The organism is Pseudomonas sp. Seg1 (genome assembly GCF_018326005.1).
In the GTDB taxonomy this organism is placed as follows: Bacteria; Pseudomonadota; Gammaproteobacteria; order Pseudomonadales; family Pseudomonadaceae; genus Aquipseudomonas.
Genome location: NZ_AP021903.1, coordinates 4515001 through 4629344, shown reverse-complemented (window position 1 = coordinate 4629344; position 114344 = coordinate 4515001). Strand labels below are relative to the sequence as shown.

At 59.8% G+C, this 114344-nt stretch carries 102 protein-coding genes and 2 pseudogenes (1 of these 104 running past the window's edge); 44 read left to right on the top strand and 60 right to left on the bottom strand.

The genetic code is table 11. The annotated features are described in order from the left end of the window. The 3 genes and pseudogenes from KI231_RS20735 to cysB form a co-directional block, all read left to right on the top strand. A pseudogene (locus tag KI231_RS20735) lies at positions 1 to 164 on the top strand (5'-nucleotidase) (it extends 741 nt beyond the left edge of the window). A gap of 98 nt (positions 165 to 262) precedes the next feature. Then, entirely contained in the window at positions 263 to 766 is a 504-nt protein-coding gene (locus KI231_RS20730; protein WP_103304737.1) for a universal stress protein, read from the top strand. A gap of 113 nt (positions 767 to 879) precedes the next feature. Then, the gene (cysB, locus tag KI231_RS20725; RefSeq protein WP_007908591.1) at positions 880 to 1854 is read left to right on the top strand and encodes an HTH-type transcriptional regulator CysB; all 975 of its coding nucleotides are present in this window, start codon (positions 880 to 882) and stop codon (positions 1852 to 1854) included. A 10-nt stretch (positions 1855 to 1864) separates the two neighbouring features. On the opposite strand, the gene KI231_RS20720 is transcribed toward cysB, so the two are convergent. Next, positions 1865 to 2347, bottom strand: a complete 483-nt coding sequence (locus tag KI231_RS20720; protein ID WP_213026207.1) for a GreA/GreB family elongation factor — start codon at positions 2345 to 2347, stop codon at positions 1865 to 1867. Between the two features lie 2 nt (positions 2348 to 2349). Next, the gene (locus tag KI231_RS20715; RefSeq protein WP_103304739.1) at positions 2350 to 2757 is read right to left on the bottom strand and encodes a hypothetical protein; all 408 of its coding nucleotides are present in this window, start codon (positions 2755 to 2757) and stop codon (positions 2350 to 2352) included. 124 nt (positions 2758 to 2881) lie between these two features. Between KI231_RS20715 and earP the strand changes: the two genes are divergently transcribed. Together earP and KI231_RS20705 are read left to right on the top strand one after the other, a co-directional pair. Then, positions 2882 to 4024 (top strand): elongation factor P maturation arginine rhamnosyltransferase EarP, encoded by a 1143-nt coding sequence (gene earP / locus KI231_RS20710; RefSeq protein ID WP_213026206.1) that lies wholly within the window; start codon positions 2882 to 2884, stop codon positions 4022 to 4024. Between the two features lie 48 nt (positions 4025 to 4072). After that, positions 4073 to 4642 (top strand): elongation factor P, encoded by a 570-nt coding sequence (locus KI231_RS20705; RefSeq protein ID WP_025113141.1) that lies wholly within the window; start codon positions 4073 to 4075, stop codon positions 4640 to 4642. Between the two features lie 176 nt (positions 4643 to 4818). Here KI231_RS20705 and KI231_RS20700 read toward each other — a convergent pair whose 3' ends face one another. The 3 genes from KI231_RS20700 to KI231_RS20690 all read right to left on the bottom strand — a co-directional run bounded on the left by KI231_RS20700 (position 4819) and on the right by KI231_RS20690 (position 7080). After that, a complete protein-coding gene (locus KI231_RS20700; protein WP_007964807.1) occupies positions 4819 to 5238 on the bottom strand; it encodes an organic hydroperoxide resistance protein in 420 nt (139 codons plus the stop codon). Positions 5239 to 5595: 357 nt separating this feature from the next. Continuing rightward, complete coding sequence (locus tag KI231_RS20695) at positions 5596 to 6051, bottom strand: MarR family winged helix-turn-helix transcriptional regulator (protein WP_213026205.1); 456 nt, start codon at positions 6049 to 6051, stop codon at positions 5596 to 5598. A 72-nt stretch (positions 6052 to 6123) separates the two neighbouring features. Beyond that, a complete protein-coding gene (locus KI231_RS20690; RefSeq protein ID WP_213026204.1) occupies positions 6124 to 7080 on the bottom strand; it encodes a LysR family transcriptional regulator in 957 nt (318 codons plus the stop codon). Between the two features lie 110 nt (positions 7081 to 7190). Here KI231_RS20690 and KI231_RS20685 point away from each other — a divergent pair, with 110 nt between their 5' ends. Next, on the top strand, positions 7191 to 7940 hold the full coding sequence (locus tag KI231_RS20685) for a sulfite exporter TauE/SafE family protein (RefSeq protein ID WP_177431413.1): 750 nt from the start codon (positions 7191 to 7193) through the stop codon (positions 7938 to 7940). Here KI231_RS20685 and KI231_RS20680 read toward each other — a convergent pair. Then, positions 7930 to 8784 (bottom strand): LysR substrate-binding domain-containing protein, encoded by an 855-nt coding sequence (locus KI231_RS20680; protein ID WP_177431414.1) that lies wholly within the window; start codon positions 8782 to 8784, stop codon positions 7930 to 7932. The genes KI231_RS20685 and KI231_RS20680 overlap by 11 nt on opposite strands. A 97-nt stretch (positions 8785 to 8881) precedes the next feature. Here KI231_RS20680 and KI231_RS20675 point away from each other — a divergent pair, with 97 nt between their 5' ends. Further along, the gene (locus tag KI231_RS20675; RefSeq protein WP_103304745.1) at positions 8882 to 9103 is read left to right on the top strand and encodes a DUF1127 domain-containing protein; all 222 of its coding nucleotides are present in this window, start codon (positions 8882 to 8884) and stop codon (positions 9101 to 9103) included. 64 nt (positions 9104 to 9167) lie between these two features. Further along, complete coding sequence (locus KI231_RS20670; RefSeq protein WP_213026203.1) at positions 9168 to 10394, top strand: winged helix-turn-helix domain-containing protein; 1227 nt, start codon at positions 9168 to 9170, stop codon at positions 10392 to 10394. A gap of 132 nt (positions 10395 to 10526) precedes the next feature. Here the strand turns inward: KI231_RS20670 and KI231_RS20665 are convergent, their stop codons facing one another. After that, positions 10527 to 11873: a class II 3-deoxy-7-phosphoheptulonate synthase gene (locus KI231_RS20665; protein WP_187681366.1), complete on the bottom strand. Its 1347-nt coding sequence runs from the start codon at positions 11871 to 11873 to the stop codon at positions 10527 to 10529. Between the two features lie 151 nt (positions 11874 to 12024). Between KI231_RS20665 and KI231_RS20660 the strand changes: the two genes are divergently transcribed. Next, complete coding sequence (locus KI231_RS20660) at positions 12025 to 12780, top strand: spermidine synthase (protein WP_103304748.1); 756 nt, start codon at positions 12025 to 12027, stop codon at positions 12778 to 12780. 127 nt (positions 12781 to 12907) lie between these two features. Here KI231_RS20660 and KI231_RS20655 read toward each other — a convergent pair whose 3' ends face one another. Beyond that, positions 12908 to 13699: a crotonase/enoyl-CoA hydratase family protein gene (locus KI231_RS20655; protein WP_213026202.1), complete on the bottom strand. Its 792-nt coding sequence runs from the start codon at positions 13697 to 13699 to the stop codon at positions 12908 to 12910. A gap of 423 nt (positions 13700 to 14122) precedes the next feature. On the opposite strand from KI231_RS20655, the gene KI231_RS20650 reads away from it, so the two are divergent. Further along, a complete protein-coding gene (locus KI231_RS20650; protein WP_103304750.1) occupies positions 14123 to 15796 on the top strand; it encodes a DEAD/DEAH box helicase in 1674 nt (557 codons plus the stop codon). A gap of 117 nt (positions 15797 to 15913) precedes the next feature. Here KI231_RS20650 and KI231_RS20645 read toward each other — a convergent pair whose 3' ends face one another. Further along, the gene (locus KI231_RS20645) at positions 15914 to 16681 is read right to left on the bottom strand and encodes a DODA-type extradiol aromatic ring-opening family dioxygenase (RefSeq protein ID WP_213026201.1); all 768 of its coding nucleotides are present in this window, start codon (positions 16679 to 16681) and stop codon (positions 15914 to 15916) included. Positions 16682 to 16783: 102 nt separating this feature from the next. Between KI231_RS20645 and KI231_RS20640 the strand changes: the two genes are divergently transcribed. Continuing rightward, on the top strand, positions 16784 to 17440 hold the full coding sequence (locus KI231_RS20640) for a thiopurine S-methyltransferase (protein WP_213026200.1): 657 nt from the start codon (positions 16784 to 16786) through the stop codon (positions 17438 to 17440). A gap of 200 nt (positions 17441 to 17640) precedes the next feature. Here the strand turns inward: KI231_RS20640 and htpX are convergent, their stop codons facing one another. Together htpX and KI231_RS20630 are read right to left on the bottom strand one after the other, a co-directional pair. Beyond that, positions 17641 to 18528 carry a protease HtpX gene (gene htpX, locus KI231_RS20635; RefSeq protein WP_007908619.1) on the bottom strand — a complete coding sequence of 296 codons (888 nt, stop codon included), beginning with the start codon at positions 18526 to 18528 and terminating at the stop codon, positions 17641 to 17643. Between the two features lie 304 nt (positions 18529 to 18832). Next, the gene (locus KI231_RS20630) at positions 18833 to 20044 is read right to left on the bottom strand and encodes a pyridoxal phosphate-dependent aminotransferase (RefSeq protein WP_103304753.1); all 1212 of its coding nucleotides are present in this window, start codon (positions 20042 to 20044) and stop codon (positions 18833 to 18835) included. Positions 20045 to 20267: 223 nt separating this feature from the next. On the opposite strand from KI231_RS20630, the gene msrB reads away from it, so the two are divergent. From msrB to KI231_RS20615, 3 genes are all read left to right on the top strand, one after another. Continuing rightward, positions 20268 to 20663: a peptide-methionine (R)-S-oxide reductase MsrB gene (gene msrB / locus KI231_RS20625; protein WP_103304829.1), complete on the top strand. Its 396-nt coding sequence runs from the start codon at positions 20268 to 20270 to the stop codon at positions 20661 to 20663. Between the two features lie 101 nt (positions 20664 to 20764). After that, complete coding sequence (locus tag KI231_RS20620) at positions 20765 to 21250, top strand: glutathione peroxidase (protein WP_103304754.1); 486 nt, start codon at positions 20765 to 20767, stop codon at positions 21248 to 21250. Next, positions 21247 to 21708 (top strand): MarR family winged helix-turn-helix transcriptional regulator, encoded by a 462-nt coding sequence (locus tag KI231_RS20615; protein WP_103304755.1) that lies wholly within the window; start codon positions 21247 to 21249, stop codon positions 21706 to 21708. The genes KI231_RS20620 and KI231_RS20615 overlap by 4 nt, the downstream gene beginning before the upstream one ends. Here the strand turns inward: KI231_RS20615 and KI231_RS20610 are convergent. Then, a complete protein-coding gene (locus tag KI231_RS20610; protein ID WP_213026199.1) occupies positions 21692 to 24013 on the bottom strand; it encodes a hybrid sensor histidine kinase/response regulator in 2322 nt (773 codons plus the stop codon). The genes KI231_RS20615 and KI231_RS20610 overlap by 17 nt on opposite strands. A gap of 166 nt (positions 24014 to 24179) precedes the next feature. Between KI231_RS20610 and KI231_RS20605 the strand changes: the two genes are divergently transcribed. Both KI231_RS20605 and msrC read left to right on the top strand, forming a co-directional pair. Then, positions 24180 to 25070: an ATP-binding protein gene (locus KI231_RS20605; RefSeq protein WP_103304757.1), complete on the top strand. Its 891-nt coding sequence runs from the start codon at positions 24180 to 24182 to the stop codon at positions 25068 to 25070. Beyond that, positions 25067 to 25549: a free L-methionine (R)-S-oxide reductase MsrC gene (gene msrC / locus KI231_RS20600; protein ID WP_213026198.1), complete on the top strand. Its 483-nt coding sequence runs from the start codon at positions 25067 to 25069 to the stop codon at positions 25547 to 25549. The genes KI231_RS20605 and msrC overlap by 4 nt, the downstream gene beginning before the upstream one ends. Here the strand turns inward: msrC and KI231_RS20595 are convergent, their stop codons facing one another. From KI231_RS20595 to KI231_RS20560, 8 genes are all read right to left on the bottom strand, one after another. Next, on the bottom strand, positions 25550 to 28495 hold the full coding sequence (locus KI231_RS20595) for an HD domain-containing phosphohydrolase (protein WP_213026197.1): 2946 nt from the start codon (positions 28493 to 28495) through the stop codon (positions 25550 to 25552). It lies immediately after the preceding gene. Between the two features lie 49 nt (positions 28496 to 28544). Then, positions 28545 to 32189 (bottom strand): transporter substrate-binding domain-containing protein, encoded by a 3645-nt coding sequence (locus KI231_RS20590; RefSeq protein ID WP_213026196.1) that lies wholly within the window; start codon positions 32187 to 32189, stop codon positions 28545 to 28547. 8 nt (positions 32190 to 32197) lie between these two features. After that, positions 32198 to 32824, bottom strand: a complete 627-nt coding sequence (locus tag KI231_RS20585) for a response regulator transcription factor (protein WP_103304761.1) — start codon at positions 32822 to 32824, stop codon at positions 32198 to 32200. Between the two features lie 392 nt (positions 32825 to 33216). Continuing rightward, positions 33217 to 34545 carry a deoxyguanosinetriphosphate triphosphohydrolase gene (locus tag KI231_RS20580; protein ID WP_103304762.1) on the bottom strand — a complete coding sequence of 443 codons (1329 nt, stop codon included), beginning with the start codon at positions 34543 to 34545 and terminating at the stop codon, positions 33217 to 33219. 70 nt (positions 34546 to 34615) lie between these two features. Beyond that, positions 34616 to 35779, bottom strand: coding sequence for an EAL domain-containing protein (locus tag KI231_RS20575; RefSeq protein ID WP_213026195.1), 1164 nt, complete (start codon positions 35777 to 35779; stop codon positions 34616 to 34618). A gap of 124 nt (positions 35780 to 35903) precedes the next feature. After that, positions 35904 to 36242: a hypothetical protein gene (locus tag KI231_RS20570; protein ID WP_213026194.1), complete on the bottom strand. Its 339-nt coding sequence runs from the start codon at positions 36240 to 36242 to the stop codon at positions 35904 to 35906. Then, entirely contained in the window at positions 36239 to 36625 is a 387-nt protein-coding gene (locus tag KI231_RS20565; protein WP_103304765.1) for a phage holin family protein, read from the bottom strand. The genes KI231_RS20570 and KI231_RS20565 overlap by 4 nt, the downstream gene beginning before the upstream one ends. A gap of 2 nt (positions 36626 to 36627) precedes the next feature. Next, positions 36628 to 36942, bottom strand: coding sequence for an ElaB/YgaM/YqjD family protein (locus KI231_RS20560; protein WP_103304766.1), 315 nt, complete (start codon positions 36940 to 36942; stop codon positions 36628 to 36630). 305 nt (positions 36943 to 37247) lie between these two features. On the opposite strand from KI231_RS20560, the gene KI231_RS20555 reads away from it, so the two are divergent. Then, positions 37248 to 38456: an ammonium transporter gene (locus KI231_RS20555; RefSeq protein ID WP_213026193.1), complete on the top strand. Its 1209-nt coding sequence runs from the start codon at positions 37248 to 37250 to the stop codon at positions 38454 to 38456. Here KI231_RS20555 and KI231_RS20550 read toward each other — a convergent pair. Next, complete coding sequence (locus tag KI231_RS20550) at positions 38453 to 40165, bottom strand: cation:proton antiporter (protein WP_103304768.1); 1713 nt, start codon at positions 40163 to 40165, stop codon at positions 38453 to 38455. The genes KI231_RS20555 and KI231_RS20550 overlap by 4 nt on opposite strands. 208 nt (positions 40166 to 40373) lie before the next feature. Here KI231_RS20550 and KI231_RS20545 point away from each other — a divergent pair, with 208 nt between their 5' ends. From KI231_RS20545 to KI231_RS20535, 3 genes are all read left to right on the top strand, one after another. Further along, positions 40374 to 40610, top strand: coding sequence for a glutaredoxin family protein (locus KI231_RS20545; protein ID WP_213026192.1), 237 nt, complete (start codon positions 40374 to 40376; stop codon positions 40608 to 40610). A 111-nt stretch (positions 40611 to 40721) separates the two neighbouring features. Further along, positions 40722 to 41039: a transcriptional regulator gene (locus tag KI231_RS20540; RefSeq protein WP_095189592.1), complete on the top strand. Its 318-nt coding sequence runs from the start codon at positions 40722 to 40724 to the stop codon at positions 41037 to 41039. A gap of 64 nt (positions 41040 to 41103) precedes the next feature. Next, on the top strand, positions 41104 to 41994 hold the full coding sequence (locus KI231_RS20535; RefSeq protein WP_213026191.1) for a pseudouridine synthase: 891 nt from the start codon (positions 41104 to 41106) through the stop codon (positions 41992 to 41994). A gap of 77 nt (positions 41995 to 42071) precedes the next feature. Here the strand turns inward: KI231_RS20535 and KI231_RS20530 are convergent, their stop codons facing one another. Both KI231_RS20530 and mobA read right to left on the bottom strand, forming a co-directional pair. Further along, a complete protein-coding gene (locus KI231_RS20530) occupies positions 42072 to 42293 on the bottom strand; it encodes a YgdI/YgdR family lipoprotein (RefSeq protein WP_007908660.1) in 222 nt (73 codons plus the stop codon). Between the two features lie 78 nt (positions 42294 to 42371). Next, the gene (mobA, locus tag KI231_RS20525; protein ID WP_213026190.1) at positions 42372 to 42974 is read right to left on the bottom strand and encodes a molybdenum cofactor guanylyltransferase MobA; all 603 of its coding nucleotides are present in this window, start codon (positions 42972 to 42974) and stop codon (positions 42372 to 42374) included. Positions 42975 to 43054: 80 nt separating this feature from the next. Here mobA and moaB point away from each other — a divergent pair, with 80 nt between their 5' ends. Both moaB and KI231_RS20515 read left to right on the top strand, forming a co-directional pair. Further along, complete coding sequence (gene moaB, locus KI231_RS20520) at positions 43055 to 43594, top strand: molybdenum cofactor biosynthesis protein B (RefSeq protein ID WP_213026189.1); 540 nt, start codon at positions 43055 to 43057, stop codon at positions 43592 to 43594. Beyond that, positions 43578 to 44804, top strand: coding sequence for a molybdopterin molybdotransferase MoeA (locus tag KI231_RS20515; RefSeq protein WP_213026188.1), 1227 nt, complete (start codon positions 43578 to 43580; stop codon positions 44802 to 44804). The genes moaB and KI231_RS20515 overlap by 17 nt, the downstream gene beginning before the upstream one ends. Before the next feature lie 61 nt (positions 44805 to 44865). Here KI231_RS20515 and KI231_RS20510 read toward each other — a convergent pair whose 3' ends face one another. Further along, on the bottom strand, positions 44866 to 45174 hold the full coding sequence (locus KI231_RS20510) for a hypothetical protein (protein WP_103304830.1): 309 nt from the start codon (positions 45172 to 45174) through the stop codon (positions 44866 to 44868). A 315-nt stretch (positions 45175 to 45489) separates the two neighbouring features. Between KI231_RS20510 and yegS the strand changes: the two genes are divergently transcribed. Continuing rightward, positions 45490 to 46407 carry a lipid kinase YegS gene (yegS, locus tag KI231_RS20505; protein WP_103304774.1) on the top strand — a complete coding sequence of 306 codons (918 nt, stop codon included), beginning with the start codon at positions 45490 to 45492 and terminating at the stop codon, positions 46405 to 46407. On the opposite strand, the gene KI231_RS20500 is transcribed toward yegS, so the two are convergent. From KI231_RS20500 to KI231_RS20490, 3 genes are all read right to left on the bottom strand, one after another. Continuing rightward, positions 46391 to 47050 (bottom strand): response regulator, encoded by a 660-nt coding sequence (locus KI231_RS20500; protein WP_103304775.1) that lies wholly within the window; start codon positions 47048 to 47050, stop codon positions 46391 to 46393. The genes yegS and KI231_RS20500 overlap by 17 nt on opposite strands. After that, on the bottom strand, positions 47047 to 47940 hold the full coding sequence (locus tag KI231_RS20495) for a sensor histidine kinase (RefSeq protein ID WP_103304776.1): 894 nt from the start codon (positions 47938 to 47940) through the stop codon (positions 47047 to 47049). The genes KI231_RS20500 and KI231_RS20495 overlap by 4 nt, the downstream gene beginning before the upstream one ends. Before the next feature lie 481 nt (positions 47941 to 48421). After that, entirely contained in the window at positions 48422 to 48895 is a 474-nt protein-coding gene (locus KI231_RS20490) for a hypothetical protein (RefSeq protein ID WP_213026187.1), read from the bottom strand. Between the two features lie 453 nt (positions 48896 to 49348). Between KI231_RS20490 and KI231_RS20485 the strand changes: the two genes are divergently transcribed. Both KI231_RS20485 and KI231_RS20480 read left to right on the top strand, forming a co-directional pair. Continuing rightward, a complete protein-coding gene (locus KI231_RS20485) occupies positions 49349 to 50284 on the top strand; it encodes a chemotaxis protein CheV (RefSeq protein WP_003226705.1) in 936 nt (311 codons plus the stop codon). A 211-nt stretch (positions 50285 to 50495) separates the two neighbouring features. After that, positions 50496 to 51302, top strand: coding sequence for an MOSC domain-containing protein (locus KI231_RS20480; protein ID WP_213026186.1), 807 nt, complete (start codon positions 50496 to 50498; stop codon positions 51300 to 51302). Positions 51303 to 51375: 73 nt separating this feature from the next. Here KI231_RS20480 and ppnP read toward each other — a convergent pair whose 3' ends face one another. The 8 genes from ppnP to KI231_RS20440 form a co-directional block, all read right to left on the bottom strand. Continuing rightward, positions 51376 to 51660, bottom strand: coding sequence for a pyrimidine/purine nucleoside phosphorylase (ppnP, locus tag KI231_RS20475; protein WP_201237383.1), 285 nt, complete (start codon positions 51658 to 51660; stop codon positions 51376 to 51378). Between the two features lie 71 nt (positions 51661 to 51731). Continuing rightward, entirely contained in the window at positions 51732 to 52274 is a 543-nt protein-coding gene (locus KI231_RS20470) for a 3'-5' exonuclease (protein ID WP_103304780.1), read from the bottom strand. Between the two features lie 70 nt (positions 52275 to 52344). Next, the gene (locus KI231_RS20465; protein ID WP_213026185.1) at positions 52345 to 54306 is read right to left on the bottom strand and encodes an acetyl/propionyl/methylcrotonyl-CoA carboxylase subunit alpha; all 1962 of its coding nucleotides are present in this window, start codon (positions 54304 to 54306) and stop codon (positions 52345 to 52347) included. Positions 54307 to 54374: 68 nt separating this feature from the next. Beyond that, on the bottom strand, positions 54375 to 55172 hold the full coding sequence (locus tag KI231_RS20460; protein WP_213026184.1) for an enoyl-CoA hydratase/isomerase family protein: 798 nt from the start codon (positions 55170 to 55172) through the stop codon (positions 54375 to 54377). Further along, the gene (atuD, locus tag KI231_RS20455; protein WP_213026183.1) at positions 55169 to 56326 is read right to left on the bottom strand and encodes a citronellyl-CoA dehydrogenase; all 1158 of its coding nucleotides are present in this window, start codon (positions 56324 to 56326) and stop codon (positions 55169 to 55171) included. The genes KI231_RS20460 and atuD overlap by 4 nt, the downstream gene beginning before the upstream one ends. Before the next feature lie 30 nt (positions 56327 to 56356). Continuing rightward, entirely contained in the window at positions 56357 to 57973 is a 1617-nt protein-coding gene (gene atuC, locus KI231_RS20450; protein WP_213026182.1) for a geranyl-CoA carboxylase subunit beta, read from the bottom strand. A gap of 3 nt (positions 57974 to 57976) precedes the next feature. Then, entirely contained in the window at positions 57977 to 58846 is an 870-nt protein-coding gene (locus KI231_RS20445) for an SDR family oxidoreductase (RefSeq protein WP_213026181.1), read from the bottom strand. Positions 58847 to 58858: 12 nt separating this feature from the next. Beyond that, complete coding sequence (locus KI231_RS20440) at positions 58859 to 60643, bottom strand: acyclic terpene utilization AtuA family protein (protein WP_213026180.1); 1785 nt, start codon at positions 60641 to 60643, stop codon at positions 58859 to 58861. Positions 60644 to 60826: 183 nt separating this feature from the next. On the opposite strand from KI231_RS20440, the gene KI231_RS20435 reads away from it, so the two are divergent. From KI231_RS20435 to KI231_RS20425, 3 genes are all read left to right on the top strand, one after another. Then, positions 60827 to 61450, top strand: a complete 624-nt coding sequence (locus KI231_RS20435) for a TetR/AcrR family transcriptional regulator (RefSeq protein ID WP_213026179.1) — start codon at positions 60827 to 60829, stop codon at positions 61448 to 61450. 92 nt (positions 61451 to 61542) lie between these two features. After that, on the top strand, positions 61543 to 62340 hold the full coding sequence (locus KI231_RS20430) for a substrate-binding periplasmic protein (protein WP_103304788.1): 798 nt from the start codon (positions 61543 to 61545) through the stop codon (positions 62338 to 62340). A gap of 86 nt (positions 62341 to 62426) precedes the next feature. Then, a complete protein-coding gene (locus KI231_RS20425; RefSeq protein WP_213026178.1) occupies positions 62427 to 63440 on the top strand; it encodes a GNAT family N-acetyltransferase in 1014 nt (337 codons plus the stop codon). Positions 63441 to 63584: 144 nt separating this feature from the next. Here KI231_RS20425 and KI231_RS20420 read toward each other — a convergent pair whose 3' ends face one another. After that, positions 63585 to 64139, bottom strand: a complete 555-nt coding sequence (locus KI231_RS20420) for an RNA polymerase factor sigma-70 (protein ID WP_064120208.1) — start codon at positions 64137 to 64139, stop codon at positions 63585 to 63587. Positions 64140 to 64517: 378 nt separating this feature from the next. Here KI231_RS20420 and KI231_RS20415 point away from each other — a divergent pair, with 378 nt between their 5' ends. The 3 genes from KI231_RS20415 (at position 64518) to KI231_RS20405 (ending at position 79897) form a co-directional block, all read left to right on the top strand. After that, positions 64518 to 77516 carry a non-ribosomal peptide synthetase gene (locus KI231_RS20415; protein WP_213026177.1) on the top strand — a complete coding sequence of 4333 codons (12999 nt, stop codon included), beginning with the start codon at positions 64518 to 64520 and terminating at the stop codon, positions 77514 to 77516. A gap of 370 nt (positions 77517 to 77886) precedes the next feature. Next, positions 77887 to 78702, top strand: coding sequence for an alpha/beta fold hydrolase (locus KI231_RS20410; protein WP_213026176.1), 816 nt, complete (start codon positions 77887 to 77889; stop codon positions 78700 to 78702). 106 nt (positions 78703 to 78808) lie between these two features. Beyond that, positions 78809 to 79897 carry a ParB/Srx family N-terminal domain-containing protein gene (locus KI231_RS20405; RefSeq protein ID WP_249412066.1) on the top strand — a complete coding sequence of 363 codons (1089 nt, stop codon included), beginning with the start codon at positions 78809 to 78811 and terminating at the stop codon, positions 79895 to 79897. A gap of 34 nt (positions 79898 to 79931) precedes the next feature. Here KI231_RS20405 and dsbG read toward each other — a convergent pair whose 3' ends face one another. The 4 genes from dsbG to KI231_RS30080 form a co-directional block, all read right to left on the bottom strand. Beyond that, entirely contained in the window at positions 79932 to 80702 is a 771-nt protein-coding gene (dsbG, locus tag KI231_RS20400; RefSeq protein WP_213026175.1) for a thiol:disulfide interchange protein DsbG, read from the bottom strand. Then, positions 80678 to 81553, bottom strand: coding sequence for a TlpA disulfide reductase family protein (locus tag KI231_RS20395; protein ID WP_103304795.1), 876 nt, complete (start codon positions 81551 to 81553; stop codon positions 80678 to 80680). The genes dsbG and KI231_RS20395 overlap by 25 nt, the downstream gene beginning before the upstream one ends. Then, entirely contained in the window at positions 81553 to 83286 is a 1734-nt protein-coding gene (gene dsbD, locus KI231_RS20390; protein ID WP_213026174.1) for a protein-disulfide reductase DsbD, read from the bottom strand. Before dsbD ends, KI231_RS20395 begins: the two co-directional genes overlap by 1 nt. Before the next feature lie 373 nt (positions 83287 to 83659). Then, entirely contained in the window at positions 83660 to 84067 is a 408-nt protein-coding gene (locus KI231_RS30080) for a hypothetical protein (RefSeq protein WP_249412065.1), read from the bottom strand. A gap of 414 nt (positions 84068 to 84481) precedes the next feature. Between KI231_RS30080 and KI231_RS20380 the strand changes: the two genes are divergently transcribed. The 5 genes and pseudogenes from KI231_RS20380 (at position 84482) to KI231_RS20360 (ending at position 89040) form a co-directional block, all read left to right on the top strand. Then, complete coding sequence (locus KI231_RS20380; RefSeq protein WP_103304798.1) at positions 84482 to 85162, top strand: response regulator; 681 nt, start codon at positions 84482 to 84484, stop codon at positions 85160 to 85162. Next, positions 85162 to 86484 (top strand): ATP-binding protein, encoded by a 1323-nt coding sequence (locus KI231_RS20375; protein WP_103304799.1) that lies wholly within the window; start codon positions 85162 to 85164, stop codon positions 86482 to 86484. The genes KI231_RS20380 and KI231_RS20375 overlap by 1 nt, the downstream gene beginning before the upstream one ends. Positions 86485 to 86691: 207 nt before the next feature. Then, positions 86692 to 87176: pseudogene (locus KI231_RS20370) on the top strand (GNAT family N-acetyltransferase). A 143-nt stretch (positions 87177 to 87319) separates the two neighbouring features. Next, positions 87320 to 88732 (top strand): aspartate aminotransferase family protein, encoded by a 1413-nt coding sequence (locus KI231_RS20365; RefSeq protein ID WP_213026173.1) that lies wholly within the window; start codon positions 87320 to 87322, stop codon positions 88730 to 88732. Positions 88733 to 88815: 83 nt separating this feature from the next. Next, on the top strand, positions 88816 to 89040 hold the full coding sequence (locus KI231_RS20360; protein WP_007917715.1) for an MbtH family protein: 225 nt from the start codon (positions 88816 to 88818) through the stop codon (positions 89038 to 89040). A gap of 201 nt (positions 89041 to 89241) precedes the next feature. On the opposite strand, the gene KI231_RS20355 is transcribed toward KI231_RS20360, so the two are convergent. Genes KI231_RS20355 through KI231_RS20320 form a run of 8 tightly spaced genes read right to left on the bottom strand, consistent with a single transcriptional unit; the run spans position 89242 to position 95502 of the window. Further along, complete coding sequence (locus tag KI231_RS20355; RefSeq protein WP_213026172.1) at positions 89242 to 90147, bottom strand: metal ABC transporter substrate-binding protein; 906 nt, start codon at positions 90145 to 90147, stop codon at positions 89242 to 89244. Continuing rightward, positions 90148 to 91047, bottom strand: coding sequence for a metal ABC transporter permease (locus tag KI231_RS20350; RefSeq protein WP_007917717.1), 900 nt, complete (start codon positions 91045 to 91047; stop codon positions 90148 to 90150). Beyond that, positions 91047 to 91892, bottom strand: coding sequence for a metal ABC transporter ATP-binding protein (locus tag KI231_RS20345; RefSeq protein ID WP_249412064.1), 846 nt, complete (start codon positions 91890 to 91892; stop codon positions 91047 to 91049). The genes KI231_RS20350 and KI231_RS20345 overlap by 1 nt, the downstream gene beginning before the upstream one ends. After that, positions 91889 to 92818, bottom strand: coding sequence for a metal ABC transporter substrate-binding protein (locus KI231_RS20340; protein WP_213026171.1), 930 nt, complete (start codon positions 92816 to 92818; stop codon positions 91889 to 91891). The genes KI231_RS20345 and KI231_RS20340 overlap by 4 nt, the downstream gene beginning before the upstream one ends. Before the next feature lie 35 nt (positions 92819 to 92853). Continuing rightward, a complete protein-coding gene (locus tag KI231_RS20335) occupies positions 92854 to 93429 on the bottom strand; it encodes a DUF6162 family protein (RefSeq protein WP_213026170.1) in 576 nt (191 codons plus the stop codon). Beyond that, the gene (locus KI231_RS20330) at positions 93426 to 93767 is read right to left on the bottom strand and encodes a hypothetical protein (protein WP_213026169.1); all 342 of its coding nucleotides are present in this window, start codon (positions 93765 to 93767) and stop codon (positions 93426 to 93428) included. The genes KI231_RS20335 and KI231_RS20330 overlap by 4 nt, the downstream gene beginning before the upstream one ends. Next, positions 93764 to 94306: a PA2404 family protein gene (locus tag KI231_RS20325; RefSeq protein ID WP_103304807.1), complete on the bottom strand. Its 543-nt coding sequence runs from the start codon at positions 94304 to 94306 to the stop codon at positions 93764 to 93766. Before KI231_RS20325 ends, KI231_RS20330 begins: the two co-directional genes overlap by 4 nt. Further along, on the bottom strand, positions 94303 to 95502 hold the full coding sequence (locus KI231_RS20320) for a PepSY-associated TM helix domain-containing protein (protein WP_213026168.1): 1200 nt from the start codon (positions 95500 to 95502) through the stop codon (positions 94303 to 94305). Before KI231_RS20320 ends, KI231_RS20325 begins: the two co-directional genes overlap by 4 nt. A 322-nt stretch (positions 95503 to 95824) precedes the next feature. On the opposite strand from KI231_RS20320, the gene leuC reads away from it, so the two are divergent. Both leuC and leuD read left to right on the top strand, forming a co-directional pair. After that, positions 95825 to 97243, top strand: a complete 1419-nt coding sequence (gene leuC / locus KI231_RS20315) for a 3-isopropylmalate dehydratase large subunit (protein WP_213026167.1) — start codon at positions 95825 to 95827, stop codon at positions 97241 to 97243. After that, entirely contained in the window at positions 97240 to 97854 is a 615-nt protein-coding gene (gene leuD, locus KI231_RS20310) for a 3-isopropylmalate dehydratase small subunit (protein ID WP_213026166.1), read from the top strand. Before leuC ends, leuD begins: the two co-directional genes overlap by 4 nt. A gap of 119 nt (positions 97855 to 97973) precedes the next feature. On the opposite strand, the gene KI231_RS20305 is transcribed toward leuD, so the two are convergent. The 4 genes from KI231_RS20305 to soxR form a co-directional block, all read right to left on the bottom strand. Continuing rightward, complete coding sequence (locus tag KI231_RS20305; RefSeq protein ID WP_213026165.1) at positions 97974 to 98924, bottom strand: LysR substrate-binding domain-containing protein; 951 nt, start codon at positions 98922 to 98924, stop codon at positions 97974 to 97976. A 24-nt stretch (positions 98925 to 98948) separates the two neighbouring features. Then, positions 98949 to 99824 carry an alpha/beta hydrolase gene (locus tag KI231_RS20300; protein WP_213026164.1) on the bottom strand — a complete coding sequence of 292 codons (876 nt, stop codon included), beginning with the start codon at positions 99822 to 99824 and terminating at the stop codon, positions 98949 to 98951. A gap of 233 nt (positions 99825 to 100057) precedes the next feature. Continuing rightward, complete coding sequence (locus KI231_RS20295) at positions 100058 to 100516, bottom strand: VOC family protein (protein WP_213026163.1); 459 nt, start codon at positions 100514 to 100516, stop codon at positions 100058 to 100060. 292 nt (positions 100517 to 100808) lie between these two features. Further along, positions 100809 to 101258 carry a redox-sensitive transcriptional activator SoxR gene (gene soxR / locus KI231_RS20290; protein ID WP_213026162.1) on the bottom strand — a complete coding sequence of 150 codons (450 nt, stop codon included), beginning with the start codon at positions 101256 to 101258 and terminating at the stop codon, positions 100809 to 100811. Between the two features lie 93 nt (positions 101259 to 101351). Between soxR and KI231_RS20285 the strand changes: the two genes are divergently transcribed. Then, complete coding sequence (locus KI231_RS20285; protein ID WP_213026161.1) at positions 101352 to 101717, top strand: antibiotic biosynthesis monooxygenase; 366 nt, start codon at positions 101352 to 101354, stop codon at positions 101715 to 101717. On the opposite strand, the gene KI231_RS20280 is transcribed toward KI231_RS20285, so the two are convergent. From KI231_RS20280 to msuE, 4 genes are all read right to left on the bottom strand, one after another. Further along, positions 101714 to 102817 carry a sigma-54 interaction domain-containing protein gene (locus KI231_RS20280; RefSeq protein ID WP_213026160.1) on the bottom strand — a complete coding sequence of 368 codons (1104 nt, stop codon included), beginning with the start codon at positions 102815 to 102817 and terminating at the stop codon, positions 101714 to 101716. The genes KI231_RS20285 and KI231_RS20280 overlap by 4 nt on opposite strands. 36 nt (positions 102818 to 102853) lie before the next feature. Next, positions 102854 to 104041, bottom strand: a complete 1188-nt coding sequence (locus KI231_RS20275) for an acyl-CoA dehydrogenase family protein (RefSeq protein WP_213026159.1) — start codon at positions 104039 to 104041, stop codon at positions 102854 to 102856. A 131-nt stretch (positions 104042 to 104172) separates the two neighbouring features. Next, positions 104173 to 105318 carry an FMNH2-dependent alkanesulfonate monooxygenase gene (gene ssuD, locus KI231_RS20270; protein ID WP_213026158.1) on the bottom strand — a complete coding sequence of 382 codons (1146 nt, stop codon included), beginning with the start codon at positions 105316 to 105318 and terminating at the stop codon, positions 104173 to 104175. 10 nt (positions 105319 to 105328) lie between these two features. Beyond that, positions 105329 to 105892, bottom strand: coding sequence for an FMN reductase (gene msuE / locus KI231_RS20265; protein WP_103304831.1), 564 nt, complete (start codon positions 105890 to 105892; stop codon positions 105329 to 105331). Positions 105893 to 106280: 388 nt separating this feature from the next. On the opposite strand from msuE, the gene KI231_RS20260 reads away from it, so the two are divergent. From KI231_RS20260 to KI231_RS20245, 4 genes are all read left to right on the top strand, one after another. Next, the gene (locus tag KI231_RS20260) at positions 106281 to 106538 is read left to right on the top strand and encodes a hypothetical protein (RefSeq protein WP_213026157.1); all 258 of its coding nucleotides are present in this window, start codon (positions 106281 to 106283) and stop codon (positions 106536 to 106538) included. A gap of 100 nt (positions 106539 to 106638) precedes the next feature. Then, positions 106639 to 107253 (top strand): LysE family translocator, encoded by a 615-nt coding sequence (locus KI231_RS20255; protein WP_103304820.1) that lies wholly within the window; start codon positions 106639 to 106641, stop codon positions 107251 to 107253. Positions 107254 to 107458: 205 nt separating this feature from the next. Beyond that, positions 107459 to 108625 carry an aminotransferase class V-fold PLP-dependent enzyme gene (locus KI231_RS20250; protein WP_213026156.1) on the top strand — a complete coding sequence of 389 codons (1167 nt, stop codon included), beginning with the start codon at positions 107459 to 107461 and terminating at the stop codon, positions 108623 to 108625. Positions 108626 to 108681: 56 nt separating this feature from the next. Next, complete coding sequence (locus tag KI231_RS20245) at positions 108682 to 110490, top strand: aminopeptidase P family protein (protein WP_213026155.1); 1809 nt, start codon at positions 108682 to 108684, stop codon at positions 110488 to 110490. Positions 110491 to 110538: 48 nt separating this feature from the next. Here the strand turns inward: KI231_RS20245 and KI231_RS20240 are convergent, their stop codons facing one another. Continuing rightward, positions 110539 to 111135 (bottom strand): 2-hydroxychromene-2-carboxylate isomerase, encoded by a 597-nt coding sequence (locus KI231_RS20240; RefSeq protein WP_213026154.1) that lies wholly within the window; start codon positions 111133 to 111135, stop codon positions 110539 to 110541. A 37-nt stretch (positions 111136 to 111172) separates the two neighbouring features. After that, on the bottom strand, positions 111173 to 111901 hold the full coding sequence (locus tag KI231_RS20235) for an SDR family oxidoreductase (protein WP_103304824.1): 729 nt from the start codon (positions 111899 to 111901) through the stop codon (positions 111173 to 111175). Between the two features lie 91 nt (positions 111902 to 111992). On the opposite strand from KI231_RS20235, the gene KI231_RS20230 reads away from it, so the two are divergent. Then, positions 111993 to 112556, top strand: a complete 564-nt coding sequence (locus KI231_RS20230) for a TetR/AcrR family transcriptional regulator (protein WP_103304825.1) — start codon at positions 111993 to 111995, stop codon at positions 112554 to 112556. Between the two features lies 1 nt (position 112557). On the opposite strand, the gene KI231_RS20225 is transcribed toward KI231_RS20230, so the two are convergent. Continuing rightward, positions 112558 to 112839: a hypothetical protein gene (locus KI231_RS20225; protein WP_103304826.1), complete on the bottom strand. Its 282-nt coding sequence runs from the start codon at positions 112837 to 112839 to the stop codon at positions 112558 to 112560. 169 nt (positions 112840 to 113008) lie between these two features. Further along, positions 113009 to 113896: a threonine/homoserine exporter RhtA gene (rhtA, locus tag KI231_RS20220; protein WP_213026153.1), complete on the bottom strand. Its 888-nt coding sequence runs from the start codon at positions 113894 to 113896 to the stop codon at positions 113009 to 113011. Positions 113897 to 114344 lie beyond the last annotated feature (448 nt).

Below are 114344 nucleotides of genomic sequence, written 5' to 3'. Positions count from 1 at the left end.
TCGACGAATCACTGTTCCTCGGTGGCCTGACCAAATCGGCGTTTCTCGAAGCGTTTGCCGCCGACGTGTTCTTCGACGATCAGGCCGGCCACTGCGAACTTGCCCGCGAAGTGGTCGCCACCGGTCACGTACCCCACGGCATCAGCAACGAACCGTCGATCTAAAGCCCCTGTGCTTCAAGACGTTGCGTCGCACGTCGTACTCGTCAAGGCACTGCTAAGCTGAATCAAATCTCCGCCATGTTGGCTTGCGAGGAGGTCATATGATTCGTTCGATGCTGTATGCCACTGACCTCGGTCTGTACGCACCGTTAGTGATGCAGCATGCCCTGGCTTTGGCGCGAACGTTCAATGCCGACTTGTATGTGGTGCACGCGGTGGAGCCGATGGGATTGTTTGCCGAGTCGGTGTTGCAGAGTTATCTCGACGAGCAGGCATTGAACGAATTTCACAGCCAGGGTCTGAAAACAGTCATCGCCAACATCGAACAGCGGGTACTGGAGAGCTTTCGCGAAGAACTGGGGGACGAGGGCGAGCAGGATCTGCAGCGCATTCGCGCGGTACGCGTGGTGCAGGGCGATCCGTCGCAGGTGATTCTTGACCAGGTGCAGAAACTCTCTGTCGATTTGCTGATCGTAGGAAGTCACAGCCACGGGGTGGGCGCGGAAACGCCGTTGGGCCGTACGGCGGCGCGGGTCCTGCAGTTGGCCAAGGTCCCGGTTTATCTGGTGCCACTGGTGGAGCGTCGGCGGCGGGAGGATCGCTGAGTCAGGATTAATGGCACTTTGATAAAAAAGTTCTAGATTTATTATTCAAACCATTAATATAGTTATATACCGTCGCTGATGCCCGTGGCGTCTACCTGCTTTGAGGGATACATATGAAGCTTCAACAATTGCGCTACATCTGGGAAGTGGCGCACCACGACCTCAACGTTTCCGCTACAGCCCAAAGCCTTTACACCTCGCAACCGGGTATCAGTAAACAAATCCGCCTGCTGGAAGATGAACTCGGCGTTGAAGTGTTCGCCCGCAGCGGCAAGCACCTGACCCGCGTCACCCCGGCGGGCGAGCGCATCATCACCACTGCCGGTGAGATTCTGCGCAAGGTCGAAAGCATCAAGCAGATTGCCCAGGAATTCTCCAACGAGAAGAAAGGCACCCTGTCGATCGCCACCACTCACACCCAGGCACGTTATGCGCTGCCGCCAGTGATCAGCAATTTCATCAAGCAATATCCGGACGTGGCACTGCACATGCACCAGGGTTCGCCGATGCAGATCGCCGAGATGGCCGCTGACGGCACCGTCGATTTCGCCATCGCCACCGAAGCGCTGGAGTTGTTCGGCGACCTGGTGATGATGCCATGCTATCGCTGGAACCGCTGTGTGGTCGTGCCGCAGGGGCACCCGCTGACCAAGCTGCCTAAGCTGACCCTCGAAGCGCTCGCCGAATATCCGATCGTGACGTACGTGTTCGGCTTCACCGGTCGTTCGAAACTCGACGAAGCGTTCAGCCATCGTGGCCTGACGCCGAAAGTGGTTTTCACCGCTGCTGACGCCGATGTGATCAAAACCTACGTGCGTCTGGGGCTGGGTGTGGGCATCGTCGCCAAAATGGCCGTCGATACCAAACTCGACAACGATCTGGTGGTGCTGGATGCCAGCGAGCTGTTCGAATCGAGCATCACCAAGATCGGTTTCCGTCGCGGTACGTTCCTGCGTGGTTTCATGTGCGACTTCATCGAAAAGTTTGCCCCGCACCTGACCCGCGAAGTGATGGCCAAAGCCATTCAGTGCCACAACAAGCAAGAGCTGGAAGAGCTGTTCGACGGCGTCGAGCTGCCTGTCCACTAAAGTCCCCGCGTCAAAGCACCTCGGTGACAGCAAATTGTTGCCGGGTGCCTGCCACCAGAATCTCCACCTCGTCCCCCTCGAACTTGCCCAGCAGGCTTTTGCCCAGCGGCGAGCGCGGGGTGATGACGGTAATCGGCTGACCGACCACGTCGACTTTCAGTCCCGCCGCATCCGGCGCCAGAAACAGCCATTGCTCGCGACCCTTTTCGTCTTCCAGACCGAGCAGGGCGCCGATTTCTATGCCTCGGCTCTCGTCGTAGGCGCGCAGCGTCAGCGCCTGGCACAGCGCCAGTGACTGACGAATTTCCTCGACGCGTTTTGCTTGCCCGGCCGCCAGATAAGACGCCTCAAGTCCCAAGGTGTCGTACTTGTTTTCGGCGATGTTCTCTTCGTGGGTCGCGGTTTCGTAAGCGGTCTGCGCGGCGCGTTCGGCGATATCGAGGTCGATGCGCAGTTTGTCGAGAATCAATTGGTGGACCGTGTGTTTGTTCATGATCAGTCGCAGAATTGCAAAACGTTGGCGCGGCTCTTTTCGCTGGGCGCATTCTGGTCCTGTTGCAGCCAGAACTGGCATTTCGGATTCGATTGATTGCGGCTGCTGCTGCGCGCCTGATCGAGCCGATTCTGTTGCTCGTTCTTGCGCAGGTTTTCCTCGTATTGATCGAACAACGGGCTCTGCGGCGGAATATTCGGCACCGGCTGGGCCGCCGGCGGGTTGGCCAATTGCTGCACGGCCTGGGCCACCGGCGCCAGTTGCTCGTTGAACAAAAAGCGCGAGAGCAGCCAGCAGGTCAGCGCGATCGCCAGAAAGCCCAGCCACATGCCCAAGGCAATGCTGCCGGTCAAATGCAGCGCGCTGAGTTGAACAGGCAAGGGACGACGCGGATTGGGACGATAGGGCATGGCTGCCTCCTGGCGGATGATTGCGGGCAAGTCGCGATTGTCGCACGAAGATTAATCGGCGTCGGCTCTTCTGCACGGGGTCATTTATGCGGACAATCGGTGCTTTTGCCAACGGGAGTCTTGAATGTCGAAACTGAAAACCCGCTGGGATATTTTTTGCACTGTCGTCGATAACTATGGCGATATCGGCGTGACCTGGCGCCTGGCCCGGCAATTGGTGGCGGAGCATTCACTGGCGGTGCGACTGTGGGTCGATGATCTGCGCGCGTTCGAACGCATCTGTCCAGAGATCGACAGCACCGCTACACAACAATGGCAGCAGGGCGTGGAGGTACGGCACTGGCCGGGCGAGTGGCCACAGACTGAAGCCGCTGATGTGGTGATCGCCGCGTTCGCCTGTCAGTTGCCCGGCGATTATATGGACGCCATGGCCGAGCGCGAAAAGCCGCCTCTGTGGATGAACCTCGACTATCTCAGCGCCGAAGAATGGGTCATCGGTTGCCATGGATTGCCGTCGGTGAAATACAAGTCAGTGCAGAAGTTCTTCTTCTTTCCGGGATTTCAGCCGGGCACGGGCGGACTGCTGCGTGAGCGAGGATTACTCGAGCAGCGTCGGCAATTTCAGCAGGATCCCCAAGCTCAGCGACAATTCCTGCAAGGTTTGGGGATCGAGCGCGCGGCGGGCGCTCAGCTGATTTCGCTGTTTGCCTACGAGAATGCCGGGCTGGCCAGCTGGCTGGATGTACTCGCAGACGACGCGACACCGACTCACTTGCTGGTGCCGGAAGGTCGTATTCTCGGTGACGTTGCGAGATGGCTTGAGGTAGAAACGCTTAGCGTCGGAGCAATTCATGTGCGTCAGGCGCTGACCGTGCAGGTGTTGCCGTTCGTCCGTCAGGATCAATACGATCATCTGCTCTGGTGCTGCGATTTCAATGCGGTGCGCGGCGAAGACTCGTTCGTCCGGGCGCAGTGGGCGGGGCGGCCGATGCTCTGGCACATCTACCAGCAGGACGAAGCCATCCACCTGGACAAGCTCGATGCCTTCCTCGCTCTGTATTCGCACGGTCTGTCGCCAGCAGCGGCCCAGGCGATGAACGGTCTCTGGCAGGCCTGGAGTGCTGGTCAGCCGATCGGCGGACATTGGCTCGAGGCCCGTAAACATTGGCCAGAACTACAGGAAAATGCCGAAGCATGGTGTCTGGAACAAGGCTTGCAGGCGGATCTTGCCACGGCGCTGGTACAGTTTTACCTAAATTGGATATGATACGCGGCCTAGATTTTTGTAAATCCCATCCAAATTCGGATATTCGCAATGAAAACTGGTAAAGAACTCAAACCCGGTACCGTGATCCGTATCGACAACGATCCTTGGCTGGTTCAGAAAGCTGAATTCACCAAGTCGGGCCGTAACAGCGCGATCATGAAGACCAAGCTGAAGAACCTGCTGACCGGTTACAAGACCGAAACCGTTTACGGTGCGGACGACAAGCTGGACGACGTGATCCTCGACCGCAAAGAAGCGACCCTGTCCTTCATCAGCGGCGACACCTACACGTTCATGGACACCACTGACTACACCATGTACGAACTGAACGCCGAAGACATCGAAAGCGTTCTGCCTTTCGTTGAAGAAGGCATGACCGACGTTTGCGAAGCCGTGTTCTTCGAAGAGCGTCTGGTTTCCGTAGAGCTGCCGACCACCATCGTGCGCGTAGTTGACTACACCGAAGGTTCGGCTCGCGGCGACACTTCCGGCAAAGTCATGAAGCCAGCCAAGCTGAGCAACGGTACCGAGCTGCAAGTTGCTGACTTCATCGAAATCGGTGACAAGATCGAGATCGACACCCGCGAAGGCGGTTCCTACAAAGGCCGTGCCAAATAAGCACTGCTTTTTGCGGAAAGAAAAAGCCCGACCATTGAGTCGGGCTTTTTTGTGCCTGCAATTTCACCTTCAACACCTATCCCCTGTGGGAGCGAGCCTGCTCGCGAATGCGGTGTGACATCCAATGAAGCGTTGTCTGACAGAACGCCTTCGCGAGCAGGGGTTTTGTATTTATCTCAAACGGTGGTGTGCAGGCGCACGTCAACGTTGCCACGGGTGGCGTTGGAGTACGGGCAAACCTGATGCGCCGCTTCAACCAGGCTCTGTGCATCGGCTTGTTCCAGACCCGGTAGGCTGATGTGCAGGTCGATGTCCAGACCAAAGCCGCCAGGGATTTGGCCGATGCCGACGTGAGCAGTGATCGAAGCATCGTCCGGGATTTTACGTTTGGTCTGGCTGGCAACGAATTTCAGCGCGCCGATGAAGCAGGCCGAGTACCCAGCCGCGAATAGTTGCTCAGGGTTGGTCGCCGCGCCGCCAGCACCACCGAGTTCTTTCGGGGTGGCCAGTTTGACGTCGAGGATGTTGTCGCTGGAGATCGCACGACCGTCACGGCCGCCAGTGGACGTTGCGATTGCGGTGTAGAGAGTTTGCATGGTGTGGGCCTCGTAGAGCGTGATGTGTCGCGCTAATTGTTTGCGCGCTAAGTAAGTGCGAGGTGAATGTAGCTCGCTAATATTTTGCGCGCAAGATAAATTTCGGAGGAAAGTGAGAATGCATGACGCGGCGTGGTGCATTACTGCACTGCAAGCATTGATCTAGAGCGCTGGACGGAAAGGAGGCTGACTGTAAAAAAATTCAGTCGGACAAGCATTCATCAGCAAATGAGGACCCTGTGGCAGCCGGGCTTGCTCGCGATAACGGCGTGTCAGTCGAAATCATGACGGCTGACAGGACGCCATCGCGGGCAAGCCCGGCCCCCACAGGTTTTGTACTGCAACTGAATTGAGGATTCAGACCAGGCTGTCTTGCAGGTGGCTGCGCAGGGCTTGCAGTTCTGATTGCAGGTTTTGCAAACGCTCGATCGTGAAGCCGCTGGCGCCGAGAATGCATTGCGGGATGCTTTGGGCTTTGGCTTGCAAAGCGCGGCCCTGTTCAGTCAATTCGACAATCACCACTCGCTCATCCTCGCGGCTGCGGGTCCGGCTGAGCAAACCTTCGCCTTCCAGGCGCTTGAGCAGTGGTGTCAGCGATCCCGGATCCGTCAGCAGTCGTGTGCTGATTTCCCCCACGGTCAAACCATCTTTCTCCCACAACACCATCATCGCCAGATACTGCGGATAGGTCAGGCCGATGGCTTGCAGCATCGGTTTGTAGACTTTGGTCATCATCAGCGAAGTGGAATGCAAGGCGAAGCAGGCCTGGTTGTCCAGGAGCAAGTCATCGCAGGTGTCGCGTTCGGAAGTCATGTCAAAGCCTTGATCGGTGATGGGCATGAATCTAGCGCCCGAATGTTTAATGCGCCAGACAATTATCTGGGGCTAGTGCCGGCCAAAATCCCGCTGTAACGCCAGATCCCACGGCGGAACCGGGCTAAAGCGGGTTTTCAGATACTCCAGCAGCAAGCGGCTGCGCGAATTCGTCTGCTGTTCCATCCGCAACGCATAGATCCCGGTGGTCTCTGGTTTCGGCAGGCCGTTTTCGCAAAACAGCGGCAGCAGTTCGCCACGCAGCAGATATTCACTGGCCAACCAGGTCGGCAGATGCGCAATCCCCAGCCCCGCCAACGCGCCGCAGACCAAGGCTTCGGCATTATTGGCGCTCATGCGGATGCGGGCCGGACGGTGCAGTTGCATCTGGCCATCCAGCTCGAAACGCCAAGCGAAGGGCGGGGCGAGGCCGTCCCAGTCCAGACCGTCGTGTTCACTCAATTGCGCGGGATGGCTGGGTACACCGCGATGTTTGAGATAGTCAGGACTCGCGCAGGCGATGCGCACCATGCTCGCCAGTGGCGTGGCAACCAATCGAGTGTCGGCCAGTTGACCGGCGCGCAGCACCAGATCGACCTTGCCCAGATTCGAGCCGTGCATGTCGACAAAGCTGTCGATCAGATGCAACTGCACGTCCAGTCCCGGATATAAAACCAGAAAATCGGCAATCACCGGTGCCAGGTGTCTGCGTCCGAACGCTGCCGGGGCATCGATACGAATCAAGCCTTCCGGCGCATTGCTCAGGGAAACCGCTTCGGCTCGGGCCAGTTGCAACTCGGCGACGATCCGCCGTGCCCGCTCGGCAAACGCGAGCCCCGCAGGCGTGGCCAGTACCGCGTGGGTGCTGCGAATAAATAGCTGGCTGCCGACAGCATTTTCCAGGCTATCGATGCGCCGCGCGACCGCCGAAGGCGTCAACGGATGGCGACGAGACGCTGCGGAAAAACTGCCGCTTTCCAGCACATCGAGAAACAACCCGAGTTGTTCGGTCAATTGATTGGGATTCATGTCATTTCAATGCTTGTGCGAATTCGGCACAGCCATTGTGCGTTGCTGTGCGTTTCCCCGCCAGCCGTGACTGCGTAGGATGAATCGCCTGACGTAAGAGGAATTCGGCAGTGATGGAGTTTTTGTTGTATCTGGTTTTCGGCGCCGCCCTTGGCACACTCGGTGGCATCTTCGGCATCGGTGGTGGCTTGATCGCCATTCCACTGCTCGGCGTGTGGTTCGGGCTCGATCAGCAGATTGCCCAAGGCACGGCGCTGGTGATGGTGGTGCCAAACGTGATGCTGGCGCTGTGGCGTTATCACCAACGCAATCGTATTGAATTGCGTCATGCGTTGCCGTTGGCGTCGATGGGATTCTGCTTTGCGTGGATCGGTTCGATCTGGGCTGTGGGTATCGACGCGCAAACCATGCGCATCGGTTTTGTCGCGTTTCTCGTTGTGCTGTCGGCCTACAACCTGCTGAAAATGTTCGGCAAGCGCCCGGCGCCGACCTCCGAGATGCGTTATTCGTGGCCGTGGCTGGGTGTTCTCGGCGCGGCGTCGGGAACCATGGGCGGGTTGTTCGGTGTCGGTGGGGCAGTGGTCGCGACGCCAGTCTTGACCAGCCTGTTCGGCACCAGCCAAGTCGTTGCCCAAGGTCTGTCGCTGGCGCTGGCATTGCCGAGCACCGGCGTGACGTTGGTGACGTATGCGGTGCATCACGAAGTGGACTGGATGATCGGCCTGCCGCTGGCCATCGGCGGTCTGGCCAGCATCAGTTGGGGTGTGAAAGTCGCCCACGCGATGCCGGAAAAACTTTTGCGTGGGCTGTTCTGCGGGTTTCTGGTGCTGTGTGCAGTGATGCTCGCGTTTAAAGTTTGAAACCTTCGACGATGTGCTCGGCCAGGCATTCGGTGATCGGCGACGGATTGTTCAGGTTGCGGATCAGCATGATGCTGGCCTCGGGCAGCAGTGGCAGATCTTCATCGGCGCCGAGAATGCGCATGTCCGGGGTGATCAGGCTTTCCAGTTGCGCGGTGATCGCCAGACCCGCGCTCACCACCGCCATCAGCGCCGAAAGGCTGGTGCTGTTGTAGGCGATGCGGTATTCGCGGCCCATGGCGTCCAGCGCATTGCAGGCCCACAAGCGGCAGAAACAGTCACTGTTGAACATCGCCAAGGGCAACGGCGTCTGCTCGTGGGCGCTGAAGTTTTGCGCCTCGGCCCAGACGAAGCGCTCCTTGCGCAGCAACTGGCCAATCTCGTTGCCCGGTTCGCGGGTAACGATCGACAGGTCCAGATCGGTGCGCTGCAACAACTGTTTGGTTGATTCGCAATGCACTTCGATCTGGATCAGCGGATAGAACTGCGCGAATCGCGACAGGATCCCCGGCAGAAAGCGCATCACGTAATCATCCGGCGTACCGATCTTCACGGTGCCGACCATGTGCGGCTCGCGCAGGGTGTTGAACACTTCGCTGTGCAGCTTGAGGATGCGTCGCGCGTATCCCAGCAGCACCTGGCCTTCAGCGGTCAGGCGTACCTGACGCCCATCACGTTCAAACAACTGGCGTTGCAACACGTCTTCTTCCAGACGCTTCATCTGCATGCTCACCGCCGATTGGGTGCGGTTGACCATTTCACCGGCGCGGGTGAAACCGCCCTGATCGGCAATCGCCACAAAGGTGCGCAAGACATCGGTATCGATACTGGGGTAGGCCGACAATTGATGAATCTCCGTGATGCATGCCATCAGAAACATTCGTTGGATTGATCTTAGCGCTGGCGCGAGACTTGAGCCATCCACAACGGAGGTCAACACGATGAAAGGTCAAAGAGAGTATGTAGACGAAGAAAAATTTTCCGGCCATGGCCATATGGTTTCCGACTTGCTGCACAAGTTTAGCCGCTGGTACGAACTTCACCGCGAACGCGAAATGCTCGCCAGTCTGAGCGACGAAGCGTTGAAGGACATCGGGGTCAGTCGTGCCGACGTCGAGCACGAGTCGGTTCGGCCATTCTGGGATGATCCGATGCACAAATGATGAGGCCATCGCTACACAAAACCTTTTGGACTGAGGTAGGTTGCGAGCAGACAAGGAGATGCTCATGCCCGCGACACTGTCCTTTTCCCTCAAACAGGCTCGACGTCTGGCGCTGGCTGCCCAAGGGTTCAATGGGCGCCAGCCGCCGACCGTCAAGGCAACGCACGTCAACCGGCTGATCGAACGGCTGGGCCTGCTGCAAATCGACTCCGTCAACGCCGTGGTGCGCTCGCACTACCTGCCGCTGTTTTCCCGTCTGGGCTCCTATTCTTCCGAATTGCTCGACCAGGCTGCCTGGAGTTCGGGGCGACGTCGCACCTTGTTTGAATATTGGGGCCACGAAGCGTCGCTGTTGCCGTTGTCGATGTATCCGTTGATGAACTGGCGCATGCAGCGGGCCAGGGATGGCAGAGACATTTATCAGCAACTGGCGAAGTTTGGTCTTGAACAGAAGGATGTCATTCGCCGGGTTTTGACTGCGGTCGAAGAGCGCGGCGCAGTGGGTGCGGGCAGTTTGTCGACCCGCGAAGACAAACCCGGGCAGTGGTGGGACTGGAGCGCAGAGAAGCATGCGCTTGAGTGGCTGTTTGCTGCCGGTGAAGTGACCGTCGCCGGGCGCCGTGGTTTTGAGCGTTTGTATGATCTGCCGGAACGGGTGATTCCTGCCGCGATCCTGCAGCAGACATTGCCGGATGAGGCCGAGGCGCAGCGTGGACTGTTATTGCATGCGGCGCAGGCTTTGGGTGTCGGCACCGAAAAAGACCTGCGCGATTACTTTCGTTTGAGTCCGGCTGACGCGCGTCCGCGTCTGGCCGAGTTGGTCGAGGCCGGGCAATTGTTGATGTGCGAGGTCGCCGACTGGCGACAGATCGCCTATTGCCTGCCGGAGCCCAAGGTCCCGCGCAAGGTCACGGCCAGTGCGCTGTTGTCGCCGTTTGACTCACTGATCTGGGAGCGCAGCCGCACCGAGCGATTGTTTGATTTTCGCTATCGGCTGGAGATCTACACGCCGCAGGACAAGCGGGTTTACGGCTATTACGTGTTGCCGTTTCTGCACAATGAACGGATTGCGGCGCGGGTGGATTTGCGCGCCGAGCGGGCGTCGGGACGGTTGGCGGTGCATGCGGTGCACGAGGAGGAGTCGGGGCTGGATGAGGAGGGGATGCTAGCGTTGGCCGTGAATTTGCGGCAGATGGCGAGTTGGTTGGGGCTTGAGCGGGTGCAGTTGAATTGTCAGCGCGAGAGTGCGGGGCGGTTGCGGGTGGCATTGACGCAGATCGGGAGCGACTGAGCGGACGCCATCGCCGGCAAGCCAGGCTCCCACAGTGATCGGTTCGGTCACAGAATCTGTGTACGACGCAAATCCTGTGGGAGCCTGGCTTGCCAGCGATGGGGCCAGGTCAGGCGATAAAGATGTCCAACCTCAGCGGCGGACTTGCTTCAGGGTTTCAGCAATCAGGAATGCCAGTTCCAGCGACTGATCGGCATTCATCCGCGGATCGCAGTGGGTGTGATAGCGATCCGACAAACCATCTTCAGTAATCGGTCGCGCCCCACCAATGCACTCGGTGACGTTCTGTCCGGTCATTTCGATGTGGATCCCGCCGGCATAACTGCCTTCCGCTTCGTGCACCTGGAAGAACTGTTTCACTTCACCAAGGATCTGCGCAAAGTCGCGAGTCTTGTAGCCACTGCTGGCCTTGATGGTGTTGCCGTGCATCGGGTCGGAGCTCCACAGCACTTGCTTGCCTTCACGCTGCACGGCGCGAATCAGTGCCGGCAGATGATCGCCCACCTTGTTCGCGCCCATCCGTGCGATCAGGTTCAGACGCCCAGGATCGTTGCTCGGGTTGAGCACATCGATCAGGCGGATCAGATCGTCGGGGTTCATGCTCGGGCCGACTTTGACGCCGATCGGGTTGTTGACCCCACGCAGGAATTCGACATGAGCGCCGTCGAGCTGACGGGTGCGGTCGCCGATCCACAGCATGTGCGCCGAGCAATCGTAGTAATCGTTGGTCAGGCTGTCGCGGCGCACGAAGGCTTCTTCGTAGTTCAGCAGCAGCGCTTCGTGGGCGGTGAAGAAACTGGTTTCGCGCAGTTGCGGCGAGCTGTCCATGCCGCAGGCGCGCATGAACGCCAGGGTTTCATCGATGCGGTCGGCGAGGTGGCTGTACTTCTCGGCCAGCGCCGAGTTGGCGATGAAATCGAGGTTCCACTTGTGCACTTGATGCAGATCGGCAAAGCCGCCCTGAGCGAAGGCGCGCAAGAGGTTCAGCGTCGCGGTGGACTGGTGATAGGACTGCAGCAGACGCTCGGGATCCGGTACGCGGCTCTTTTCGTCGAAGCCGATACCGTTGACGATGTCGCCACGATAGGCGGGCAGGGTCACGCCATCGATGGTCTCGTCATTGGCCGAACGTGGTTTGGCGAACTGCCCGGCCATGCGCCCGACCTTGACCACCGGGCAACCGGCAGCGAAGGTCATGACAATCGCCATTTGCAGCAACACTTTAAAGGTGTCGCGAATCTTTGCTGCGGAGAATTCGGCGAAGCTTTCCGCGCAATCGCCGCCCTGCAGCAGAAACGCCCGGCCCTGAGTCACTTCGGCAAACTGACGGCGCAGTTCGCGCGCCTCGCCGGCAAACACCAATGGCGGGTAGCTGGCCAGGGTTTGCTCGACTTGGCGCAGATGCGCGGCGTCGGGGTATTGGGGTTGTTGCTGGATCGGCAGGGCACGCCAGCTGTCAGGGCTCCACGGTTGGCTCATCACGGTCTCGAGTTTTCTACGCACGGAAGGCCATGGTATCAGCAAATTAGTGCGTGACCTGTTCCCGCACCTTCGTCGACAATCGCCGCTTTGCCACGGCGCCATAGCGGCGTCATCGCGTCACCGCGCCCGGTGACCACCAGGAGACGAAATGACTGAGGAGCGCGTCGAGCTATTGCTCGCCGAAGTACAGGATGAGTTCGGCGTGATTCGCGTGCTGGAAGTGGCCGATTACCGCTTTCTGGAGTTCGGCGATGCCATCGAGCAGAGCTGCGTGTTCACCGCCGACCCGAGCTGGCTGGAGTACGACTACACCCGGGCGATGCTGATTGGTGCGTTGTGTCATGAACAACCGGAGAGTGCGCTGTTCCTCGGGCTGGGTGCCGGTACGCTGACGCAGGCCTGCCTCAGGTTTCTGCCGCTGGAAGATGTCGAAGCCATCGAGTTGCGTCCCGACGTGCCGCGTCTGGCCATCGAATACCTTGGGCTGGATGACGATCCGCGCCTGTACATCCGCGTCGGCGATGCGCTTGAGCTGCTGCCGACGGCGGAGCCAGCGGATCTGATCTTCGTCGACCTGTACACCGACGTCGGCCCGGGAGTCGGGCATCTGGCCTGGAGCTTTCTCGGCGATTGCCAGAAGCGCCTGAATCCGGGTGGCTGGCTGGTGATCAATCAATGGGCCACGGATGACGGCAAGCCGCTCGGTGCGGCGTTGTTGCGCGGGCTCTATCACCGGCATTACTGGGAGCTGCCGGTGAAGGAGGGCAATGTGATTCTGATTGTGCCGGCGGATCTGGATCAGGCGCTGGACATGCAGGCGTTGACCGCCCGGGCCGAGGCGCTGGCGCCGCAGTTGGGTTATTCGTTGCAGTCGTTGATCAAGGCGATTCGCCCGGCCACTTGAGTTGTCAGTGATGGCCCCTTCGCTGGCAAGCCCCACAGAGTTCGCGCCGTACACAAAATGTGTGAACAACTCGGTCACTGTGGGAGCGGGCTTGCCCGCGAAGGCGTCCTGATAGTCACAACATTTTTCAGATCCCTTTGAAGATGCCCGGGCGCCGCTCCACCAGCGAGCGCACTCCTTCCTTGGCATCCTCACTGCCCAGCAACCTCTTCACCAGCGCCGGTAACGCCTGCGCCGCCGCCGTCTCGCCCTCATAACGCGCCTGTCGCGCCGACATCAGCGTCGCCTGAACGCCCAGCGGTGCCTGGCGCGCAATGCGCTCGGCCAGTTCAACCGCCCGTGGCAGCAAGTCCTCGCTGGCCATCACCTCCTGCACCAGGCCCAGTCGCAACGCATCGTGCGCGTCGAACTCATCGCCGGTCAGCAACCAGCGCATGGCATTGCCCCATCCCGCCACTTGATGAAAGCGTAAAGTCGCGCCACCAAAAGGAAAGATCCCACGCTGTACTTCCATTTGTGCGAAGCGGGTATTGCTGGCACACAGGTTGATGTCGGCGGCGAGCATCAGCTCGATGCCGATGGTCAGGCAGTAACCCTGCGCCGCAACAATCACCGGTTTGCTCACCCGTGGCCCGACGAAAACACCCCACGGATCGCAACCGCCGGTCGGAACCTGCCAGCCTTGAGCAAGTGCGGTGCTGGCATTCACTAGATCCAGACCGGCGGTAAAGTGCTCGCCATGGCCGAACACCACCGCTACCCGCGCCTCGCTGTCGGCCTCGAACTCGCCATAGGCCAGGCTCAGGTCATTGAGCAGGTCGAGGTCGAAAGCATTGCGTTTGGCCGCTCGGTCCAGACCGATCAGATGGACATGACCACGACGTTCACGGCTGACGCGGCCGGGGCAGGGCTGATTCATGGATAAATCCTCGGGCGGGAAGGGCGGGTGCAGCGACGGTATGCCGCACATCGGTGAATCGTTTAAGCGTCATCACCCGCAGGGCCGGGCCTTTGAAAAATAGACCTTCGCATGATTATCCGCAAAACCCCGTTACACAGCGGTGACACACGCATTCAGACGATAAAAAAAGCTCCCTTTTTGGGCAAAATCCGGTATAGTGCGCGCCGGCCTTTAACCGGGCCGCGTTTAGGTAGCGCAATTTCCCGAAGTCAGCTTCGGCTGCACGTCCGCATTGCGGGCTCTTCCCGGACGATTCTTTTTTTCATTCATACGTTTTCGCAAATCCCCGCCGACAAAGCTGCCAGGGCGACTCTTGAGTCTCAACACGGCATGCGCAGCTTTGGAGCATGGGTCTTTGCGGATGCACTTAGAGGCAGACCCATGACCCAGGAAACCGGCGGATTCGCCGCTTTTAATCTTAACCCGAATATTCTTGCAGCCGTCGCAGCGACCGGCTACGAAGAGCCTTCGGCGATTCAGCAGCAATCGATCCCGATCATCATGGCCGGCCAGGACATGATTGGCCAGGCGCAAACCGGTACCGGTAAAACCGCCGCGTTCGCACTGCCTATTCTGCACCGCATCGATCCTGCCAAGCGCGAACCGCAAGCCCTGATCCTGGCGCCAACCCGAGAGTTGGCGCTGCAAGTAGCAACCGCTTTTGAAACCTACGCCAAGCAAATGCCAGGCGTTACCGTTGTCGCCGTTTACGGCGGCGCGCCGATGGGCCCGCAGCTCAAGGCTATCCGTAACGGCGCACAGATTGTTGTCGCCACTCCGGGTCGTCTGTGTGACCACCTGCGTCGCGACGAGAAAGTCCTGTCGACCGTGAACCACCTGGTTCTCGACGAAGCTGACGAAATGTTGAAGCTCGGCTTCATGGATGACCTGGAAGTCATCTTCAAGGCTCTGCCAGCGACCCGTCAGACCGTTTTGTTCTCGGCTACCCTGCCGCAGTCGATCCGCGCCATTGCCGAACGCCACCTGCGCGATCCGCAACACGTCAAGATCCAGACCAAGACTCAAACCGTTACCGCGATCGAACAGGCTCACCTGTTGGTTCACGCTGACCAGAAGACTTCGGCCGTTCTCAGCTTGCTGGAAGTGGAAGACTTCGACGCGCTGATCATGTTCGTGCGCACCAAGCAAGCGACTCTGGACCTGGCCAGTGCCCTCGACGCCAAAGGCTACAAAGCCGCTGCGCTGAACGGTGACATCGCCCAGAACCAGCGTGAGCGCGTCATCGACTCGCTGAAAGATGGCCGTCTGGACATCGTTGTGGCGACCGACGTAGCTGCTCGTGGTCTGGACGTTCCGCGTATCACTCACGTGTTCAACGTGGACATGCCGTACGATCCTGAGTCCTACGTGCACCGTATCGGCCGTACCGGCCGTGCCGGTCGCGAAGGTCGTGCACTGCTGCTGGTGACTCCGCGTGAGCGCCGCATGCTGCAAGTGATCGAGCGTGTAACCGGTCAGAAGGTTGCTGAAGTTCGCCTGCCGGACGCTCAGGCTGTTCTCGATGCACGCATCAAGAAGCTGACCAACAGCCTGTCGCCGCTGGTTGCTGATGCCGAATCGACTCACGGTGAGTTGCTCGATCGTCTGACCGCTGACATCGGCTGCTCGCCGCGTGCTCTGGCTGCTGCGCTGCTGCGCAAGGCTACCAACGGTCAAGCGCTGAACCTGGCAGCGATCGAGAAGGAGCGTCCACTGGTGCCGAACAACGCACCGCGTGGCGACCGTCCTGAGCGTTCCGGTGATCGTCCGGATCGTGGTGATCGCGAGCGTCGTGCGCCAATGCCTTTGGGCGAAGGTCGTGCTCGTTGCCGTACCGCGCTGGGTGCGCGTGACGGTATCGCTGCGAAAAACCTGCTGGGCGCCATCCTCAACGAAGGCGGTCTGGCCCGTGAAGCGATCGGTCGCATCCAGGTGCGTGACAGCTTCAGCCTCGTCGAGCTGCCGGAAGATGGTCTGGACAAACTCCTGACCAAGCTGAAGGACACTCGCGTTGCTGGCAAGCAGCTGAAGCTGCGTCGCTATCGCGAAGATTGATCCGCCCTTGGGCTGATTGATCGAACATAAAAAATCCCCGACTGGTTCGGGGATTTTTTTTGCCTGCTGTTTGGGTTTATACAAAACCCTGTGGGAGCTGGCTTGCCAGCGATCGCGTCAGCCGAAACGATAAATATCCATGCCCAGCGCACCCATGGTGAAGCCTGTATGCGCCACGCTGAACTCGCCTCCCGCACCCCGCGCAAAATACAACGGCAACAAATGCTCATCACTCGGATGGCTACGCACTGCATTTGGTGCCTGCTGGCGGTAATCATGCAGGGCTGCTTCGTCGTCGGCCGCAAGCTTGTCGATCACCCAGTCACGGAAGTCCCGGGCCCACGGCTCGACGCTCTCCGGACCGGCGTGCCAGTCCAGCTCGCGCAGATTATGGGTGATGCTGCCGGACCCGATCAGCAGAATCCCTCGTTCGCGCAGGCCGGCCAACGCACGGCCAACCCGGGTTTGCAGCGCCGGGCCACCGCGACTCGGCAGCGAAACCTGTACCACCGGAATATCCGCCTGCGGGTACATCAGCGACAACGGCACCCACACGCCGTGATCGAACGGTCGTTGCGGATCAAGACGTGCCGGCAGGTTGCTGGCGCTCAGCAGATGGGCGACTTCAGCAGCCAGTTGTGGATCACCCGGCGCCGGGTACTGCACTTCGAACAGTGCCCGGGGGAAGCCGCCGAAATCGTGCCAGGTCTCGGGTTGCGGATGGCTGCTGACCAATAGTTCGTGGCTCTCCCAGTGTGCGGAGACAATCACGATGGCTTTCGGCCTGGGCAGTTCGGCAGCCAGTCGCGCCAATGCCGGGCCGCTGGCGCCGGGTTCCAGCGCAAGCATGGGTGAACCATGAGAAATAAACAGGCTGGGAAACATGATGGGTTCCTGAGCGTTAAGATGGCCCATCTTCAGTCAGATCATTGATCTAAATCTAATATAAGTTTTAACGCTTTTTGATCGATTTTTTGGGAGTGATACATGCAGCCTGAGTTTTGGCACAAGAAGTGGGAATCGAACCAGATCGGCTTTCATCAGCCCGAGGTCAACCCGTATTTGCAGCGGCACTGGCCGGATCTGGCGGTTGCAGCGCAGGCTCGCGTGCTGGTGCCGTTGTGTGGGAAAAGTCTGGATTTGCTGTGGCTGGCCGGGCGCGGCCATCAGGTGCTGGGCATCGAACTGTCGGAAAAGGCCGTCGAGGATTTTTTCAGCGAGCAGCATTTGCAACCTGAAGTCAGCGAAGACGGCGCGTTCAAGGTCTATCGCGCGGGAGCTATCGAGTTGTGGTGCGGTGATGTCTTTGCGTTAAAGGCCGAGGATGTCGCTGATTGCACGGCGCTGTACGACCGCGCCGCGTTGATCGCGTTGCCGCCAGCGATGCGTGAGCAATACGCGGCGCATTTGCTGAGTATCTTGCCGGAAGGCTTGCAGGGTTTGCTGATTACGCTGGACTACGATCAGACGCAGATGCCCGGGCCACCGTTTGCCGTGCCGGATGCTGAGGTGCAGCGCTTGCTGGGGAATGACTGGCAGGTCCAGAAGCTGGAAGAGCAGGATGTGCTGGGTGAGAGCTGGAAGTTCTTGCAGGCTGGCGTGACGCGGCTGGAGGAGCGGGTTTATCGGGTTTCCGGGCGGTAGAATTTTACTGGAATTGCCGGCCCCATCGCTGGCAAGCCAGCTCCCACAGTGATCTGTGGTGTATCGGAAATACTGAAAACCTCCTGGACCCTGTGGGAGATGGCTAATCAGCGATTGGGCCATCAGGAACATCCCGTTAATCAAGCCCACAAAAAAGGCCCGCATCACTGCGGGCCTTTTTCATTGTTACATCGGTTGAATCAACCGCGACGACGCAAGGCGTCAATACGCTCTTCCAGCGGTGGGTGGCTCATGAACATGCGGGCGAAGCCCTGTTTGATGCCACCGTTGATGCCAAACGCATTCAGGGTGTCCGGCATGTGTACCGGCAGGCCCTGTTCGGCGCGCAGACGCTGCAGAGCGCCAATCATTGCGCTGGTACCGGCCAGGCGAGCACCGGCTTCGTCGGCGCGGAATTCGCGTTTGCGCGAGAACCACATGACGATCGCGCTGGCCAGGATGCCCAAGACCAGTTCAGCGAAAATGGTTGCCACGTAATAGGCGATGCCCTGACCTTCTTCGTTCTTGAAGATCACCTTGTCGACGAAGTTGCCGATGATCCGCGCAAAGAACATCACGAAGGTGTTCACCACGCCCTGGATCAGCGCCAGAGTGACCATGTCACCGTTGGCCACGTGACCGATTTCGTGGGCCAGCACGGCTTTCACTTCGTCTGGCGAAAAGCGTTCGAGCAGGCCCTGGCTGACCGCGACCAGTGCGTCGTTCTTGTTCCAGCCAGTGGCGAAGGCATTTGCTTCGTAGGCCGGGAATATACCGACTTCGGGCATCTTGATCCCGGCTTCGCGGGACAGTTGCTCGACAGTTTGCAGCAGCCATTGCTCATGCCGGGTACGTGGCTGGCTGATGATCTGGGTGCCGGTGCTCATCTTCGCCATCCACTTGGAGATGAACAGCGAGAACAGCGAGCCGGCGAAACCAAAGACCGCACAGAAAACCAGCAGCTGACTGAGGTCGAGATCAACCCCGTTGGCCGCCATGAACCCGTTGAAGCCGAACAGGCTCAGGGTGATGCTGGCTATCAGCACGACCGCCAGGTTAGTGGCCAAAAACAGCAGGATGCGCATCATGGTTGTAGAAATCTCCTCAAGCTAAAGATGTAGCGTACTGCGGGGTATATAAGGTGCTGCACCGGGCTATTCAACCGAGTGACTATTTCAAACTGTGTCCTACAGCGGTTTCCTCGGCGCACGACCCATTTCCCACGACAGACTCCGACACGGACGACGGACAGCCGCGACCCGTCGCCATTGCGTCAGACGCAAGTGACGGGTACGAATCGCAAGTGTAGAAGGCGCGTGGCGGCGGGGAACGCAGAAGTGTTGCTGAATCAGACAGTGCGCAACGTTCGGGCCGTTGCGCACTGATGGGCAGTTACTGGCGGTAGGACTTGAGGAAGTTGCCGATACGACCGATAGCCATTTCCAGATCATCGACGCGAGGCAGGGTGACGACGCGGAAGTGGTCTGGCCACGGCCAGTTGAACGCGGTGCCCTGCACCACCAGCAATTTCTCGGAGAGCAGCAGGTCGAGGACGAATTTCTCGTCGTTGTGGATCGGGCAGACCTTCGGGTCGATCTTCGGGAATGCATACAGCGCGCCCATCGGTTTGACGCAGCTCACGCCCGGAATGTCGTTGAGCAGCTCCCAGGTGCGATTGCGCTGTTCCAGCAGGCGGCCCTGCGGCAACACCAGATCGTTGATGCTCTGATAACCGCCCAGCGCGGTCTGGATCGCATGCTGGCTCGGCACGTTGGCACACAGGCGCATGTTGGCGAGCATGTCGATGCCTTCGATGTAGCTCTGGGCATTGTGTTTCGGCCCGGAAATCGCGATCCAACCGGAGCGGAAACCGGCCACGCGATAGGACTTCGACAGACCGTTGAAGGTCAGGCACAGCAGGTCCGGGGCCAGCGAAGCGGTGCAGATGTGTACGGCGTCGTCATACAGAATCTTGTCGTAGATCTCGTCGGAGAACACCACCAGGTTGTGCTGACGGGCCAGTTCCAGCATGCCCAGCAACACTTCCTTCGAATACACCGCGCCGGTCGGGTTGTTCGGGTTGATGATCACCATCGCCTTGGTGTTCGGAGTGATCTTGGCCTTGATGTCGGCCAGGTCCGGGAACCAGTCGGCGCCTTCGTCGCACAGGTAATGCACGGCGTTACCACCGGCCAGACTCACGGCAGCGGTCCATAGCGGATAATCCGGGGCCGGCACCAGCACTTCGTCGCCGTTGTTGAGCAGGGCCTGCAACGACATCACGATCAGCTCGGACACGCCGTTACCCAGGTAGATGTCTTCGATGCCGACACCTTCAACATTTTTTTGCTGGTAGTACTGCATCACCGCCTTACGCGCGCTGAACAGGCCTTTGGAGTCGCTGTAGCCTTGCGCGGTCGGCAGGTTGCGGATCACATCCTGAAGGATTTCGTCCGGCGCTTCGAAACCAAACGGCGCGGGGTTGCCGATGTTCAGCTTGAGGATGCGCTGACCTTCCTCCTCCAGACGTTTGGCGTGCTTGAGCACCGGGCCGCGAATGTCGTAGCAGACGTTGGCGAGCTTGTTCGATTTGCTGAACTGCATGGCGATGTGATCCCGAAAATGAACGATCCAGGCGGCGGATGGACAACCGTACTGGGATTCCTGCGTCTTCACACAGGCGAAGTCTTGCGCCTTGGCGCCGAGAATCCGTTTGAATGCGCCCGGTCTGGCTGCCAGACTGGCGCGTGACGAGGCGCAATCATACGTGCCGCCCGATCCGTGGAAAAGGTACAGATCGGGCTTTTTCAGCCGCTGAGGTGTGATGATGGAAAAGTTGCAAAAAACCCTGGAAGAATGGAAAGCCATGCTCGACCCCGAGCAGTACAACGTGTGCCGTCTGAGCGCCACCGAGCGACCGTTCTCCGGCAAATACAACGACACCAAGACCGATGGTGTCTATCACTGTGTCTGCTGCAACGAAGCGCTGTTCGATTCCAAGACCAAATTCGATTCCGGCTGCGGCTGGCCGAGCTTCTACGCGCCGATCGGCGAAAGCGCCATGACCGAGATCCGCGACACCAGCCACGGCATGATCCGTACCGAAGTGAAATGCGCCCGCTGCGATGCACACTTGGGGCACGTGTTCCCGGACGGCCCGGCGCCGACCGGTTTGCGCTATTGCATCAATTCGGTGTGCCTGAATCTCGAACCCCGCGAGTAATTGAGTGGGCGACCTGCGGGTCGCCTTTCGGATAATTAAATTGCGCACAATTTAATTGCTCGCTATGTTTTGCCTTTCCCGATAACCCGCGGAGCCGACCCATGAGCGACAACCTGCTGAATATCCCTGTCACCAATATCAAGGGCGAGCAAAAGACCCTCGCCGATTACGCTGGCAAAGCGGTGCTGGTGGTCAACACCGCCAGCAAGTGCGGGTTCACTCCGCAATACAAAGGTCTGGAAGAGTTGTGGCAGACCTACAAGGATCAGGGCCTGGTGGTGCTGGGGTTCCCGTGCAACCAGTTCGGCAAACAGGAGCCGGGCAACGAGGGCGCGATCAGCGAGTTCTGTGAGCTGAACTACGGCGTCAGCTTCCCGCTGTTCAAGAAGATCGAAGTCAACGGTGCAGGCGCCCATCCGCTGTTCGTACAACTGAAAAAACGTGCTCCGGGTGTGCTCGGCTCGCAAGGCATCAAGTGGAACTTCACCAAGTTCCTGATCGGCAAGGATGGCCACTTGGTCAAGCGCTTTGCCCCTGCTACCAAGCCGCAGGATCTGAGCCGCGAGATCGAAGCTCTGCTCAAATGAATAAACTGTCGGTTGATTCGCTGAAGCTCGACAGTCAGTTGTGCTTCAAGTTGTACGCCGCTTCGCGGGCGGTGATTCGTGGCTACAAGCCGATGCTCGATCAGCTCGGCCTGACGTACCCGCAATACCTGGCCATGCTGGTGTTGTGGGAGTGGCAGGACAGTGCACCGGAGCAGCCGACGGTCAAGGCCTTGGGTGAGCGTCTGGCGCTGGACTCCGGCACGCTGACGCCGTTGCTCAAGCGCCTGGAGCAGTTGCAACTGGTTCAGCGTCAGCGTTCGGCGCGTGATGAGCGTGAAGTGCATCTGAGTCTGACACCTGCCGGGCTGGCACTTCGCGAACAGGTCGGGCCGCTCAAGGCGCGATTGCTTTGCGACAGCGGGGTGGACCTGGACCAGCTCAATGCCTTGCGCGACGGTCTCGATCAACTGCTCGGGCAGATCAAGGCGCTGTCGTAGGCGCAATCCACTGATCCAGCAGGGCCGCCAATTCTTCACGGCGGAACGGCTTGGCCAGATAGTCGCTCATGCCCGCCGCCCGGCAGCGCTCGCGTTCTTCGGACATGGCGTTGGCGGTCAGGGCAACGATCGGCAGGTTTGGCCAGCGTCCGCTCTGGCGGATTTGCCGGCTCGCTTCGTAGCCGTCCATCACCGGCATATTGCAGTCCATCAGCACCAGATCGAAGGCGTGATACTCCAGTTGATCCAGCGCTTCGGCGCCATGGGCGGCGACGACGACATCGCAGCCGAGTTTACCGAGCATGCCTTTGGCCACCAATTGATTGACCGGGTTGTCCTCGACCAGCAGCACTTTTCCGCGGCGTACCAATGGCGTCGTTTCCAGCTGCGTATCGTTGATGGTGGCGACCTCGGGATGCAGGGTCCGTCGCAGATTCTGGTAGAGCGCATTACGCGCCAACGGTCGCGCCTGTTGCTGCAGAGGGGCGAGCGCCGCCGCTTCTTCGCTGGGCAGAAAACTGCCATAGGCAGTTACCAGCAAGATGGGCGCGGTGAGGGTTGGACGCAGCCCGAACAGGCACTCCGGACAATCGGTAATCAGCACATCTGGCGTCAGCCCCAACAGCGAGTCGTCGATCGTGCGTTGTTCGTATTCAAGTCCCCAGACCGGCAGCAGACTGCGGAGCAACTCCGCCAGACCGCTGCTGGCTGCGGTAATGGCGAGAACTTTGCCGTGCAGCTGCGTCGGCGGCAGAGCGCGGGTATGGCAGGGCAGTGGCAGTTCGGCGCAGAACTGGCTGCCGAAGCCGGTCTCGGAGCTGATGGTCAGGCGCCCCTGCATCGCTTCGCAAAGGTTGTAAGTCAGCGCCAGTCCCAGCCCGGTGCCGCCGTACTGGCGGGTGATGCCGGCACCCGCCTGGGTGAACGGCTGGAAGATTTTCACCTGGGCTTCCTGCGCGATGCCGATACCGGTGTCGCAGACCTCGATGCGTACGCCATCCTTGTAGGTCGACAAGCGCACATCCACCCGGCCGAAACGGGTGAATTTCAGGGCGTTGGACAGCAGATTGCTGACGATCTGCCGAACCCGGGTCGGATCGCCCAGCACCAGCGCCGGAAAGTGCGGATCGATCAGGCAGGTCAACTCGACGCTGGGTGCCGCGTTCTGCGACAGCAGGTTGGCGGTGTCTTCGATCAATGAGCCGAGATCGAAGGGAATGTGCTCAAGCTCCAGTTGCCCTGCGTCGAATTTCGACAGGTCGAGAATGTCGTTGAGCAACTCCACCAGCACCTTGCCCGAGTCGTGGGCGATCGACAGTTGTTGCTGCTGTTCGGCATTCAGTGGCCCGTCGAGCGACAGCGCGATCATCCCCAGCAGGCCGTTGAGCGGTGTACGGATCTCGTGACTCATGTTGGCGAGAAATGCCGAGCGTGCTTCAGCCATTTCCAGCGCGGTGCTGCGGGCGACTTCGAGTTCCTGATTGGACTGGCTGAGCCGGGCGTTGATCGCCTTGAGTTCGGCGGTTCGCGCCGAAACGATGTTTTCCAGTTGGCCGAGGTAGTCGGTCAGACGGTTTTCGGCATTGCGTCGCTGCTGGATCTCGGTGGCGATGTTCTCGAATTGCTGATTGGCGACTTTGACCAGTACGCCGATTTCATCATTGCCGTGGCCGCTCGGGCATTCCAGCGTGGTCGGTTCGGCGCTGCGCGGATCACGCCCGCTGAGTTCGCGGATCACCCGCACCAGCGGTTTGGTCAACATCACGTAGAACAGCGCCAACAGGATGCCGGTGAGGATCAGGCTGCGGGCGAAACCGTTGAGCAGGGTGACTTCGGCGCGACGCAGAAAGCGGCTGCCGAACGCATAGGTGTCAACCTCAAGGCTCAGGACTCCCAGCGATTCATTGGGCAGATGATCCAGATACAGGCGATCTTCGAATTGGCGCTTGGCGCCGAACAGGAAGTCGCTGATCAGCCGATAGCCGCTTTGCAGCTCGGGACGTTTGACGCTGGCCAGCACGGTATTGTTGTTGTCGGTCAGTTGCGCAGAAATGATGGCCGGGGAACGCAACAGGCCCAACGTGAGTTCTTGAGCCAGTTCGGCATCGATGTTGTAGGCGATGCGTGATGCCGGGTTATGGCTGATTTCCAGCAAAGACAGGATTTCACGGTTGATGGAGGCGTCTTCACTGGCATAATCGATGCCGATTTGCAGCAGGCTGAGCAGCGTGCCCAGAATGAACCCGACCAGCACAGTAAGCCTGGCTTGCTTGTACGACAGCCGGTGGGTGAATTTGATATCCATGGGGTGTTGAACCACTTCCGTTTCCCTTCGCTGCTCAAGCATAGTCGATCATGTATCGATACCGAGGTTCCCGAATCGCCTTGTAACAAGGCGCGGGGCGAGAATTTTGATCTGCGTGTCGTCGCTGGATCGTCATCATTACTGTGAACGTGCCCGAGGAGAAGACGTGGATTCCCGATTGAATGCTTTTCTTGAACGCGCCGAGTCGGTTCTGGCGCGGATCGAACCGCTGTTGCCGGCACCGCGCCCGGTGATCGACTGGGGCACTTGTCTGGCCGCGCGTTGGCAGCGTGACGGCCGCAGCGGGTACCTGCTGCCACTGGAAGTCAGCCTCGACATGCGCCTGTCCGACCTGATCGGCGTTGATCGGCAACTGGAGCAACTGGGCCGCAATACCCAGCAGTTTCTCGATGGCATGCCGGCCAACCACGCGTTGCTCTGGGGTTCGCGCGGTACCGGCAAATCCTCGCTGGTACGCGCATTGCTCGCGGAACATGCCGGCGCAGGCCTGCGGCTGATCGAGATCGAGCGCGATCACCTGGCCGACTTGCCGCGAGTGGTCGAGCAGATCGCCAAACTGCCGCAACGTTTTGTGTTGTTCTGCGATGACCTGTCGTTCGAATCCGGGGAAGGCGATTACCGTGTGCTCAAAAGCGTGCTCGACGGCTCGCTGGAGCAGGCACCGGACAACGTTTTGCTGTACGCCACTTCCAACCGTCGCCATCTGGTGCCGGAGAAGGAAAGCGACAACGAGAACTGGAAGCGCGTCGATGGCGAACTGCATCCCAGCGAAGCGGTGGAAGACAAGATCGCGCTGTCGGACCGCTTTGGTCTGTGGTTGTCGTTTTACCCGTTTACTCAAGAGCACTTCCTGAATGTCGTCGAGCACTGGATCGGCCAGTTGGCCGCCAAGGCCGGCCTGAGCTGGCAGCGTGACGAAGCACTGGATATCCTCGCCGTACGTTGGGCCACCGGCCGCGGTAATCGCAACGGACGTTGCGCGTACCAATTCGCCCGTTACTGGGTGGGACTGAAATTGTTGGAGCACAAGGCATGATTGATTTGCAACAAAGCGGCCAGGGCCTCGAAGGCTATGGCATGTTGGCCGCACAACTGGAATCGCTGTTGGCGGACGAGCGCGATTTCATCGCCAACGCCGCGCAGTTTTCGGCATTCCTGTTCAACCAGCTCGATGATCTGAACTGGGCCGGTTTTTACCTCAATCGCAACGAAGAACTGGTGCTCGGCCCGTTCCAGGGCCAGATCGCTTGTGTGCGCATTCCGTTCGGTCGCGGTGTCTGTGGCGCTGCCGCGGCCAGCCTGCAGACGCAGCGGATTGAAGACGTGCATGCGTTTCCTGGACATATCGCCTGCGACAGTGCCTCGAACAGTGAACTGGTGGTGCCGTTGGTCAAAGAGGGGCGTCTGATCGGCGTGCTCGATCTCGATAGCCCGAAGCTCGCCCGTTTCGGCGCGGATGATCAGGCCGGTATCGAGCAACTGGCGGCGATTTTCCTGCGTCTGACCGATTGCTGATCACGCGGCAAGGCCAGCCTTGTGCAGCAGGCTGGCCGGGTCCACGGCATCGATCTGCCGGGGATCGAGAAAACGCACGGCGTACTGCATGTACACGCCATCGCTGATGAACAGTCCGAACAGCTGCGCGTCGATGTGCGCCTCGCGGCACATGGTCGCCATGATCCCCAACGCTTCGCTCAATGTCTTGGCTTTCTTGTACGGGCGATCGGCCGCGGTCAGTGCCTCGAAAATATCGGCAATCGCCATCATCCGCGCCGGCAGGCTCATTTCTTCGCGCTTGAGGCGTTTCGGGTAACCGGTGCCGTCCATTTTTTCATGATGACCACCGGCGATCTCGGCAATGCTGTCGAGGTGGCCGGGGAAGGGCAGGTGGCTGAGCATCATGATCGTCTGCACCATATGGTGATTGATGATGTAGCGCTCTTCGCGGGTCAGCGTGCCGCGGGTGATGCTCAGGTTGTACAACTCACCGCGATTATATTTGTAACGCGGCACGTCCAGCTTGAACCCCCACGGATTGTCTTCCGGGATCAACTCGTTTTTGTCACGTTCGAGCAGATGTTCGGGCTTGTCTGCGAGCAGCTTTTCGCTGACTGGCAAGGTCGGCGCGGGTGTTAGCGCCTGACGCCGGTTTTCTTCCCACGACACGCCCAGGCGGTCATCCAGGGTGCGCATCCAGGTGCGCTGGGACAGATCATTCAGGCGTTGCAGATCGGCCTCGGCCATCGCTTCACTGCCCAGGTTGCAACGGGCAACAAAGGCAAAGTCCTCGTCCAGTGCCGTCAGGGTCGCATCGCGCAATGCGGCAATTGACAGTTCGTCTCCACCCAGAGCCAGTGCCTGCCAGTAACTGATCCAGGCATCGCGCTTGAGCACTTCGAAACGCGTGCGGATCTCGTGGATGCGGTCGTTGATGGTTTCCAGTTTGGTCGCCTTGTCGACCACATACTCCGGCGTCGTGACCTTGCCGCAATCATGCAACCACGCGGCAATGTGGAGGGCCTCCCACTCGTCTTCGGTGGGCTGATAGGCACTGAAGGCGGGCGCCTGACTCGCCGCAGCTGCCTGGGCGAGCATCAGGGTCAGTTCCGGCACGCGCTGGCAATGCCCGCCGGTATACGGGCTCTTGGCGTCGATGGCGCCGGCGAGCAACTGAATGAAAGCATCGAGCAGTTGCTTCTGCCGGGCTTGCAGGCGCTGGCTCTCGATGCTGACTGCGGCGGCGCCGGACACTGCTTGCAGGAAAGCGATGCGGTCGGGTCGCAGTTTTTCCAGATCGGCCGCGGTGCCGCTGTCGTTGACCAGCAGGATCAGCAGGCCGATGGTTTGGTCATGGCGGTTGTGCAGGCGAATGCCGATCAGATGTACGCGGGGCGAGGCCATCGCGAACAAGACTTTCTGCAGGTCACCGGCCTGATCAACGCCAAAGTTGCTGACTACAATGTTGCTGCCGACCAACTGCTCGAACCACACCGGGCCTTTGCTGTTTTGCAGATCGTGACCCTGGATCTCGAACGCCTCCGGTGCATGCGGTATGCCATCGATCACCAGACCGTAAGGTTCCATGCGCGTACCGTCGTTTTCTCGCAGATAAATCAGTCCGGCCTGTGCCTGGGCAATCTGCACCGTTTCGAACAGCACCCGTTGCAGCAGCGGGGCGAATCGGGTTTCGGCGCCGAGGGTGTCAGTGATGCGGAAGAAACTCGCCAGCGTGTCTTTCATGCGCGCCATCGACACGCTCAATTGGTCGACTTCCAGCACCGGCGAGCGTCGGGTCAGCGGGAAATTGAAGTCGAAACTGCGGATTGCGTCGGCTTCCTTGACCAATGCGTGCAACGGCTTGACCAGAATCCGCGAAATCACCCAGCCCAATGGCAGGCACAGCAGTAAGGTGGCCAAGGTGATCAGCGCGCCCTGCCAGCGCATGCGATAGGCGTCGACCAGCAGTTCGTCCTCCGGCACCAGCAACGCCAATTGCAGGCCTTTCGGACCGCCTTCGGCAATGCTGCTGCGGGCCACAATCCACTGGCGGCCAGCCGCTTCAAGGCGATTGCCCGTGCGTGCACCGGACAGCAGCGCGTGCAGACTCGGGCTCAAGTCGGCCGCTTTGGCCAGATGCGCGGTGCTGTCATCGACGATCAGACGGCGACTGTCGGGGTAGGCCACGGCATTGCCGTCGGCATCGAACAGGGCGATTTCGGTGGACGGCGTCACCACATGTTTGCTCAAGGTGGCAGACAGGGTGGCCAGTGTCAGGTCGGCGCCGATCACCGCATTCTCGCCACTGCGCCGGGCCAGGGTCGTACCGACATTGTGGGTGGAGAAAAACACGTAGGGTTCGGTGGTGATCTGTTCGCTGTGCTGACGGGCATTGACGAACCAGGCGCGGCTGCGCGGATCGTAGGGCTCCTCGGGATTGTCCTGACGGTTGATCAGCGTCAGTGCCGGGTCGAAGAACAGCGATTGCGAGTGCAGGTCGCCTTGCGGGCCATGCTCGATGCTCCAGACCTGATACGCCGCTGCGTCCGGAGCTTTGAGCAGCGTCTTCAGGGCGGTGCTGCGCAATGGGCGGACCATGAAGAAATCGCCATTGGCATACCCCAGGTACAACGAGGCGAGGTTCGGGTTGTCCGTGAGCGACTGGCTGAACGGCCTGAGCAACGGCAAGCGTTGTTCGAGGCGCGCAGCCTGGGTCGCGGGGTTGTCTGCCAGCAGGCTGAGCAAGTGCCGGATCGGTTGATAGGTCGCGGACATGTCCAGGCGCACGTCCTGTTCGATCCTGTCGAACAGCTTCTCGCTGCTCGACAGGATGATCTGCGTTGTCTGGCGGTAATTGAACAGTCCCAGCACTACGCCCGTGAGCAGCAGGAGAAAGGTGAACATGACACTGATGTGCACGTGCAGCGGGAACCGGCGTTGTTCCGGGCGCAGTGGGCTGGGCATTTCCGGTTCTCCATGATGGTTTAACTCACTGCTCAGCGCCAAAGCATAGTTAAGGCAAGCTCATTGCGCCTTGATCAGACGATGCCAATTGTTGCTGCAAGGCTTGCTCCAGTTCGACCATCGCCCGGTTGCTCGCCTCGCAACGGCGATTGATCTCATCGGTGTCCATTGCCTGTGCACAGGCTTGTTCAAGGGCCTCGCAACATTCGATCACGCGCACTGCCTGGGCGATGCGCGCCGCCCCCTTGATCTTGTGGGCGACCACCGCCAACGCGCCGCGATCCTGCTGTGGTGACAGTCCGAGCAGTTCCTGGCGATCGAGACGGCTGCTTTTGAGCAGTTCAACCAACAGTCGTTTGGCCTGCGCAGGACTGCCGCCGGTCAACATGTTCAGGCTTTGCAGGTTGAAAACGGGGGGGCGAGACGCCGGGGTGATGCCATCGACCCACTGGCTAAGCAGACTCAGGCTCAAGGGTTTGAACAGGCAATCGTTCATGCCGGCCTGTTTGCAACGCTGGATTTCCTCGGGTTGGGCGTTGGCCGTGAAGCCCAGCACGATGCAGGGTGGGCAGCGGTTCTGCAGCTCCTGCTGGCGAATGGCGCGAGTCAGTTCATAGCCATTCATCAACGGCATGTTGCAGTCGACAATCACCAGATCGAAGCCACCTTCCTGCCACAGTTTCAGCCCGCTACGGCCGTTTTCGGCGATGCTGAAGTGATGGCCGAGGAACTCCAGTTGTTGGCACATCAACAACCGGTTGGCCGGATGGTCGTCCACCACCAGCACGCGCAGGGGCGTCTGGGATGTCTTTATCGAGGGCTCGTCCTTGGCTGTGCTGACTTGTGCAGGCAAGGTTTCCAGCGGCAGCGAAACACAGACTTGCGTGCCTATGCCGGGCTGGCTGCTCAGCTGCAACTGACCTCCCATCATTTCGCACAGGTTGCGACTGATGACCAGCCCCAGCCCTGCGCCGCTGCGGGCCTGCTGATGGCTGTTTTCCGCTTGGGCGAAGGGTTCGAACAAGCGCTGCTGATCCTCTGCGGCGATCCCGATACCGCTGTCCTGAACGCTCAGTTGCATCAGCGCGCGCTCAGTCATGTCGGTGGTCATGAGATCCACGGTAATCCTGATGTGGCCTTGTTCGGTGAATTTGATGGCATTGCTCACCAGGTTCGACAGCACTTGCTTGAAGCGCAACGGATCAAGATGAACATCGACCGCCATATCCGGCGGATTGAAGATGACTTGCAGGGCGAGATTCTTCTGCCGGGCGAGGCCGTCGAAGATCCTCGCGACGGACGTCACCGTGTCGACCAGATTGACTCGTTCCGGGCACAGGCTCAGGCGACCGGACTCGATCCGTGCGATGTCGAGAATATCGCCGATCAGCCCGAGCAGATCCTTGGCCGAATGGTAGGCGGTGTCGATCGAGGAGCGATCCGGATGCTGTTGATCCATGCGTCTCAGGGTCAGTTCGAGCATGCCGATCACGGCATTCATCGGAGTGCGGATTTCATGGCTCATGGTGGCCAGGAACGTGCTTTTCGCGCGATTGGCCTCGTCGGCCTGCTCCTTGGCGGTGCGTAACTCTTCGAACAGCTGACGGCGTTCGCTGATGTCGATCCAGCCACCGATGATGCCTTGCACATCGCCGCTGGAATCGCGATAGGGAAGTATCCAGTGATAGATCGTCAGGCGCCGGTTGCCGATGTGCAGCGGTCGGTCGAGCAGCAGCGGCGTGCCTTCGGCAACCACTCGCTGATAATCGGCGTGGAAGGCGTGAGCTTCGAAGGCGTTGCTCAAGGTGCCTTGAATGACGCTTTTGCCGATAACGTCCTCACGCTTGGCATTGAACGCTTCGAGGTAGCTGTCGTTGCAGCTTTGCAGCAGACCCTGGCGGTCGCGGACGTAAATCGGATGCGGCGTTCCGTTGACCAGCGAGCGCATGAATTCGAACTGGTCGTTCAAGGCCCGTTCGGCGGCCTTGCGTTGCTTGATCTGGTGTCGCATGTAGGCATTCCAGGCCAGCAAGAGCAGCAGGAGCAGGCAGGCGCCGATAATCACTTGATAGAACTGGCGCTGGTAATTGCGCCAGATGTTTTGCGAAGCGGTGGAGTAACCGCGCCAGCGGCCATTGATCACGCCCAGTTCTTCCGGGGAAATGCTCAGTAACGCTTTGTTGATAATCGAACCCAGGTCGGTGTTGTCCCGTGCGGTGACCAGAGAAAACGCAGCCTGACCGGTGCCAATGGTGGTAGTGATCTGGAGTGCTCGCTCGAAGATCCGCGAAGAAATGAAGTAGTTGGCGATCACCAGTGAATTCACCGCGCCGTCGACATGACCTTCGGCAAGGAGCGAGACAGCGCTGAAGGTGTCTGCTGTTTCGATCAACTGGATCCGTGGAAACTCGCGTCGCAGGTATTCGACCATCGGGTTGCCTTGGGCGATTGCCAGTTGTTTGCCTTTGAGCTGACCCAGGTTTGTCGGGCTGTCGGCGCTCTTGCGCGTCAGCAGGACATAAGAGTTTTCCAGATAGGGTCGACTGAAATCGAGGGTTTTCTCCCGCTCGGCAGTGGGTAGCAAAGCAGCGATGAGATCGGCCTGATGGCTGTCAATCTGTCTGATCATTTCGGCGTCGTTTCGACTGCGATGGATCTCGAAACGCAGGCCGGTGCGCAGGCGGATCAGTTCAAGCAGATCGGCGCTGATCCCGCGAAAATTGCCGCCACTGTCGAAGAACGTCAGCGGCGCATAAGCCTCGTTCACGACCACTTTCACCACGGGGTGCTGTTTGAGCCAGGTTTCTTCACGTTCGGTCAGTTGCAGCTTTTGATCGGTCAGCAGCAGATCGCTGCCAGCGCTCCAGCGTTTGGCAATGTTCTCGCGTTCGCTGCGTGGCACGGCTTTGAGCACGGTGTCGACGATGTCGAGCAACTGCGGGTTGTTGCGACGTATGGCGAAACTGAATCCGTGAGCGTCCTGCTTGCCGAAATTGGCCATGCGCACGTTGTTCAGGTAGCCCTTGTTGATCATGTAGTGGGTGGAAATGGTGTCGCCGAGAAACACATCGGCCTGATCGAACGCGACGGCGTTGATTGCATTCTGGTAGGAGGGGTAGCAAGTAATGAGCGCTTTGGGATACAGCGCCTTGACCTCGTGCAAGGGCAGGTAGTGATACACCATGCTCAAGCGCAATCCCGCGAGCCCATTCGTCAGGGAGCGGGTATCGTCTTCGCGGGTGACGAGCACGGGCTGATCATTGGCGTAGGGTGCGGAAAGCGCGAGGTTGGCGTTATTCGCTTCATAGCCGTTCGCCGTACCGAGAAGGTCAACCTGACCGTCGACCAGTGCGCGAATCGCGGCATCGCGCGAGGGAAAGCGTTTGACCCGGATCGGCAAACCGGTGCTTTGACTGAGCAGGCCGACATAGTCGGCGGTCAGGCCCTCATAATCGTGTCCGCTGACGGTCATGTCGAAGGGGGGATAGTCCGGCGCGGAAGTGCCCAATATCAGCTCACTACGGGTTTGCAGCCACTGTCGTTGAGACTGTTCGAACGCGACGGGCACTGACTCGCTCGCCGATCGGCTGAGCAAGGCATAGCCCGGTGAAGCAACCGGCATGGCGAACACATTGGCGCTCAGGCACAGGCCGGCGATCAATGTCATTAAATAGTCCTTTAAACGACTGGGCATGCGGGGTCTCACACGAGTGCGTTGCGTTTGGCCATCTCGATAAGTTCTACAAGGGATTTGGCTTTGAGTTTTTGCATCAGGCGTTTTTTATAGGTGCTGACGGTTTTATTGCTGAGAAACATGCCCTTGGCGATTTCCTTGTTGGTGCGACCCTGGGCAAACAATTGCAAAACCATCAACTCGCGATCATTGACGGACTTGAAGAGCTCCAGCTCCGTATAACGAATGTCGTCACTGCGAACCGGATTCAATGCCTGACTTGGGAAATAGTTGTAACCGGAAAGTACCGCTTTTATCGCACTGACCAACTCGCTCAAGTCTTCCTGCTTGCAGACATAACCGGAAGCGCCGGATTGCATGCAGCGAATACCAAACAAGGTCGGGCATTGGGCCGTCAGCACCAGGGTTTTCAATGGCGAACTCATTGCGTTGAAGCGAGCCAGCACTTCCAGGCCGTCGAGTTTGGGGATGCTGATATCGAGAATGATCAGGTCTGGCATGCACTCGCGCACCATCTGCATGGCATCGACCCCATTATCGGTTTCACCGACGACCTTATAACCTTCATGTTCGAGCAGCATGCGAACGGCGAGACGGATGACCGGGTGATCGTCGACAATAAAAACGGAGTTCATAATAAAATCCCATACAAGCACGAATAAAGCGCGCACCTTAGCTCAGATGAATGAGCACTCGCATGAACTGACATCGCTTCAGTCGTGCTATCGGATTAATCCTACAATTAATGAGGAAAGGGACTACGGTCAAACTAGGTTCGACGTAAGGAAGTGCGGGATTTGCAGCGGTTTATAGTTCGCTTTGAATGTTTTGCAAATGCTGGCTATGACAGACTTTTTCGTAGGTGTTTAAAGCTTGTGGCTGCTGGAAAGTTTGTTGTTTGTATCATGTAGTTACATTGCGTCATCAAGTCGCTGAAAACGCGAGCGGCGACTCTAATATCGGACGTTGCAAGTGATTGTAATGTAGTCAACTGGCCGATCTTGCCGGCCAGTTGAATATTGTGTGATCAGTGACTGGAGCGACCGGTCATTTCCAGCGCCATGTCGCTGGCGTAACTGTCGGTCATGCCGGCAATGAAATCGATCATGCGCAAAAAGGACGTGTGCAATGAACCCTGTGGATCCGGTGCGTTGTTGCCAAGCAAATCGAGAATACGACGGCTCTTGAACGATGGGGTGCGCCCGTTGTGTTGTTCCAGCGCAGCACCGCAGAACGAATTGAGCAGAATCTCCAGCGTCGTGTAAGCGCCGATTTCGTGCAGGGTTTTGCGTTTGTCCTGAAAGATTTTCTTGCGGGCGATGTCTTTGGCGTTCAGCACGCAGCGTTTGGCCGGGCCATGCATATGCTCGACCAGATCCCCCTGCAAGGTGCCAGCGAGCAGTGCGTCCTGTTGCTCGACGAAGGCTCGCGCCGCCGCATTGGTCAGATGCTCAATGGCCTTGCCGCGCAGGATCGCCAGTTTGCGCCGCCGCGAATCCTGCGGACCCAGTTGACGATAGGTTTCCGGCAAGTCATCGCCGACCAGCCCGAGTAGCAGCGATTCGACTTCGGCGTACTCCAGCAACTCCATCTCGAGACCATCTTCGAGGTCGATCAGCGCATAGCAGATATCGTCGGCAGCCTCCATCAGGTACACCAACGGGTGACGCGCCCAGCGCTGGTCTTCCAGTTGTGGCAGACCCAGTTTGTGAGCGATCTGCTCAAGCAATGGCAGTTCGCTCTGATAGCAGCCGAACTTGTGTTTCTTGTAGCCGAGAGAGTCGGCGTGACGGGCGGTCCACGGGTATTTCAGATAAGTGCCGAGGGTGGCGTAGGTCAGGCGGGTACCGCCGTCGAACTGATGGTACTCAAGCTGAGTGAGCACCCGAAAACCCTGGGCATTGCCTTCGAAATTGAGGAAGTCACCGCGCTCGGCTTCGCTCATGCCGTCCAGCCAGCCGCGCCCGGCGGCCTGTTGAAACCAGTGGCGAATGGCGTCTTCACCGGAATGGCCGAATGGTGGATTGCCGATGTCGTGAGCCAGACATGCCGATTGCACGACCATGCCCAGATCGCTGGGGTCGCACCATTCCGGCAGGGCGCCGCGCAGGGTTTCACCAACGCGCATGCCCAGTGAACGGCCGACACAACTGACTTCCAGCGAATGGGTCAGACGCGTGTGGATGTGATCGTTGCTGGTCACCGGGTGGACTTGCGTCTTGCGTCCCAGGCGACGGAAAGCGCCGGAGAAGATGATGCGGTCATGATCTTTGTGAAAAGGGCTGCGGCCGAGTTCTTGCGGGCTGTGCAGCGGCTTTCCGAGGCGTTCGCGGTTGAGCAGGGTATGCCAATCCAAGGCTGATTCTCTCCGTCTGATGGCTGAATTGCCCTAGCTTCCGGGTTCGGCCTTGCACCTGCAAGCGGAACTACAATCCCGCTGCATCAATGTCGATCAGCAGCAGCCGTTCGCCATTGTCGAAGAACTGCCCGGCCGTCAGGCAATACTGGTTGCTGGTGGCATCGCGGTAGGTGTTTGAGAGGGTCAGGCGACGCTCTTCCCAGCCTTCGGCGAGCAAATGGTAGAAGTACGGCCGCCATGACCAGTTGTGCCCCAGATAGCGGTCATCGGCGATCCAGCCGTTATGGCGCCATTCCAGGTTAGGCGTCAGTTGCGTACCGTGGCGGTCGCACTGATAAAACCGCAGCAGCCATGGGAAGGCCTCCAATTGTGGCAATGCGCTGAGCGGCGCATGGGCCTGGGCCCAACTTTGCAGGATCGTCATCAACTCGCCGAGTTGCTGGCGCATTTGCATCAAACGCCCGCGTTCTGCCAGTTTCTGCCGGACATAGCGTTGGCGCAGGTCGGCGAAGCGGTGCACGAACGCGTCAGTGGGGTAAAACGCCTCTTGTGCCCGGGCGAACAGAAAACCCTGCACATAACGCGACCCGCACTCCAGCGCGAAATTCAGTTGGGCCTCGGTCTCGACCCCTTCGGCAATGATCCAGCAGCCGGTCTTCTCGGCCATCTGCGCCAGGGCCTTGACCACGTCGCTGCTCGGTCCGCCGAGAGCTGCGGCCTGAAACAGGCGCATGTCGAGTTTGAGGATATCCGGTTGCAGCGCCAGCACGCGATCCAGTTGCGAATAACCGGCACCAAAATCATCAATGGCGATTCGCGCACCAGCCTCGCGATACCGCGCCACCACTTCGGCCAGGCGTTGGCTGTTGCCGCCCAGTTCAGTGATTTCAAACACGATGCGTTGTGGATCGACGCCGTGCCGCGCCATCTGCTTGAGGCTGGGCAGGGCTTGGTCGGAACGCAGGCGGCTGATCCAGCGCGGCGACATGTTCAAACTGAGAAACCAGTCCGCCGGGGCTTCGTGCAAACGGCTGAGGGCGTTGTCACGAATCTGCCGGTCGAGGCGACGCAAAGCGATGGCCGGCGTGCGCGGGTCGGCAAACAGCGGCCCGACTGACGTCAGTTGCCCATCGGCCTGGCGCAGGCGGCCCAACGCTTCGACGCCAGCAATGCGTCCGGTGGCGGTATCTATGAAAGGTTGAAAGCAGGCGAGCGGTTGCCCGTCGATCACGGGGCCTCCTTAGTCGTTCTTGTTCTGACTGAACCCCGTCGACCGGGTAGGCGCACGGGATTGAACCTCTGGATAAAGAGGTTCATCCCGCCGTCATTGCAAGAATGTAGCCAGATGCGTCAGGTCAGCGCTTGCCCGAACTCAGCATGACCAATCTGATCAGCGGCCCGAGGCTGGTGCCGAGACGAACCAACCGCGTCAGGCCACCGACACCGCCACTTTTCGCGCCCTTACCGGTGATAAAACCCAGCAGCGTGACAGCGGCCACTCCCCACAACGGGGCGTGTTTGATGCCGAAACCACCTTGCAGGTTTTGCGTCATGCCGCGCATGCGCTGCAGGGGTTGCAGCACTTGCCCGGCTTCATGACGAATTTCCTGCCGATGCATTTCCATGCGCAGACGAATCAGCGCCTTGCTCATTTCCCGGCGCGAGCTGTTGTGTGGAAGTTCAGGCAGGCTCATGGCAGCAAGCGCTCCCGATCATTGGCCAATTCTTCCAGAGTGCCATGGAAGGGCGAGGATTCATCGAAAACCGCAGCCTTCAAACGCAAGCCGCAGAAGGCCGCCGCCAGGGTATAGAACACGCACAGGCCAATGATCGCGGGCAGGCGATAGGTGTCCCAGAACACGATCAGTACCAAGGTCGACAAGCCGACCAGCAACAGCAGGGCAAACACCAGGGCCAGACCTGCGAACAGCAACAGGCTGACTGTGCGTGCTTTCTGCTCTTGCAACTCGATGCCGAACAACTCGACATGGCTGTGCAGCAAGCCAAGAACGGCGGCGCCCAGACGCCGCGTGGAGGATGCGGTGCCCGCAGTCGGGCCGGATTCACCGATCGACATGATCAGCGCCGAGTAGCCAGCAGGCCAATCAGGAAGCCGACACCGGCCGCGATGCCGACGGACTGCCAAGGGTTGGCCGATACGTAATCTTCGGTGGCGGTGACCGCAGCCTGACCGCGTTCGCGTACGGTTTCTTCGGTCAGCTTCAGGGTTTCCCGTGCCCGCAACAGGCTTTCGTGGATCTGCTCACGCAGCTCATCCGCCTGATCACCGGCGAGAGTGGCGGTGTGTTCGAGCAACCGTTCGGTGTCGGCAACCAGTGTCTGGAAATCGTTCATCAGAATGTCTTGAGCAGTCTTTGCCTTGATGCTGGCCATGTTTGGATCTCCGTAAGTGGCGTCTGAAGCGTTCGAGTATGAGCCTTGCGCGAAGGTTCAGTACAAATGACTGGTACAGCTTTTGCTATGTCGTGGTGCGTTGCCCGGTAGTCGTGCGCTGTTGCCGGGCGTGCAAGCCGCAAAACCTTAACTCAAATAATCCCGGTTCGTGTCAGGACATCGACCTTGTGCGCCAAAGCGGTTCATCGGACCTGCGGATCCGTGACTGCTTGGTCGCAACTTGGTGCATGAAATGCCCGCATGAACTGCTTTGGTGCTTTTTTACCTTTCAGGTCTGCCTCTTTATGGAAAATCTGCAAAGCGCTGTGGAGACTCTGGTTCACAGCTCCAATACGTTGTTCATCTTGATCGGCGCGGTGATGGTGCTGGCGATGCACGCCGGTTTCGCCTTCCTCGAAGTCGGCACGGTTCGCCAGAAAAATCAGGTCAACGCGTTGTCGAAAATCCTCAGCGATTTTGCCGTCTCGACCCTGGCCTATTTCTTTATAGGCTACTGGATCTCCTACGGCGTGACCTTCATGCAGCCGGCGGCCGTTCTGAGCGCCGATCATGGCTATAGTCTGGTGAAGTTTTTCTTCCTGCTGACTTTTGCCGCAGCCATCCCGGCGATCATTTCCGGCGGCATTGCCGAACGTGCGCGCTTCGTTCCGCAATTGTGCGCCACGGCATTGATCGTGGCATTCATCTATCCGTTTTTCGAAGGGATGATCTGGAACGGCAACTTCGGCCTGCAAGCCTGGCTGACGGCGCAGTTCGGTGCGGCGTTCCATGACTTCGCCGGCTCCGTGGTGGTACACGCCATGGGCGGCTGGCTGGCGCTGGCGGCGGTGTTGTTGCTCGGCCCGCGTAACGGGCGTTATCGCGATGGCCGGCTGGTGGCCTTTGCGCCGTCGAGTATTCCTTTTCTGGCGCTGGGCTCGTGGATTCTGATTGTCGGCTGGTTTGGCTTCAACGTGATGAGTGCGCAGACCTTGCAAGGTGTCAGCGGCCTGGTAGCGGTCAATTCGTTGATGGCGATGGTTGGCGGCACGGTGGCGGCGTTGATCGTCGGGCGCAACGACCCGGGGTTTCTGCATAACGGCCCCTTGGCCGGTCTGGTGGCGATCTGCGCCGGTTCCGATCTGATGCATCCTGTTGGCGCTCTGGTGACCGGGGGTATTGCCGGTGCGATGTTTGTCTGGTGCTTCACCGCGGCGCAGGTCAAATGGCGCATCGATGATGTATTGGGTGTGTGGCCGTTGCACGGCTTGTGCGGTGTGTGGGGCGGGATCGCCTGCGGTATTTTCGGCAAGACCGCACTTGGCGGCCTCGGCGGCGTCAGCCTGATCAGCCAGTTGATTGGCACCGCGCTCGGCGTCGCGGTAGCGCTGATCGGTGGCTTTGTGGTTTACGGTGTGATCAAGGCGCTGCATGGGCTGCGCCTGAGTCAGGAACAAGAGTATTACGGCGCTGACCTGTCGCTGCACAAGATCGGTGCCGTGAGTCAGGATTAGGTTTCCTCATCGTCGGCCCCCGGATAAAAACCGTGCAGCAGACGATAGCGATCGATGCGCACCTGATCGACTTTCTCCTGCACTTGATGCGCCGGCAGACCGAGCATGATCAGCGCGTGCGAGGCGAGCATCAGACTCGACTCCAACAGCTCCGGCACCACTTCGGTGGCGCCGGCGGCTTTCAGTTCGGCCCATTGGCTGTCGTCGCGGGTGCGCACCAGGATCGGCACATGCGCATTGAGGCGGCGGGCTTCCTTGAGGATGCGCAAGGCGATGTCGCTCTGGTCCACGGCGATCACCAGCAAACGTGCGCGTAACAGGCCGACGGCGGTGAGCAGATCGGCGCGTGAAGAATCGCCGTAATGCACGTCACTTTCCCCGGCGGCTGCTTCCTGTACTCGCACCGGGTCGTTGTCCAGGGCGATATAAGGCTGCTTCGCGTTACGCATGAAGCGCCCGATGGATTGGCCGACGCGCCCGTATCCGCAAATCACCACATGCTTGTCGAGGTCGGCATTCAGCGCGCTGATCTCCTCGATCTGTGCTTCCTGATTGGGCTTGCGGTGCAGGGCCAAAGCAATGCGTGGCGCCGCGCGCAGTAATAGCGGCGTCAGCAGCATCGAGCAGAATGTCGCCGCGAGCAACAGAGCGCCCAACTCGGCAGGCATCAGATTGTTTTGCTGCATCTGCGCCATCAGCGCAAAACAGAATTCGCCACCCTGAGCCAAGGCCAGACCGCTGCGCCATGCCGTTTCACTGTCACTGCCGCGCCACTTTACCAGCAGCGCCACCACGATGCCCTTTATCACCATCAGACCGAGGGTGAGGCCGAGGATCAAGAGGCTGTGACTGACGAACAATTGCAGGTCGATCAGCATGCCGATGCTGACAAAAAACACCCCGAGCAGAATGTCGCGGAAGGGCCGGATATCAGCTTCGATCTGATGCCGGTAATGGCTTTCGCCAAGCAGCATGCCGGCGAGAAATGCGCCCAGTGCAGGGGACAAGCCGAGCAGGTGGGTGAGCCATGCGGTCAGCAGCACAATCACCAGCGCCAATAGCACAAACAGTTCTGCCGAGCGCGAGGCGGCGACTTCATGGAACAGCCGAGGCAACAGCCAGCGACTGGCGAGCAGCAGCCCGACAAACAGCACCACGGTTTTCGCCAGGGTCAGTGGCAGTGCCCAGTACCAGGCCTGATCACTGCTTCCGGCGAACACCGGCACCAGGGTCAGCAGCAGTACCGCAACCACGTCCTGGAACAGCAAAACGCCGACGGCATTCTGGCCGTGGCTGCTGAACACCTCACCGAGGCTGCCCAACTCTTTGGTGACGATCGCCGTGGACGACAACGACAGTCCGGCACCGAGCAAAAGAGCGGGCGTCATCGGCATCCCCAGCAGCATCAACAGCAGACCCAACAGCACCGCTGTGATCATCACCTGCTGACTGCCCAGGCGAAACACCACCTGGCGCAGCGCAATCATTTTCGACAGGGAAAACTCCAGACCCAGCGAAAACAGCAGGAACACCACGCCCAGTTCAGCCACATCGGGCAGATGTTCACTCTCGTTGACCCAATCGAATGCACTTGGCCCGACCAGCAATCCCACGCACAGGTAACCCAATACCGGTGGCAGTCGCAGGCGACGGAACAGGGCAATCACCACGAGGGACGAGGCGAGGATGATCAACAGGTTGGCAAACACTAGACACTCCGATGTCAGGCTCTGGCTTCTCAAGCGTAGAGGCAAAAAGTCGGGGAGCATCGCGTAATTGGTATTTGACCGGACTGATTTGCGTCAGGGTTTTGCAAGTGAGACGCCACAAATGCGCTGCAGCCTTTTGGCGGCGCTGGCTCGACGGGTTTTCTGCAGCGGCCTAGAATAGGCGCACTATTTTTTTGGTCGAGCAATCATGCTGCCTGAATGTCAGTTGTTCGGTACTTTGGGGTGTCATCTGTGTGAAGTCGCGGAAGCCATGCTGATGGAGTTCGTCGAGCGCGGCTTGCTCGTCGAGCTGGTGGATATCGCTGATGACGAGTCCTGGTACGAGGCTTACAGCCTGCGGATTCCAGTCCTGCGTCGAGTCGATACCGGGGCGGAACTGGGTTGGCCGTTCAGTGCCGATCAGGTTGTAGCATTTCTTGGTTGATGCGATTTCTGCCTCATTCCGCTGGTCGCCACTGCCAATCCATCCCTTGGCACTTTGCGGTTTATTCGGTTACTGTATGTTCATACAGTAATTGGGTCAGAGGGATGAACCGTGGTCAATGTCGAACAGTTGAAGAACAGCGTGAACCGGATGTCGGTTGACGTGGTGCGCGAGGCCGTTCTCGAACTGCGCCTGGACGGGCTGGTCACGGAAGGCAAGACGCCATTCAACAAACTGCATTTCAACACCTGCTTTGCCGAGATCGAAGCCTTGTTTCAGCGCGCCGGCTATCACCGGCAACTGGATGTGGTCGGTTATCAGGGGCTGCTTTACGCCTTGTATGACCCGGGCCGCTGGGAGGCTGTCGACGTCTTGCGCTGGCTCAAGGAATTCACTGAAGCGGCGGCGCTCAAATCGATTCCTGCCTGAAGACTAGGTTCGTTCCCGGCAGTGTTGGATAATGCCGGCCTGCCTTGAGGGTTCGAATTTCCGTATGTCCATATCAACATTTTCTGCTGCACAGAGTCAGGCCAGTACGCTTTATCTGCCGCCGGGGCCTTGGCTGACCGTACTCGACTGCCTGTGCGAGCATTTCAGTGCCATTGGCCGCGAACAATGGCTGGACCGAATCGCTCGGGGCCGTGTGCTGGATGGTCAGGGGCAGCCGATTGCGCTGGACCTGGCCTACAAGGAAGGTCTGCGGATTCACTATTTTCGTGAAGTGCCGGATGAAAAACCGATTCCGGTGGTCGAGTCGATCCTCTATGCCGATGAGCATCTGGTGGTGGCGGACAAACCGCATTTCCTGCCGGTGACGCCGGCCGGCGAATATGTCGAGCAGACCTTGCTGCGCAGACTGATCCGACGCCTCGACAATCCCCATCTGGTGCCCCTGCATCGAATTGACCGGCATACGGCGGGGCTGGTGATTTTCTCGGCCAATCCGCAAACCCGTTCCGCCTATCAGTCGCTGTTTCCGACGCGGCAGATCGACAAGCGCTATGAAGCGATTGCCCCGGCATTGCCTGGGCTGGAATTCCCCCTGGTGCACAAAAGTCGTCTGGTCGATGGCGAGCCGTTTTTCCGCATGCAGGAAGGCCCGGGTGTCAGCAACACCGAAACGGCCGTGGAGGTTCGAGAGAAGAACGGCGATCTCTGGCGCTATGGCCTCTATCCGGTGACCGGCAAGAAGCATCAACTGCGTGTCCATATGACTGCGTTGGGGGCGAGTATCTGCAACGATCCGTTTTATCCGGATGCGCTGAAAGACGTCGAGGATGATTACGCCAATCCGCTGAAACTGCTCGCACAGGGACTGCGTTTTATCGACCCGGTCACCGGCGAGGCGCGCGAATTCGAAAGCCGCATCACCTTGCAGTGGTGACATTGCAGCCTTTTCGAATGCCCATGAAAAAGCCCGCATGAATGCGGGCTTTTCTGTATCTGGCGTCGACCCAGAGCTTACAGCTCTTTAACGGTACGAACCTGATCCTTGTTGATGCGAGTTTCTTTGCCGTCCAGCTGTTTGAACTCGTAGAAGCCCGAATCGTCATCGTATTTCGGGGTGTCGACGGCCTGGATTTCGCGACCATCATTCAAGGTGATCACTGTTGGCGAGGAGCAACCAGCGAGGGTAGCCAGGCCCAGTGCGAGCATGAAAGTGGCGAGGGTCCGTTGAGTCATGAGTGTGTCTCCGAATGGGAATTCTTTTGGTTACTGAGCTTGAGACGTATACAAGGCGTGAGAGTTCCTTGAATGGTGTCAGTCTGACACAGTGTTATGCGAATTTAACAGTTCGGGGGTGTTGAGGTTGGCCAGTCGCGGGTCATTGTCGGGACATTGCAGTGCCGTGGCGCCGAGGTTGCGCATGATCCGTCCGGGGCTGCGCTCACCGGCGTTCCAGGCGTCTTCGAATGCCGCAAGCAGGGCGACCGGAATCACGCACAACAGAGGTTCCCAATGCCCGTCATGACGCAACATTAAAGGTTTTTCAGGATTCTGTCGGGCGGCTTCACGCATGTCCTGCAGCAGTGCGCCGTCGATTCGCGGGACGTCGCAGGGCAATACCAGCAGATGCCCATGGCGAGCGGCTTTCAGGCCTGCACGAATGCCGGCCAACGGCCCTGGAAAATCGTCCTGGTCATCCACTACCAACTGATCGGCGTACGGCGCGTAACGCTCTCGATTGCGATTGCACGAGATGATCAAATCATCGGTCAGAGGGCGCGCCTTGCGCTGTAAATGTGCAATCAGCGGTTCGCCCTGCCATTCCACCAGACCTTTGTCCTGACCGCCCATGCGTTGGCCGCGTCCGCCTGCCAAAAGCAGAATGGAGCAGGGCGGCAATTGCGTATTCAAGGTCATGGCACTCTCCTGAGGGGCGGCGAAAAAATGGGGCGCTGTGATATAACACCGGGCTGTTTCTCCTACAACTGGACGAGCCTATGAAAGCCAAGGCTGATGTACCTTTCGTGCCGCTGAATATTGCGGTGCTGACTGTCAGTGATACCCGAACCCTGGAAACCGATACCTCAGGCCAGGTCTTCGTCGACCGCTTGGCGGCCGCCGGCCACCATCTGGCGGCGCGGGTACTGCTCAAAGATGATCTCTACAAAATTCGTGCGCAAGTCGCCAACTGGATAGCCGACGATGTCGTGCAGGTTGTGCTGATCACCGGTGGCACCGGGTTCACCGGTCGCGACAGCACGCCGGAAGCGGTGGCCTGTCTGCTCGACAAGCAAGTGGATGGGTTTGGCGAGTTGTTCCGGCAGATTTCGGTGGCCGATATCGGTACTTCGACTGTGCAATCCCGTGCGCTGGCCGGTTTGGCCAATGGCACGCTGGTTTGCTGTTTGCCCGGCTCGACCAACGCCGTGCGCACCGGTTGGGATGGGATTCTTGGAGAGCAACTGGACGCACGCCACCGCCCGTGCAATTTCGTGCCGCATTTGAAACAGGCGACGCCTTGTGAATCACGTGGGTAAGCCGGGCAAGACCGGCTCGCTGATGCCGGTAGAAGTTGCGCTCGCGCGTCTGCTGGAAATGGCCGAAGCCACGCCCATTGTCGAGCGCGAGTATTTGCCGCTGGCTCAAGTCGAGGGCCGAGTGCTGGCAGAAGATCTGATTTCGACTCTGGATCTGCCGCCATGGCCCAATAGCGCCATGGATGGATATGCCCTGAACTTGTCTGACTGGAAGGGCGAACCGCTGCCAGTCAGTCAAAAGGTGTTCGCCGGGCAATCGCCCGAGCCTTTGCAACCGGGTACCTGTGCGCGGATTTTCACGGGAGCGCCGGTGCCAGCGGGCGCCAATTGCGTGGAAATGCAGGAAAACGCCGATGTTCAGGCCGATGGGCGTGTGCGCTTCATCGAACCGATGAAGATCGGTCAGAACATTCGCCCGCAAGGCCAGGAAACAAAGGTCGGCGAGCTGATTCTGCCGGCCGGCACCCGACTTGGTCCGATTGAGCAAGGCTTGTCCGCATCGCTGGGCTGCGCCGGGCTGAATGTTGTTCGCAGGGTACGAGTGGCAGTGATTTCCACCGGCGACGAATTGGTCGAGCCAGGTCAGGCTCTGGGCCCGGGGCAGATTTACAACAGCAATCGGGTGGTGTTGTGCAGTTGGTTGCAGCGTCTGGGCTGTGAAGTGATCGATGCCGGTATTCTTCCGGACGACCTGGCCACCACTCGCGCCCGTTTGGGTGACTTGCAGGATGTTGACCTGATTCTTTCGACCGGTGGCGTATCGGTGGGTGAAGCGGATTTCCTCGGTATCGCTCTGCGCGAAGAGGGCGAACTGGCGCTGTGGAAACTGGCTATCAAACCCGGAAAGCCGCTGACATTCGGCCATTTTCGCAATGTACCGGTCATCGGCTTGCCGGGTAATCCGGCTTCAACATTGGTGACCTTTGCCTTGCTGACTCGGCCTTACCTGTTGCGCCGTCAGGGCGTAAAGGACGTCGAACCTCTGAGGTTCAGGGTGCCGGCAGGATTCACCTGGCCTGTTGCCGGAAATCGGCGTGAATACCTGCGCGGACGTCTTGAGCAAGGGCGGGCGACGATCTACCGCAACCAAAGCTCGGGTGTGCTGCGCAGTGCTGCGTGGGCTGACGGTCTGGTGGAAGTGCTGGAGGGCAGGACGCTGCTTGAAGGTGAGGAGGTGGTTTTCATTCCTCTGAGTGATCTTCTGGGCTGAGTCCTGTCTTGCAAACGCAGGCGTCGGCTGATCCGGTCGATGCCTGCGCGGTTTCATTCGATCAGTTGCTGATCAGTGCTACCAACTGGTCGAATCGGCTGTTGGCTACCCAACCCAGCAGAACCAGCACTACCGCTGTTGCACCCGCCGAATAGGCGAGGCGGTGTTTGATCGTCTTGACGTCACTTCGGACTTCATCCATGTCTCTTCGAATGTATTTGAGGTGAGCCTCCAATTCGATAACACGAGGTTCCATATCGACTTCTCCAGTGGTCTTGGCGCTGTTCCTGAATTCGGACTTGTGATTCGCACGATTCTCGGCGAGAGGGGCAACCGGACTCACTGGCATTCTGGCTTCATGGCTTTGCATGGAAGTACCCACCGGTATTTTCCAAAGTACGTTGGTGACCTGTTGCATCTTTTGGGCTTTTAAAAGCCTTGGGGGTGTATCCACTCATTACATGCACGTCCTTGTGGTGTTGGATTGATGATTGATACCGCCAGCGCACGGTGACCCAATGATCGTGTAGGGTCAATTAAGCCGATTCCGCATGTTTTGTAAGAAAAAATACCGGTGTGTAGGACGCGTCGATCAGGCGCTTGAATTAATTGTCATTTTTTGCGGCTTTTTTGCGTGCCGCAGTGGTCAAGATGAATCAACCGATTCAATTCAGGGAGTGACGCTATGAGTGAGCGCCGAGCGCTGTTGATTCTGCATGGCAAGCAAGCCGCGAACGAGGAGGTTCGCACTGCGGTCGAGGACAAACGCAAGCAAGGCTGGGAGCTGGCGGTGCGCCTGACCTGGGAGGCGGGAGATGCTCAGCGTTGGGTGGAGCAAGCGTTGGCGGATGGCTATACGAAGATTATTGCCGGCGGCGGCGACGGTACTTTGCGCGATATCGCCGAAGCCCTCGCGGCACATCCGAGGAAAGCCAGTCTGATCCTTTTGCCATTGGGAACCGCTAACGATTTTTCCCGCGCGGCGGGAGTGCCGCTGGAACCGGCAGCAGCGCTCGAGCTGCTGGACGTACCTGCGTGTGACATTGATTTGGGTGAGGTAGGCGGGCAGATTTTCCTCAACATGGCCACCGGCGGCTTCGGCAGTCAGGTCACGGCCAATACGTCGGAGGATCTGAAAAAGGTTTTGGGCGGTGCGGCCTATCTGTTCACTGGCCTGTCCCGATTCAGCGAACTGCATGCCGCTTATGGCGAGTTGCAAGGGCCGGATTTCCACTGGCGCGGCGAGCTGCTGGCATTGGGCATTGGCAATGGCCGTCAGGCTGGCGGCGGGCATGTTTTGTGTCCGCAGGCACTGGCTGACGACGGCTTGCTGGATATCAGTATCCTGCCGGCGCCCCAGGAGCTGGTCGGCACCTTGAAGAGTCTGCTGAGCGATGGTTTTGGCATCGACAACATGTTTGTCCGGACCCGTTTGCCTTGGGTCGAAATCAAAGTCGCCGAGGGGCTTTATATCAATCTTGATGGTGAACCGCTGGAAGGCGACAGCATGCGGTTTGAGGCGAGGCCGGCGGCGCTGCAGATCCATCTGCCGAAAGACTCGCCACTGTTGAGCGTTAAATCGGCTGTCAATCGTCCAGACTGATGATCTGTTCGCGCACGGCGAACAGCACCAGGCCCGCCACATCGTAGATCTGTAGACGTTTCATGATCTGCGAGCGGTGGGTCTCGACGGTCTTGATGCTCAAGCCCAGGCCATTGGCGATTTCCCGGGTGGATTTCCCGCGCACGATCAAGCGCAGGATTTCCAGCTGGCGTGCGGTCAGGTTGTGCGAGTCGGCGATTTCCGGCTGCTGCTTCTGGTTACGCGTCAGTGCCTGGTTGATCACTGTGTGGGCGATGGCCGGACTCAAGTAGCGCTCGTTGTTGCGCAGGGCTTCGAGTGCGTGTTCGAGTTCGGTGGCTGTGGTGTCCTTGAGCAGATAACCGTGCGCGCCGGACTCCAGCGCTTGCATGATCAGCGCCGGGTCGGTGTGCATCGACAGGATCAGTACTTTGCTCTGCGGACGTACGCGCTTGAGACGTTGCAGGGCTTCGAGGCCGCCGGTTTCTTTCATGGAAATATCCAGCAGCACGATGTCGGGGTTCAGTTGCTCGACCATTTCGAGCAGCTGCGAGCCGTCATTGGCCTCGCCAATCACCGCGTAACCGGGAATATCCAGTACCAGAGCACGCACGCCGGCCCTGATCAGCGAGTGGTCATCCACCAGGAGTAAGTTACAAGTCAACGCATAACCTTATTCGTACTGGCCCGCTCGAGTGCACGGGGCGCCCAGGGGAAAAGTGCTTCGATTTGTGTGCCTTTGCCCGGCTCGCTGATAACGCTCAGGGTGCCGCCCAATTGTTCGATTCGTTCAGCCATCCCGGCCATGCCACGTTGTCCTTCGCGACCCGGATTGGCCGCCGGGGCAAATCCCTGCCCGTCGTCGCTGATGAGCAATGTCAGGCCCTTTGGCAGGCGTTGCACGCGTATCAGCAGATTCTTCGCCTGCGCGTGACGCAGGATATTGGTAACGGCCTCCTGAGTAATACGAAAGGCGGCGACCGCCATTTCTTCCGGGAGGCCGTTGAGGCGCTGCTGGCAATCGAGGCTCCAGTGCACGCTGGTGTTGGTCAATGTCTTGAGCAGATGCGCACGCAGGCTGGCTTCAAGACCCAGGCTGGTCAACTGGCGTGGATTGAGGATGGCTGAAACGTCGCGCACCTTGTTCAGCGTTTCTTCAAGTGTTTCGCACAGCGCCGTGCAGTGTTCCTGCAGATCTTCCGGCATGCGTCGCTTGAGCCAGTCGCTCTGCAGCTTGGCCGCCGTCAGCAATTGACCGATATCGTCGTGCAACTCGCGGCTGAGTCGATGGCGCTCGTTTTCCTGAACTTCCAGCAAACGGTCAGCGAGTTCCTGTGGCTGGAACTTGATCGATTTGCGCGACAACCGATATTGCACCCAGACGCAGGCAGTGGCGGCGATGTTCAACAGCAGCAACCCGAGGCAAAGCTGCGCGGAAAAACCATAGGTCAGCAAGCTGCCAAGCGTTGCCGCGACACACATTATGAGTGTGAACCGGCGTGCGTTTTCCCGGGAGGGTGGCCATGTAGTGATTGACTTGAGGCTGGCGTACATAACGGATGGAGCCAATGGATGTTCGCTGCGGGCAGACCGGCCGGTGGCAGGCGAGTCTCTGTCTGAAAATGCTGTCAATTATGTTATTGGTTTCAACGTGGTTCAGTGAATGTATTCCACCGCCAACTTCAACCGATGCCTATGTCTGAAATCACTGTGCCATTAATATGAGAGCAATTAGTGGGCGGCATAATACCACTTAAGATACCGTTGGTCGCGTTTGCTATATATGTCCAGTGGGTCAGGAATCAAGCCATATTGGACGTGAGTTCCATAATGGAAAAAAGTCGATTTATTGTGTTGGACAGATATCGACATTGCCTGAAGTTGTACTCTTTGGACACAGGCAAACCCTGAGCCCGGCTGGAAATATCCGTTGCTGTCAGGTGAGATTATTTAATTCGATTTGTCGCTGGCAGGTATGAACTATTCAAATACGACATGCAGTGGTGGTGTTTCGCGCCCCTCGATACGTGCCGATTCAGGCCTGCCGTTCCGAAGGGTAGGACAGCAGTGGCAAACGTTTGGGTGTGAGGGCAGGCTGAAACTGAGGCTGGCCAACCTGAAAGGCGAAGGCTTCGATCAGCGAGGTCTGTTCACTGTCATCCAGGCTTAATTGTCCGGTGCTCTGATCCACCAGCTCAAGTTGCCAGGCCATCAGTGTGAAGCAGTCCTTCAAGGCAGTCAGGGCCTGTTCATGCAGGTCGACGTGATCCTGTGCCAGATTGAGCAAGCCGTAAATGTGCAGGGAGAACTCGGAAATCGCCTCCAGCGCCAGGGCTTCAGCCCGGCTTGCAAGCTTGAGGAGGGTGCTGAGCATGCAGTCGATGGCGTCCTTGTCGTTGCTGATCAACTGCAGATGGCTGAGGCATTCTTCGGACTTCGCCAGGAGCGTTTCAGCCTCGACAAGAAATTCGGGGAAGCGTTGCGCCCACTCTTTACGGTCGATTGGCATGCTTATCTCCACACCGTCATGTCTGATGAGGGAATGCCGTGTGTGGCGACGATCATGGATCGACGGGAGATCGCGCCCAGGCGTGCAGGTGCACAGGCTGAGGGGTTGCAGAGGGTTTGGTTCCGCTGAACTGCGATCGCACACAATAGCCTGACTCCGTTCATGCAATGAGAATGGCGTCACATTAATGGCTATTGGATATTGCGAATATCAGGTTGGGCCTGATTGTTACTAGGGGAATCCCTTAGACGCGGGAACCTACCGTGCAAACCGAGGTCGCGCCGCAAAGACTGTAGCAGATGAAAATCACGGGGCCAGTAAAGCATGATGTTAATGTGACATCAATGCCCGCATATGGCATTTTGATCGCGAACTTTGCGGGGATCAAGATTCGCTACGCGCAGCCGATAACCCTTTCTAGTGAATTCATCAGAACAAGCCCAGGAGTCATTGATGGCCGGCATTCTCGACACGGTAGACCAACGCACGCAACTGGTGGGTGAGAATCGCCTGGAAATTCTCATGTTCCGACTGGCCGGGCGCCAATTGTTCGCGATCAACGTGTTCAAGGTTCAGGAAGTGCTGCAACTGCCGAAGTTGACCCTGATGCCTCAGCGTCACCCGTTTGTCTGCGGTGTGGTCAATTTGCGCGGGCAGACCTTGCCGGTGATCGATCTGTCCCAGGCAATCGGCATGCGTCCGCTGGTGCCGGGCCCGAACAGCACCATCATCGTCACTGAATACAACCGTTCGGTGCAGGCATTCCTCGTTGGCGGCGTCGACCGCATCGTCAACATGAACTGGGAAGCCATTCTGCCGCCGCCGACCAGCGCTGGCCGCCAGCACTACCTGACGGCCATCAGCAAAGTCGACGATCAATTGGTGGAAATCATCGACGTCGAGAAAGTCCTCGCCGAAATCGTCCCGTACAACGCCAAGGTCTCGCGCGACAAGCTGGATGATCCGGTGCTGGAGCGCGCCCGTGGTCGCGAGGTGTTGCTGGTGGATGACTCCAATGTGGCGCTGTCGCAATTGCGCGATACCCTCGGCCAGCTCGGCGTGAAAATGCACATTGCCAGCGATGGTCTGAAGGCGCTGAACATGCTCAAGGCCTGGGCCGACACCGGCGTGAACATGACCGACAAACTGCTGATGGTGTTCACCGACGCGGAAATGCCGGAAATGGATGGCTACCGCCTGACCACCGAAATCCGTAATGACCCACGCCTGCGTGGTTTGTACGTGGTATTGCACACGTCGTTGTCCGGCAGCTTCAACGACTCGATGGTGAAGAAGGTCGGTTGTGACAACTTCCTCTCCAAATTCCAGCCGGACAAACTGGTCGACGTGGTGCGTCAGCGTCTGATGCTCGACGAAGTGCCGGCCTGATACCTGCTGCGATTACTTTGTGGTGAGGGAATTTATTCCCGATGCGCTACGGAGTGGTCCCTTTCTTGAAATCGAAAGAGGGGCTGCTCCGCAACCCATCGGGGATAAATCCCCTCGCCACGGGTGTTCATCTTCTAGTGGATTCACTCAGCCTTTGATTCGCCGATAAAGCTCGTATAGGGTGGCGTTTTTGTCCGTCAGGGAGCTGGCCATGCTGCGTCTGAGCGCGCTTTATCGTTACCCGTTGAAATCCGGCAAAGGCGAGGTTCTGCAAGGGATCGACCTGGACAAGCTGGGGCTTGAGGGCGATCGACGCTGGATGCTGGTGGATGAAGCCAGTGGCCGTTTTCTGACCCAGCGCGCCGAAGCGAAAATGAGTCGGTTATCGGCGCTGTGGAATGCTCATGGCGGTTTGACTATGAGCGCGCCGGAACAGGCTTCAATCGAAATCGCCTTGCCCGGCGACGATGCCGAACTGCGTGGCGTGACCATTTGGCGTGACACCTTGCGTGTCCCTGACGCTGGCGATGAAGCGGCCCGTTGGGTCAGCGACTTCATCGGTAAACCGACCCGCCTGGTGCAAGTGCCGCTGGATCGTGCGCGTATGACTCAAGCGGGTTACGGAAACGATGACGATCAGGTCGCGTTCGCCGATGGTTTCCCATTGCTGTTGATTGGTGAGGCGTCGCTACAGGATCTTTCGCAAAAGGTCGGACGTCCTTTGGAAATGCTGCGTTTCCGGCCGAATCTGGTCATCGAGGGCAGCGAGGCCTACGCCGAGGATGGCTGGAAGCGTATTCGCATTGGCGATGTCGAGTTCCGCGTGGTCAAGTCGTGCTCACGGTGCATTCTCACCACCATTGACCCGCAAACCGGTGAGCGCAGTGCGGATCGTGAACCGCTGGCGACGTTGCAGAAGACGCGCGCCCAAGCGGACGGGGCGATGTTCGGGCAGAACCTGGTGAACGACCGCAACGGTCGTCTTGAGGTCGGGATGCCGGTGGAAATTCTCGAGTAAGCCGTCTCTTAAACAAAAAATGCCCGTGTCGTTGGACACGGGCATTTTTTTTGGTGCGATGAAAGCCGTGGGTTTAGCCGCGGTACTCGCACAGGTAAGCGGTGTCGACGGCGACTTTCAGCTGAAACTTGCTGTTGGCCGGGACGTTGAACTGGCTGCCGGCGGCGAAGGTTTCCCAGTCGCTGCTGTCCGGCAGTTTGACGGTCAGGGCGCCGGACACCACATGCATGATTTCACGCTGGCTGGTGCCGAATTCGTATTCGCCCGGGGCCATGACGCCGATGGTCGCCGGACCTTCAGGCGTGCCAAAGGCGATCGACTTGACGGTGCCGTCGAAGTACTCGTTGACTTTAAACATGGGCGATTCCTCGAAAAGGGCTAAAAAGTGGGGCGGCCAGTATGCACAAGGCTTTTGGCGCCGTCACGCCCCTATAGCGGCAGAACCAGCGGCAGCAACCGCGCGGTATTGCGGGCATCCTCCAGCGCTCGATGTTGCTGACCGCTGAACTGCATCCCCGCCAGTTGCAGTGCGCCGTTGAGCCCCAGCGGCCGCTCCAGGCGCCGGGCCTTGGCGAAACGTTGCTTGAGGTTCATGTGGGGCACTCGACTCAGTGCGCTGTCGAGTTGCAGCCGCTGCCATTCCTGAAGTAACTGCCTGCGGTCGTAATCGCCCCAACTGGCCCAGCCCTCGAGGCGCGTCTGATGCTGAGCGAGCCAGCGCTCGAATGCCGGCCAGACTTCGCTCAAGGGCTGCGCCGTATCGATATTGGCCTGGGTAATGTGCGTCAGCTCGCGACAGAAGGGCGTCAGCAACGGCCGTCGTGTCGGTTTGACGAAACGTTGAAAGTGGTCCTGCTCGCGTCCGGCGCGATCGACCAGCGTGGCACCGATCTCGATAATTTCCATTTCCGTGACCGGCCAGCCACCCTCGTCGGTGGTGGCTTCCAGATCAATGACCAGCCAGTGGGGCATCGCAGGGTTCCTGATTTCCGCGTTCTGATTATTCAGAGCGTAGTCAAACCCTGCGTTTGCGCCTGGATGACTACTCGACCTGCAACAGAACCTGACGATTTTTTACCTGATCGCCGACCTTGACCTGCACCCGCTTGAGTACGCCGTCGATGCCGGCCTTGAGCGGGTGCTCCATTTTCATTGCCTCCAGCACCACCAGCAACTGACCTTTGCTGACCGGACTGCCTTCGCTGACCAGTACATCAACGATGGCACCGTCCATCGGCGCCTTCAAGGTGCCGGAGCTGACGCTGGTCTGACTGCCGATCACGGCATGAGTTCGATCCTCCAGGCGCAGGCTGCCCGGATGGGTAAACAGCCACAGGTGCCCGCCGTCGTGGCGATAGGCATGACGTTGGCGCAGGCTGTCAATTTCCAGCGTTACCGAGGTGGCGCTGTGTTCGATGAGCTTCAATTCGAAGCTGCGGTCAGCGATTTGCACCTGAATCAGATCGCCCGGGCACTTGAGCAGTCGCACACTCCAGTTTTGTTCATCTAAACCGAGCCGATAGTGCAGCGGCACGCTGGCGTTGTTGCGCCAGTGGCTCAACGGCGCGCGATGCTGTTGCGCGGAGGCCAGATAAAACAGCGCTGCGGCGATGGCGAGCTCTTCGGCGCTCGGCGTGTAGGTATGCAGGCACGGGTGAGCGCTGAAATGCTGCGCGATGAACCCGGTGCTGAACTCGCCGCTGATGAATTGCGGATGTTGCAGCAGGCTTTCGAGTAGTCGCTGATTGCTTTGCACACCAAGCAACACGGTGTCTTGCACCGCGCGCAGCAGTTTGCGCCGCGCCTCTTCGCGGGTGGCACCGTGGGCGATCAGTTTGCCGAGCATCGGGTCGTAAAACGGGCTGACCGATTGACCTTCGCACAGGCCATGATCGATACGCGCACCGTGCGCGAACGCCGGTTCCCAGGCCTCGATGCGGCCGGTCTGCGGCAGAAAATCCTGCGCCGGATCTTCGGCATACAGCCGCACTTCCATGGCATGGCCATTGAGTTCGACTTGCTTCTGGGTCAGGGGCAGAGGCAAGCCCTCGGCAACCGATATTTGCCACGCGACCAGATCGAGCCCGGTAATCAGCTCGGTCACCGGATGCTCCACTTGCAGGCGGGTATTCATCTCCAGAAAGTAGAACTGCCCACGCGCATCGAGCAGAAACTCCACGGTGCCGGCGCCGACGTAATTCACCGCGCGCCCGGCCTTGAGCGCGGCTTCACCCATGGCTTGGCGCAACTCGGCCGTCATCACCGGGCAGGGCGCCTCTTCGATGACTTTCTGATGGCGGCGCTGGATCGAGCAGTCGCGTTCGCCGAGGTAGATCAGGTGGCCGTGGTGGTCGCCAAACAGCTGCACTTCGACATGGCGCGGCTCGACCAGTGCCTGTTCGAGGATCAATTCGTCACTGCCAAAGCCGTTCAGTGCTTCAGAACGTGCGGTGCGCAACTGCGCTGGCAGTTCAGTCGCGTTGTGCACCAGACGCATGCCGCGACCGCCGCCTCCGGCGCTGGCCTTGATCATCAACGGATAACCGATGCGTTCGGCCTCGCGCAGCAATGTCGCGTCGTCCTGCGCTGCACCCTGATAGCCGGCGATGCAGGGCACGCCAGCGTGAAGCATGGCGATTTTCGACAGGCGTTTGCTGCCCATCAGTTCGATCGCGTCGGGGCTCGGGCCAATGAAGGTCAGGCCGGCCTGTTCGCAGGCGCGGGCAAACTCGGCGTTTTCCGAAAGAAAGCCGTAGCCGGGATGGATTGCATCGGCGCCGCTGCGGCGGGCGGCGTCGAGGATATTCGGGATACTCAGGTAGGACTGCTGCACCGGCGCGGCGCCGATGTGCACGGCTTGATCGGCCATTTGTACGTGCAGCGCATCGGCATCGGCGTCGCTGAAAACGGCGACGGTGCGGTAGCCCAAAGCCTGGGCGGTGCGCTGGATGCGGCAGGCGATTTCACCGCGGTTGGCGATCAGGATTTTGTGGATGGCGGGCATGGTGATCTTCCTGAAGTTTTAACGGTGAATGTGCTGGCCTCATCGCGGGCAAGCCCGCTCCCACAGGGTCAGGTGGCCCACCCGGGTTTGCGTTTTTGCATGAACGCCAGGGTCCCCTCGATGCCCTCCGCACCGGTCACCGCTTCGCTGAACCATTGCGCCGCCTCATCGAGCAACTCACTCGACGGCTGTCCGGCACTCGCCAGCAGCAACTGCTTGGTCAGCGCATTCGCCTGTGGCGCGCAACACAGGACATGTTGCAGCACTTCATCCAGCCGCTCGGCCAGCGCCTGCGCGTCCTGCTCGACAAAATGCACCAGGCCTAGACGCCGCGCCTGATGGCCGTCGAAACGTGCGGCGGTCAGGGCTAGTCGGCGGGTTTCGGTGAGGCCGATACGCTGCACGACAAATGGCGCGATCTGCGCCGGCAACAGGCCGAGACTGGTTTCCGGCAGACCGAATTGCGCCTGGTGATCGGCAATCGCAATGTCGCTGACGCAGGCCAAACCAAATCCGCCGCCCATCACCGCACCTTGCAGCAGACAGATCAGCACTTGCGGCGTGTGCTGGGCTTCTTGCAGAAGCGCGCCGAACGTCCGGTTCAAATCGCGGTAGGCCTCGGCCCCTTGGGCGCGGGCGTTGGCCATGTCCTTGATGTCGCCACCGGCGCAGAAATGGCCGCCACTGCCGCTGAGCACCAAGGCTCGCACGGCGCGGTCATCGCGAACGGCGGCCAATACGGCGCGCAACTCGCCGACCATCTGCAGGCTCATCGCATTACGGCTTTGCGGGCGATTGAGGGTGATGTGCAGCACGCCGCCATGCAGTTCCAGCAACAGCGTCTGGCAATCGGGCAGGCTGCTCATTTCCGTTTCCCCGGCAGGATGCCCATCAGTTTGCAGATGATCCCCAGCATGATTTCGTCGGCGCCGCCGCCAATCGACACCAGCCGCACATCGCGATAGGCGCGGGCCACCGGGTTGTCCCACATGAAGCCCATGCCGCCCCAATATTGCAGGCAACTGTCGCTGACCTCACGGCCAAGGCGCCCGGCCTTGAGTTTGGCCATCGACGCCAGGCGGGTGACGTCCTGACCTTTCACGTACTGCTCGGTGGCCTGATAGACCAGCGCCCGCAGGCATTCGATTTCGGTCTGTAATTCGGCGAGGCGGAAGTGGATCACCTGATTGTCGATCAGCGCATTGCCGAAGGTCTTGCGCTCCTTGCAGTACTCGATGGTGCTGTCGACGCAGTATTCCAGGCCCTTGATCATGTTCGCCGCGCCGAACAGGCGTTCCTCCTGAAACTGCAGCATCTGCATCATGAAACCCGCGCCTTCGTGGCCGATGCGATTGCGTTGTGGCACGCGCACGTTGTCGAAAAACACCTGGGCGGTTTCCGAACTGCGCATGCCGAGCTTGTCCAGATTCGAGCTGAGGCTGATGCCGGGTGTGTTCATCGGCACCATGATCAGCGACTTGTTGATGTGTGGCTTGTCGTCGGAGGTGTTGGCCAGCAGGCAAATGAAATCGGCGCTCGGCGAATTGGTGATCCACATCTTGCTGCCGTTGATCACGTAGTCGTCGCCGTCCTTGCGTGCGGTGGTTTTCAGCCCGGCGACGTCCGAGCCGGCGCCGACTTCGGAGACGCCGATACAGCCGACCTGCTCGCCGGTAATCGCCGGACGGAGGAATTCTTCGCGCAGCTCATCGGAGCCGAAACGGGCCAGTGCCGGGGTGCACATGTCGGTCTGCACGCCAATCGACATCGGAATCCCGCCGCAGTGGATGGTGCCGAACTCTTCGGCGGCGACGATCGAGTAGCTGTAGTCGAGGCCCATGCCACCGAATTTTTCCGGTTTTGAAATCCCCAGCAGACCAAGGTCGCCGGCCTTGCGGAAAATCTCGTGGATCGGAAAGCGGCCGGCCTTTTCCCATGCCTCGACGTGCGGGTTGATCTCATGTTCGACGAATTGGCGGACGGTGCGACGCAGTGCTTCGTGTTCCGGGGTGAAGATCATTTTTATTGTTCTCCTTTCAATCCGTGGCAGTCAGAACCGGCTGACGCCGAAGCTGTTGGGTTGCAATGCGCGAATGTCGGCTTCGTGGCAGATATCCAGCAGATAACCGAGCAGGGTGCGGGTGTCACGCGGATCGATCAGCCCGTCGTCCCAAAGATTGGCGCTGCCGTAGAGTGCGGTGGACTGGCTGTCGAGTTTCTGCGCGGTGACCTGTTCGAGCATGTCGAGCATTTTCGGGTCTGGTACGAGGCCGTCCTTGAGTTGCTTGGCTTCGGTAACGATGCGCAGCACTTTGCCGGCCTGCGCCCCGCCCATCACCGCGGTGCGGCTGTTGGGCCAGGCGAAGATGAAGCGGGGGTCGAGACCGCGCCCGCACATGGCGTAGTTGCCGGCACCGTAGGAACCACCGACGACAATGGTCAGCTTGGGCACCCGCGCATTGGCCACCGCTTGAATCAGTTTCGAGCCGTGTTTGATCACGCCTTGCTGCTCCGATTCGGTGCCGACCATGAAGCCCGTGGTGTTGTGGAAGAACAGCAGCGGCGTCTGGCTCTGGTCACACAGTTGAATGAACTGCGCAGCCTTGCTCGCGCCGTTGGGCGTGATCGGGCCGTTATTGCCGATGAAGCCGCAGGCGCGCCCCTGAATCTTCAACTGACCGCAAACGGTCTGCTGATCAAACTCGCCCTTGAATTCGAGAAACTCCGATTCATCGGCAATCCGCGCAATGATTTCGCGCACGTCGTAGGGCTTTTTCGGATCGTCCGGGATCAGCCCCAGCAGTTCGTCGATGGGGTAGAGCGGCTCTTTGTACTGCGGTTCCGGTAGCCACGGCAGTTGTTCATTCCACGGCAACATGCGCAGGATCTCGCGCACCGTGCGCACGCCGTCGGCATCATTCTCGGCGAGGTATTCGGCGGTCCCGGCAACCTGTGCGTGCATCTCGGCGCCGCCCAGTTCTTCATCGGTGGCCACTTCGCCCGTCGCCGCTTTGAGCAGCGGCGGACCGGCGAGAAACAGCTTGGCCTTGCCGCGCACCACCACCACGTAATCGGAAAGCCCCGGTTGATAGGCACCGCCCGCTGTGGCCGAGCCATGCACCACGGTGATCTGCGGCAAGCCCATCGCCGACATCCGCGCCTGATTGGCAAAGCTGCGCGCACCTTCGACGAAAATCTCTGCGGCATAGTTGAGGTTGGCGCCGCCGCTTTCGGCGAGGGTGATCACCGGCAATTTGTTCTCTTGGGCGATCTGTTGCAGGCGCAGGGATTTTTTCAGACCGCTGGGCGAAATCGTGCCGCCCTTGATCGCACTGTTGTTCGCCACCACCATCGCGCGAATGCCCGAGACGTAGCCAATACCCGCGATCAGCCCGCCACCGGCCGCGCTGCCGTCCTTGTCGTCATGCAACTTGTAGCCAGCGAGGCTGGCCAGTTCGAGAAAGGGCGCGCCCGGATCAAGCAACAGATTCAGACGTTCGCGGGGCAGCAACTGCCCGCGCTGGTCGAATTTCGCCTTGGCCTCGGCAGCCTTGTTCAGCAGGTTTTGTTCCAGTTGCTGCACATGCTCGATGGCTGCGAGCATCGCCGCACGATTTCGGGCGAAGGCTTCGCTGTGCGGATCGAGTTGGGACTGGATCTGCGCCATGACTTACTCCTTGTCCTTGAGGACATCTGGCAAGTAGGCCCGATGAAAACCATTGAACGACTCGCTGTGCGTCGCCTTGTGCAACGGCCACGCACGACTGCCGAGGCTGGCCGCGCCATCGATTTTCAACGTGCTGCCGCTGATAAATGCCGCCGCCGGACTGAGCAGAAACACGATCGCGGCACTGACTTCCGATTCGGTGCCAATGCGCTTTAGCGGCACGTGTTCACGCAGGGTCGGGATCACCGCTTTGAACGCGCCTTCGTAGGTGTCCATGCCGCTGGAAGCGATCCAGCCAGGCGCCACTGCGTTGACCCGCACTCCGGCATAACCCCACTCGAACGCCGCCGTTTTAGTGAAGTTGTCCATGCCCGAGCGCGCCGCGCCGGAGTGGCCCATGCCGGGCATGCCGCCCCACATGTCGGCGAGCATGTTGACGATGTTGCCGCCGTGCTTGCTCATCGACTGGTTGAACACTTCCCGGGCCATCAGGAAACCGCCCACCAGATTGGTGCGCAGCACGGTTTCGAAACCTTTCTGATTGATCGAGGCCAATGGCGATGGGTACTGCCCCCCAGCATTGTTGACCAGCCCGTGGATCGGCCCGTGTTCGTCGATCAATTCGCTGACCAGTTGCTTCACCGCTTCTTCATCGCGGATATCGCAGGCTTTCCAGTGCGCACGACCACCGTCTTCGGCAATTTCTGCCGCGACCTTTTGCAGCTTTTCCGGCTTGCGCCCGACCAGCAGCACATTGGCGCCGAGCGCGGCGAGTTCATGCGCGGTGCAGCGGCCGATGCCGCTGCCGCCGCCGGTGACAATGATGGTCTGGCCGCTGAACAGATCGGCTTTGAATATCGATGCGTAAGCCATGCACACCATCCTCTAATCGAGCTGCTCGGCGATGCTCTGCGGCACCGGGATCTGGATTTCCAACAGTTGCTGGGCGAAGGCCTTGCCTTGCGGATCAATGCGCAGACTGGCCACGCCACCGCCGCCGAGGGCGTTTTCCAAAAGGAAATTCAAGCTGTGGGTGCCGGGCAGATACCAGCGTTCGACCCGGCCGTGAATCGGGTCGAGGACGTGGCTCATCCAGTCGACGATCACCGCCGGGGTCAGCGCTTCGGCGATCCACGGCAGGTATTCGGGCTTGCGCGCCAGCACACCGATGTTGCTGTGATTGCCCTTGTCGCCGGAGCGCGCCACGGCCAGTTTTACCAACGCCACGCTGGCATCGGCACGGCCCTGAGGTTTCGGCGGTTGCTGGGCAATCGGCAAATCTTCGCTGTCGAGCGCTGCCAATGAGGGCAGGGTGCAGGGATGACGCTCACCGGCCAGATCGATGTGCAGCGTGCAGGCGCTTTTGTCGATGAGGAAGGAGAACAGCTGGATCACTGGGTAAACCGTCGGCCGCCCGCCAACGATGCCGGTCAGCCCCGGAGCCATGCCAGTCGCGGCCTGGGCGATTTCCCGGGAGAACAACACCAGTGCCTGTTTCTGCGGATGGCGCACGGCAATTTTGATCACCACTTCGCGGCTGTCGCGACGCTGGCCGTGGGGGCCGTAAGTGGCTTCGCTGCCGAGCAGCTCGATGTGGGTTTCGCTGTAGGGCGCCCAGCCGCGCTGGCTGAACATCTCCGAGGTCTTGTCGAGGATCGCCTGGCTGACGCGCTGGGCCTTTTCTACTGCATCGATGCCGGCGATGAGGCAACTGGCGGTGCAGCGAAAGCCGTCCGGGCAGGTGGCGCTGACCTTGTATTTGTCGCTGGGCGGCAGGCCTTTGGCGCCGTGCACCTGCACAGCGTTCTTGCCTTGTTGGCGGAGTGTGACCTGGCTGAAATCGCAGATCACATCGGGCAGCAGATACGCCTGCGGATCGCCGATTTCATAGAGCAACTGTTCGCCGACGGTCAGCGGCGTGACCAGTCCGCCGGAGCCTTCGGGCTTGCTGACGATGAAGTGGCTGTCGGCGCTGACTTCAACGATCGGAAAGCCGATGTGCTCGTAATCCGGCACGTCGCGCCAGTCGGTGAAGTTACCGCCGGTGCATTGCGCGCCGCACTCGATGATGTGCCCGGCCAGCGCGGCCTGAGCGAGTTTGTCGTAGTCGTGCCACGACCAGCCGAATTCGTGCACCAGTGCCGCGCTGACCACCGCACTGTCGACCACGCGACCGGTGATGACGATGTCGGCGCCCAGGCGCAGCGCTTCGACAATACCCGGCGCACCGAGGTAGGCATTGGTCGAAACGCACATCGGTGGTAGTGGGGCGCCGCTGAACATCTCGCGGATGCCGCTGAGTTGTTTGACTTGCGGTTGCAGGTCATCGCCCAGCAACACGGCGATTTTCAGCGCGACGCCAACCTTGTTGCACGCCGCTGCCAGCGCGGCGGCACAGGCCTGTGGATTGACCCCGCCGGCGTTGCTGATGACGCGGATATTCTGCTCGGCCAGTTGCGGCAGCAGCGGCGTGAGCACTTCGATGAAGTCACTGGCGAATCCGGCCTGCGGGTCCTTCATGCGTGCGCCGGCCATGATCGACATCGTGATCTCGGCGAGGTAATCGAACACCAGATAATCCAGGCGTCCGCCGTCCACCAGTTGCGCGGCGGCGGTCGACGTGTCACCCCAGAAAGCACTGGCGCATCCGATGCGGACGGTGGTTGGCATTTTTATCTCCGACTCAGGAACCTGCGACAGAAGTGTCTGGAGGCTACCAAGCAAGCGCTTGGTTTGTAAACAGCTGAAATATCTTCTGCCCAAGCGCTTGCTTGGTCGCCATTGGCGGCTTAAATTGCGCGCAACCCTGCGGTTTCAGGGGGCAACAGACTGATCGACTGTAGGAGAGAACGGGTGGACGAGCAAAAAGCCCTGAGGGTCATGCGCGAATTGGTCGACGACGGCCAGTTGACCGACCCGGACAGCGCCCGCGGCAAACTGCTGCAAGTGGCGGCTCACCTGTTTCGCAACAAAGGCTATGAGCGCACCACGGTGCGTGATCTGGCCGGTGCGGTGGGCATTCAGTCGGGGAGCATTTTTCATCACTTCAAGAGCAAGGATGAAATCCTCCGTGCCGTGATGGAAGAAACCATCCGTTACAACACCGCATTGATGCGCGCAGCGCTGGCCGATGCCGGCAATGTGCGTGAGCGGGTGCTGGCGCTGATTCGCTGCGAATTGCAGTCGATCATGGGCGGCAGCGGCGAGGCGATGGCGGTGCTGGTCTACGAATGGCGCTCGTTGTCCGAAGAGGGCCAGGCCAGGGTTCTCGCCCTGCGCGACGTTTATGAAGACATCTGGCTACAGGTGCTCGGTGAGGCCAAGGACGCCGGATTTATCCGCGGAGATGTATTTATTACCCGACGTTTCCTCACTGGCGCATTGTCCTGGACCACCACCTGGTTCCGTGCGGGCGGCAGTTTGAGCCTTGATCAGTTGGCTGACGAGGCGTTGATTCTGGTCCTGGAAGAGCGTTGAAGCGCTTTCTATCGAGTCGGGAAACTGGCTAACTGGGCGAAACCGCCTAGCTTGAATGCATTGATCGGTATTTTTTCGGGGAGTGGGGTGTTTTGAAGTCTTCGCCAATTCGGACGGCCGCGGGGTTATTGCTCGCAGCGCTGGCTGCAATATGGGTATTGCCCGCTCAGGCAGCGCAACTGGTTCGGGTCGGTGCGGCGCATTTTCCGCCTTACACCGTTCGCCCGGAAAACGGTGCCGACACGGGTCTGTTGCCGCAGTTGGTCGAGGCGTTGAACCGCCTGCAAAGCGACTATCAATTTGTCTTGGTTCCGACCTCGATTCCTCGCCGGTTCGGTGATTTCAAGCAGGGCCGGATCGACATGGCGATCTTCGAAAACCCTGAGTGGGGCTGGAAGGAAATTCCCCACAGCGATGTCGATATGGGTCTGGAGGACGCTGAAATATTCGTCGCGCAACGCGAGGACGGCCGCCAGCAGAGTTACTTTGCCGACCTCACCGGCAAGCGTCTGGCACTGTTCAGCGGTTATCACTACGAATTCGCCAGCTTCAATGCCGATCCAAAATTTCTCGCGCAGAACTTCAATGCCACGCTGACCTATTCCCATGACAGCAACCTGTTGATGGTGCTGCGCGGGCGCGCGGACATTGCGCTGGTGACCCGTTCCTATCTGAGTGATTACCTGCTGCGAAACGAAAAAGTGCGCGATGAGTTGCTGGTATCGCAGCGCATTGATCAGATCTATCACCACTACGCTATCTTGCGTCCGACCGCGCCGATCAGCGGTGACGCATTCGGCAAGTTGCTGCAAGGTCTGCGCGACAACGGTGAGATGCTGAAGATTTTCGAGCCGTATCGGATTGCCGTGGTGCCGGTGCCTCACCATTGAGGCACTGATTTGCCGCTGAGGCTAAATTTCCCCGCTCGGCTCACGTCCCATCGTTGAACTGTCGACGATTATCGTGAGCCCGACCCATGTCCAATCTGAATGACCTGACTGCCCTGGCCTTGCCTTCGGGCAGTCACTTGGTAGCCGATGCAACCGAAAGCCGTCTGAGCCTGAGCCTGGACGGGCAACCGCTGATCCGCCTACGTCTTGATCGCGAGGCCCAAGGGCCGATCCAGATCGATGAGCGTTTTGCCCTGCCGCCTGCCCAGGCGCTGTGGGCGGCCTGTTATTGGCTGTTCGCGCGCGATCCCGAGTGCCGGCAATTGACCTGGCAACTCGACGAGCCGCCGAGCGAAGCCTTGCTCAGCGGTTTGTTGGTGAGCACTGAAGTGGCCGGTGAATACCGCTGTGAGCGCGGCTTGTTCTGGCAATTGCCACAACCGTGGCTCGGCACGTCGCTGACCGGCAGCTATCCGCAGCAAATGGTCATCAGCAGTGGCAAACGCCATCCGCTGCGCCCGGTCAAACCGCGCGGTGAAGTCTATCGGCGTTTTGATGCGCGGCTGGGGGCGTGGATTTCCCTGCGCACGGTCGAAATCGAAGCAGACCTGCCGCGCTTCAATCGCTGGCAGAACAGCCCGCGAGTGGCCAGTTTCTGGCAAGAAGAGGGCAGCCTCGAAAAGCATCGCGAATACCTGAGCAAACTCGACGCCGATCCGCACACGCTGACCTTGATCGGCTGTTTCGATGATCAGCCATTTGCCTATTTCGAAGCCTATTGGGCCAAGGAAGATCGCATCGCGCCGTTTTACGACGCGGACAATTACGACCGCGGCATTCACATGTTGGTGGGGGAAGAGGATCACCGCGGTCCGCACAAGGTGGCGAGCTGGCTGTCGGCGCTGGTGCATTACCTGTTTCTGGATGACCCGCGTACTCAGCGGGTGGTCGCCGAACCGCGTGCCGACAACGCGAAGATGATCGGCCACATGCAAAATCAGTGCTTCCATTGCGAGAAAGAGTTCGATTTCCCGCACAAGCGTGCGGCGCTGATGATTCTGGGGCGCGAGCGGTTTTTTGATCGCTGCAAACTGGCTTGATGACCAGGCCTCAGGATCTCTGTGATCCTGAGGCCGCCTTCGCGAGCAGGCTCGCTCCCACATTTAACCGCGTTCTTTCAGGAGAAATGCAGTCGTATGTGGGAGCGAGCCTGCTCGCGAATGAGGGCGCCAGAACTTTTCTGATTAACGACGACCCACCGCCACTGCATCCCGACGACTGCCCGACACCTTGCGGCAGTGCACCAGTGCATCGCGAATCATGAAGTTGACCAGCGTCGGCGAAACCCCCAGTTCCTTGGCGATGTCCTTTTGCGGCACGCCATGCAGGCGGTACATCTCGAACGCATAGCGAGTGCGGCTGGGCAGCTCGGTCAGGGCGTCAGCGATGTTTTCGAGGGTCGAGAAGTTGATGTGCGAGGTTTCTGGTGACGCGCCTTGAATGACCACGTTCAGCCCTTCCTCTTCAGGGCCGGAATACTTCTGCTCCAGCGCCTGTTTGCGGTAGTGATCGATGGCGAGGTTGCGCACGATCTGGAACAGATAACTCAATTGAGCCTTGATCGACGACGTGATCGGTGGCGCCGATTGCAGTCGGAAAAACGCATCCTGCACCACATCTTCGGCGCGTGACCGGCAGCCGGTAATGCGGGCTGCAATCTTGACCAGAATCAGTCGATTGTCGACGAATGCCTGAAGTAGCGGTGAATCGCACCTGCTTGTGGATACTTGTTCCGTCATGGAAATCACCTTGCTGCCAATAGGTTAGTGGGACGCCTGGGGGACGGGGCCGTCCTACACATCGAGCGACAAATTATGTTGAATGATAATGATTGTCAATTGAGAAAGAGAACTAATGCGTCAAATCGGTGCGATGTGAGAACTGCGACACGCCGCCGCACCCCGGCCCCATTGGCGATCCAGCCTGCGGACTAATTATTTCAAGACGTCATCCGTTCTCATTGGTGAATGGTTCCGGCTGCAGAGCCCCGGCCAGACAGCATTCCCATGCCTTGCGCGGTCGGCGTAGACCGCGTCCTGCATGCGCTCCACGCCCCTGGATGGGCGTGACGCAGCACCCCGATTCCACTAGCAAGCCGAATTCAGGCAGGAAACCAAATGACCGACGCGTTCGAACTCCCCAGCACCCTGGTCCAAGCCCTCCAGCGCCGCGCGGCCCTGACCCCGGACCGGCTGGCCTTGCGTTTTCTTGCCGAGAACGCAGAGCAGGCTGTGGTACTCAGCTATCGCGAACTGGATCAGCGAGCGCGCACTATCGCCGCCGCGTTGCAGGCCGAAGCCGAATTCGGAGATCGCGCGGTTTTACTGTTCCCCAGCGGTCCGGACTACGTCGCGGCATTCTTCGGTTGCCTGTATGCGGGCGTGATTGCGGTGCCGGCTTATCCGCCGGAATCGGCGCGCCGTCATCACCAGGAGCGTCTGCTGTCGATCATCGCCGACGCCGAACCGCGCCTGCTGCTGACCAGTGCCGACCTGCGCGATGCGTTGCAGCAGATCGAAGGCGCGCCGCCGCTGTTGTGCGTCGACACCCTCGACAACGCACTGGCCGAGCGTTGGATTGAACCGAGCCTGCCGGCAGAGCACATTGCCTTCCTGCAATACACCTCCGGCTCCACCGCGTTGCCCAAAGGCGTGCAGGTCAGCCACGGCAATCTGGTCGCCAACGAACTGCTGATCCGCCACGGCTTCGGCATCGACGTAAACCCGGATGACGTGATCGTCAGCTGGCTGCCGCTGTACCACGACATGGGTTTGATCGGCGGCCTGCTGCAACCGATTTTCAGCGGCGTGCCGTGCATTCTCATGTCGCCGGCGTACTTCCTTGGCCGGCCGTTGCGCTGGCTCGAAGCGATCAGCCAATACGGCGGCACCATCAGTGGCGGGCCGGATTTCGCTTATCGCTTGTGCAGCGAACGGGTCAGCGAGTCGGCCATGGAGCGTCTCGACCTGAGCCGCTGGCGCGTGGCGTATTCCGGCTCGGAGCCGATTCGTCTGGATACCAATGAGCGTTTCGCCGAAAAATTCGCCGCGTGTGGCTTCAGCGCAGACAGTTTCATGGCGTCCTACGGTTTGGCCGAGGCCACGTTGTTCGTCGCCGGCACGCCACGCGGCAAGGGCATTCCAGCCCTGCGCGTGGACGATCAGGCGCTGGCGCAGAACCGCGCCGAACCCGGCGACGGCAGCCCGATCATGAGTTGCGGCATCAGCCAGCCAGATCACGCGGTGCTGATCGTCGAGCCCGGCAGTCTTGCCGAACTCGCCGACAACGCTGTCGGCGAAGTCTGGGCCAGCGGGCCGAGCATCGCCCTCGGTTACTGGCGCAACCCCGAAGCCAGCGCCAAGACCTTCGTCCAGCACGCCGGCCGTACCTGGCTGCGCACTGGCGACCTGGGGTTCATGCGCGAGGGTGAACTGTTCATCACTGGCCGCCTGAAAGACATGCTCATCGTGCGCGGCCACAACCTGTATCCGCAGGACATCGAGAAGACAGTCGAGAACGAAGTGGAGGTGGTGCGCAAGGGTCGCGTCGCCGCGTTCGCCGTCACTCAAAACGGCGAAGAGGGCATCGGCATCGCTGCGGAAATCAGCCGCAGCGTGCAGAAAATCCTTGCGCCCGAAGCGTTGATCAAAGCCATCCGTCAGGCAGTCGCCGAGGCATATCAGGAAGCACCGAGCGTCGTGGTGCTGCTCAACCCGGGCGCGTTGCCGAAGACGTCCAGCGGCAAACTGCAGCGTTCGGCCTGCCGCAATCGCCTGGCCGACGGCAGCCTCGACAGCTACGCGGTGTTCCCGAGTGCAGAAGCCACAAGCACCGAGTCGACCCTTGAAGCCTCCGAGCTCGAAGCACTGATTGCGAGGATCTGGGCCGAGCAACTCAACGTCAAACAAGTCAACGCCGACGATCACTTCTTCCTGCTCGGCGGCAACTCGATCGCCGCCACGCAAGTGATCGCCCGGGTGCGTGAAGAACTCGCTCTGGAGTTGAGCCTGCGCCTGCTGTTCGAGGCTCCGACCCTGTCTGCATTCGCCGCTGCGGTGGCGCAACAGCAACAGGATGGCGGCACTGCCCAAGGTGACATCAAAGCGTTGTCGCGCGCGCAAGCGCTGCCGCAATCGCTGGCGCAAAACCGCTTGTGGATCACTTGGCAACTCGACCCGCAGAGCAGCGCGTACAACATTCCCGGCGGCCTGCGTCTGCGTGGCGAACTGGACGAAGACGCCGTGCGCGGCAGCTTCCAGCAACTGATCGAGCGCCACGAATCCCTGCGTACGCGCTTCGTCGAACGCGACGGCGTGGCCCTGCAACAGATCGACGCGGCGGCTGAATTCAACCTGCAACTGATCGACATCAGCGACCTGCCGGCCCATGAACGTGAAGCCCGCGCCCAGCAGATTCGCGAGGACGAAGCACGCACCCAGTTCGACCTGGAAAAAGGCCCGTTGCTGTGGGTGACGCTGATTCGCCTCGACGACGAAGATCACCAGTTGCTGGTGACGATGCACCACATCATCGCTGACGGCTGGTCGCTGAACGTATTGATCGACGAGTTCTCGCGCCTGTACGCCGCAGCCTCCCAGGGGCAGCGCGCCGAACTCGCAGCGTTGCCAACCCAGTACGCCGACTACGGCAGTTGGCAGCGCCAATGGCTGGCGCAAGGCGAGGGCGAGCGACAACTGGCGTACTGGAAAGCGCAGTTGGGCGAGGAGCATCCGACGCTGGAGCTGGCCACCGATCATCCGCGTGCTGCCCAGCAAAATCATAGCGCCGCACGCCACAGCGTACGTCTGAGCGTCAGCCTCAGCGAAGCGATCCGCAACACCGCGCAGGCGCATCAAGCCACGCCGTTCATGCTGTTGCTCTCGGCGTTGCAGAGCCTGTTGCACCGCTATAGCGGTCAGCGCGATATCCGCATCGGCGTGCCGAATGCCAACCGTCCGCGCCTGGAAACCCAGGGCCTGATCGGCTTCTTCATCAACACCCAGGTGCTGCGTGCCGACGTCGATGCTCGCCTGCCCTTTGTCGAGCTGCTTGCCCAGACGCGTCAATCCGCACTCGGCGCCCAGGCCAATCAGGACCTGCCGTTCGAACAATTGCTCGAAGCGTTCCCGCAGGCTCGCGAACAGGGTCTGTTCCAGGTCATGTTCAACCACCAGCAACGTGACCTGAGTGCGCTCAAGCGCCTGCCGGGTCTGCTCGCCGAAGAACTGCCGTGGCACAGCCGCGAGGCCAAGTTCGACTTGCAATTGCACAGCGAGGAGGATCGCAACGGTCGCTTGACCCTGTCCTTCGACTACGCCGATGAGCTTTTTGATGGAGCGACCATCGAGCGTCTGGCCGAACATTTCAGCAACCTGCTGCGCGATATTTGCGAGCAACCGCAACGTGCCATCGGCGATCTGCAAATACTCACCGCCATCGAGCACGATCAGCAGAAAGACTGGAGCGTCGCCCCGTGCGCGAAAGCTGAGCAATGGCTGCCGGAGCTGCTCAACGAACAAGTCCGCCAGACCCCGGAGCGCACCGCGCTGGTGTGGGCGGGTGGCAGTCTCGATTTCGCGGAATTGCATGCTCAAGCCAACCGTCTCGCGCATTACCTGCGCGACAAAGGCGTCGGCCCGGATGTCTGTGTGGCCATCGCCGCCGAGCGTTCGCCGCAACTGTTGATCGGTTTGCTGGCGATCATCAAGGCCGGTGGCGCTTACGTGCCGCTCGATCCGGATTACCCGGCCGATCGCCTGGCCTTCATGCTCAGCGATAGCGGCGTCGAACTGCTGCTGACCCAGACCGAATTGCTCGAGCGCTTGCCGGCCAGTGAAGGCGTCAGCGTTATCGCCCTGGACGCGCTGCACCTGGAAAACTGGCCAAGCCAGGCGCCGGGTTTGCACCTGCACGGCGACAACCTCGCCTACGTGATTTACACCTCCGGCTCCACCGGCCAGCCGAAAGGCGTCGGCAACACCCACGCGGCACTGGCCGAGCGTTTGCAATGGATGCAGAACGCTTACCGCCTCGATGAAACCGATGTGCTGATGCAAAAGGCGCCGATCAGTTTCGACGTGTCGGTGTGGGAATGCTTCTGGCCGCTGATCACTGGCGCGCGTCTGTTGATTGCCGGTCCCGGTGAGCACCGTGATCCGCATCGCATCGCACAACTGGTTCAGCAATACGGCGTGACCACGCTGCACTTCGTGCCGCCACTGCTTTCGTTGTTCGTCGACGAGCCGCTGAGTGCCGAATGCACCAGCCTGCGCCGGGTTTTCTCCGGCGGCGAAGCCTTGCCCGCAGAGTTGCGTAACCGGGTACTGGCACAACTGCCGCGGGTGCAACTGCACAACCGTTACGGCCCGACCGAAACCGCGATCAACGTTACCCACTGGCATTGCACAACGGCCGATGGCGAGCGTTCGCCGATTGGCCGACCGCTGGGCAACGTGGTTTGCCGCATTCTCGACGCTGATCTCAACCCCGTGCCGGCCGGCGTACCGGGTGAGTTGTGCATCAGCGGCATCGGTCTGGCCCGGGGTTACCTCGGTCGCCCGGCGCTGACCGCCGAACGTTTCGTCGTCGATCCATTGGGCGAGCAGGGCGAGCGCTTGTACCGTACCGGCGACCGCGCACGCTGGACAGCCGACGGCGTAATCGAATATCTCGGTCGTCTCGATCAGCAGGTCAAGCTGCGTGGCTTCCGCGTCGAACCGGAGGAAATCGAAGCGCGTCTGCTCGCTCAAAACGGCGTCGCCCAAGCCGTGGTGCTGGTGCGCGAAACCGCTGCCGGCGCCCAGTTGATCGGCTACTTCACCGCGACCGATGCCAGCGAAGATCAGGACGCGCAGATCACTCGCCTGAAAACCGCACTGGCCGCCGAGCTACCGGAATACATGGTCCCGGCGCAACTGATGCGTTTGCACGAAATGCCCCTGAGCCCCAGCGGTAAACTCGATCGTCGCGCCTTGCCCGAACCGCAATGGCAAGTGCGTGAACACGTCGAACCAGTGACTGAACTTGAGCAGCAGATCGCCGCGATCTGGCGCGAAGTGCTGGGCCTGACGCAAGTCGGCCTGCGCGACGATTTCTTTGCCCTCGGCGGGCACTCGCTGCTGGCCACGCAAATCATCTCCCGCAGCCGTCAGGCCTGCGACGTCGAACTGCCGCTGCGCGCCTTGTTCGAACACAGCGAACTGGGTGATTTCGCCGAGCAGATCCGTCTGATCCAGGCCAGCGGCCGCACCAATAAACAGCCGCCGATTGAAAAAGTCGACCGCAGCAAACCGGTGCCGCTGTCTTATTCGCAACAGCGCATGTGGTTCCTCTGGCAGATGGAGCCGGACAGCCCGGCGTACAACGTCGGCGGCATGGCGCGCTTGCGTGGCGTGTTGCATGTCGAGCGTTTCGAGGCGGCGCTGCAAGCGCTGATCCTGCGTCACGAAACCCTGCGCACCACGTTCCCGAGCGTCGACGGCGTTGCCCGTCAGCAGGTGCATGCCGAGACTGGTGTGCGCATGGACTGGAAGGATTTCTCGAAACTGCCGGCCGATCAGCGTGAGCAAAACGTCCAGCAACTGGCCGATGCAGAAGCGCACCTGCCATTCGATCTGGAAACCGGTCCGCTGCTGCGCGCCTGTCTGGTCAAGACTGCCGAGCATGAGCATTACTTTGTCCTGACCCTGCATCACATCGTCACCGAAGGCTGGGCGATGGACATCTTCGCCCGTGAACTCAGCGCGCTCTATGAAGCCTTTGTCGACGACCGCGATTCGCCGCTGGAACCGTTGCCGGTGCAGTACCTCGACTACAGCGTCTGGCAGCGCAACTGGCTGGAATCCGGCGAGCGTCAACGTCAACTCGACTACTGGGCCGCGCAACTCGGTCGCGAACATCCGCTGCTGGAATTGCCGGGCGACCGTCCGCGTCCGCCGGTGCAAAGCCATCAGGGCGAACTGTTCCGTTTCGACCTCAGCGACGATCTCGCCGCCCGCGTTCGTGCGTTCAACGCGCAAAATGGTCTGACCTTGTTCATGACCATGACCGCCGCACTCGCGACCTTGCTTTACCGCTACAGTGGCCAGACCGATCTGCGCATCGGCGCGCCAGTAGCCAACCGGATCCGTCCGGAAAGTGAAGGGCTGATCGGTGCGTTCCTCAATACCCAGGTGCTGCGTTGCCAACTCGACGGGATGATGTCGGTTGGTGAATTGTTCAAGCAGGTACGTCACACGGTTATCGAAGGCCAGTCTCACCAGGATCTGCCGTTCGATCATCTGGTTGAAGCCTTGCAGCCACCGCGCAGTGCCGCGTACAACCCGTTGTTCCAAGTGATGTGCAACGTGCAGCGCTGGGAGTTCCAGCAGAGCCGCATGCTCGCTGGCATGACCGTCGAATACCTGGCCAACGATGCGCGGGCGACCAAGTTCGACCTCAACCTGGAAGTCACCGACCTCGACCATCGCCTCGGTTGCTGCCTGACTTACAGCACCGATCTGTTCGACGAACCGACCATCGCCCGCATGGCCAGACATTGGCGCAATCTGCTCGAAGCCCTGATCGCCGATCCGCAGCAGCGCCTCAGCGAACTGCCGCTGCTCGATGCGCCAGAGCAACAACAACTGCTCGACAGCCTCGGCGTCGAACCGGGCGAGCATCGTCTCGATCAGTGCATTCATCACCTGTTTGCCGAGCAAGCACTGATGCGCAAAGATGCACCGGCCCTGACGTTCTCCGGCCAGACCCTGAGCTACGCCGAACTCGACGCCCGCGCCAATCGTCTGGCCTGGGCTCTGCGTCAGCGTGGCGTCGGCCCGCAAGTGCGGGTCGGACTGGCGCTGGAGCGTTCGCTGGAAATGGTTATCGGCCTGTTGGCGATTCTCAAGGCCGGTGGCGCCTATGTGCCGCTGGACCCGGAATACCCGCTCGACCGTCTGCATTACATGATCGAAGACAGCCGCATCGGTCTGCTGCTCAGTGATCGCGCAATGTTCAAAGCGCTTGGAGACTTGCCGGCAAGCGTGGCGCGCTGGTGCCTGGAGGATGACAGCGCGACACTGGCCGATCACCCAGCCACTGAGCTGCCGTTTATCAGCCTGCCGCAGCATCAGGCCTACCTGATTTACACCTCGGGTTCGACCGGCAAACCGAAAGGCGTGGTGGTCTCCCACGGCGAAATCGCCATGCACTGCCAGGCCGTGATCGAGCGTTTCGGCATGCGCCCGGACGACTGCGAACTGCACTTCTATTCGATCAACTTCGATGCCGCGACAGAACGTCTGTTGGTGCCTTTGCTCAGCGGTGCGCAGGTTGTGTTGCGTGCGCAAGGGCAGTGGGACGCGGAAGAAATCTGCGGTTTGATCCGCAACCATCGAATCAATGTGCTCGGCTTCACCCCGAGCTACGGCAGCCAGTTGGCGCAGTTCCTCGCGACGCAAAACGAAATCCTGCCAGTGCGGATGATCATCACCGGCGGCGAAGCGCTGACCGGCGAACATCTGCATCGGATTCGTGCAGCCTTCAAGCCAAGCCTGTTCTTCAACGCCTACGGTCCGACCGAAACCGTGGTCATGCCGCTGGCCAGTCTGGCCCCGGAAGTGTTGGAAGAGGGCGCCGGCAGCGTGCCGATCGGCAGCGTGATCGGCGACCGCGTGGCGTACATTCTCGACGCCGACCTGGCGCTGGTCCCGCAAGGTGCGACCGGTGAATTGTTCGTTGGCGGCGCCGGTCTGGCGCAGGCCTACCACGACCGTCCGGGCATTACCGCCGAGCGTTTTGTCGCTGACCCGTTCGCCACCGATGGCGGGCGCATGTACCGCACCGGCGACCTGGTGCGCCAGCGTGCCGATGGCCTGGTGGAATACCTGGGGCGGATCGACCATCAGGTGAAAATCCGTGGCTTCCGTATCGAGTTGGGCGAAATCGAAACTCGTTTGCTCGATCACGCTTCAATCCGCGAAGCCGCGGTGCTGGCGCTGGATGCGCCGAGCGGCAAACAACTGGTCGGCTATTTGGTGACTGAGGTTGCCGAGCAGAATGAAGCCAAACAGGCTGAATTGCGCGAAGCGCTGAAGTCGCACCTCAAGAGCCAATTGCCGGATTACATGGTGCCGACGCACCTGATCCTGCTGGCGAGCATGCCGCTGACCGCCAACGGCAAACTCGACCGCCGCGCCTTGCCGGCGCCGGATCCGGAGCTCAATCGTCAGGATTACGTGGCACCGAGCAACGAGCTGGAGCAGACCCTGGCACAGATCTGGTGCGAAGTGCTCAACATCGAGCAGGTCGGCCTCAACGACAATTTCTTCGAACTCGGTGGCGATTCGATTCTGTCGATTCAAGTGGTCAGCCGGGCGCGGCAGCAGGGTATTCATTTCAGCCCGCGTGACCTGTTCCAGCATCAGACGGTGCAGACCCTGGCGGCGGTGGCGAGCCGCAGCGAACAAGTAACGGCCGAGCAAGGACGGGTTGCGGGTGAGTCGCGTCTGACGCCGATCCAGCACTGGTTCTTCGACACTGAAATCCCTGAGCGCCAGCACTGGAATCAGGCGTTGTTGCTGGAGCCGACCGTGGCGCTGGAGCCGCATCGTCTGGAGCAAGCGCTGCTGGCCGTGATTGAACAGCACGACGCCTTGCGTCTGCGCTTCAGCGAGGTCGGCGGAGCATGGCAAGCGACGCATCAACCGCTGTCCGATGCGCCCGTGTTGTGGCAAGTGCGCGTGACCTCGATGGACAAGTGCGAGGCGCTGTTTGCCGATGCCCAACGCAGTCTCGATCTGGAAAACGGCCCGCTGCTGCGTGCCTTGCTGGTCGATGGTCCTGAAGCTCAAAAACGTCTGTTCATCGCCATCCACCACTTGGTGGTCGACGGTGTGTCGTGGCGGGTCTTGCTCGATGATTTGCAAACGGTGTATCGCCAGCTCGACGCCGAACAATCGGTGAAACTGCCGGCGAAAACCAGTGCCTTCAAGGACTGGGCGGCGCGTTTGCAGGCATACGCCGGCAGCGAATCCTTGCGTGAAGAGCTGAGCTGGTGGCAGACGCAACTGGCCGGTCCGAACGCTGATCTGCCTTGCGCAAATTCGCAGGGCGGCCAGCAGAACCGTCACGCGCAAACCGTCAGCGTGCGCCTCGATGCCGAGCGCACCCGACAACTGCTGCAACAGGCGCCGAGCGCTTATCGCACCCAGGTCAACGATCTGCTGCTGACGGCGCTGGCCCGCGTGTTGTGCCGCTGGAGCGGCCAGCCATCGGCGCTGATTCAACTGGAAGGTCACGGCCGCGAAACCCTGTTCGACGAGATCGACCTGACCCGCACCGTCGGCTGGTTCACCAGCGCTTATCCACTGCGCCTGACCCCGCACAACATCGAAGAAGCCGCCGGGCAGGGCGCTTCGATCAAGGCGATCAAGGAGCAACTGCGCGCGGTGCCGCACAAAGGTCTGGGCTACGGCGTGCTGCGTTATCTGGCTGATGACCTCAGCCGACACAGCATGGCTGCGCTGCCGCATGCGCCGATCACCTTCAACTACCTTGGCCAGTTCGACCAGAGCTTCGGCAGTGATGCGCTGTTCCGTCCGCTCGACGAACCGGTCGGCGCGGCACACGATCCGCAAGCGCCACTGCCAAACGAATTGAGTGTCGACAGTCAGGTTTACAGCGGTGAATTGCTGCTGCGCTGGACCTTCAGCGCCGAGCGTTATGACACGCAGACCATCAATGATCTGGCCGACGCCTACCTCGGTGAATTGCAGAGCTTGATCGAGCATTGCCTGCAAGACACAGCCGGCGGTCTGACGCCGTCGGACTTCCCGCTGGCGAAACTGACTCAGGCGCAACTCGATGCCTTGCCGGTGCCCGCCGCGCACATCGAGGACGTCTATCCGCTGACGCCGATGCAGGAAGGCATGTTGCTGCACACCTTGCTCGAACCGGGCACAGGCTTGTACTACATGCAGGATCGCTACCGCATCAACAGCGAACTCGACCCCGAGCGTTTCGCTCAAGCGTGGCAAGCGGTGGTCGCCCGTCATGAAGCACTGCGTGCCTCGTTCTGCTGGAACGTTGGCGAAGACATGCTGCAAGTGATTCACACGCCGGGTCGCACGCCGATCGAGTATCTCGACTGGAGCAACGTCAGCGAAGCCGAGCAGGAACCGAAACTGCAAGCATTGCTGAAAAGCGAACGTGAGGCCGGTTTCGATCTGCTTAATCAGGCACCGTTCCACCTGCGTCTGATCAAGGTCGGCGCGGCGCGCTACTGGTTCATGATGAGCAACCACCACATCCTTATCGATGCCTGGTGCCGTTCGCTGCTGATGAACGATTTCTTCGAGATCTACACCGCGCTCGGCGAAGGTCGCGAAGCTCAATTGGCCGTACCGCCGCGTTACCGCGATTACATCGGCTGGCTGCAACGCCAGAGCCTGGCCGAGGCGCGTCAGTGGTGGCAGCAGAACCTGCAAGGCTTTGAGCGCACCACGCCGATTCCGAGTGATCGACCGTTCCTGCGTGAACACGCCGGTGAAAGCGGCGGCATGGTCGTCGGCGACCGTTACACCCGACTCAATGTCGAGGACGGCGCCCGTCTGCGCGAACTGGCCCAGGCTCATCAACTGACCATCAACACCTTCGCCCAAGCGGCGTGGGCCTTGGTGCTGCGACGCCTGAGCGGTGATCGCGACGTGCTCTTCGGCGTGACCGTGGCCGGGCGTCCGGTGGAAATGCCGGAGATGCAACGCACCGTCGGCCTGTTCATCAACAGCATTGCGCTGCGGGTGCAGATCCCGGCAGACGATCAGCGCGCCAGTGTGCGGCAGTGGCTCAGTGGATTGCTCGACAGCAACATGCAACTGCGCGAGTACGAATACCTGCCGCTGGTGAACATCCAGGAACAAAGCGAATTGCCGAAAGGCCAGCCGCTGTTCGACAGCCTGTTCGTGTTCGAAAACGCCCCGGTGGAAGTCTCGGTACTGGACCGTGCGCAAAGCCTTAACGCCACCTCGGATTCGGGCCGTACGCATACCAACTTCCCACTGACGGCGGTGTGCTACCCCGGCGATGACCTCGGTCTGCATCTGTCGTATGACCAGCGTTATTTCGACGAATCGACCATCGAGCGCATGCTCGGCGAGTTCAAGCGCCTGTTGCTGGCGCTGGTCGATGGTTTCCATGGCGACATGGCTGACCTGCCTTTGCTGGGCAGCGAGGAACAGGACTTCCTGCTGCACGGTTGCAACCAGAGCGCCCATGATTATCCGCTGGAGAAGAGCTACGTTGCGCTGTTCGAAGCACAGGTTGCAGCGCATCCGCAACGCATCGCGGCCAGTTGCCTCGATCAGCAACTGAGCTATGCCGAGCTGAATCAAAAAGCCAACCGTCTCGGCCATGCGCTGGTTGCGGCCGGGGTGGAGATGGATCAACCGGTGGCGTTGCTGGCCGAGCGTAACCTCGACCTGCTGGGCATGATCATCGGCAGCTTCAAGGCTGGCGCCGGTTACTTGCCGCTCGATCCGGGCCTGCCGAGTCAGCGTCTGCAACGCATCATCGAGCTGAGTCGCACGCCGGTGCTGGTGTGCAGCGAGGCGTGCCGTGACCAGGCGCAGGCGTTGCTCGATGAGTTCAGCTGTGCCAATCGCCCACGCTTGCTGGTGTGGGAAGAGGTTCAAGCGCAGGCCATCTCGATGGAAAATCCGGGTATTCACAGCGGCCCGGACAACCTGGCGTATGTGATCTACACCTCGGGCTCGACCGGCCTGCCGAAAGGCGTGATGGTCGAGCAGCGCGGCATGCTCAATAACCAGTTGAGCAAAGTGCCGTACCTGAATCTGACGGACGCCGATGTGATCGCGCAGACCGCGTCGCAAAGCTTCGACATTTCGGTCTGGCAGTTCCTCGCCGCGCCGCTGTTTGGTGCGCGGGTCGACATCGTGCCGAACGCCATCGCCCACGATCCGCAAGGTCTGCTGGTGCATGTGCAGGCCCAGGGCATCACCGTGCTGGAAAGCGTGCCGTCGCTGATTCAAGGCATGCTGGCCTCGGATCGCCTGAGCCTCGACGGTTTGCGCTGGATGCTGCCGACCGGTGAAGCGATGCCGCCGGAACTGGCGCACCAATGGTTGCTGCGTTACCCGGACATCGGTCTGGTCAACGCGTACGGCCCGGCGGAATGTTCGGATGATGTAGCGTTCTACCGCGTCGACATGGCCTCGACGCGCGGCAGCTATCTGCCGATCGGTACGCCGACCGACAACAACTTGTTGTACTTGCTCGATGGCGCGCTGGAACTGGTGCCGTTGGGGGCCGTGGGTGAGTTGTGTGTGGCCGGTACCGGTGTCGGTCGCGGTTATGTCAGCGATCCGCTGCGCACGGCGCCGGTGTTTGTGCCGAACCCGTTCGGTGCGCCGGGCGAGCGTCTCTATCGCACCGGTGACCTCGCACGTCGCCGTAGCGATGGCGTGCTGGAATACGTCGGTCGGGTCGACCATCAGGTGAAGATTCGCGGTTACCGGATTGAACTGGGTGAAATCGAGGCGCGCCTGCACGAGCAAGCGGAAGTCCGTGATGCCGCGGTCGGTGTTCAGGAGGGCGCCAACGGCAAGCACCTGGTGGGGTATCTGGTCGCCGCTGATTCGGCATTGAATCCAGGTGAACGGCTGGAACGGATCAAGCAGCGCCTGCGCAGCGAATTGCCGGAATACATGGTGCCGCTGCACTGGCTGTGGCTGGATCAGTTGCCGCATAACGCCAACGGCAAACTGGACCGCAAGGCCTTGCCGGTGCTGGAGATCGGTCAGTTGCAGAGCCAGGATTACCTGGCTCCGCGCAACGATCTGGAGCAGACCCTGGCGGGTATCTGGGCCGAGGTGCTGAAAGTCGAGAAAGTCGGTGTGCGCGACAACTTCTTCGAACTGGGCGGGCATTCGCTACTGGCCACGCAGATTGCCTCGCGGGTGCAGAAAACCCTGCAACGCGACGTGCCGCTGCGAGCGATGTTCGAGTGCAGCACGGTGGAAGAACTGGCCGAGTACATCAATGGCCTGGCGGCCAGTGATATCACCGAGGAGAAGGTGGATCGCTTGAATGACCTGATGGCGGAGCTGGAGGGCTTGTAATCTCCAGCGTCTTTTCCGGCCTCATCGCTGGCAAGCCAGCTCCCACAGGGATTGAGTGTGTGCACGAATTTTTTGTTTACCGCTGAACCTGTGGGAGGTAGATCGCTTGAATGACCTGATGGCGGAGCTGGAGGGCTTGTAATCTCTAGCGTCTTTTCCGGCCTCATCGCTGGCAAGCCAGCTCTCACAGGGATTGAGTGTGTGCACAAATTTTTTGTTTACCGCTGAACCTGTGGGAGCTGGCTTGCCAGCGATGGCGTCAGTGCGTTCAACACAATTCAACCGGTACATTCACGTACATTTCCAAGGTTGACGATCCAGAACCGGCAGCTCAGTCTGCCGGTTCTCTTTTTTGTCGCGGGGGTGGTCGATGCCTTTCTTCACGGTGGACGGACAAGCGCTTCATTACATTGATCAAGGCACCGGCCCGGCCGTGCTGCTGGCCGGTAGTTATCTGTGGGATCAGGCCATGTGGGCGCCGCAAATCGCCGAGTTGTCACCGCACTACCGGGTGATTGCGCTGGATCTCTGGGGCCATGGCGAGTCCGCACGCTTGCCGGATGGCACGACATCGCTGAATGACATCGCCCGGCAGGCCGAGGCGTTGCTCGATCATCTGGAGATCGACCAGGTCACTCTGGTCGGCCTGTCGGTCGGCGGCATGTGGGGCGTGCGTCTGGCACTCTCGGCTCCACAGCGGGTCAACGGTCTGCTGTTGATGGACACCTATGTCGGCGTAGAGCCCGAACCCACGCGTCAGTATTACTTCTCGCTGTTCAAGCAAATCGAAGAAAGCGGTGAGATCAGCGAGCAGTTGCTCGACATTGTTGTGCCGATTTTCTTCCGCCCGGGCATTGATCCACAGTCGGCGCTGTATCAGGACTTCCGCGCAAAACTGGCGGGTTATTCCGCCGATCGACTGCGTCAAAGCATCGTGCCGATGGGGCGCATCACGTTTGGCCGTGATGATCTGTTGTCGCGTCTGGGCGAGCTGAATGCGGCCACCACGCTGGTGCTGTGCGGGGATCAGGACAAACCACGACCACCGTCGGAGACACAGGAAATGGCGGAGTTGATTGGCTGTCCGTGGGCATTGGTGCCGGAGGCGGGGCATATCTCCAATCTGGAGAATCCGCAGTTTGTGAATGAGGTATTGCTGAAGTTTTTGGCGGACCGCAACCAATAAACTCTTCAGGCACTGCGGCACGCTGCGATCTCTTGATCTTGCTTTTTACGATTAAAAATCAAAAAATCGCAGCCTCGTTTCACTCGACAGCTCCTGCAGCGGACTTGTGAACGACGATGAAAACTTGTGGGGCTTTGCCCGCAATGATGTTCGTAAAGGATCTGCTGTGAAGCAATTTTACTGGCGGGATCTCAAGGATCTTGAGGAAAACTGGGTCGGCCTGAGCGTTGAGGTCAAACGCTCGAAGTCGAGCAAACCGCCACTGCATTTGCTCAGTGGCAACAATGCTCGAATGAAGTTGATGCTCAATGACGTCCCGTTGTTCTGGGGCACTATCGCCACTTCGTATTACGGCGCGTGGTTGGTGCGCAACCCTCAGCCCATTCAAGTGGATTCGCCATCCGTCCCCGCTATTGGCTCGGCTGACGTTCAGGAACACTTTGTGTTACCTCCCGACCAGCGCATACGCGGCTGGTGTCGCTACTTCATTAACAAGCTGATGGAGAATCAGGCCGATTTTCTCTACCCCGGCCATTGGGTGGCGCGACCAATGTTGCCCCATGCCGGGCGCAGTAAATCCGGCGATGGCTCAAGTGGCTGGTATTTCTCCACACTACCTGATGCATCCAGTCATTTGCCGAACTGGTACGCACGTGGTGAGGGCATTCTCGATAACGTGCAAGCGCAAACCGTGCATTGGCTCGATTGGGATCTGGGCCATATTATCGGCGTGCATGCGGTGGACCCGCTGGCAGGTCGTCTCAAGTGGTGGCGTAAGAAAGCGAGAGAGGGCAGTTTGCCGCCGGTATTGCTGTGGTACGTGGGAGGGTTGTGCTCATACGTGATTATCGATGGGCACTATCGGTTGCAGGCAGCGCTCGATGAGGGTGTCCAACCCACTTTTATTGTCGTGAGCTCCACTGACGCTCGGCAGGTCAAATTGTGCGAAGAGACGCAACAGCGGGTGTTCAGCTCACTGATGATGCAGAACGCGAAAAATCCGGACTTTGATGTACGAACATTGAATCAGGCACTGATCAACACGTTTGACGATCGCCCCTACCATCGCGCGGGCACCCACGCTTGGGCTGGTATTGCGTCAGATCAGCAGTGGGTCGCCGAGGTCACGTCATTCTTGAAGGAACAGGGGGCGGCAGACAATCTGGATGACATCGTCGGCCGATGCGAGTGGTAATGGCTCCCGCACCCGGTGCAGGAGCCCGTGATCTTTACTTAGGCCCGAGAATCTTCGCCAACTTGTCCGGCGAAGGCGCGCCTTGCTGTTGTTGCAGTTCACCCTTGTCATCCATGTAGAAAATCGCCGGCGTCGCCTGCAATTCCAGGTCTTCCATCAACTGCATGTTTACCGCCAGTTTGCTCTGCACCGCTGCTGGAATGTCCTTCAAGGCTTTGAGCGAACTGCCCTTGCCGGCCTTTTCGTGATCTTCCAGGGCTTTGCTCGGATCCTTGGCCGCCAGCAGTGCGGCGGATTTGCCCGGGCTGTCCTCGCGGATGATGCCAACCATGATGTGCCGCAACTGCACCTTGCCGGATTTGACCCAAGGGCGGGCCTGTTCCCAGAACATGTTGCAATACGGGCAGTTAGGATCGCTGAACAGATACACGGTGCGTGGCGCATCCTTATTGCCGTCCTGAATCCAGTTGCTCGCCTCGAACTTGGCCCAGACTTCCTTGGCCAGCGGTGCGTAGACCAGTTTTTGCAACGGCTCGTTGCTCAAGTCTTTGCCGTCGGCGTCGTACAAATTGCCCAGCAGCACGTGTTTACCGTCCGGGGTCAGGTACAGCGCCATGCCGCGGTTCTGGTATTGCGCGGCATAACCGCGCAAACCATCCGGTGCGTCGAACTGGCCGACGATTTTTGCGCCCTTGGCTTCGATCTGCTTGATCGCAGCGGGCAGTTCTTCGGCGGCCTGAACCGACGGCAGTTGCAGCAGGGCAGTGCCCAGGGTCAGCGTCAGCAGGTGGCGGAGGCGGGGCATGGCAGTTTCCTTGCAGAGGTGGCCGGTACGGCAGTCGAATCAGGATTCGGGACGTCGAAGTTTTCCAGGGCGCGGGCCAGGCTCGCGTTGGACAACTCGCCCAGGTGGCTGGCCAACAGGCGACCATCAGGGTTATAGAACAGGGTAGTCGGCAATGCCATGGAACCCACGGCCTGGCCCAGTCGACCGCCGCGATCAAACAACACGTTGTTCAGGCTCAGGCCTTGGGTTTCGAGAAAAGTCGCCACGCTCTGCATGCTTTCGGCCTGGTTGACGAACAGGAAGGTCAGGTCCGGGCGTTGCTGCTGGGCATTTTCCAGTACCGGCATTTCACGCCGGCACGGTGGGCACCAGGTCGCCCAAAGGTTGATCACCAGCGGGCCGCCCTGATAGTCGCTGAGCTTGATCGTCTCCCCGGCAGCGTTGCGCAGGTCGATGTTCGGCAGCCGAGTGCCTTGTTCGTAGATGTTCAGCGACAGCGTCGCCAGCAACCAGAACACCACACCACTGGCCACGCCAAACCCCAACGGCCGACGCAAACCCGGACGACGCCAGCCGCGATACAGGGCGGCGAGCAGCAAGACAATCACCCCCGGCCAGGCGAGAAAACCGCCATCGCGCAGGTCAACGATTTGCCATGGATCATTGCGATAGTGGCTCCAGTACAGAGCGACAAACGCAACGCGGGCGGCGAGCATGCCCAGCAGAAACAGGCTGAACAGCGCCGACTCGGGATTATCGCCGCCGCGTTTGGCCACCCGCCAGCCGACGAAGGTCGCCAGTGCCAATGCACTGATCAGCAGCAGGTGGTTAAGCGCGATGGCAAAGGTGCCGAGGGTGAATGTCAGCATCAGTTGGCGTCTCGGGTGGTGGTCCAGCGTTGCAGAAACGTCTCGGCATCGACTTCACCGGTAATGCGCTGGCTGCGTCGTTCCTCGCCGTTGGCGCCGATCCAGACAAAGCTTGGCGGCCCCGGCACTTTGTAACGGCCGAGCAGTTCACGGCTGGCGGCATTGTCGGCGGTGACATCCAGGCGTAGCAGGCGTACGTCGCTCAACGCCTGCATCACCTGGTCCTTGCCGAACACCTGCTTCTCCATGACTTTGCACGACACGCACCAGTCGGCGTAGTAATCGAGCAGGACCCATTGGCCCTGTGCCTTGGCGGTATCGAGTTCGCGTTGCAGCGCTGCGGGGTCGTTGATCGTGATGAACGCGTCATGACCATTGGGTGCGGTGCTGGCGACACGGCCGCCGCTGTAAACCTGCAACGGCTGATACGGATCGTCGCTGCCGCCCGCCGCACCGATCACCAACAAACTGCCCCATAACCCGAGCAGCAATCCCGTAGCACCGAACAACTGTGCGACACGGCCAAAGCCTTCCGACTGTTTCCAGGCGCAATAAGCCGCGATCAACAGCAGGGCGCCGCACAGACCGAGCCACAACGATGGATCGAGCACCGGGCGCAGCATCAGCAAGGCCGTGGCGAGGAAGAGGAAACCGAACACGCCTTTGAGCAGGTTCATCCACTCGCCGGGTTTTGGCAGGAAGCGATTACCGACGGTCACCAGCAACAACAGCGGCACACCGATGCCGATCCCCAGCGAGAACAGAATCAACCCGCCGTGCAGGGCGTTGCCACTCTGTGCGATGTACAGCAACGCGCCTGCCAGTGGCGCGGTCATGCACGGGCCGACCAACAGGCCCGACAGCGCGCCGAGTACGCCGGCGCCAATCAGGCTGCCGCCGCTGCGACTGCGCGAGGCATGTTCCAGCCGATCTCGCAGCGCCACCGGCAATTGCAATTCAAAGAAGCCGAACATCGGCAACGCCAGCACCACGAACACGGCCGCGAAGGCACCCAGCAGCCACGGATTTTGCAACCACGCCTGAAGATTGGCTCCAAGCAGCGCGGCAATCACGCCCATCGCCGCATAGACCAGCGCCATACAGATCACATAACTGCCAGCCAAGGCGAAACCACGACGAGGCGTCGCGCCACTCCCCACAATCATTCCGGCCAGAATCGGCAGCATCGGCAACGTGCAGGGGGTGAAGGCCAACAGCAGGCCGAGGCCGAAAAACACCAGCAGGCTCCAGCCCAGCGCCCGTTGCTGCAGGCTGCTGGCCAGCGCTTGATCCGGTGCTTCGGCGCCGGCAGCCGGGGTCGCTTTACCGCCCAGGTCAATCACCCGGGTTTGCGGCGGGTAACACAGGCCAGCATCGGCGCAGCCTTGATAACTGACTTTGATCTGACCGGTGGCCGCCGCCGGGATTTTCACTTCCAGGCCTTGGCGATAGACCGGTTGTTCGCCGAAAAACTCGTCGCTGTGGGATTCGCCTTCGGGCAAGGCTGGCTGCTGCTCAGCGGCCAGTCCATCGAATTTCAGGCGTTTCTGATACAGGTAATAACCGTCGGCAATCTGCCAGAACAGCTGATTCTCACCGGACTCCAGACGTTCAGAGGTGAGGACGAACGCCTTATCGACCGGGAAGAATTCCGGTTTCGTTTCGAAAGGATTACTTCCCGCCTGGGCCAGGCCCGAGATCAGCAGAGCAAACAAAAGAAAAAAATGACGCATGGAGGAGCCTTGTCCCTGTGCAAGTGAGATGCAGAATGGGTGGCGGCGATTAACCGATAATTAACCCTATCCTACAAGCCCCTCCATGATTGGCCAATCAGTCGCGCAACAAGCCTGGCCAGCGTCCTTCATCAACCTCGTAGGGGCCATGTACACTTGTACCTGAATAGGTCACGTATTCATTGTTGGTAAGGAAGAAATAGATCCTTGTGGGGTCTGGCACATCATTTTGTACCACTGCGATAATTCGATCTTTATAGCGCGATAATCCGGGCCAGTTACGGTGGTTGATAGTGTCGCGTCTGACTCTGCCGTTCGTCACGTTCAGTACGAGACAATGGCCATCATTCAGGATGAATCGGAAAAGTTCGCTTTAAGGGTTGGACCCCCACCAGAAACCTCCGATGATGCGATCGAAATAAGGTAGCAGGCGATACCACATTGATTCTTCAACGCGTTGGAAACCCATGTTCTTGTCGGTGTCCTGGTTGTACCAGTTCACTGTCGGAATTCCATCCTGATAAGAAAACAACCAGAGGATGTCACGATCGTCGAAGAACAGGTCTTGCCTGGGGATTCCGGTCGTAGTAAAGCCGAAACGCAAGGTCGTCATATCAGTGAGGGTATCCCAGCCTCCGGCAACCGGTCTCGGATAACCTGAGGGAACTTCATTGTCGCCGATATTGAATCGAGAGTAAGTGTTGGTGTCTCTGAAAAAAAAATAGATCCGGTCTTTTCCGGAACGCCAATCCACGGCGACAAAATTTTTTAATGCGGGCATATCTTGATCCTTTAATTTAAATAGGGTGAATGTGTTGCTTTGAGTTGCTCTGCGCTAGCTCTTTCATGAAGTGATTAAGTTGCGCATAATTTCGAGTCAATGGTTGTTATCGATTTATTTGCGTGCCGGGGAGCCAGTTAATAGAGATGATTCGTTATAGTTTGGATATGTTATACAAATCAATTTTGTGGCTGTTTAAGTTGTCTGTTTTAAATTAATTGATTGGGCTGTTTATATATAGGCGAAAAGTGTTTCTTTATTAGTGAGAGAGGATTGAACGCCCGGTGACTGTGGCTTTTCGCGCCAGGTTTTATGCAGCGGTTTTTATCCCGCCTTCCCGGGAACCTCGGTGACGGCCATAATTGCCGCTTAATCCTCGCCTGCTTCACTCGCCTTTTTATTCACGGAGCACCCATGCACGTACTGGTTTGCGAAGACGACGAGCTGATCGCCAGCGGCATCGTTGCCGGTCTCACGGCTCAGGGGCTGACCGTCGAACACGTCAACACCGCGTCCAAGGCGCGGGCGATGCTCAAGGTTGCCGAGTTTGATGTCATGGTGCTTGATCTCGGCCTGCCCGACGAAGATGGTCTCAAACTGTTGCAGCAGCTGCGCCAGCACGGTCTGGAAATTCCGGTGCTGATTCTGACCGCGCGCGATTCGGTCACCGACCGGGTCGATGGCTTGCAGGCCGGCGCGGATGATTACCTGCTTAAACCGTTCGATCTGCGCGAGCTGTTCGCGCGTCTGCAAACCTTGTTGCGGCGAGTGGCCGGGCGCAGTGTCAACCTGATCGAACACGGCGCGCTGACCTACGATCCGAGCAGCCGCGAAACCACCTTGGCCGGACAACCGGTGGATTTGTCGCGACGTGAGCAATCACTGTTGCAGGCCTTGTTGCACAATCGCGGCCGGGTGCTGTCGACCGAGCAGTTGAAGGACAGCGTCTACGGTTTCAACGATGAGCTGGAAAGCAACGCGTTGAATGTGCATATCCATCACCTGCGCAGCAAACTCGGCAAAGGCATCGTCGAAACCGTACGCGGTCTGGGCTATCGCTTGGGCCCGGCCGATGGTGGAGATCAAGGCAAGTGATGAGCCTGCGACTGCGCCTGAGCCTGACCCTCGGCGCTGCGTTCGCGCTGATCTGGGCGCTGGCGGCAGCATGGATGCTCAGCGATCTGCGCAACCAGATGATGTTCTCCCTCGACCAGCGTCTGGTGGCGTCGGCGCGCATGGTCGCCGGGCTGCTGGAGCAACTGCCGGCGCTGCCGAGCAAGGGCGAGGGCACCCATTTCAGTGCCGAGCAACTGAACATTCCCGGCGGCATGGCGTGTCAGGTCAGTTCGCTGCGCGGGGAAATTCTTGCTCGCAGTCACAACCATCCCGAACAAGCGCTGGAGGCCGAAAAAATGGGCTTCCACGACCAGATGATCGATGGTGCGCCATGGCGCAGCTTCACCCTGGCTCGCGGCGATGTGCGGATCACCACGGCGGATCGGCAAATCGAGCGCGAAGCCCTGAACATGTCGATCCTGCTGGCGGCTTCGGTGCCTGTCGGTGTGGCGCTGCTCGGCTGTCTGTGCCTGCTGTGGCTGGGCATCGGCCAGGGGCTGGCACCGCTCAACCGCCTGCGCGAAGCCTTGATGCGGCGCAATGCCGACTCGCTTGAGCCGTTGCAATTGCAGTCGTTTCCCAGCGAATTGAAGCCGTTGCTCGACACCCAGAATCAACTGTTCCAGCGCATCGGCAAGACCCTTGAACGTGAACGTCGATTGACCGGTGATGCCGCCCACGAATTGCGCAGCCCGCTGACAGCGATCAAGACGCACCTGCAAGTGGCGCGGATGACCGACGGCAGTGCCCGCGATCAGTCGCTGGCGCGGGCCGAGGAAGGCGCCGACCGGCTGCATCGCACGCTTGAACAATTGCTGTTGCTGGCGCGGGTGGAGGGCAGCCTGTCGTTCGACGATGGCTCGCAATGCAGCGCCGAGCAAGTGGCCAGGCTGGCGATTGCCGATGCCACGGGCGGTGAGCGTCTGCGGATCAAGTTGCACCTGCCGCCCGAGCTTTCCACAGCGCCTTTGCACATGCCTGCGGTGCTGTCGATTGCTGCGTTGCGCAATCTGCTTGATAACGCTTTGCGCCATACCCCTGAGGACTGTGCGGTGGAGTTACGTCTGGAAACCATTGGCAACCGCGTACGTTTCGTCGTGCGTGACCATGGCCCGGGCATTGCGCAGGATGATCTGCAGCATCTGACTCAGCGCTTCTGGCGCAACGGCCAGAGCACCGGCTGCGGCCTCGGCCTAGCGATTGTCCAGGCGATCGTCCAGCGTTGCGACTGTGCCCTGCATTTCGACAGCCGCCCGGATGGCTTGCGCGTCGAGCTGACCATGCCGTTGCAAGCCGTCTGAATTCACCACTTTCCCTTGTAGGAGTGAGCCTGCTCGCGATAGCAATCGTTCAGTCCCATGAGTGTGGAATGAACCGACGCTATCGCGAGCAGGCTCACTCCTAGAGGATTGGCGCACATCAAATGTAACTTCTCTCCATTGGTTATTCGCTGGCGGTGACGCTAAGGTCAGCGCAGCTTTGACTCAATGGATTGAGGGGACAGCGCCATGGAAGCACCCATCTGTATTCGTCCGGCCGTTCTGGCCGACGTCGGAATCATCAGCCGTATCATCGAACGCTCGATCCGCTTCGGTTGCGCGCTCGATCATCGCAATGACCCCAACTTGTCAGCGACTGGATCGGTCAGCAGTCCGCCGATTTCATCAGTGCCCGGCTGGCCGATTCGCGCTTCTACCTGAGTATCGCCTTGCTGGCGGACAAACCGGTCGGTGTCGGCATGGCTCAGGCCAGTGGTGACATTGTGCTCTGCCACGTTCAACCGGAATTCTTTCGCCGGGGCGCAGGGCGAGCGCTGATGAGCGATCTGCAAGGCTGGCTGCGAGGGCGCGGTGTGTTCCATGCGCACCTGAACAGCACGCGCACCGGGGAAGCGTTTTATCGCCATCTCGGCTACCGCGAATCTGCCCCACGCCTCGTCCATAAAGGCTTGCAGATCCTGCCCATGTCCACGCCACTGGCAATGTCCGGATGATCAGTCGCTCAAGGGGCTAAATCCTCGCCTCGCTTAAGCGTTTCCAGAACAGGAAAACCTGCAAGTGCGCCCCGCAACCGGAATGCGCACCTGTCCGGTGTGCTGTTTTGGTCACAATCCATAGCGAATTGAGGGGTCGAGAGATGTCAGTCGCCACCAGCCTTATCGAAGAGTCATCGGCCCGGGTCAGCTCGGCGCCAGCAGAAACGTTGTACCAGTTCAACGAATCGCCATTGCTGGCCCGTCAGGCCCGGCAGGAATCCAATGCCCGCAGCTATCCGCGCCGCATCCCGCTGGCACTCAAACGCGCCAAGGGTCTATATGTCGAAGACGTTGAGGGCCGGACCTTCATCGACTGCCTGGCCGGGGCTGGCACGCTGGCATTGGGGCATAACCACCCGGTGGTGATCGAGGCGATCCAGCAGGTGCTGGCCGATGAACTGCCGCTGCACACGCTGGACCTGACCACGCCGGTCAAGGATCAGTTTGTCCAGGATCTGTTCGGCCTGCTGCCGCCGGCACTGGCGGCGCAGGCGAAAATCCAGTTCTGTGGTCCGACCGGCACCGATGCCGTCGAAGCCGCGCTGAAACTGGTGCGCACCGCCACCGGGCGCAGTACCGTGCTGTCGTTCTCCGGCGGTTATCACGGCATGAGCCAGGGGGCGTTGAGCCTGATGGGCAGCCTGGGACCGAAAAAACCGCTGGGCGCCTTGCTCAGCAGCGGCGTGCAGTTCATGCCGTTCCCGTATGACTACCGTTGCCCGTTCGGACTCGGTGGCGAGGCGGGTGTGAAAGCTAACCTGAGCTATCTGGACAACCTGCTCAACGATCCCGAAGCCGGCGTGCAATTGCCGGCGGCGGTGATCGTCGAGGCGGTGCAGGGCGAGGGCGGTGTGATTCCAGCCGACATCGAATGGCTGCGCGGCTTGCGCCGCATCACCGAGAAAGCTGGCGTAGCCTTGATCGTCGATGAGATCCAGAGTGGGTTTGCCCGCACCGGCAAAATGTTCGCCTTTGAGCACGCCGGTATTACGCCGGACGTGGTGGTGCTGTCCAAAGCCATTGGCGGCAGTCTGCCGCTGGCGGTGGTGGTTTATCGCGACTGGCTCGACACCTGGCAACCGGGTGCCCACGCCGGCACGTTCCGTGGCAACCAGATGGCGATGGCCGCCGGTTCCGCCGTGATGCGTTATCTGGTGGAGCACAAGGTTTGCGAGCACGCCGCTGCCATGGGCGAGCGCCTGAGCGAACACCTGTACATCCTGCAGCGCGATTTCCCGCAACTCGGTGATATTCGAGGCCGTGGTTTGATGCTCGGCGTTGAGCTGGTCGATCCAACGGGCACGCCGGATACGCTCGGCCATCCCCCCGCGTTTGCGCGTCTGGCGCCACTGGTGCAGCGCGAATGTCTCAAGCGCGGTCTGATTCTGGAGCTGGGCGGTCGTCATGGTGCTGTGGTGCGATTCCTGCCACCGCTGGTGATCACCGCAGCGGAAATCGACCGCGTCGCCGAGATTTTCGGCCGTGCGTTGGCTGCCGCCACCGCCGCTGTGTAAATTTTTCGCCGCGCCGAACGTTCTTTCTACATACCCGGCTGCATCCGATGTGCAGCCCACCCTTACAACGATGGAGAACCAGCATGACGTCAGTTTTCGACCGCGAGGACATCCTCTTTCAGGTCGTGGTCAACCACGAAGAGCAGTACTCGATCTGGCCGGACTACAAAGCCGTGCCTGAAGGTTGGCGCACCGTGGGCAAAAGCGGCCTGAAGAAGGAGTGCCTGGCCTATATCGAAGAAGTCTGGACCGACATGCGCCCACTGAGCCTGCGCCAGAAAATGGAAGCACAGGCTGCCGCTCAATAAGCTGCCGGCCAAAAAGAAACCCGCTGGACTGGTGACAGTCAGCGGGTTTTTTCATGGCTGGAACTTGTGGTGCCTTTTAGCCCCCCATCGCTGGCAAGCCTGCTCCCACAGTGATTTGCGGTGTGTACACCATTTGTGGAACACAACACCCTTGTGGGAGCTGGCTTGCCAGCAATGAACGATGACTCGGTACAACTGAAGTTATGCGCCGCTCAAACCCTTGAGCAGCAGATCCACATTCCCCTCAAGCTCAGTCACCGGATCCGCCGCATCGGTACTCAGCACCAGCAGACGACTACCCGACTCGGCAATCGCCGCTTTCACCGCGTCCGAAGGCTGCCGGTGATGCAACACCACCGCCACATCATTGTCCTTGAGCGTCGCCGTCAATTGCTTCAGATCCTCCGGCGTCCACTCGCTATCAGGACGTGGATCCTGTCCGATCAGCTCCAGGTTCAGGCTGCCGATCAGATAACCGAAGTGATCGCTCAGACTCATCACACTCAGATTATCGGCACTGGCCAGACGCGCCTCACTGTCGGCACTGAGTTTGAGCAGGCGCTGTTTCAACGCCGCCAGATTCGCTTCGATCTTCGGTTTGGCAGCCGGTGCCAGACGCACCAGATCCGCCGCCATCACGTCGGCCATGCGTCCCATATTGTTGCTCGCCAGCCACGGCTGACTGTTCAAGCCATCGACCTTCGAGCCCGGTTGCACGGCGATGCCGGGCAGGGCGCCATCAACCGGGCGTGCGGCATCGACCTCGACGATACGGATGTTGCTGCGCCGGGCGATCGGATACAGCGGATCATCGGCCCACAGCGAACGCACGCCGATCACCGCGTCAGCACCAGTCGCCAGTTGGCTCAGCGCCGGGGCGCCGCGACCGGTGAAATAGGCGGTCTGACGGCTGCCCGGCAAATTTGCCGGTGCGGCGCGTTCGAGGCTGATGTCAGTACCCTTGAGCAGCACTTCGCCCAAGCCGTAGGTGATCGGTAGCGAGGCCAGCACCCGCAAGGGCTTGCTGCTTTGAGCGGCCATCAGCGGTGTGCAGACCACGCCACACAGGGCCATGGCCAGGGTCAGGTTGCGCAATGAAAAAGTCATTTATCCAAGATTCCCTTTCAGACTCGGGACAACCCCGCGCGCGATGGCGGCGAGGGCGAAAGCAATGCCGGCGACCAGAATGATCGCGGCGCCGGACGGGATCGGCAGATCGAATACGATGGGGGCGAGAATTCCGCACAGCGTGCTGACGGTGGCGATCAGCACCGAACACCAGAAAAAGCCCTTGAGCGACTGACTGAGCAAGCGCGCCGCCGCTGCCGGAATCACCAGCAACGCGCCGACCAGAATCGCGCCGATGACTTTTACCGCCGCCACAGTGATCAGCGTGACCAGAATCACGAACAGGTAATCCAGGGTCTTCACCGCCACGCCGCGCACGGCGGCCAACTGAGGGTTGAAGCTGGCCAGCATGATGCGGTTGTACAGCGGCAGCGCCAGAGCCATGACCAGTGAACCGACGATGGCCAACACCGCCAGATCATTGCCATTGACGGTCAGGACTGAACCGAACAGCACGTTTTCCAGAATGTGCACGTTGATCTTGCCCGCCAGAATCAGTAGCAGACTCGCGCCCAGCGCCAGCGATACCGACAGGAACACGCCGATCAGAGTGTCCGGCGCCAGGCCGGTGCGGTTGCGCAGGTAATTGAGCAGAATGCCGAACAGCAGGCAGTAGCCGAACAGGCTGCCATACGGCCCGGTGTAGGGTTCGCCGAGCAGAATGCCGATGGCCACCCCGGTCAAGGCGGCGTGGCCGACCGCTTCGGAGAAAAACGCAAAGCGTTTCACCACCACCAGCGTACCGAGCCCGCCCAGTACCGGGCCGATCAACAGACCGGCAAGCAGCGCGTTGACCACAAAACCATAGGCCAGCGCTTCCGGCAGGTAACCGGAGGACGCCCAGCCCTGAACCATCAAGCGAAAGGCTTCGTAACTCATCAGACAGCGCTCCGTGGATGGGTTGAAAACAGGCTCAGCAGACGTTCCGGGGTCAGCGCCTGTTGTGGCGTGGCATCGAACAGCACGCGACGGTTGAGGCCGGTGACGCGATTGGCCAGACGCCCGACTGCTTCCAGATCATGCTCGATCCACAGCACGGTAATGCCCGCCGCGCGCCAGTCGCCGAGCAGGCGTTCGAACACCTGGATCCCGGCCTCATCGAGGGCCGACATCGGCTCATCCAGCACCAGCAGTTGCGGCGCCGGGATCAGGCCTTGCGCGAGCAATACCCGCTGACGTTCACCACCGGACAACGCGCCCATGCGCCGTTTGCGTTTGTCCTGCATGCCAACCCGTTCCAGCGCCTCGCCGATGGCGCCGGCGTAGTGCTTGCTCAAGCCGAGAAACGCCGGGCGGCGCTGGCACATCGCAGCCATGAAATCGTCGACGGTCATCGGCAAGCCGCGATCAAACTCCAGCGCCTGCGGCACGTAGCCGATGGTGCCGGGCTCGCCGGGCCATTGCAGGCTGAGCTGGCCTTGGTGCGGCATCTGTCCGAGCAGGGTCTTGATCAGCGAACTCTTGCCGCCACCGTTGGGCCCGACCAGTGCATGGACGCTGCCGGGCTGAACCTGAAAGGTGACGTTGTCGAGAATCGTGGTGCGGCCCAGCGTCAGGCAAACCCCCGCAAAATCCAGCGTCGGCCCGAAACCCTGTAGGAGTGAGCCTGCTCGCGATAGCGGTGCGTCATTCGATAAAGATGTTGGCTGATCGGGCGCCTTCGCGAGCAGGCTCGCTCCCACAGGGGATTTGGAGGTGTCAGAAAGGGTTTCTTTTACAGTCATGCCCCCGACTCCTGAATCGCCCGCACCACGGTGTCGAGGTTGCCGGTCATTTCCTTTTCGTACTTGTCGGCGGTGTATTCGCCGTAGGAAATGTGCGACAGCGGGTACAGCTTCACACCCGACTCACGCTGAATGGTTTCGACGTACGTGGACGGGAAATCCATTTCCGAGAAAATCACCTTAACGTCCAGTTCGCGCAGTTGGTCGATGGTTTTCTTCAACTGGCTGGGGCTCGGTTCGATCCCGTGTGCAGGTTCGACCACGGCTGTCACTTCCAGGCCGAATTCGCGCAGCAGATAGTCGTAAGCCGCGTGGACGGTGGCGACACGCAGTTCGGCGTTCGGCGCCTGGGTCAGTTTGGCCAACGCATCGGCACGCATCTGCCGCAGGCGTTTGCCGTAGGCGCGAGCGTTCTGGGTGTAGGTCTTGGCATTGTCCGGATCAAGTTTGCCCAACTCCCGGGCGATGTTGTTGACCTGCGCGATGGAGGCGCTGATCGACAGGAAGGTGTGCGGGTTGACCACTTTGCCGGCACCCCGTGCGGCGACTCCTGTGGCGGCCAGCAGCGGCACGTTTTCGTTGGCCTCGATGGTTTTGATCCTCGGTGTTTCGCTGGCGGCGATCATGCGGTCGGCGAAGTCATCATGGCCCACGCCATTAAGCACGATCACGTCGAGGCCGCTGATGCGCTTGATGTCTTCGGCGCGCGGCTCGTAGGCGTGCGGGTTGAAACCGGCCGGGATCAACGGGACGACTTCGGCCTTGTCGCCGACGATGTTCGCCACATAGCTGTAATAAGGATGCAGGGTAATGCCGATGCGCAGGCGCTTGGCCTCATCGGCGCTGGCCAACGGGCTCAGCAGACAGGCGCAAAGGCCAAACAGAAACAGACGCAATAAAGGACGACGAGGCGATGAACTGGACATGGGCAAACGGTCTTCTCTCGGTTGAGGGCGAGGAATCAATGGCGATGTTCGCGGGTAACCCCGGCATCGTATTGCGTGACGATCTGTTTCCAGCCAGCGGCAGACAGCGCAGCGTCGGTCAGATCCTGCGGCGTCGTGAGAGCGGCGTCACGGTTGAGCCAGATATCCGGCGCAGCCTTGTCGTCGCTGTCGATGCGCATCAGAAACGAACCGGCAACGGCAGGCGTCTGGCTGTGGCCGAAGTAGGCGGTGTCTGCCTGCATTTGCCAGGCATGACCGCCACGGCTGACGGAACTCGCGTCCTGCGCAAACGGCGCAAAGCCTTCATCCGCGAGGTTTTGTGGCGTCGGCAGGGTTTTCTGCTCTTCACGCAGCAAGCGAATTTCGTCCAGGGTCACGCGCAGGTCGGCATAAATGCCTTGCTCGGCGGCACTCAGGTCGCGGCGAGCATCGAGTTGATCGCTCGCGACCGGTTCCGGGTCATGGGACACCCCGCGCCACGCCACCACGGAACCGGCCAGCGCGAGGATCAGCAGGCACAGCAGCAGAACGTTGAGGGTTTCATGACCGGCACCGGCCGGGCGCACGATTTGTGTGGTGGGCGTGGTCATGGGGCTTCGATATCCGCTTGGTCGATTTCGACGACGTGGCCGGGGCCGGCGTCGAACAGCACGTAGAACTCGGCGCCGGGTTTCTTGAAGGTCAGCGTCGAATCACTACCGAGCTTGCCCGGCACCAGAATGGTTTCGTCGTAGCCGATCACGTCAAGGGTCACCCCCGGCGCGCCGCTGCCGTCGGAAAAACCACCGGTGCATTTGATCTGCTCGGCGTCGATGGCTTTGCATTCGCACATCGGGTTATGCGCCAGGGCGCTGGTACTGAAACCGGCGCACAGGACCAGCAGCGCGGCGCCCAGCCGCAGGCGGGAAGGATGTTTGGCAGGGCTCATGGTTTGGCTCCTTGTTTATTCAGCCAGGCGACAGTGGCGGGGGAGGCCTGGCTCAGGGGAATCGAGGCCTGATGCATGCTGCCGTCCCAGCCTTCCATGGTGATCCACAGTTCGGCGTCGGTTTTGGTCTTTTCCGGGATCGGCATTTGTGTGCCCATGCGGTAGGGCGTGCCAAAGAAGATGGTTCCGGCTGCGCGCAGGCTGCGCGGCTTGCCGATGCGCAGGTAGGTGGCTTTGACCTGTTCGACACAGGTATCGCACAGGGCTGCGCTGAAGTCTTTCATGTAGCCGGCCGGGCCCGTGAGGATGGGGGCCTGGTCACGCAGTTCGGCCAGGCGCAGACTCCATGGCCCGACCTGGATATTGCCGATTTCATGTTGTCCCAGGCCGCTATCGCCGCGAAACAACGAAGCGTCGGCGAAGTATTTGGGCATGAAGCCCAGCGGGATCAACAGCAACAGGATGTTGATATGAAACCGCCATTTGCGCCAGAAACGCGCCAGTGGCGAGGGCGCCGCAGTCGTTTTGGATTTGCTCATTGGGTGGCCTCCGAAGGTTCACGGTTCATGACCGCTTGTGCCTTGGTGCGGTTTTTCTTGTCTTCGCGTTTGAGCGCGTTCGCGGTAGCGAGGGCAGTGCGTTTGGTCCAGATCAGCAAGCCGCTGAGCACCATCATGCTCAGCAGCAGGCCGAAGAAAAACCAGATCAGCTTGATCCAGATACCGCCGAAGTCACCGGTGTGCAGCGGGCGCATGGATTCCGTGACGAACTCCAGCGAGGAGCGATCGGAGAGCAAACGTGAAGCGGCCATATCACCGTTGTACGGATTGAGTGTCGCGGTCTGGAACATCAACGGATACCAGCCGCGACCACCGACACTCATGTGGCTGTAAGCGTTACCCGGCAGGCTGACGAAACTGGCTTCCAGTCCCGGAATCTCCTGCTGAGCGATTTCGACGGCGCGATCCAGGCTGATGCGCGGGGGCGGCGTGCCGGCTGCGGAAATCGGCACGCTTTCACGGGACATGGCCGGAATGATCGGTTCACTCGAGATTGAAATCTGGTTGTCGAACAGGAACGCCCGAATCAGGAACCAGATGCCGGTGATGGAGATCACCGCAATGAACCAGATTGACCAGATACCGGACAGTCGATGGAAGTCACCCCAGAAAATCCGTGCGCCGTGGCGCACTCGCAGGGTCGGGCGCAGAAAGCCTTTCCAGAAGCGTTTGTAGACCACCAGGCCGGTAATCAATGACACCAGCATCGGCACGCCGAGAAACGACACCAGGTACCAGCCCCAGCTGTAGCCGTTGGTGAACGGCACCAGCCACCAGCCGTGCAGGGCGCGGGTGAACGCCTTGAAGTCGAAGGTGGGCGCGGTGCCCTGGATGACGCCGGTGTACGGGTTGACGTAGACCGTCAGCGAGCGCCCGTCGGGGTAGCTGACTTCGACATCGAGGGCAAAGTGCGACTCGTCCGGACGACTGATGCTTTCGACGATTGTCTGTGGCTCGGCTTTTTTGATCGCCGCCAGCACCTGATCGTAACTGAGCAGCGGGGCGTCATCCGACGGCTGGCTGGCGCGCATTTGCGGGTTCGCCAGCCAGACGATTTCCTGGCTGACCACCGCCAGTGTCCCGGTCACGCAGACGATCAGGACAAAAAACCAGATCGGCAACGCCAGCCAGCTATGCACCAGGAACCATAGTTTTGAACGGGATTTCTTCGACATGATTGCGCGTCTTGTTTTCGGTGGAAGGGAGCGGGCTACGGGCTTCGCAGCACGGGAATCCCCGAAAGGCGCTCGTGGCTTTTGCCTACGCGAACGGCCTGCATCTCTATAGGACGAATGAGCGTGGTAAATCCCGAAAAGCGATATGAAAGCAAATGTTTCGCAATTCGCTTGGTCAGCACAATTACCGCAGGGGACGGGACCTCGGGGCCCGGCAGATCAAACACGATTCATGTACGACGCGATCACTGTCTGCCGATTGATGGCAACTCGCCGCTGCCTATGATGGAGCTCACCCGGATTCCCTGCGTGAGTGCTGTTCATGACCCCCAGAACCCTTTACGACAAACACATCGATTCGCACACGGTGTGTCGCCTCGACGATCAGGGCCACGTCCTGTTGTACATAGATCGTCAGGTGATCAACGAATACACCAGTCCGCAGGCCTTCAGCGGTTTGCGTGATGCCGGGCGCGAGGTATGGCGCCCGGGGACGGCGCTGGCGGTGGTCGACCACGTCAACCCGACCGCACCGCAGCGGGTCGCGGCGATGCCCGACGCGGGTGGCGCCCGGCAAGTGTCATATCTGGCGGAAAACTGTCGGGACTTCGGTATCGAATTGCTCGACATTCTCGACAAGCGCCAGGGCATCGAACATGTGATCGCCCCCGAGCAGGGTTTTATTCTGCCGGGCATGGTGATCGCCGCCGGCGACAGCCACACCACCACCTATGGCGCCCTCGGCGCTTTCGGTTTCGGCATTGGTACCTCGGAAATCGAGCATCTGCTGGCCTCGCAGACGCTGGTTTACAAACGCCTGAAAAGCCTGCGCGTGACAGTCGATGGCCAACTGGCGCCGGGTCTGACCTCCAAGGATGTGATCATGGCGCTGATCGCCCGGATCGGCGCGTCCGGGGCTACCGGCTACGCCATCGAGTTCTGCGGTTCGACCATTGCTGCCCTGAGTGTCGAAGCGCGCATGACCATCTGCAACATGGCGGTCGAGGCCGGTGCACGCGGTGCGTTCATGGCGCCGGACGAAAAAGTATTCGCCTATCTCAAAGGCAAACCGCGTGCGCCTGAAGGTGAACTGTGGGAACGCGGAGTGGCAACGTGGCGTGAATTGCGCAGTGATCCGGGTGCGCGGTTTGACCGGGAAATTCATCTTGATGCGGGTCTGCTGGAACCGATGGTCACCTGGGGCACCAGCCCGGATCAGGCCGCCGCCATCGGTGCGCGAGTACCGGACCCACAAGACATCGACGACCCGATCCTGCGCCAGGACATGCGTCGCGCGCTCAATTACATGGGTCTTGAAGCGGGTATGGCGCTAGGCGATATCGTCATCAGCCATGCCTTTATCGGCTCATGCACCAATGCCCGGATCGAAGATTTGCGTGACGCCGCCAGCGTCGTGCGCGGGCAACAGGTGGCCGCGCATGTGCGGGCGATGATCGTGCCGGGCTCCAGCGAAGTCCGCGCTCAGGCTGAGGCCGAAGGGTTGGCGCAGATCTTTATCGACGCCGGTTTCGAATGGCGTCAGTCCGGTTGCTCGATGTGCCTGGCGATGAACGACGACGTCCTGGCCCCCGGCGACCGCTGTGCTTCAAGCACCAATCGCAATTTCGAGGGCCGTCAGGGCGCCGGCGCGCGCACCCATCTGATGAGCCCGGCGATGGTCGCCGCCGCTGCGATCAGCGGCCGACTCACCGACATCCGCCACTTTGGAGAACGCCCATGAGCCTGCAACCCTTCACTCAGGTCAGCGGCCAGGCCGCAGCGCTGCTGGCGGCCAACGTCGACACTGACGTGATCATGCCCAAGCAGTTTCTCAAGGGCATCGATCGTCAGGGGCTGGATCGTGGCGTGTTTTTCGATTTGCGTTTTCTCGCCGATGGCACGCCCAATCCTGCGTTCGTGTTGAACCAGCCGGCGTGGCAGGGCGCGAGTTTTCTGCTGGTCGGGGCGAATTTCGGTTGCGGCTCCAGCCGTGAACATGCGGTGTGGGGCTTGCAGCAGATGGGCATTCGCGCGTTGATCGGCAGCAGTTTTGCCGGGATTTTTTATGACAACTGCCAACGTAACGGGGTGTTGTTGATTACCCTGGAAGAGGCGCAGGTCCAGCAGATCGCACAACTGGTCAGTCAGCCTGACCGAGCGCGTATCAGTATCGACCTGGAGGCACAGCAGATCGGTCTGGCCGGTGGCTCGGTGATCGACTTTCAGATTGATACGCTGCGCAAGACGGCGTTGTTGCTGGGGCTGGATGCCATCGGCAGCACCTTGCAGCGCCGCGAGCAAATCAAGGCTTTTGAACGCGAGCATCTGGCCGCCAATCCCTGGCTGAATTGAAAGCGTAACTTGTGGGAGCTGGCTTGCCAGCGATGAGGCCGGCACATCTTGCATTTGTATTGGCTGAACCGACGCCATCGCTGGCAAGCCAGCTCCCACAGGGTTTTATGGTGGTTGGGCTACAGGGACAGATCCCGGAAATGCGCCTGCAAAAACTCCACACACGCACGCAATTTCCCCGAATGCGCCAGTCGCGTCGGGTACACCGCCCAGACGTTGGCACTTTGACGGTAATCCTCGAGCACTTGAACCAGACGTCCGTCATCCAGCAGCGGCTTCACATCCCACAACGAGCGCAGCAAGATCCCACGCCCATCGAGCGCCCATTGCATGACAATCTCGCCGTTGTTCGACGATAAAGGCCCGCTGACCCGCACGCTTTCCTGCGTGCCGTCGCGATCCAGATTCCAGATGCCGAACGCGTTGTCGCGTTCCTTGATCACCAGGCAATCGTGTTGCTGCAACTCATCGAGCGTCTGCGGTGTGCCGCGTCGCTGCAGATAGCTCGGTGCCGCACACAGCACTCGCCGGTTGCTGACCAGACGCCGGCCGATGTGCTGGCCAGGAATATCGTCGCCCACACGGATTTCCAGATCGAACCCTTCATGGATGATGTCCACCACCCGATCAAACAGGTCCAGGCGAATCTCCAGCGCCGGATAACGTTCGGCAAGCAATGAAACGGCAGGCGCCACGTGATTGCGGCCAAAACCGAAACTGCTACAGATGTGCAGACGCCCACGCGGGCTGTCGTGGGCGTCGGCAAGTTCGTCGTGCAGTTGCTGGAAATCATCGAGAATGCGCAACGCCCAGCGCTGCACGCGTTCGCCGTCTTCGGACAGCGAGACGCGGCGACTGGTGCGATGCAGCAGGCGCGTGCCGAGGGTGCTTTCGAGAATCTGGATGCGCTTGCTGACGTAGGCCGGAGACAGCCCCAACTCATCGGCCGCGGCGGCGAAGCCGTTCTTGCGGATCACGGTGAGCAGCACGCGCAGGTCTTCGGGCAGGGGCACGGCGTCTTTCTTCTGGGTCATGTCAAAACGAGCACTGGCGGCAGAAGCCGCCAGCATAGCACCGGCATTGGCGGGCGCCGTTCAGCGCAGAAAATCCAGCGCTTGCGCGAGCAGTAACTGCGGGGCTTCTTCGGCGAGGTAGTGGCCGGCGGGCAGCGCCTGGCCTGTCACGTTCGTCGCCACTTGCTGCCATTCCCCGAGCGGATCGAAGCAGCGTCCGACGACACCGTCAGCGCCCCATAGCACCCGCAGCGGCAGATTCAAATGCTGGCTTGCGGCAATGTTGGCGCGATCATGCTCCAGATCGATGCCGGCGCTGGCGCGGTAATCTTCGCAGATCCCCCGAGCGCTGCCGGGTAGCTGCAAGCAACGCAGGTATTCACCGAACGCCTGTTCAGTGAACGGCTTGAGCCCGGCGCTGCGACTGCCCATCACGCTGCGCAGGTACGATTCGGGATCGGCCTCGATCAAGGTTTCCGGAAGCGGCGCCGGGCGGATCAGGAAAAACCAGTGCCAGTAGGCCCGGGCGAAGGCTTCGTTGGTTTGTGCGTACATCGCCAGGGTCGGGGCGATGTCCAGCAGCATCATGCGTTGCACGGCGGCGGGGTGGTCGAGGGCCAGACGGTGGGCGACCCGAGCGCCACGGTCGTGGGCGAGGATCGAAAACTGCTCGAAACCCAGCGCCTTCATCAGTTCGACGTTGTCCCGGGCCATTTCGCGTTTTGAATAATTGCGGTGCAGCGCATCGGCGGCGGGCCGACTGCTGTCGCCGTAACCGCGCAGATCCGCAGCGACCACGGTGAAGTGTTCGGCCAGTTGTTCGGCGATTTTGTGCCAGATCACATGGGTCTGCGGATGGCCGTGCAGCAGCAACAGCCCCGGCCCGCTACCGCCGAGTCGGTAGGCAATGTCGACGCCGTTGACGTGGCGCTGGTCTTTGAGAAATCCGGCAAACATCGGGCTGATCCTTTTTCAGGGTGCTTGTGGGATGCATCCTGAAATTGTCCGGGGTTCGGGGCAAGGGGCTAAATGTGGTGTGGCGGTTCATGAAGTGTGTTGTCAGTGATGGCCCATTCGCGGGCAAGCCCGCTCCCACAGGGAGCTTTAGTGTGACCACTATCTATGTCACCCCGCAAAATCCTGTGGGAGCGGGCTTGCCCGCGAAGAGGCCATTGATCACACAGCAAATCTCAACTCTGCTGGAACATCTCCATCGCCCGCTGCTTGATTTGCTCCTCGGTCAAATCTTCCTTGCGCGAGGCGAGAAACCACAGATGCCCGTACGGATCTTTCAATGTCCCGCTGCGATCACCGTAAAACTGATCCTTGACCTCGGACACCGTCGTCGCCCCGGCATCCAGTGCCCGTTGAAATGATTTGTCGACATCCGTCACATACAGATGCAAACCGACCGAAATCGCTGTGTCCGGCCCGCTCAAGGGGCCTTGATCGCACGGCGTACCGAGCATGATCGCGCTGTCACCGATGCGCAGTTCCGCGTGGCCGACGCGGCCATCAGGCATGTCCAGGCGCATGACTTCGTTAGCGCCAAAGGCTTTCCTATAAAAGTCGATGGCCTCGGCGGCTTTTTCGATGCCGAGATACGGGGTAATGCTGTGATACCCCTCGGGGATGGGTTTTACGCTCATGACGTTCTCCCTGATTGTTGTTTTACGAAATGCGGCTTCACCGCATCGGCGGAAGAATCACTATAGAACTGTCTTCACGGCCAGGAATTTCGCCCGACGAGCAGTCACTTCACTTTGAACAGTTATATAACTGTGGCGAGGGGATTTATCCCCGATGGGTTGCGAAGCAGCCCTAGAACCTGCCGATTCATTCTTTCAGGATTACCGCGCTGGGAGGCTTAGGGGCTGCTTCGCAACCCATCGGGGATAAATCCCCTCACCACAAGTTTTACATTTACCCAGAAGATTTCACTCAGGTTGGAAAGTGCGCTCCCGGCCCTTGTTCGCCCAGCACATCGCCCTGATTGCGCAGCGGGCATGCCTCCATCGACAGACAACCACAACCGATGCAGCCATTGAGCCGGTCACGCAGCAACGTCAGTTGATTGATCCGTGCATCCAGTTCTCGCCGCCATTGCTCCGAGAGCTTCTTCCAGTCCGCCGCCGTCGGTGCGCGGTCGTCCGGGAGGATTTTCAGTGCCTCGCCAATCTCCGCCAGCGGAATCCCTAAACGTTGTGCGACCTTGATCAGCGCCACCCGGCGCAGCACGGCTCGCGCATAACGGCGCTGATTGCCGGCATTGCGCTGGCTCTTGATCAAACCCTTGGACTCATAAAAGTGCAGGGCCGTGACCGCGACACCGCTGCGCGCCGCGACCTCGCCAACGGTGAGTGGCTTGTGCACGTTTTCCTTGCTGATCATGCTGAAAAAGCTCTTGACCTTGACTTAACTAGAGGTTTTACCCTGCAGGCCTTCGAGTCGCAAGACTCGTCTTACGATGAGTGGGGACTTTTCATGCAAGCATCAGCGAAGAACCGCAGCTTTACCCAATTGATCGAATTCGAAATCGAGCCACGCCAGCAATGGGCGCTGGTCTCGGCGTTGTCGGTACAGACTGAACGCCTGGCCCAGCGCTACGACGGTTTTGTCAGTGCAAGCGTGCAAGCCAGCGACGATGGCCGGCGGGTCTTGAGTTTTTTGCAGTGGCAGACGCGCGAGGCCGGGGAGGCCGCGTTTCGCAGTTTCGAAAGCGGCGAGCAGGATTTCTGGCAGTTGATCCGCGCCCATCAGGCGAAAACCGTCACCTTCAACTCGTTCCAGGTGCTGAGCAGCATCGCCCGTAGTCACGACGATGCATTGCACTGCACCCTGGTCGGTTAGATCGACAACTGGATCAGCCGCTCACCTTGCAGGTTTTCCGTCATACGCCGCTTGTTCACCGCCAGTTCGCCGATCCTGATCAACCGCGTGCGGGTGACATTGCGGCTCAGACCGAGCAACGCTGCGGTGTGCACTTGGTTGTAATGGCAGAAGCGATAGGCGGCGCGTAGCAGCGCGTCCTCGACTTTTTCGTGCAGCGCACCGGCCTGTTGGGCGAAGAGTTTCTGGAAGGCTTGTTCCAGCAACGCTTCCGGTGAGTCGTCGGCGCTGGCGTGGTGATCGTCCGGGCGTTCGATGCGCAGGTTCGACAGGCGCAAATCATCGCGTTCTATCACGCCGTTGCGGCAGATCAGCAGCGTGTGATGGATGACGTTTTCCAGTTCGCGAATATTGCCCGGCCAGCTGTAGCTGCGCAGCTTGTTTTCCGCGCCGGGGCTGATGCTGACCCGGCCGTAACCCAGACGCTGACTGTAGGCCTCGATGAAATGCCGGGTCAGCGGCAGGATATCGCCGGGCCGATCGCGCAATGGGTTCAATTCCAGATTGACCACGTTGAGTCGGTAATAGAGATCCTCGCGAAAATTCCCGGCGTTGATCGCTTTCTCCAGCTGCACGTTGGTCGCCGCCAGCACTCGCACATCAATGGGGATGCTTTTGCGCGACCCTAGCCGCACCACTTCGCGCTCCTGCAGTACCCGCAACAACTTCACCTGAATCGCCATCGGCAAATCGCCGATTTCATCGAGGAACAGCGTGCCGCCATCCGCTTCCTCGAACCACCCGGCTTTGGCACTCAGCGCGCCGGTGAAGGCGCCTTTTTCGTGGCCGAACAGTTCAGCCTCCACCAGTGACTCGGAAAACGCGCCGCAATTGACCGCGATGAATGGCCGATGACGGCGGTTGCTCAGGTTATGAATGTGCCGCGCTACCAGCTCTTTGCCGGTGCCGGTCTCACCGATGATCAGCACGCTGGCTTCGCTCGGCGCGACCTGTTGCAAATGCGCGAGCAGGGCCTGGGACTTCGGGTCTTCGAACACCTGCGCGGTGGCGCGGATCGACGTGGCCAGGGCGGGTGAGGGCGGTAGAGTCAGCAGTTGCATGGGCTCGTCCTTCTTTTTAGTTCAAATGCAGGCAGGTCAGGAATAGAAGGTCGGTACCGGCAGCGCCTGATTCAGCGCCCAGTCGCCCAGCTCATGGAGTTTGTAATCCAGCGGGTCGTGCAGGGTTTGCGTGCGCAGGTTGCGCCAGTGTCGATCCAGGCGCAGCGAGGCGTGAGTCGCCCGTGCGCCGGTGACTTCAAACAAGCGGCTGCAAATGTCGAGGCCCTGACGGCTGGCGGCGACTTTGGCGGTGGCAATCGCCGTGGCCAGATGTCCGCGTTCTTCGGCGCTGAGGTTCGGACCTTTGGCCCACGCCTGATCAAGCAGCGCTGCTGCGCGCTCGACCAGCAGGCGAATGCCTTCCAGTGCAACCCAGAACTCGCCGTAATGCGCGAGCACGTAAGGATCTTCACGCACATCGCGCGCGGCGGATTTGTGCCAGAGGCGGGTTTCGTTCAGGGTGTAATTCCGCGCTTCTTCAAAAGCCCCTTCGGCAATCCCGAGAAACATATGCGTGAAGGTCAGTTGCGCGATCAACGGGCGCAAGCAGGCGAACGGTGTGCTCAGCGGGCCGGGATCGAGCAGCAGTTCCGATTCCTCGACCCGCACCCGTTCGAAGGTGGCGCTGCCGCTGTCGGTCTGGCGCTGGCCGATGTTGTTCCAGTCATCATGTAAGGTGATGCCACTGCGGCCCGTAGGGATCGCGGCGATGAGCAATTTGCCGCCAGCACTTTCATCCACTGCCGAGGCGATGAGCATCTGCGAGTCGGTGGCGCCGGAGCAGAAGCTTTTCTTGCCGGAAAACTCACGCCAGCCACCGAAGTCCTTGACCACCGTGCGGGTGTCGAGCGGATTGAGGGCGTTGCCCCAGAACCAGTTCTGGCGGGCGGTCTGTTCGAACCATGGTTGCCATTGCTCGGTGCGAGAAAACAGGCGCACGGTGGCGAGCATCAGGTGATGAAAACCGAAGACGTGGGCGATGGAACTGTCGACTTTGGCGAACTCGCGGACGATCTGCAGGGTTTCACTCCAGCTCGCGCCGAGACCGCCGTAGCGGGTCGGAATGCTCAGGGCCAGCAGGCCGCTGTCACGCAGGGCATCCCGCTGGGCTTTCGGGGTGCCACCGCGCTCGTCGCGTTCGACGGCGGTCAGGGCAAATTCAGCGGCCAGTTGACGGGCAGTCTGCAAGGGGGACAGCAAGGTACTTTGCGGTTTGGCGGTCACGCGGTGTTCCTCATCAAATCGACGCGATTATCTGTAGGAGTGAGCCTGCTCGCGATGAGGTCAGCACAGTCGACATCACCGGCGCAGACACACCGCTTTCGCGAGCAGGCTCACTCCTACAGTGGGCGTTTTCAGGCCTTGGCTTGGGCGGGCAACACATCGTTGGCAATCATTTCGCCAAACGGCCCGGTGAGGTTGGTCACGCCGCGTCCGGCCAGGCTCGCGTATGGCTCCGGCAACAGCGGAAACACCAGTTCGGCAAACCGGTAAGCCTCTTCCAGATGCGGATAGCCGGAGAAAATGAAGCTCTCGATGCCCAGGTCCGCGTACTCCTTGATCCGCGCCGCGACTTGCTGCGGATCGCCGACCAGTGCAGTGCCGGCGCCGCCACGCACCAGGCCGACGCCAGCCCACAGGTTGGGTGCGATTTCCAGGTTGTCGCGACGGCCATCGTGCAATGCCGCCATGCGCCGCTGGCCTTCGGAGTCGAAACGGGAGAAGGATTTCTGCGCCGCCGCAATGGTTTCATCACTGATGTGTTCGATCAGTTTGTCCGCCGCCTTCCACGCTTCTTCGGCGGTCTCGCGGACGATCACATGCAGACGAATGCCGAATTTGACCTTGCGACCATGACGCGCCGCACGTTCACGCACATCGGCAAGTTTCTCGGCGACGGCAGCCGGCGGTTCACCCCATGTCAGATAGACGTCGACTTGTTCAGCGGCGAGATCATGTGCCGCGTCGGACGAACCACCGAAGTACAGCGGCGGATAAGGCTTCTGCACCGGCGGGTACAACGCCTTGGCGTTCTGCACTTTGAGATGCTTGCCTTCAAAATCCACTGATTCGCCTTGCAACACCCGGCGCCAGATCCTGAGGAATTCGTCGGTGACTTCGTAGCGTTCGCTGTGGCTGAGGAAACTGCCATCGCCTCGGTTCTCGTCCGGATCGCCGCCGGTCACCACGTTGATCAACAAGCGGCCGTTGGACAGTCGATCCAGCGTCGCCGCCATGCGCGCCGACACCGTCGGCGAAATGATCCCCGGGCGAATCGCCACCAGATAACGCAGGCGTTCTGTCAACGGCACCAGCGCCGAGGCGATCACCCACGAGTCCTCGCAGGAGCGTCCGGTGGGAATCAGCACACCGTGATAACCGAGACTGTCCGCGGCTTGCGCGACTTGTTTCAAATAATTGAGCGTGACCGGGCGCGCACCTTGAGTGGTACCCAGATAGTGGCCGTCGCCGTGGGTCGGCAGGAACCAGAAAACATCCATGAACAGCTCCTTAAGCGATCTTCAGCAACGGTTTGATTTGCGTCGCGAATAACGGCGCGGCACGCTCGGCGGCCAAGCGGATCCGCGCTTTCAATGGCTCGCTGGTGATCTGGTAATCGGCGAAATCGGCCTCGGTGGCGTACACGCCGATCGGCAGCGTCACGGCCTGGAAGAAACTGAACAGCGGGCGAAGCTGGTGATCGAGTACCAGCGCATGGCGTTCACTGCCGCCAGTAGCCGCCAGCAACACCGGTGTATCGATCAGCGCATTGAGGTCTATCAGGTCGAACAAATGCTTGAGCAGACCCGGATAGGAACCGCGATAAACCGGTGCGGCCACGATCAGCAGGTCGGCCTGTTCGATGGCTTGCAGCTCGGCTTCGACTTCCGCGCTCAACTCCTGACGCGAAAGGGCGCCACCCAGCGGACGGGCGATGTCACCGAGTTCGATCAGATGGCTCTCGATCGGCAAGTGCCCGGCCAATTCGCTCAGTAGGGCTTGGGTCAGCACCAACGTGCGCGATGGACGCCAGGTGCCGCCGGACAGGGCGACGACTTTCAGAGGACGCGACATGATCAGTTCCTTTTTCAACAGTTGCTCAGCGAGCAGTGAGTAAGTCACTGGGCTTGAGCAAGTGCTGTACCAATTCCTGGAGGGCCCGGTTTACGGGGCGTTGAGCGTTTCGGTCGGGGTCGGCTATGTGAATTAGCGGCCGGATTGTTGATCCACTGTTGCCAGTGCAACAGTTGCTGGAGCAACAGTGGCGAATGCATGCAGGGATTTATAAAGGTTGATTGATATTCCGTAAAAGAACGTTAATCGATATTTATAGATCATTAGGAGATATAGGCCGGTGATGCTGATTTTCTGATAGCCACTATTGAGAGCGATGATTTTTGCGCGAGCGTGCCCGGGCGTAGCCTTTGTCCATCGACCCCACATTGCTCGCCAGGACGCTCCCATGAATCGTTTATTGACTGTCTCCCTCTTGCTCGCTGTCTCCGTTCTCGCCGGTTGCGCCAGCCATGTTTCCCCGGAATTGCGCCCCTACACTGCAGAAGAATCCCGCGAACTGGCGATGGAAGCGCTGAACCGCAGCGGTTTGTCCTTCGACGAATACCACGCGAAGAAAGCCCAATTGCTGGGTCAGTCGCAATTCGACAAGCAAGCCGAAATGAGCGCAGAACGTGCGGTACAGCTGCACGGTCGTCCAAGCTAGAAGAAAACTGTACTGCTCGAAGTTTTTCCCAACTGTCCGTGGGTTTGCCGGGCCGCGTGGGATAGGGTCAACATCTGAATGACCCTGACGGATTGAACCCATGACGCTCTCGCTTGATCTTTTGCTGGGCTTTGCCCTGTTTGCCCTTGTCACCTCGATTACACCGGGACCGAACAACACGATGTTGCTCGCATCGGGGGTTAATTTCGGTTTCAACCGAACCATCCCGCACATGCTCGGCATTACCTGCGGTTTCTTCGTGTTGGTTGTCGCCGTAGGCTTTGGCCTGGGTGCGGTATTTCAGACTTACCCGCTTCTCTACACGGTTCTGCGCTATGTCGGCGCGGCGTACCTGTTGTATCTGGCGTGGAAAATCGCGCACTCGGGGCCTGTCGGTGACAACGTCGAAGGCGACGCCAAACCGATCAGTTACCTTGGCGCTGCGGCGTTCCAGTGGGTCAATCCCAAGGCGTGGATCATGGCCATCGGTGCTATCAGCACCTATACGCCGATGCAGGGCTACTTCACCAATGTGGTCGTGATCGCCGCGGTGTTCGCCATCATCAACTTGCCGAGCGTTGGCGTCTGGGCCGCGTGCGGCACGCTGTTGCGCAATGTGTTGAAAGATCCGCGCTGGCTGCGCGTGTTCAATTGGGGCATGGCGGCGTTACTGGTGATTTCGTTATACCCGTTACTTCTCGAAAGCTTTAGCTGACGCATTGCTTCAACCGCCGGCCCGATGCCTGTTAAGCTCGGCTTCAGGAGCGTTCCTACGCACTTTTAAATGAAGTTGTTCTTCTTTAACGGCATCCGATCAGGTATTGATGACGCTCTCGAACCGACGCGCAGCTCACAAGGCTGCGCAGTGCCGTTTGCAGACACGAGCCTCCTGATCCCGGAACACGCTCTGCGAGTCTTTTATGAACATACGTCCGTTGTATTTCGATTACGCCGCCACCACCCCGGTGGACGAGCGGGTCATCCAGGTGATGATCGAATGTCTGGGGTTCCACGGTAATTTCGGCAACCCGGCCTCCAGCTCCCACGCGTTCGGCCAGCAAGCCCGGCAAACGGTCGAGCAGGCCCGCCGGCAAGTCGCCGAACTGGTCGGCGCGCAAGCCGAACAGATCGTCTGGACCTCCGGTGCCACCGAGTCCAACAACCTCGCCCTCAAAGGCGTCGCCCAGGCGCGCGGTGTGCCCGGCGGCCACATCATTACCAGCCAGATCGAACACAAAGCCATCCTCGATACCGCCCGCCAGTTGCAGGACGCCGGCATTGCCGTGACCTACCTGGTGCCGGACGCTGATGGCTTGATCACCCCGCAAGCGGTCAGCGAAGCCATGCGTGACGACACTTTTCTGGTGTCGCTGATGCTGGTCAACAATGAACTCGGCACTGTCAACGACATCCCGGCCATCGGTGAAATCGTCCGTGGTCGCGAGGCGTTGTTCCATGTCGACGCGGCGCAAGGCGCAGGTAAGGTGGCGATTGATCTGGCGCAGTGGCCGGTCGACCTGATGTCGTTTTCAGCACACAAGCTCTACGGTCCCAAAGGGATCGGCGCGCTGTACGTCGGTCCCCGGGCGCAGCAGCGCGTGCAAGCGCAGATTCACGGCGGCGGACACGAGAGCGGTTTGCGCTCGGGCACCTTGGCGACCCACCAGATCGCCGCAATGGGCGCCGCATTTGCCTTGGCCGCCGCTGCATTCGATGAAGAGAAAAAAACCATTGTCGCGTTGCGCGAACGCTTGCTTGAACAACTGCTGAGCCTGCCGGGCATGCGCCTCAATGGCAGTGCCACCCAGCGCATTCCGCATACCTTGAGCCTGACCTTCAGCGAGGGCGAATTCAACAGCGCGGCTTTGAGCCATTCGATGGCGTTTTCCGCGACTTCGGCGTGCAATTCCGCGAGCAACACGCCGTCGCATGTGCTGTTGGCCCTGGGGCATGATGCGCGTCTGGCCGGGCGTACCATCCGCTTGAGCCTCGGCCGTTTCACCACCGCCGAAGATATCGACAAGGCCGCGCAACTGATCAAGACCGCCTGCGCCAGTGCTCCGGCATTCTGGGCGACAGGGCTTTAACGCGCCGGTTGTTCCGGTGACGAACAATAACGATGAAGTGATTGGCAGGAGACATGATGAGTACCCAGACTTTGACCGAAGGATCGGTTCCCCAGCGCCTGGCGCACACCCGTGAACTGATGCGCCGCGAAGGCATTCATGCGCTGTTGGTGCCGTCCGCCGACCCGCATCTGTCGGAATACCTGCCGGGTTACTGGCAAGGTCGGCAGTGGCTCTCGGGTTTCCATGGTTCGGTCGGGACTTTGATTGTTACTGACGATTTCGCCGGTGTCTGGGCTGACAGTCGTTATTGGGAACAGGCGACCAAGGAGCTCAAAGGCAGCGGTATCGATCTGGTCAAGCTGCAACCGGGTCAACCGAGCCCGCTGGATTGGCTGGCTGAGCAAACACCGGAAGGTGGTGTGGTTGCAGTCGATGGCGCGGTGATGGCGGTGGCTTCCGCCCGCACGTTGGGCAGCAAGCTCGAAGCACGCGGCGCACGTCTGCGCACCGATATCGATCTGCTCAAGGAAGTCTGGAGCGATCGCCCAAGCCTGCCGAATGCGCCGATCTATCAGCATTTGCCGCCGCAAGCGACTGTCAGTCGTGGCGAGAAACTCGCCAAACTGCGCGAGACGTTGCAGGAGCGCGGCGCCGATTGGCACTTCATCGCCACCCTCGACGACATCGCGTGGTTGTTCAATTTGCGTGGCGGTGACGTGTCGTTCAACCCGGTGTTTGTTTCGTTCGCGTTGATCAATCAACAGCAAGCCACGCTGTTCGTGGCGTTGAGCAAGGTTGATGCTGATTTGCGGGCAGTGCTGGAGAAAGACGGCGTAACGCTGCGTGATTACCGCGAAGTGTCCGACGCTCTGCGTGCCGTACCGAGTGGCGCGAGCCTGCTGGTGGACCCCGCGCGCGTAACCAGTGGTCTGCTGGATAACCTCGATAGCGGCGTGAGACTGGTCGAAGGCTTGAACCCGACCACGCTGGCCAAATCGCAAAAAAGTGAAGCTGACGCCCAGCACATCCGTAAAGCCATGGAACAGGACGGCGCGGCACTCTGCGAGTTTTTCGCCTGGCTGGAGTCGGCCTGGGGCCGCGAACGCATTACCGAACTGACCATCGACGAAAAACTCACCGCTGCCCGTGAGCGTCGCCCGGATTATGTTTCGCTGAGTTTCAACACCATCGCTGCATTCAACGCCAATGGCGCGATGCCGCACTATCACGCCACCGAAGAAGAGCACGCGGTGATCGAGGGTGATGGTCTGCTGCTGATCGACTCCGGTGGTCAATACCTGGGCGGCACCACTGATATCACACGTATGGTGCCAGTCGGCACACCGACCGAAGAGCAGAAGCGCGATTGCACGCGCGTGTTGAAAGGGGTGATTGCGCTGTCACGGGCACAGTTCCCCAAAGGCATTCTGTCGCCGCTGCTCGACGCTATCGCACGCGCGCCGATCTGGGCCGAAAGCGTCGATTACGGTCACGGCACCGGTCACGGCGTGGGGTATTTCCTCAACGTGCACGAGGGCCCGCAGGTGATTGCCTACCAGGCAGTGGCGGCACCGCAAACCGCGATGCAACCGGGGATGATCACCTCCATTGAGCCGGGCACTTATCGTCCGGGCCGTTGGGGCGTGCGCATCGAGAACCTGGCGATGAATCAAGTGGCGGGGAGTAGCGAATTCGGTGAGTTCCTCAAATTCGAAACCTTGACCCTGTGTCCGATCGATACACGCTGCCTGCTGCCATCGTTGCTGACTCAGGAAGAGAAACAGTGGTTCAACGCATACCACGCTGAAGTGCGCGAGCGCTTGAGCCCGTTGCTCGAAGGTGCAGCGTTGGAATGGCTGAATACGCGTACTGCTGCAATCTGATCGTTTACAACTCAGGCGCTGAAATCAGCGCCTGATTTTTTTGTCGATTCAGGATTGGCGTAACGCTTCCTCGACGAAGTCGAGACGATCCTGGCCGAAGAACATCTGATTGCCGATAAACATGGTTGGGGCACCGAAAACACCACGTTTAACGGCCGTCTCGGTATTGTCTTTCAATGCAGCCTTGACGGTTTCGTCGCTGGTCAACGCCAGGACTTCATCGGGATCAAAGCCGTGTTCGCTCAACACAGCGGCGACTGTAGCCGGTTCGTCCAGGCTTCGGCTTTCTACCCACAATACGCTGAACAAGCAGTCGATAAACGCTTGAAAGCGTTCCGGCTGGCGCAGTTGTATGCCGGTGACGGCACGCATCAGTATCAGCGTATTGATCGGGAAGTGCGGATTGAACCTGAGGGGCACGCCATAGCGTTTTGCGTAGCGATCCAGGTCTTGAAACATGTACCGACCCTTGGCCGGAATCATTGCCGGAGAAGCGTTGCCGGTTGCCTTGAATACGCCGCCGAGCAACATCGGGATATAGATCAGCTCGCTGCCGGTATCGGCGCAGATTTTCGGCAGCTGGGTGTAGGCCAGGTACGTGGCAGGGCTGCCAAGGTCGAAATAGAACTCCACGGTTTTCGTCATTATCGCTGCTCTCTACTTATTGTTATGGGCGGTGGATTTACCAGCGTTCGTTCCAGGGGCGCAGATCCAGTTCGAATGTCCATGCGTCCCGTGGCTGACTGTGCAGATACCAATAGTTTTCGGCGATGTGTTCGGGATTGAGGATGCCGTCCTGATCCTTGGTGGCGTACTTCTCAGGGAAACTGGTGCGGATGAAGTCGGTATCAATAGCACCATCGACCACGACATGGGCGACATGAATGTTCATTGGTCCCAACTCGCGCGCCATGCTTTGCGCCAAGGCGCGGATGCCGTGTTTGGCTCCGGCGAATGCAGCGAAACCCGACGCACCACGCAATCCGGCAGTGGCCCCGGTGAAAAGTATCGTGCCGCGTTTGCGGGTGACCATGCGTTTGGCCACCTCACGGGCGTTGAGAAAGCCGGAGAAACAAGCCATTTCCCAGATCTTGAAATACTTGCGAGCGGTTTCTTCTAGGATGCTGCAGGGCACGTTGGCGCCGATGTTGAAGACAAACGCTTCAATCGGGCCGAGGCGGGTTTCAATGTCTTCGATCAAGGCAATGACGTCTTCTTCCTTACGCGCATCGCAGGCAAAACCGTGGGCTTCGCCGCCCTCGGCCTGAATCGCCTCCACCAGTGGCTGCAATTTATCGACGCTGCGCCGGGTGACGCAGGCGACGAATCCTTCTTTGGCAAAACGCTTGGCAATCGCTCCTCCCGTCGCATCGCCTGCGCCAACCACCAATACGACCTTCTTGTTATTCATGGGTGTACCCCTTTAGTAAACGATCGTTAAGTGAACGAACGTTATGCTAGGATCCGAGTAACGTCAAGGCGGCCAATTCGAGGATCAACACATGCGTTATTCCGCCAGTCACAAACTGGAAACCCGTGAAAAACTATTGCAGAGCAGCGCGTTGTCGGCCAAACAAAACGGGTTTTCCACGGTCGGCGTCGATGGTTTGATGAAAGCCATTGGTCTGAGCGGAGCGGCGTTTTACAGTCACTTTTCGTCGAAAGATGCGCTGTTCACGGCGATCGTCGAGCGAGAGTTGGGGCAAAGCCTGGCGCGATTGGGCGGGCAGGGCGAACAGGATCGTGAACGGCTGGAACGCTGTCTCAAACACTATTTGAGCATGGCTCACGTTGAACAGCCTGAATCCGGCTGTGCTCTGCCGGCGCTGGGTGCGGAAATCGCCCGTTCGGAAATTCAGGTTCGTGAGCAGGCCGAGCTGTGGATCTGTCGGCTTCAAGAGAGTTGGGCGCGGATACTGGAGAGCGACAGCCTGGCGTGGTCGGTTCTGTCGCAGTGCGTTGGAGCTCTGGTGGTGGCGCGGATGCTGGCCACGCCGGACATTCAGCGAGCGGTGCTGAAGTCCAGTCATGACGAGATTGGTCGCCAGATCGCCAGTCTGCCGTGATCTATTTACAGATGACGATCATGCTGCGGCTGGTGTAACCGGCGGGATTGAGACCGAATGGATAATCGCCAGGCTCCTCCACGGAGTCCCCCGACTTGGCGATGACCTTATAACCTTTCGGAGCGCAGGAGTTGGCTGCGCTCGTATAGCACTTGTCCCAAGAGGACGAGAGCCCCGAACAGTTGATGTGCAGCCCTTTCTTGCCGTGCTTTACCTGGGTTTTCGAGGTCGCCGCACAGCCCGCGATTGCGAGTACGGCGATCAGTATCAAAATTCGTTTCATTACCGTCCTTATAGCGGCCGCGAGTCTGACGCTCGGGTCTGCCTGTATTCGCCTGCGCTGTAAGCGTTGTGAAATCCCTGTCCGAAAAAAATCCATGTCTGGCATTGGGTTACGGGCCTAAACATGGCCTATATGAGCGCCAATTGCCAGACCTTCGTCAAATCCTGTTTCAATCTGCCGCAATGGCGGGCTTGGCGGCACTGCCCATGGTCATGGTGGCGCCGACGGAAGCCAGAATGATGCACAGGATCGCCATCCATTGTGACAGCGTGAGGTATTCCTGCAGAAACAGCAGACCTGACAGCGCACCGAACGCGGGCTCAATGCTCATCAATGTTCCGAAGGTGCGCGCGGGAATACGCGTGAGCGCGACCATTTCCAAGGTATAGGGAAGGGCGGTAGAGAGGATGGCGACGCCAATTGCCACCGGGATCAGTGATGGTGTCAGTAGCGCGGCACCCGCATGGACGATGCCTATGGGGGCGACAAACAACGCCGCGATCATCACGCCCAGTGCTGCGGTGGTGACTCCGTTATCTGCACCGGCCTTCTGCCCGAACAGAATGTACAGCGCCCAGCAGGCACCGGCCCCCAAAGCGTAGCCGGCACCGACCAAATCGATTCCGGCGGTTGTTGCCCCCGTCGGTATCAATAGCAGCAGTCCGGTTGCAGCCAGTCCGATCCATAGAAAGTCGATTGCACGACGAGATGCATAGATGGCTACGGCCAGTGGTCCGGTGAATTCGAGGGCAACGGCGATCCCCAAAGGCACTGTGCGCAATGACATATAGAAGAGAAAGTTCATTCCACCTAGCGCCATGCCGTAGACGATCACCGTACGCAATGACTTGGCTGTCAGCTTTGCTCGCCAAGGGCGCAGCAATAACAACATGATCACACTGGCGAAGATCAGGCGCAGGGTGGTTGTTCCCTGAGCGCCAACTACCGGGAACATGCTTTTGGCCAGCGATGCGCCGGACTGGATCGATGCCATGGCTATTAATAGCAGGCCAACCGGAAACAACATTGAGGCAAGGGAGTGGGGTTGGTCATTCATTACAGGGCATCGTCCTAAATAAGAGCTGAGTGTTGTTTTAGGTGTTGGGCAATATACTGCGCATTCAGGGCTGGCGCGTCTATATATAAGCAGGCTTTTCCGGCGTTTTGATAAAAAGCGAAATTAACGGTTGACGGCAGATTCCAGAGGTCTATAATTCGCCCCACTTCCGGCGCAGTCGAAACGGAAAACTCCTTGAGATTCAATGAGTTATACGGTTTTCGAGAGTGGGTCGCTTCAGTTCATCGAAGCCTGGAAGGAGTTGAAAGCGTCGTGATGTTTGACTCTTTTAACGGTTCGATCTTCTCGGTCGAAAGCGGAGAAAAAGAGGTGTTGACAACAGCGAGTAACGCTGTAGAATTCGCCTCCCGCTAACGAGAGATCGGAAGCGCAAGTGGTTGAAGTTGTTGAAGAATTCTTCGAAAACTTCTGAAAATAATCACTTGAC

Excerpts from the sequence above, each read along its gene's own strand:
- KI231_RS20730 (WP_103304737.1), top strand. The coding sequence starts at position 263 with ATGATTCGTTCGATGCTGTATGCCACTGACCTCGGTCTGTACGCACCG.
- cysB (WP_007908591.1), top strand. The coding sequence starts at position 880 with ATGAAGCTTCAACAATTGCGCTACATCTGGGAAGTGGCGCACCACGAC.
- KI231_RS20720 (WP_213026207.1), bottom strand. The coding sequence starts at position 2,347 with ATGAACAAACACACGGTCCACCAATTGATTCTCGACAAACTGCGCATC.
- KI231_RS20715 (WP_103304739.1), bottom strand. The coding sequence starts at position 2,757 with ATGCCCTATCGTCCCAATCCGCGTCGTCCCTTGCCTGTTCAACTCAGC.
- earP (WP_213026206.1), top strand. The coding sequence starts at position 2,882 with ATGTCGAAACTGAAAACCCGCTGGGATATTTTTTGCACTGTCGTCGAT.
- KI231_RS20705 (WP_025113141.1), top strand. The coding sequence starts at position 4,073 with ATGAAAACTGGTAAAGAACTCAAACCCGGTACCGTGATCCGTATCGAC.
- KI231_RS20700 (WP_007964807.1), bottom strand. The coding sequence starts at position 5,238 with ATGCAAACTCTCTACACCGCAATCGCAACGTCCACTGGCGGCCGTGAC.
- KI231_RS20695 (WP_213026205.1), bottom strand. The coding sequence starts at position 6,051 with ATGACTTCCGAACGCGACACCTGCGATGACTTGCTCCTGGACAACCAG.
- KI231_RS20690 (WP_213026204.1), bottom strand. The coding sequence starts at position 7,080 with ATGAATCCCAATCAATTGACCGAACAACTCGGGTTGTTTCTCGATGTG.
- KI231_RS20675 (WP_103304745.1), top strand. The coding sequence starts at position 8,882 with ATGAAAGGTCAAAGAGAGTATGTAGACGAAGAAAAATTTTCCGGCCAT.
- KI231_RS20670 (WP_213026203.1), top strand. The coding sequence starts at position 9,168 with ATGCCCGCGACACTGTCCTTTTCCCTCAAACAGGCTCGACGTCTGGCG.
- KI231_RS20665 (WP_187681366.1), bottom strand. The coding sequence starts at position 11,873 with ATGAGCCAACCGTGGAGCCCTGACAGCTGGCGTGCCCTGCCGATCCAG.
- KI231_RS20660 (WP_103304748.1), top strand. The coding sequence starts at position 12,025 with ATGACTGAGGAGCGCGTCGAGCTATTGCTCGCCGAAGTACAGGATGAG.
- KI231_RS20655 (WP_213026202.1), bottom strand. The coding sequence starts at position 13,699 with ATGAATCAGCCCTGCCCCGGCCGCGTCAGCCGTGAACGTCGTGGTCAT.
- KI231_RS20650 (WP_103304750.1), top strand. The coding sequence starts at position 14,123 with ATGACCCAGGAAACCGGCGGATTCGCCGCTTTTAATCTTAACCCGAAT.
- KI231_RS20645 (WP_213026201.1), bottom strand. The coding sequence starts at position 16,681 with ATGTTTCCCAGCCTGTTTATTTCTCATGGTTCACCCATGCTTGCGCTG.
- KI231_RS20640 (WP_213026200.1), top strand. The coding sequence starts at position 16,784 with ATGCAGCCTGAGTTTTGGCACAAGAAGTGGGAATCGAACCAGATCGGC.
- htpX (WP_007908619.1), bottom strand. The coding sequence starts at position 18,528 with ATGATGCGCATCCTGCTGTTTTTGGCCACTAACCTGGCGGTCGTGCTG.
- KI231_RS20630 (WP_103304753.1), bottom strand. The coding sequence starts at position 20,044 with ATGCAGTTCAGCAAATCGAACAAGCTCGCCAACGTCTGCTACGACATT.
- msrB (WP_103304829.1), top strand. The coding sequence starts at position 20,268 with ATGGAAAAGTTGCAAAAAACCCTGGAAGAATGGAAAGCCATGCTCGAC.
- KI231_RS20620 (WP_103304754.1), top strand. The coding sequence starts at position 20,765 with ATGAGCGACAACCTGCTGAATATCCCTGTCACCAATATCAAGGGCGAG.
- KI231_RS20615 (WP_103304755.1), top strand. The coding sequence starts at position 21,247 with ATGAATAAACTGTCGGTTGATTCGCTGAAGCTCGACAGTCAGTTGTGC.
- KI231_RS20610 (WP_213026199.1), bottom strand. The coding sequence starts at position 24,013 with ATGGATATCAAATTCACCCACCGGCTGTCGTACAAGCAAGCCAGGCTT.
- msrC (WP_213026198.1), top strand. The coding sequence starts at position 25,067 with ATGATTGATTTGCAACAAAGCGGCCAGGGCCTCGAAGGCTATGGCATG.
- KI231_RS20595 (WP_213026197.1), bottom strand. The coding sequence starts at position 28,495 with ATGCCCAGCCCACTGCGCCCGGAACAACGCCGGTTCCCGCTGCACGTG.
- KI231_RS20590 (WP_213026196.1), bottom strand. The coding sequence starts at position 32,189 with ATGCCCAGTCGTTTAAAGGACTATTTAATGACATTGATCGCCGGCCTG.
- KI231_RS20585 (WP_103304761.1), bottom strand. The coding sequence starts at position 32,824 with ATGAACTCCGTTTTTATTGTCGACGATCACCCGGTCATCCGTCTCGCC.
- KI231_RS20570 (WP_213026194.1), bottom strand. The coding sequence starts at position 36,242 with ATGAGCCTGCCTGAACTTCCACACAACAGCTCGCGCCGGGAAATGAGC.
- KI231_RS20565 (WP_103304765.1), bottom strand. The coding sequence starts at position 36,625 with ATGTCGATCGGTGAATCCGGCCCGACTGCGGGCACCGCATCCTCCACG.
- KI231_RS20560 (WP_103304766.1), bottom strand. The coding sequence starts at position 36,942 with ATGGCCAGCATCAAGGCAAAGACTGCTCAAGACATTCTGATGAACGAT.
- KI231_RS20555 (WP_213026193.1), top strand. The coding sequence starts at position 37,248 with ATGGAAAATCTGCAAAGCGCTGTGGAGACTCTGGTTCACAGCTCCAAT.
- KI231_RS20545 (WP_213026192.1), top strand. The coding sequence starts at position 40,374 with ATGCTGCCTGAATGTCAGTTGTTCGGTACTTTGGGGTGTCATCTGTGT.
- KI231_RS20535 (WP_213026191.1), top strand. The coding sequence starts at position 41,104 with ATGTCCATATCAACATTTTCTGCTGCACAGAGTCAGGCCAGTACGCTT.
- KI231_RS20530 (WP_007908660.1), bottom strand. The coding sequence starts at position 42,293 with ATGACTCAACGGACCCTCGCCACTTTCATGCTCGCACTGGGCCTGGCT.
- mobA (WP_213026190.1), bottom strand. The coding sequence starts at position 42,974 with ATGACCTTGAATACGCAATTGCCGCCCTGCTCCATTCTGCTTTTGGCA.
- moaB (WP_213026189.1), top strand. The coding sequence starts at position 43,055 with ATGAAAGCCAAGGCTGATGTACCTTTCGTGCCGCTGAATATTGCGGTG.
- KI231_RS20510 (WP_103304830.1), bottom strand. The coding sequence starts at position 45,174 with ATGCAAAGCCATGAAGCCAGAATGCCAGTGAGTCCGGTTGCCCCTCTC.
- yegS (WP_103304774.1), top strand. The coding sequence starts at position 45,490 with ATGAGTGAGCGCCGAGCGCTGTTGATTCTGCATGGCAAGCAAGCCGCG.
- KI231_RS20495 (WP_103304776.1), bottom strand. The coding sequence starts at position 47,940 with ATGTACGCCAGCCTCAAGTCAATCACTACATGGCCACCCTCCCGGGAA.
- KI231_RS20490 (WP_213026187.1), bottom strand. The coding sequence starts at position 48,895 with ATGCCAATCGACCGTAAAGAGTGGGCGCAACGCTTCCCCGAATTTCTT.
- KI231_RS20485 (WP_003226705.1), top strand. The coding sequence starts at position 49,349 with ATGGCCGGCATTCTCGACACGGTAGACCAACGCACGCAACTGGTGGGT.
- KI231_RS20480 (WP_213026186.1), top strand. The coding sequence starts at position 50,496 with ATGCTGCGTCTGAGCGCGCTTTATCGTTACCCGTTGAAATCCGGCAAA.
- ppnP (WP_201237383.1), bottom strand. The coding sequence starts at position 51,660 with ATGTTTAAAGTCAACGAGTACTTCGACGGCACCGTCAAGTCGATCGCC.
- KI231_RS20470 (WP_103304780.1), bottom strand. The coding sequence starts at position 52,274 with ATGCCCCACTGGCTGGTCATTGATCTGGAAGCCACCACCGACGAGGGT.
- KI231_RS20465 (WP_213026185.1), bottom strand. The coding sequence starts at position 54,306 with ATGCCCGCCATCCACAAAATCCTGATCGCCAACCGCGGTGAAATCGCC.
- KI231_RS20460 (WP_213026184.1), bottom strand. The coding sequence starts at position 55,172 with ATGAGCAGCCTGCCCGATTGCCAGACGCTGTTGCTGGAACTGCATGGC.
- atuD (WP_213026183.1), bottom strand. The coding sequence starts at position 56,326 with ATGATCTTCACCCCGGAACACGAAGCACTGCGTCGCACCGTCCGCCAA.
- atuC (WP_213026182.1), bottom strand. The coding sequence starts at position 57,973 with ATGGCGCAGATCCAGTCCCAACTCGATCCGCACAGCGAAGCCTTCGCC.
- KI231_RS20445 (WP_213026181.1), bottom strand. The coding sequence starts at position 58,846 with ATGGCTTACGCATCGATATTCAAAGCCGATCTGTTCAGCGGCCAGACC.
- KI231_RS20440 (WP_213026180.1), bottom strand. The coding sequence starts at position 60,643 with ATGCCAACCACCGTCCGCATCGGATGCGCCAGTGCTTTCTGGGGTGAC.
- KI231_RS20425 (WP_213026178.1), top strand. The coding sequence starts at position 62,427 with ATGTCCAATCTGAATGACCTGACTGCCCTGGCCTTGCCTTCGGGCAGT.
- KI231_RS20420 (WP_064120208.1), bottom strand. The coding sequence starts at position 64,139 with ATGACGGAACAAGTATCCACAAGCAGGTGCGATTCACCGCTACTTCAG.
- KI231_RS20415 (WP_213026177.1), top strand. The coding sequence starts at position 64,518 with ATGACCGACGCGTTCGAACTCCCCAGCACCCTGGTCCAAGCCCTCCAG.
- KI231_RS20410 (WP_213026176.1), top strand. The coding sequence starts at position 77,887 with ATGCCTTTCTTCACGGTGGACGGACAAGCGCTTCATTACATTGATCAA.
- dsbG (WP_213026175.1), bottom strand. The coding sequence starts at position 80,702 with ATGCCCCGCCTCCGCCACCTGCTGACGCTGACCCTGGGCACTGCCCTG.
- KI231_RS20395 (WP_103304795.1), bottom strand. The coding sequence starts at position 81,553 with ATGCTGACATTCACCCTCGGCACCTTTGCCATCGCGCTTAACCACCTG.
- dsbD (WP_213026174.1), bottom strand. The coding sequence starts at position 83,286 with ATGCGTCATTTTTTTCTTTTGTTTGCTCTGCTGATCTCGGGCCTGGCC.
- KI231_RS30080 (WP_249412065.1), bottom strand. The coding sequence starts at position 84,067 with ATGCCCGCATTAAAAAATTTTGTCGCCGTGGATTGGCGTTCCGGAAAA.
- KI231_RS20380 (WP_103304798.1), top strand. The coding sequence starts at position 84,482 with ATGCACGTACTGGTTTGCGAAGACGACGAGCTGATCGCCAGCGGCATC.
- KI231_RS20375 (WP_103304799.1), top strand. The coding sequence starts at position 85,162 with ATGAGCCTGCGACTGCGCCTGAGCCTGACCCTCGGCGCTGCGTTCGCG.
- KI231_RS20365 (WP_213026173.1), top strand. The coding sequence starts at position 87,320 with ATGTCAGTCGCCACCAGCCTTATCGAAGAGTCATCGGCCCGGGTCAGC.
- KI231_RS20360 (WP_007917715.1), top strand. The coding sequence starts at position 88,816 with ATGACGTCAGTTTTCGACCGCGAGGACATCCTCTTTCAGGTCGTGGTC.
- KI231_RS20355 (WP_213026172.1), bottom strand. The coding sequence starts at position 90,147 with ATGACTTTTTCATTGCGCAACCTGACCCTGGCCATGGCCCTGTGTGGC.
- KI231_RS20350 (WP_007917717.1), bottom strand. The coding sequence starts at position 91,047 with ATGAGTTACGAAGCCTTTCGCTTGATGGTTCAGGGCTGGGCGTCCTCC.
- KI231_RS20345 (WP_249412064.1), bottom strand. The coding sequence starts at position 91,892 with ATGACTGTAAAAGAAACCCTTTCTGACACCTCCAAATCCCCTGTGGGA.
- KI231_RS20340 (WP_213026171.1), bottom strand. The coding sequence starts at position 92,818 with ATGTCCAGTTCATCGCCTCGTCGTCCTTTATTGCGTCTGTTTCTGTTT.
- KI231_RS20335 (WP_213026170.1), bottom strand. The coding sequence starts at position 93,429 with ATGACCACGCCCACCACACAAATCGTGCGCCCGGCCGGTGCCGGTCAT.
- KI231_RS20330 (WP_213026169.1), bottom strand. The coding sequence starts at position 93,767 with ATGAGCCCTGCCAAACATCCTTCCCGCCTGCGGCTGGGCGCCGCGCTG.
- KI231_RS20325 (WP_103304807.1), bottom strand. The coding sequence starts at position 94,306 with ATGAGCAAATCCAAAACGACTGCGGCGCCCTCGCCACTGGCGCGTTTC.
- KI231_RS20320 (WP_213026168.1), bottom strand. The coding sequence starts at position 95,502 with ATGTCGAAGAAATCCCGTTCAAAACTATGGTTCCTGGTGCATAGCTGG.
- leuC (WP_213026167.1), top strand. The coding sequence starts at position 95,825 with ATGACCCCCAGAACCCTTTACGACAAACACATCGATTCGCACACGGTG.
- leuD (WP_213026166.1), top strand. The coding sequence starts at position 97,240 with ATGAGCCTGCAACCCTTCACTCAGGTCAGCGGCCAGGCCGCAGCGCTG.
- KI231_RS20305 (WP_213026165.1), bottom strand. The coding sequence starts at position 98,924 with ATGCTGGCGGCTTCTGCCGCCAGTGCTCGTTTTGACATGACCCAGAAG.
- KI231_RS20300 (WP_213026164.1), bottom strand. The coding sequence starts at position 99,824 with ATGTTTGCCGGATTTCTCAAAGACCAGCGCCACGTCAACGGCGTCGAC.
- KI231_RS20295 (WP_213026163.1), bottom strand. The coding sequence starts at position 100,516 with ATGAGCGTAAAACCCATCCCCGAGGGGTATCACAGCATTACCCCGTAT.
- soxR (WP_213026162.1), bottom strand. The coding sequence starts at position 101,258 with ATGATCAGCAAGGAAAACGTGCACAAGCCACTCACCGTTGGCGAGGTC.
- KI231_RS20285 (WP_213026161.1), top strand. The coding sequence starts at position 101,352 with ATGCAAGCATCAGCGAAGAACCGCAGCTTTACCCAATTGATCGAATTC.
- KI231_RS20280 (WP_213026160.1), bottom strand. The coding sequence starts at position 102,817 with ATGCAACTGCTGACTCTACCGCCCTCACCCGCCCTGGCCACGTCGATC.
- ssuD (WP_213026158.1), bottom strand. The coding sequence starts at position 105,318 with ATGGATGTTTTCTGGTTCCTGCCGACCCACGGCGACGGCCACTATCTG.
- msuE (WP_103304831.1), bottom strand. The coding sequence starts at position 105,892 with ATGTCGCGTCCTCTGAAAGTCGTCGCCCTGTCCGGCGGCACCTGGCGT.
- KI231_RS20260 (WP_213026157.1), top strand. The coding sequence starts at position 106,281 with ATGAATCGTTTATTGACTGTCTCCCTCTTGCTCGCTGTCTCCGTTCTC.
- KI231_RS20255 (WP_103304820.1), top strand. The coding sequence starts at position 106,639 with ATGACGCTCTCGCTTGATCTTTTGCTGGGCTTTGCCCTGTTTGCCCTT.
- KI231_RS20250 (WP_213026156.1), top strand. The coding sequence starts at position 107,459 with ATGAACATACGTCCGTTGTATTTCGATTACGCCGCCACCACCCCGGTG.
- KI231_RS20245 (WP_213026155.1), top strand. The coding sequence starts at position 108,682 with ATGAGTACCCAGACTTTGACCGAAGGATCGGTTCCCCAGCGCCTGGCG.
- KI231_RS20240 (WP_213026154.1), bottom strand. The coding sequence starts at position 111,135 with ATGACGAAAACCGTGGAGTTCTATTTCGACCTTGGCAGCCCTGCCACG.
- KI231_RS20235 (WP_103304824.1), bottom strand. The coding sequence starts at position 111,901 with ATGAATAACAAGAAGGTCGTATTGGTGGTTGGCGCAGGCGATGCGACG.
- KI231_RS20230 (WP_103304825.1), top strand. The coding sequence starts at position 111,993 with ATGCGTTATTCCGCCAGTCACAAACTGGAAACCCGTGAAAAACTATTG.
- KI231_RS20225 (WP_103304826.1), bottom strand. The coding sequence starts at position 112,839 with ATGAAACGAATTTTGATACTGATCGCCGTACTCGCAATCGCGGGCTGT.
- rhtA (WP_213026153.1), bottom strand. The coding sequence starts at position 113,896 with ATGAATGACCAACCCCACTCCCTTGCCTCAATGTTGTTTCCGGTTGGC.